General features: G+C 71.3%; 97 protein-coding genes. 60 read left to right on the top strand and 37 right to left on the bottom strand.

The window, feature by feature from the left end; genetic code table 11:
- Positions 1–29: 29 nt before the first annotated feature.
- The 5 genes from FM112_RS16220 to FM112_RS16200 form a co-directional block, all read right to left on the bottom strand.
- Complete coding sequence (locus FM112_RS16220) at positions 30–599, bottom strand: PIN domain-containing protein (RefSeq protein ID WP_176386889.1); 570 nt, start codon at positions 597–599, stop codon at positions 30–32.
- Positions 596–1,000: a helix-turn-helix domain-containing protein gene (locus FM112_RS16215; RefSeq protein WP_087009487.1), complete on the bottom strand. Its 405-nt coding sequence runs from the start codon at positions 998–1,000 to the stop codon at positions 596–598. The genes FM112_RS16220 and FM112_RS16215 overlap by 4 nt, the downstream gene beginning before the upstream one ends.
- Positions 1,001–1,216: 216 nt before the next feature.
- Positions 1,217–2,521 carry an MFS transporter gene (locus FM112_RS16210; protein WP_087009486.1) on the bottom strand — a complete coding sequence of 435 codons (1,305 nt, stop codon included), beginning with the start codon at positions 2,519–2,521 and terminating at the stop codon, positions 1,217–1,219.
- Between the two features lie 200 nt (positions 2,522–2,721).
- Entirely contained in the window at positions 2,722–4,221 is a 1,500-nt protein-coding gene (gene glpK / locus FM112_RS16205) for a glycerol kinase GlpK (protein WP_087009485.1), read from the bottom strand.
- A gap of 508 nt (positions 4,222–4,729) precedes the next feature.
- Positions 4,730–8,728 carry a lamin tail domain-containing protein gene (locus FM112_RS16200; protein WP_140400736.1) on the bottom strand — a complete coding sequence of 1,333 codons (3,999 nt, stop codon included), beginning with the start codon at positions 8,726–8,728 and terminating at the stop codon, positions 4,730–4,732.
- Between the two features lie 344 nt (positions 8,729–9,072).
- Between FM112_RS16200 and FM112_RS16195 the strand changes: the two genes are divergently transcribed.
- The 5 genes from FM112_RS16195 (at position 9,073) to guaA (ending at position 14,682) form a co-directional block, all read left to right on the top strand.
- Positions 9,073–10,323, top strand: a complete 1,251-nt coding sequence (locus tag FM112_RS16195; RefSeq protein ID WP_087009483.1) for a hypothetical protein — start codon at positions 9,073–9,075, stop codon at positions 10,321–10,323.
- A gap of 41 nt (positions 10,324–10,364) precedes the next feature.
- Positions 10,365–11,471: a GuaB3 family IMP dehydrogenase-related protein gene (locus FM112_RS16190; RefSeq protein ID WP_087009482.1), complete on the top strand. Its 1,107-nt coding sequence runs from the start codon at positions 10,365–10,367 to the stop codon at positions 11,469–11,471.
- 54 nt (positions 11,472–11,525) lie between these two features.
- A complete protein-coding gene (locus FM112_RS16185; RefSeq protein ID WP_176386888.1) occupies positions 11,526–12,464 on the top strand; it encodes an SURF1 family protein in 939 nt (312 codons plus the stop codon).
- 6 nt (positions 12,465–12,470) lie between these two features.
- Positions 12,471–13,010, top strand: coding sequence for a DUF3817 domain-containing protein (locus tag FM112_RS16180; protein ID WP_176386887.1), 540 nt, complete (start codon positions 12,471–12,473; stop codon positions 13,008–13,010).
- 82 nt (positions 13,011–13,092) lie between these two features.
- On the top strand, positions 13,093–14,682 hold the full coding sequence (guaA, locus tag FM112_RS16175) for a glutamine-hydrolyzing GMP synthase (RefSeq protein WP_087009480.1): 1,590 nt from the start codon (positions 13,093–13,095) through the stop codon (positions 14,680–14,682).
- A 770-nt stretch (positions 14,683–15,452) separates the two neighbouring features.
- Here guaA and FM112_RS16170 read toward each other — a convergent pair.
- Positions 15,453–15,890, bottom strand: a complete 438-nt coding sequence (locus tag FM112_RS16170; protein ID WP_087009479.1) for a hypothetical protein — start codon at positions 15,888–15,890, stop codon at positions 15,453–15,455.
- Positions 15,891–16,347: 457 nt separating this feature from the next.
- The gene (locus FM112_RS16165; RefSeq protein ID WP_087009478.1) at positions 16,348–18,018 is read right to left on the bottom strand and encodes an alkaline phosphatase; all 1,671 of its coding nucleotides are present in this window, start codon (positions 18,016–18,018) and stop codon (positions 16,348–16,350) included.
- Positions 18,019–18,217: 199 nt separating this feature from the next.
- Here FM112_RS16165 and FM112_RS16160 point away from each other — a divergent pair, with 199 nt between their 5' ends.
- The 4 genes from FM112_RS16160 to FM112_RS16145 all read left to right on the top strand — a co-directional run bounded on the left by FM112_RS16160 (position 18,218) and on the right by FM112_RS16145 (position 23,376).
- Complete coding sequence (locus FM112_RS16160; protein WP_087009477.1) at positions 18,218–18,637, top strand: DUF3054 domain-containing protein; 420 nt, start codon at positions 18,218–18,220, stop codon at positions 18,635–18,637.
- Positions 18,638–18,834: 197 nt separating this feature from the next.
- Entirely contained in the window at positions 18,835–19,782 is a 948-nt protein-coding gene (locus FM112_RS16155; protein ID WP_087009476.1) for a Bax inhibitor-1/YccA family protein, read from the top strand.
- A gap of 101 nt (positions 19,783–19,883) precedes the next feature.
- Complete coding sequence (locus FM112_RS16150; protein WP_087009475.1) at positions 19,884–20,795, top strand: glycerophosphodiester phosphodiesterase family protein; 912 nt, start codon at positions 19,884–19,886, stop codon at positions 20,793–20,795.
- Between the two features lie 178 nt (positions 20,796–20,973).
- Positions 20,974–23,376, top strand: a complete 2,403-nt coding sequence (locus tag FM112_RS16145) for an ATP-dependent helicase (protein ID WP_087009474.1) — start codon at positions 20,974–20,976, stop codon at positions 23,374–23,376.
- On the opposite strand, the gene FM112_RS16140 is transcribed toward FM112_RS16145, so the two are convergent.
- Genes FM112_RS16140 through FM112_RS16130 form a run of 3 tightly spaced genes read right to left on the bottom strand, consistent with a single transcriptional unit; the run spans position 23,373 to position 26,466 of the window.
- Positions 23,373–24,605: an ABC transporter permease gene (locus FM112_RS16140; RefSeq protein WP_087009473.1), complete on the bottom strand. Its 1,233-nt coding sequence runs from the start codon at positions 24,603–24,605 to the stop codon at positions 23,373–23,375. The two genes, FM112_RS16145 and FM112_RS16140, sit on opposite strands and share 4 nt — an antisense overlap.
- Positions 24,602–25,369, bottom strand: a complete 768-nt coding sequence (locus FM112_RS16135; protein ID WP_087009472.1) for an ABC transporter ATP-binding protein — start codon at positions 25,367–25,369, stop codon at positions 24,602–24,604. Before FM112_RS16135 ends, FM112_RS16140 begins: the two co-directional genes overlap by 4 nt.
- Complete coding sequence (locus tag FM112_RS16130) at positions 25,366–26,466, bottom strand: efflux RND transporter periplasmic adaptor subunit (RefSeq protein ID WP_087009471.1); 1,101 nt, start codon at positions 26,464–26,466, stop codon at positions 25,366–25,368. The genes FM112_RS16135 and FM112_RS16130 overlap by 4 nt, the downstream gene beginning before the upstream one ends.
- A gap of 222 nt (positions 26,467–26,688) precedes the next feature.
- On the opposite strand from FM112_RS16130, the gene sucC reads away from it, so the two are divergent.
- The 6 genes from sucC (at position 26,689) to FM112_RS16100 (ending at position 34,253) form a co-directional block, all read left to right on the top strand.
- Positions 26,689–27,855 (top strand): ADP-forming succinate--CoA ligase subunit beta, encoded by a 1,167-nt coding sequence (gene sucC / locus FM112_RS16125; protein ID WP_087009470.1) that lies wholly within the window; start codon positions 26,689–26,691, stop codon positions 27,853–27,855.
- 33 nt (positions 27,856–27,888) lie between these two features.
- Positions 27,889–28,773 (top strand): succinate--CoA ligase subunit alpha, encoded by an 885-nt coding sequence (gene sucD, locus FM112_RS16120; RefSeq protein WP_087009469.1) that lies wholly within the window; start codon positions 27,889–27,891, stop codon positions 28,771–28,773.
- A gap of 149 nt (positions 28,774–28,922) precedes the next feature.
- Positions 28,923–30,692, top strand: coding sequence for a DUF6350 family protein (locus tag FM112_RS16115; protein WP_087009468.1), 1,770 nt, complete (start codon positions 28,923–28,925; stop codon positions 30,690–30,692).
- 24 nt (positions 30,693–30,716) lie between these two features.
- Positions 30,717–31,322: a phosphoribosylglycinamide formyltransferase gene (gene purN / locus FM112_RS16110; RefSeq protein ID WP_087009511.1), complete on the top strand. Its 606-nt coding sequence runs from the start codon at positions 30,717–30,719 to the stop codon at positions 31,320–31,322.
- Positions 31,319–32,965: a bifunctional phosphoribosylaminoimidazolecarboxamide formyltransferase/IMP cyclohydrolase gene (purH, locus tag FM112_RS16105; RefSeq protein WP_087009467.1), complete on the top strand. Its 1,647-nt coding sequence runs from the start codon at positions 31,319–31,321 to the stop codon at positions 32,963–32,965. Before purN ends, purH begins: the two co-directional genes overlap by 4 nt.
- A gap of 49 nt (positions 32,966–33,014) precedes the next feature.
- A complete protein-coding gene (locus FM112_RS16100; protein WP_140400735.1) occupies positions 33,015–34,253 on the top strand; it encodes a hypothetical protein in 1,239 nt (412 codons plus the stop codon).
- Between the two features lie 257 nt (positions 34,254–34,510).
- Here the strand turns inward: FM112_RS16100 and FM112_RS16095 are convergent, their stop codons facing one another.
- A complete protein-coding gene (locus FM112_RS16095) occupies positions 34,511–35,125 on the bottom strand; it encodes a trimeric intracellular cation channel family protein (protein WP_217874645.1) in 615 nt (204 codons plus the stop codon).
- A 5-nt stretch (positions 35,126–35,130) separates the two neighbouring features.
- The gene (locus tag FM112_RS16090; protein ID WP_087009465.1) at positions 35,131–35,583 is read right to left on the bottom strand and encodes a GNAT family N-acetyltransferase; all 453 of its coding nucleotides are present in this window, start codon (positions 35,581–35,583) and stop codon (positions 35,131–35,133) included.
- Positions 35,584–35,731: 148 nt separating this feature from the next.
- Here FM112_RS16090 and FM112_RS17350 point away from each other — a divergent pair, with 148 nt between their 5' ends.
- The 3 genes from FM112_RS17350 to FM112_RS16075 all read left to right on the top strand — a co-directional run bounded on the left by FM112_RS17350 (position 35,732) and on the right by FM112_RS16075 (position 40,952).
- Positions 35,732–37,597 carry a hypothetical protein gene (locus FM112_RS17350; protein ID WP_087009464.1) on the top strand — a complete coding sequence of 622 codons (1,866 nt, stop codon included), beginning with the start codon at positions 35,732–35,734 and terminating at the stop codon, positions 37,595–37,597.
- A 15-nt stretch (positions 37,598–37,612) separates the two neighbouring features.
- On the top strand, positions 37,613–38,716 hold the full coding sequence (locus FM112_RS16080; RefSeq protein WP_087009463.1) for a DNA alkylation repair protein: 1,104 nt from the start codon (positions 37,613–37,615) through the stop codon (positions 38,714–38,716).
- A gap of 97 nt (positions 38,717–38,813) precedes the next feature.
- Positions 38,814–40,952, top strand: a complete 2,139-nt coding sequence (locus FM112_RS16075; protein ID WP_087009462.1) for an anthranilate synthase component I — start codon at positions 38,814–38,816, stop codon at positions 40,950–40,952.
- Positions 40,953–41,013: 61 nt separating this feature from the next.
- Here FM112_RS16075 and purU (FM112_RS16070) read toward each other — a convergent pair whose 3' ends face one another.
- On the bottom strand, positions 41,014–41,904 hold the full coding sequence (purU, locus tag FM112_RS16070) for a formyltetrahydrofolate deformylase (protein WP_254910549.1): 891 nt from the start codon (positions 41,902–41,904) through the stop codon (positions 41,014–41,016).
- 85 nt (positions 41,905–41,989) lie between these two features.
- Between purU (FM112_RS16070) and FM112_RS16065 the strand changes: the two genes are divergently transcribed.
- From FM112_RS16065 to FM112_RS16050, 4 genes are all read left to right on the top strand, one after another.
- Complete coding sequence (locus FM112_RS16065) at positions 41,990–43,237, top strand: MFS transporter (protein ID WP_176386886.1); 1,248 nt, start codon at positions 41,990–41,992, stop codon at positions 43,235–43,237.
- Positions 43,238–43,458: 221 nt separating this feature from the next.
- Complete coding sequence (gene glyA / locus FM112_RS16060) at positions 43,459–44,733, top strand: serine hydroxymethyltransferase (RefSeq protein WP_087009460.1); 1,275 nt, start codon at positions 43,459–43,461, stop codon at positions 44,731–44,733.
- Positions 44,730–45,614 (top strand): bifunctional methylenetetrahydrofolate dehydrogenase/methenyltetrahydrofolate cyclohydrolase, encoded by an 885-nt coding sequence (locus tag FM112_RS16055; protein ID WP_087009459.1) that lies wholly within the window; start codon positions 44,730–44,732, stop codon positions 45,612–45,614. The genes glyA (FM112_RS16060) and FM112_RS16055 overlap by 4 nt, the downstream gene beginning before the upstream one ends.
- 258 nt (positions 45,615–45,872) lie before the next feature.
- Complete coding sequence (locus tag FM112_RS16050) at positions 45,873–47,084, top strand: MalY/PatB family protein (RefSeq protein ID WP_087009458.1); 1,212 nt, start codon at positions 45,873–45,875, stop codon at positions 47,082–47,084.
- A 125-nt stretch (positions 47,085–47,209) separates the two neighbouring features.
- Here the strand turns inward: FM112_RS16050 and FM112_RS16045 are convergent, their stop codons facing one another.
- A complete protein-coding gene (locus FM112_RS16045; RefSeq protein ID WP_254910552.1) occupies positions 47,210–48,568 on the bottom strand; it encodes an MFS transporter in 1,359 nt (452 codons plus the stop codon).
- Positions 48,569–48,932: 364 nt separating this feature from the next.
- Between FM112_RS16045 and FM112_RS16040 the strand changes: the two genes are divergently transcribed.
- On the top strand, positions 48,933–50,591 hold the full coding sequence (locus tag FM112_RS16040) for a hypothetical protein (RefSeq protein ID WP_217874642.1): 1,659 nt from the start codon (positions 48,933–48,935) through the stop codon (positions 50,589–50,591).
- Between the two features lie 495 nt (positions 50,592–51,086).
- Here the strand turns inward: FM112_RS16040 and FM112_RS16030 are convergent, their stop codons facing one another.
- A complete protein-coding gene (locus FM112_RS16030; protein WP_176386884.1) occupies positions 51,087–51,566 on the bottom strand; it encodes an Lrp/AsnC family transcriptional regulator in 480 nt (159 codons plus the stop codon).
- A 177-nt stretch (positions 51,567–51,743) separates the two neighbouring features.
- Between FM112_RS16030 and FM112_RS16025 the strand changes: the two genes are divergently transcribed.
- Genes FM112_RS16025 through FM112_RS16015 form a run of 3 tightly spaced genes read left to right on the top strand, consistent with a single transcriptional unit; the run spans position 51,744 to position 54,416 of the window.
- A complete protein-coding gene (locus tag FM112_RS16025; RefSeq protein ID WP_087009455.1) occupies positions 51,744–53,186 on the top strand; it encodes a sodium:solute symporter in 1,443 nt (480 codons plus the stop codon).
- Positions 53,176–53,868 carry an SDR family NAD(P)-dependent oxidoreductase gene (locus FM112_RS16020; RefSeq protein ID WP_087009454.1) on the top strand — a complete coding sequence of 231 codons (693 nt, stop codon included), beginning with the start codon at positions 53,176–53,178 and terminating at the stop codon, positions 53,866–53,868. Before FM112_RS16025 ends, FM112_RS16020 begins: the two co-directional genes overlap by 11 nt.
- A 14-nt stretch (positions 53,869–53,882) precedes the next feature.
- Complete coding sequence (locus FM112_RS16015) at positions 53,883–54,416, top strand: YbhB/YbcL family Raf kinase inhibitor-like protein (protein WP_087009453.1); 534 nt, start codon at positions 53,883–53,885, stop codon at positions 54,414–54,416.
- Between the two features lie 28 nt (positions 54,417–54,444).
- Here the strand turns inward: FM112_RS16015 and FM112_RS16010 are convergent, their stop codons facing one another.
- Positions 54,445–55,500, bottom strand: coding sequence for a helix-turn-helix domain-containing protein (locus FM112_RS16010; protein WP_176386883.1), 1,056 nt, complete (start codon positions 55,498–55,500; stop codon positions 54,445–54,447).
- A 276-nt stretch (positions 55,501–55,776) separates the two neighbouring features.
- On the opposite strand from FM112_RS16010, the gene FM112_RS16005 reads away from it, so the two are divergent.
- The 5 genes from FM112_RS16005 (at position 55,777) to FM112_RS15985 (ending at position 60,460) form a co-directional block, all read left to right on the top strand.
- The gene (locus tag FM112_RS16005; protein ID WP_254910548.1) at positions 55,777–56,376 is read left to right on the top strand and encodes a TRAP transporter small permease; all 600 of its coding nucleotides are present in this window, start codon (positions 55,777–55,779) and stop codon (positions 56,374–56,376) included.
- A complete protein-coding gene (locus tag FM112_RS16000; protein WP_087009451.1) occupies positions 56,373–57,806 on the top strand; it encodes a TRAP transporter large permease in 1,434 nt (477 codons plus the stop codon). The genes FM112_RS16005 and FM112_RS16000 overlap by 4 nt, the downstream gene beginning before the upstream one ends.
- Positions 57,807–57,856: 50 nt before the next feature.
- Positions 57,857–58,279, top strand: coding sequence for a carboxymuconolactone decarboxylase family protein (locus tag FM112_RS15995; protein WP_254910547.1), 423 nt, complete (start codon positions 57,857–57,859; stop codon positions 58,277–58,279).
- Between the two features lie 29 nt (positions 58,280–58,308).
- The gene (locus FM112_RS15990) at positions 58,309–59,214 is read left to right on the top strand and encodes an NAD(P)-dependent oxidoreductase (RefSeq protein WP_087009450.1); all 906 of its coding nucleotides are present in this window, start codon (positions 58,309–58,311) and stop codon (positions 59,212–59,214) included.
- 112 nt (positions 59,215–59,326) lie between these two features.
- Complete coding sequence (locus tag FM112_RS15985; protein ID WP_087009448.1) at positions 59,327–60,460, top strand: TRAP transporter substrate-binding protein; 1,134 nt, start codon at positions 59,327–59,329, stop codon at positions 60,458–60,460.
- Between the two features lie 66 nt (positions 60,461–60,526).
- Here the strand turns inward: FM112_RS15985 and FM112_RS15980 are convergent, their stop codons facing one another.
- Positions 60,527–61,213 carry a GntR family transcriptional regulator gene (locus FM112_RS15980; RefSeq protein ID WP_369678180.1) on the bottom strand — a complete coding sequence of 229 codons (687 nt, stop codon included), beginning with the start codon at positions 61,211–61,213 and terminating at the stop codon, positions 60,527–60,529.
- Between the two features lie 215 nt (positions 61,214–61,428).
- Here FM112_RS15980 and glyA (FM112_RS15975) point away from each other — a divergent pair, with 215 nt between their 5' ends.
- The 9 genes from glyA (FM112_RS15975) to FM112_RS15935 all read left to right on the top strand — a co-directional run bounded on the left by glyA (FM112_RS15975) (position 61,429) and on the right by FM112_RS15935 (position 72,235).
- Positions 61,429–62,676, top strand: a complete 1,248-nt coding sequence (glyA, locus tag FM112_RS15975) for a serine hydroxymethyltransferase (RefSeq protein WP_176386891.1) — start codon at positions 61,429–61,431, stop codon at positions 62,674–62,676.
- Between the two features lie 31 nt (positions 62,677–62,707).
- On the top strand, positions 62,708–63,949 hold the full coding sequence (locus FM112_RS15970; RefSeq protein WP_087009445.1) for a sarcosine oxidase subunit beta family protein: 1,242 nt from the start codon (positions 62,708–62,710) through the stop codon (positions 63,947–63,949).
- A 23-nt stretch (positions 63,950–63,972) separates the two neighbouring features.
- Positions 63,973–64,338: a sarcosine oxidase subunit delta gene (locus FM112_RS15965; protein WP_087009443.1), complete on the top strand. Its 366-nt coding sequence runs from the start codon at positions 63,973–63,975 to the stop codon at positions 64,336–64,338.
- Positions 64,335–67,193 (top strand): glycine cleavage T C-terminal barrel domain-containing protein, encoded by a 2,859-nt coding sequence (locus FM112_RS15960; RefSeq protein WP_087009440.1) that lies wholly within the window; start codon positions 64,335–64,337, stop codon positions 67,191–67,193. The genes FM112_RS15965 and FM112_RS15960 overlap by 4 nt, the downstream gene beginning before the upstream one ends.
- Positions 67,186–67,797, top strand: coding sequence for a sarcosine oxidase subunit gamma (locus FM112_RS17465; protein WP_087009438.1), 612 nt, complete (start codon positions 67,186–67,188; stop codon positions 67,795–67,797). The genes FM112_RS15960 and FM112_RS17465 overlap by 8 nt, the downstream gene beginning before the upstream one ends.
- Positions 67,798–67,799: 2 nt before the next feature.
- On the top strand, positions 67,800–69,188 hold the full coding sequence (locus tag FM112_RS15950) for an L-serine ammonia-lyase (protein WP_087009436.1): 1,389 nt from the start codon (positions 67,800–67,802) through the stop codon (positions 69,186–69,188).
- Positions 69,182–69,988 (top strand): methylenetetrahydrofolate reductase, encoded by an 807-nt coding sequence (locus FM112_RS15945; protein ID WP_087009433.1) that lies wholly within the window; start codon positions 69,182–69,184, stop codon positions 69,986–69,988. Before FM112_RS15950 ends, FM112_RS15945 begins: the two co-directional genes overlap by 7 nt.
- A 124-nt stretch (positions 69,989–70,112) precedes the next feature.
- Positions 70,113–70,946: a formyltetrahydrofolate deformylase gene (gene purU, locus FM112_RS15940; RefSeq protein WP_254910551.1), complete on the top strand. Its 834-nt coding sequence runs from the start codon at positions 70,113–70,115 to the stop codon at positions 70,944–70,946.
- 119 nt (positions 70,947–71,065) lie between these two features.
- Complete coding sequence (locus FM112_RS15935; RefSeq protein ID WP_087009429.1) at positions 71,066–72,235, top strand: hypothetical protein; 1,170 nt, start codon at positions 71,066–71,068, stop codon at positions 72,233–72,235.
- Positions 72,236–72,400: 165 nt separating this feature from the next.
- Here FM112_RS15935 and FM112_RS15930 read toward each other — a convergent pair whose 3' ends face one another.
- Both FM112_RS15930 and FM112_RS15925 read right to left on the bottom strand, forming a co-directional pair.
- A complete protein-coding gene (locus FM112_RS15930) occupies positions 72,401–73,141 on the bottom strand; it encodes an SDR family NAD(P)-dependent oxidoreductase (RefSeq protein ID WP_087009427.1) in 741 nt (246 codons plus the stop codon).
- 44 nt (positions 73,142–73,185) lie between these two features.
- On the bottom strand, positions 73,186–75,057 hold the full coding sequence (locus FM112_RS15925) for an FAD-dependent monooxygenase (RefSeq protein WP_087009425.1): 1,872 nt from the start codon (positions 75,055–75,057) through the stop codon (positions 73,186–73,188).
- Positions 75,058–75,295: 238 nt separating this feature from the next.
- Between FM112_RS15925 and FM112_RS15920 the strand changes: the two genes are divergently transcribed.
- Genes FM112_RS15920 through FM112_RS15905 form a run of 4 tightly spaced genes read left to right on the top strand, consistent with a single transcriptional unit; the run spans position 75,296 to position 78,992 of the window.
- Positions 75,296–76,624: an MFS transporter gene (locus FM112_RS15920; RefSeq protein WP_087009423.1), complete on the top strand. Its 1,329-nt coding sequence runs from the start codon at positions 75,296–75,298 to the stop codon at positions 76,622–76,624.
- Positions 76,621–77,721, top strand: coding sequence for a zinc-binding dehydrogenase (locus FM112_RS15915; RefSeq protein ID WP_087009421.1), 1,101 nt, complete (start codon positions 76,621–76,623; stop codon positions 77,719–77,721). Before FM112_RS15920 ends, FM112_RS15915 begins: the two co-directional genes overlap by 4 nt.
- A 51-nt stretch (positions 77,722–77,772) precedes the next feature.
- Positions 77,773–78,594 (top strand): MoaF C-terminal domain-containing protein, encoded by an 822-nt coding sequence (locus tag FM112_RS15910; RefSeq protein ID WP_176386881.1) that lies wholly within the window; start codon positions 77,773–77,775, stop codon positions 78,592–78,594.
- 26 nt (positions 78,595–78,620) lie between these two features.
- A complete protein-coding gene (locus FM112_RS15905; protein WP_087009419.1) occupies positions 78,621–78,992 on the top strand; it encodes a nuclear transport factor 2 family protein in 372 nt (123 codons plus the stop codon).
- A 3-nt stretch (positions 78,993–78,995) separates the two neighbouring features.
- Here FM112_RS15905 and FM112_RS15900 read toward each other — a convergent pair whose 3' ends face one another.
- The 7 genes from FM112_RS15900 to FM112_RS15870 all read right to left on the bottom strand — a co-directional run bounded on the left by FM112_RS15900 (position 78,996) and on the right by FM112_RS15870 (position 87,528).
- Complete coding sequence (locus tag FM112_RS15900; protein WP_176386880.1) at positions 78,996–79,922, bottom strand: AraC family transcriptional regulator; 927 nt, start codon at positions 79,920–79,922, stop codon at positions 78,996–78,998.
- A gap of 352 nt (positions 79,923–80,274) precedes the next feature.
- Complete coding sequence (locus FM112_RS15895; RefSeq protein WP_087009415.1) at positions 80,275–81,345, bottom strand: 2,3-butanediol dehydrogenase; 1,071 nt, start codon at positions 81,343–81,345, stop codon at positions 80,275–80,277.
- Positions 81,346–81,382: 37 nt separating this feature from the next.
- Positions 81,383–83,638, bottom strand: coding sequence for an NUDIX domain-containing protein (locus tag FM112_RS17740; protein ID WP_087009413.1), 2,256 nt, complete (start codon positions 83,636–83,638; stop codon positions 81,383–81,385).
- Between the two features lie 86 nt (positions 83,639–83,724).
- On the bottom strand, positions 83,725–84,306 hold the full coding sequence (locus tag FM112_RS15885; RefSeq protein WP_087009411.1) for a sugar O-acetyltransferase: 582 nt from the start codon (positions 84,304–84,306) through the stop codon (positions 83,725–83,727).
- A 41-nt stretch (positions 84,307–84,347) separates the two neighbouring features.
- Complete coding sequence (locus FM112_RS15880; RefSeq protein ID WP_087009409.1) at positions 84,348–84,941, bottom strand: YceI family protein; 594 nt, start codon at positions 84,939–84,941, stop codon at positions 84,348–84,350.
- Positions 84,942–85,093: 152 nt separating this feature from the next.
- The gene (locus FM112_RS15875; protein WP_087009407.1) at positions 85,094–85,900 is read right to left on the bottom strand and encodes a patatin-like phospholipase family protein; all 807 of its coding nucleotides are present in this window, start codon (positions 85,898–85,900) and stop codon (positions 85,094–85,096) included.
- A gap of 86 nt (positions 85,901–85,986) precedes the next feature.
- Positions 85,987–87,528, bottom strand: a complete 1,542-nt coding sequence (locus FM112_RS15870) for a sugar porter family MFS transporter (RefSeq protein ID WP_087009405.1) — start codon at positions 87,526–87,528, stop codon at positions 85,987–85,989.
- Between the two features lie 186 nt (positions 87,529–87,714).
- On the opposite strand from FM112_RS15870, the gene FM112_RS15865 reads away from it, so the two are divergent.
- The 7 genes from FM112_RS15865 to FM112_RS15835 all read left to right on the top strand — a co-directional run bounded on the left by FM112_RS15865 (position 87,715) and on the right by FM112_RS15835 (position 94,909).
- Positions 87,715–88,770, top strand: coding sequence for a LacI family DNA-binding transcriptional regulator (locus tag FM112_RS15865; RefSeq protein ID WP_087009403.1), 1,056 nt, complete (start codon positions 87,715–87,717; stop codon positions 88,768–88,770).
- A 192-nt stretch (positions 88,771–88,962) separates the two neighbouring features.
- A complete protein-coding gene (locus tag FM112_RS15860) occupies positions 88,963–90,210 on the top strand; it encodes a Gfo/Idh/MocA family protein (RefSeq protein ID WP_087009401.1) in 1,248 nt (415 codons plus the stop codon).
- Positions 90,210–91,106, top strand: a complete 897-nt coding sequence (locus FM112_RS15855; protein ID WP_087009399.1) for a sugar phosphate isomerase/epimerase — start codon at positions 90,210–90,212, stop codon at positions 91,104–91,106. The genes FM112_RS15860 and FM112_RS15855 overlap by 1 nt, the downstream gene beginning before the upstream one ends.
- A gap of 3 nt (positions 91,107–91,109) precedes the next feature.
- A complete protein-coding gene (locus tag FM112_RS15850) occupies positions 91,110–92,162 on the top strand; it encodes a Gfo/Idh/MocA family oxidoreductase (RefSeq protein ID WP_087009396.1) in 1,053 nt (350 codons plus the stop codon).
- A gap of 43 nt (positions 92,163–92,205) precedes the next feature.
- Complete coding sequence (gene iolG / locus FM112_RS15845) at positions 92,206–93,219, top strand: inositol 2-dehydrogenase (protein WP_087009393.1); 1,014 nt, start codon at positions 92,206–92,208, stop codon at positions 93,217–93,219.
- Positions 93,216–94,079 (top strand): sugar phosphate isomerase/epimerase, encoded by an 864-nt coding sequence (locus FM112_RS15840; RefSeq protein WP_087009391.1) that lies wholly within the window; start codon positions 93,216–93,218, stop codon positions 94,077–94,079. Before iolG ends, FM112_RS15840 begins: the two co-directional genes overlap by 4 nt.
- Entirely contained in the window at positions 94,076–94,909 is an 834-nt protein-coding gene (locus tag FM112_RS15835; RefSeq protein WP_254910546.1) for an HAD family hydrolase, read from the top strand. The genes FM112_RS15840 and FM112_RS15835 overlap by 4 nt, the downstream gene beginning before the upstream one ends.
- Before the next feature lie 554 nt (positions 94,910–95,463).
- Here the strand turns inward: FM112_RS15835 and FM112_RS15830 are convergent.
- Positions 95,464–96,375 carry a M23 family metallopeptidase gene (locus FM112_RS15830; RefSeq protein ID WP_087009388.1) on the bottom strand — a complete coding sequence of 304 codons (912 nt, stop codon included), beginning with the start codon at positions 96,373–96,375 and terminating at the stop codon, positions 95,464–95,466.
- On the bottom strand, positions 96,372–96,890 hold the full coding sequence (locus FM112_RS15825; RefSeq protein WP_087009386.1) for a helix-turn-helix domain-containing protein: 519 nt from the start codon (positions 96,888–96,890) through the stop codon (positions 96,372–96,374). Before FM112_RS15825 ends, FM112_RS15830 begins: the two co-directional genes overlap by 4 nt.
- A 112-nt stretch (positions 96,891–97,002) precedes the next feature.
- Between FM112_RS15825 and FM112_RS15820 the strand changes: the two genes are divergently transcribed.
- On the top strand, positions 97,003–97,572 hold the full coding sequence (locus FM112_RS15820; RefSeq protein ID WP_140400733.1) for a hypothetical protein: 570 nt from the start codon (positions 97,003–97,005) through the stop codon (positions 97,570–97,572).
- Positions 97,573–97,583: 11 nt separating this feature from the next.
- Positions 97,584–98,258, top strand: a complete 675-nt coding sequence (locus FM112_RS15815; protein WP_087009382.1) for a DNA alkylation repair protein — start codon at positions 97,584–97,586, stop codon at positions 98,256–98,258.
- Between the two features lie 498 nt (positions 98,259–98,756).
- Here the strand turns inward: FM112_RS15815 and FM112_RS15810 are convergent, their stop codons facing one another.
- The 3 genes from FM112_RS15810 to FM112_RS15800 all read right to left on the bottom strand — a co-directional run bounded on the left by FM112_RS15810 (position 98,757) and on the right by FM112_RS15800 (position 101,476).
- Positions 98,757–99,878: a Gfo/Idh/MocA family protein gene (locus FM112_RS15810; protein WP_140400732.1), complete on the bottom strand. Its 1,122-nt coding sequence runs from the start codon at positions 99,876–99,878 to the stop codon at positions 98,757–98,759.
- A 114-nt stretch (positions 99,879–99,992) separates the two neighbouring features.
- Complete coding sequence (locus FM112_RS15805) at positions 99,993–100,343, bottom strand: hypothetical protein (RefSeq protein WP_087009378.1); 351 nt, start codon at positions 100,341–100,343, stop codon at positions 99,993–99,995.
- Positions 100,340–101,476: a glutathione S-transferase family protein gene (locus FM112_RS15800; protein WP_087009376.1), complete on the bottom strand. Its 1,137-nt coding sequence runs from the start codon at positions 101,474–101,476 to the stop codon at positions 100,340–100,342. Before FM112_RS15800 ends, FM112_RS15805 begins: the two co-directional genes overlap by 4 nt.
- 191 nt (positions 101,477–101,667) lie before the next feature.
- On the opposite strand from FM112_RS15800, the gene FM112_RS15795 reads away from it, so the two are divergent.
- Genes FM112_RS15795 through FM112_RS15785 form a run of 3 tightly spaced genes read left to right on the top strand, consistent with a single transcriptional unit; the run spans position 101,668 to position 104,254 of the window.
- Positions 101,668–102,909 carry a Na/Pi symporter gene (locus tag FM112_RS15795; RefSeq protein WP_087009374.1) on the top strand — a complete coding sequence of 414 codons (1,242 nt, stop codon included), beginning with the start codon at positions 101,668–101,670 and terminating at the stop codon, positions 102,907–102,909.
- A gap of 53 nt (positions 102,910–102,962) precedes the next feature.
- The gene (locus FM112_RS15790; protein WP_087009372.1) at positions 102,963–103,262 is read left to right on the top strand and encodes a hypothetical protein; all 300 of its coding nucleotides are present in this window, start codon (positions 102,963–102,965) and stop codon (positions 103,260–103,262) included.
- A complete protein-coding gene (locus FM112_RS15785) occupies positions 103,259–104,254 on the top strand; it encodes a substrate-binding domain-containing protein (RefSeq protein ID WP_087009370.1) in 996 nt (331 codons plus the stop codon). The genes FM112_RS15790 and FM112_RS15785 overlap by 4 nt, the downstream gene beginning before the upstream one ends.
- Positions 104,255–104,323: 69 nt before the next feature.
- Here FM112_RS15785 and FM112_RS15780 read toward each other — a convergent pair whose 3' ends face one another.
- Positions 104,324–105,358: an Atu2307/SP_0267 family LLM class monooxygenase gene (locus FM112_RS15780; protein WP_087009366.1), complete on the bottom strand. Its 1,035-nt coding sequence runs from the start codon at positions 105,356–105,358 to the stop codon at positions 104,324–104,326.
- Positions 105,359–105,381: 23 nt separating this feature from the next.
- The gene (locus FM112_RS15775; RefSeq protein WP_087009364.1) at positions 105,382–105,972 is read right to left on the bottom strand and encodes an NAD(P)H-dependent oxidoreductase; all 591 of its coding nucleotides are present in this window, start codon (positions 105,970–105,972) and stop codon (positions 105,382–105,384) included.
- Positions 105,973–106,061: 89 nt separating this feature from the next.
- On the opposite strand from FM112_RS15775, the gene FM112_RS15770 reads away from it, so the two are divergent.
- Positions 106,062–106,661 carry a TetR/AcrR family transcriptional regulator gene (locus FM112_RS15770; protein ID WP_087009362.1) on the top strand — a complete coding sequence of 200 codons (600 nt, stop codon included), beginning with the start codon at positions 106,062–106,064 and terminating at the stop codon, positions 106,659–106,661.
- 5 nt (positions 106,662–106,666) lie between these two features.
- Here FM112_RS15770 and FM112_RS15765 read toward each other — a convergent pair whose 3' ends face one another.
- Genes FM112_RS15765 through FM112_RS15755 form a run of 3 tightly spaced genes read right to left on the bottom strand, consistent with a single transcriptional unit; the run spans position 106,667 to position 109,456 of the window.
- The gene (locus FM112_RS15765; protein ID WP_087009360.1) at positions 106,667–107,635 is read right to left on the bottom strand and encodes an SRPBCC family protein; all 969 of its coding nucleotides are present in this window, start codon (positions 107,633–107,635) and stop codon (positions 106,667–106,669) included.
- A complete protein-coding gene (locus tag FM112_RS15760) occupies positions 107,632–107,877 on the bottom strand; it encodes a hypothetical protein (protein ID WP_087009358.1) in 246 nt (81 codons plus the stop codon). Before FM112_RS15760 ends, FM112_RS15765 begins: the two co-directional genes overlap by 4 nt.
- 55 nt (positions 107,878–107,932) lie before the next feature.
- On the bottom strand, positions 107,933–109,456 hold the full coding sequence (locus tag FM112_RS15755; protein ID WP_087009356.1) for a gluconokinase: 1,524 nt from the start codon (positions 109,454–109,456) through the stop codon (positions 107,933–107,935).
- A gap of 215 nt (positions 109,457–109,671) precedes the next feature.
- Here FM112_RS15755 and FM112_RS15750 point away from each other — a divergent pair, with 215 nt between their 5' ends.
- Positions 109,672–111,057, top strand: a complete 1,386-nt coding sequence (locus FM112_RS15750; protein ID WP_087009354.1) for a GntP family permease — start codon at positions 109,672–109,674, stop codon at positions 111,055–111,057.
- A 7-nt stretch (positions 111,058–111,064) separates the two neighbouring features.
- On the opposite strand, the gene FM112_RS15745 is transcribed toward FM112_RS15750, so the two are convergent.
- Positions 111,065–112,315, bottom strand: a complete 1,251-nt coding sequence (locus FM112_RS15745) for an MFS transporter (protein ID WP_087009352.1) — start codon at positions 112,313–112,315, stop codon at positions 111,065–111,067.
- Positions 112,316–112,471: 156 nt separating this feature from the next.
- Here FM112_RS15745 and FM112_RS15740 point away from each other — a divergent pair, with 156 nt between their 5' ends.
- The gene (locus FM112_RS15740) at positions 112,472–113,803 is read left to right on the top strand and encodes a replication-associated recombination protein A (RefSeq protein ID WP_254910545.1); all 1,332 of its coding nucleotides are present in this window, start codon (positions 112,472–112,474) and stop codon (positions 113,801–113,803) included.
- 95 nt (positions 113,804–113,898) lie between these two features.
- Entirely contained in the window at positions 113,899–115,296 is a 1,398-nt protein-coding gene (locus FM112_RS15735; RefSeq protein WP_254910544.1) for a threonine/serine exporter ThrE family protein, read from the top strand.
- Positions 115,297–115,343: the final 47 nt, after the last annotated feature.

The following is a 115,343-nucleotide window of genomic DNA, read 5'->3' as shown; positions in this document are numbered from 1 at the left end:
CCGCATTCTGGCGACTGGGCTTCGGGCTGCTATCGACGTGAAAGCATTGCGAGGAGGGTGGAAGCGGTTCTCGGAGCACCGGCGCGGCGGAGCGCGGTGAGCGTGTTCTCATCAGTGGTGTGGGGCATCTGCGCGACCACGGTCCGATGGATGTCGATCATCTCGGCGGGAAATGCAGTTGCAGGGGCGTGGAGCAATTCATCCGGAGAAGCAGCCTCGACGCCGATCGCCTTCGTGGCGGCCAGAGGGAAATCGCGCAGGTTCGTCGTGCATAGGAGGTTCGCATCGGCGGCGAGCGCAGCCGCGAGTACGTGCCGATCGGCCTCATCGGGCAGGGCCAGGTGGGCAACCTGTTCTGCATCGCTCGCCGTAGGCGTGACGAGTGCGTCCGGCAGCGCCGAGTTCATCAGCCCACGCAATCGGCGCGCTTGCGCCGAGGTCGTCTTATGCCGTTCGGCGAGGGTGCGTTCGAGTTCGTCGAGGATGCTATCGCTCCACCGCAGCCGGATGATCCCTTCGAGGCCTGCGTACATCGCATAGTCGCACAGCACCCGGGAGAACAGCACGCTGGTGTCGGCGAGGACGACCGTTGCGGTCACTCGGCCAATCCGAGCTCGTTCGACAGCCGGGTCAGCTCGGCCATCGCCCGGCGCTGCGCGGCGTGCTGTTCGGCGAGGAAAGCGGTGACCGAGGCTGCGGGGATGCGGCGGTGAGTACCGACCATGCGGCACTCGAGCCGGCCTTGATCGATCAACTTGTATACCTGCGGCCGAGAGACCTCAAGGATCGTGGCCGCCTCGTTCGGGGTGAATTCGGACTGCACGGGCACGACCACCGCGCCGCCCTTCTGCTGCGCCTCGATGAGCTGCAGCACCAGCCGTGCCGTATCGCGCGGCATCGTGAGCTGCACGTCGATCGCCTCCGCATCATCCTCCAGCGCGAGGCGCAGCGTCTCCGCATTTGTCGCAGGAGCGTTGCCCATGACGTCCTCCATCTGCATGGAACGAATCTATCTGCTTCAAGTGTAATGATCGCACTGGCGGTCGCCAATGGTTTCCGTGAAGCGTTGTGCGGCTCGCCCCGCAAGGATGTCGTATCGGTTGTGCAGCTTCTTCGAGCGGGCTGGTGCTCCTCTGCTGCAACGGCGAGTACGCCGACGCCACGGCGGATCCCGCGAGCGGCGATCGTCCGCCTGGGACCGGCCGAGGCGCCGCGATCAGCGCGCGGAGGCCCGGTCCGCGCGGCCCGAGAGCGACCAGTTGATGAGGCTCGCGATGATCACCACCGCCGCGGCCGCGAGCGGCACGAGCATCGCCGCATCCGTGCCGAGGCGCTCGCCCAGCTGCCCCGTCACGGCCGAGGCCGCCGACTGGCCCACCACGATGCCGGTCGAGGCCATCGACATGGCCGTCGCGGAGCGGCCGTGCGGGCTCCGCTCGGCGACGATGCTGAACAGCGTCACGAGCGTCGGGCCGACCCCGATGCCGAGCAGCAGGAGCGCCACGAGCAGCAGCGGGATCGTGTCGGCGAACTGCATCCCGAGCGCGCCGAGGAGGATCACCCCCGCGAAGCTCGCCCATCGGGCCCGCAGCGAGAACCCTGCCGGGAACACCGCCGCGCCCAGGGCGAAGACGGCCGAGCCGATGCCCATCACGGAATAGACGAGACCGGCGCGCTCGGGATGCCCGGCATCGCCCATGAACGAGGTCAGCGAGGTGAGCGTGCCGCCGAAGATGAAGCCGATGCCGAGTACACCGAGCACCGCCGTGAGCAGGCCGGGGGAGAAGAGCGCGGAGACCGGGGCCGGCGCGGCGTCCGCATCCGAGTGCCTGGGCACCTCGTCCGAGCTGCGGTGCAGCGCGAAGCCCGTCACGAACAGGAGCGTGAGCGCCACTGCCGCGAACATGGGGGCGGCCGCTCCGAACGCGGCGGCCAGCAGCCCCACGATCATCGGGCCGAAGACGAAAGTGACCTCGTCGGCGGCGGACTCGTAGGCCATCGTGCCGGTGAGCACCTTGTGGCGGCGCCTGGCGGGGAACGAGGAGGAGATCATGCCCACGAGGCGGCTGCGCGACATCGGCGGGATCTGCGGCGCGGTCGCGCCCGTCGCGAAGCCGGCGGCCAGCACCGCCCAGTCGCCGAGCGAGGAGAACACCGCAGCGGTGAGCAGCAGCAGGACGACGCTGTTCGCGGCCCCGGCGACCAGCAGCACGCGGCGCTGCCCCCAGCGGTCGGCCGCGGCGCCGATCAGCGGGCCGAAGCAGGCCGCGCCGAGGCCGACCATCGCCGAGGTGAGCCCGCCGAGTGAGAGCGAGTCGCGGCCGGTCACGACGAGCGTGAGGGTGCCGATCACCATCATCGCGTAGGGCAGCCGTGCGATCAGCGCGAGCGGGAAGAAGACGCGCCCTGCGACGGCGAGCAGGTTCTTCGGGCCGGAATCGGCCGTGCCGGTGCCGCCGGGCTCGGGGGCGGCCTCGTGCGGGGCTGCGGACGATCGGGACGGGGACGCCGAATACGGCATACGTGCACCTCCTGGGACGGAACTCCAATTACGCAAGTGCCGCCTTAACGGGCCACGGCTGCCGGGCCGCGTCAGGTGATACACATCAGATGGGAGCATTCCGGCGCCGCGTCGTCTCCGCGCCGTGCCGGACGATCGTCGCCGACCGCTGCTCCGCCGCCCAGAGTACTACGAAGGCCGGCCCGAGGCGAGGGCGGTCGTCACGCGAGGTCGAAGCTGCGGGTCACGGCGCGCCGCCAGCCCGCGAGCAGCCGCTCCCGCTCCGCCGCATCCATCGAGGGCTCGAAGCGCCGATCCTCGCGCCAGATCTCGCGGAGCTCCTCGAGCCCCGACCAGAAGCCGACGGCGAGCCCCGCGGCGTAGGCGGCGCCCACGGCGGTCGTCTCCGTGATCTCCGGGCGCACCACCGGCACGTTCAGCAGGTCGGCCTGCAGCTGCATGAGCGCGTCGTTCACCGTCATGCCGCCGTCCACGCGGAGCTCCTCGAGCGGCTCGGGCACGTTGGCGTTGCACGCGTCGAGCACGTCGCAGGTCTGGTACGCCGCGGCCTCGAGCGCCGCGCGGGCGATGTGGCCGCGGTTGATGTATCCGGTCAGCCCCACGATCACGCCGCGGGCATCGGGACGCCACCACGGCGCGTAGAGCCCCGAGAAGGCCGGCACGATGTAGCAGCCGCCGTTGTCCTCCACCGTGGCGGCGAGCTGCTCGACCTCCGCGGAGGTCGAGATGATCCCGAGGTTGTCGCGCAGCCATTGCACGAGCGAGCCGGTGACCGCGATGGAGCCCTCGAGCGCGTAGTGCGTGGGCCCGTCCCCGAGCCGGTACGCCACGGTCGTGAGCAGGCCGTGGTCGCTCCGCACCGGCTCGGTGCCGGTGCCGTACACGAGGAACGCGCCCGTGCCGTAGGTGTTCTTCGCCTCGCCGCGTTCGAACGCCGTCTGGCCGAACTGCGCCGCCTGCTGGTCGCCGAGGATGCCCGCCACGGGCACGCCGGGCACGGGGGAGCGACCCGTGCAGCGCCCGTAGACCTCGCTCGAGGAGCGGATCTCGGGCAGGCAGGCGGGCGGGATGCCGAAGGCCTCGAGGATCTCCGGATCCCATTCGCAGGTGTCGAGGCGCATCAGCGAGCTGCGGGAGGCGTTGGTGACGTCGGTGATGTGCACGCCGCCGTCGACGCCGCCGGTGAGCTGCCACGTGAGCCAGCTGTCGACGGTGCCGACGCAGAGATCGCCCGCCTCGGCCCGGGCGCGGGCGTCGGGGATGTGGTCGAGCAGCCAGGCGATCTTCGTCGCCGAGAAATAGGTGTTGAGGGGCAGGCCGGTGCGGTCCCGGAAGCGGTCGATGCCGCCGTCCTCGGCCATGCGGTCCACGAGGTCCTGCGTGCGCACGTCCTGCCACACGATGGCCCGGTGCAGGGGCCGCCCGGTCGCGCGGTCCCACAGGATGGTGGTCTCGCGCTGGTTCGTGATGCCGACCGCGGCGATGTCGGCGGGGGAGAGCTGCGCATCCGCGAGCACGAGGCCGAGGCAGTTGCGCGCGTTGCGCCAGATCTCGAGCGCGTCGTGCTCCACCCATCCGGGCTTGGGGAAGTGCTGCCGGTGCTCGCGCTGCGCGCTGGCGACGATGCGCCCCTCGCGGTCGAAGATGATCGCGCGCGTCGAGGTCGTGCCCTGATCGAGGGCGATGATGTGGTCGGCCACGGTGCCTCCCGGGATCGGCGGATGCGGTTCCGGCCAGTCTAGGCGCGGGCGCACCTCTCCGGTCGGTACCGCGATTGGAGGGATATGCGGGTTCTCCGGCGTCCATTTCCTGCGTTTCCCTCATATCGGCGGAGAACGGGCGCATTTCCCTCATATCGTCGGGATGCCGGCGCGTTTCCCTTATATCCAGAGTGTGCCGTGGCTCGCGCGTAGTGCTCGGGGCCAGCGTCGCGTTTCCCTCATGCACAGGGGTGCAGACGATCGCGTCCAGGGGCGCAGACGACCCTCGGTAGCGGTTGCACGGTCGAGCAAGCGTTTCCCTCATATCGCAGGGATGCAGGGTGTCCGCATTCGGAGGGGGCGTCCTCCGAACGGCGAATCTCCCCTCACCCGAGACCCTCGCTCGAGTAAGCGCCCCTCGCTCGGGGAATGGAGACGGAAGCGGCGTGCGAACGTCGGGAGGGGCCGGAGGACTGCTCCTCCGACCCCTCCCGCGCATCCGTACGGGCTACTCGGCTGCGCGCTCGCGCCGCCGCAGCACGCGGAGCGTCAGGCCGAGGGCGATGAACCCGAGCGATATTGCGATCAGGATGCCCCAATCGGCGCCGGTGCGGGCCAGGTCGTCGCCCGCCTCGTCGTCGGAGGCGTCGCCGGATGCATCCGAGCCGCCCGAGCTTCCCGAGCCGCCCGACTCGGACGTCCCGTCCGCGCCGGTGTCGGCGGAGCCCGCCGCTCCAGCCTCGTCGGCGCCGTCGGCCCCGGTCGCGGCGTCGGCGCCGGCCGCACCGGCGTCGCCCGATGCGTCCTCGGTACCGGACGCATCCTCGGAACCGGACGCATCCTCCGACCCGGAGGCGCCGTCATCCGCGCCGCCCTCGGCGTCCGCGTCGGCATCCGCGGGATCGGTCGGCACGGGCGTCTCGCCGGGCTCCTCGCCGTCCAGCGGCATCGGCGCGGTCGAGACGGTGTTGCCGTCGGCGTCGGTCGCGGTGACGTACCAGACCTCCGCCTGTTCGCCGGCGGCGAGCGGCACCTCCATCGTCTCGCCCACGGCCGCATCAGTCGCGGAGGCGATCTCCTCGGGCGCTCCGGTCACGGCCCAGCCGTTCGCCGAGAGGGTCGTGCTGCGGATGAGCGACACGTGCGCCACGAACTCGTCGTCGCCGGCGTCGTAGCGCGCGTTCTCGCCCCGGAAGTCCGGCTCGTCGTACTTCCACGCCTCGAAGGAGTCGAGGTGCGGCGAGTAGGCGTTCACGGCCATGAGCCCGGCGTCGACGTCGAACTGCAGCAGGCGCTGGAAGCCCGTGTCCCGGTCGAGCAGGTCCTCGCGCACCGCGGTCGGGTCGCCGTCCACCTGCGTCGAGCGGTAGCCCTGGTAGTCGGCGAGCATCTCGACCACCACGCGGTCTCCCTCGCCGACGCCGACGTGCTCGACGGCGCCGCTCGAGATCTGGGTGGCGTCGACCTGCTCGCCGGTCACCGGGTCGGCGTAGCTCGTGACCACGCCGTGATAGTGCCCGCCGAAGACGAGGAACACGTTGTCGTTGGGCGCGACGACCTGCTCCCAGATGTCCGTGGCGTTGCCGGTGTAGCGGAGGTCGGTGTTGTCGCGCTCGCCCGAGGTGTGCAGGTACGAGTGGGTCGCGACGATCACGTTGTGGTTCGGATGCGCCTCGGCCTGCTCGGCGGCCCAGGCGATCTGCTCCATCGACGGCCGGTACTGGAGGCTGATCACGAGGAAGTCCAGGTCGCCGTGCGAGAAGTAGTCGGTGTGCGCCGAGTTGTCGCCATCGCGCCACGACTCGCCGTACCAGGGCTCCGATTCGTACATCTCGACCGGGAAGTACTCGTTGAACTTGTCGTTCTGGTGCCCCCACATGTCGTCGTGATTGCCCGGCAGGATGCCGTTCGGGATCTCGGCGTCGTTGAGGTACTGCTGGATGGTCTGCGCCGCCTCGTACTCGCGGTCGGCGCGCTCGGGGGAGTTGTTCCCGTTGATCCAGTTCTCGATGATGTCGCCCGTGTGCGAGTTGTAGGCGATGTTGCGGTCGTCCGCGTTCGCCACCACCCAGGTCGCCATCTTCCGGTACACGTCGCGGAAGCCCTCGGCGTAGAACTGCGTGTCGGTCATGTGGTTGACCGCGAAGTCGTAGTGGCCGGGGTCGGCGAACGCCTGATCGGTCACCCCCGTCTCGTCGATGAGCCCGCCCTCGGTGCGAGGGCCGTCGATCACGAGCAGGTTCGCGGCGCCGTCGACGATGGAGGAGGCGGGGATCGGCGCGCGGAGCACGACGTCGCCGTCCGCGGAGGGCACCGCGGCGGCGAGCGCCTCCCACGCCGATTCGTCGGCGTTCCACGCGAGCAGCTGGATCTCGTTGCGCGGCTCGGCGGTGCCGTGCCAGATGAACTCCTCGCCCGAGGCGTCCTCGCCGAGCGGCAGCTCGAAGCGCTGGAAGGGGAAGCCGCCCTCCGCGCCGTCCGTGCTCAGCGCCTGCGTGCTCTCGACGACGGTCTCGCCCTCGATCTCGAGGGCTGCGGGAACCGGCTCCTCGCTGACGCCGGCGTGCACGACGGCGTCCTCGGTGCTGCGCAGCGGCGCCTGGTGCGCCTGCATCGAGACGGTGGTGCCGTCCTCGTCCGCGACGCTGACGGCGGCGCTCGTCTCCGAGGCCTCCACCGAGGGGGTGCCGGGGACGTGATCGGTGTCGACCTCGACGGGGTCGAGCTCGCCTTCCAGCGGCGCGGTCGGGTCGACGAGCGCCACCTCGACGAGGTCGCCGGGCGTGCGGTCGGAGACGACGGCGAAGTCGAGCTCGTTGTCGTCGGTGTCCTGCCCGCGGGCATAGGTCTCGCCGAGGTCGTACTTGATGAAGTTGCGGGCCTCCTGGCCTTCGGCGCAGGGGGAGTAGCGCACCTCGTTCACGTCGTAGGCGGCGAAGGAGTCGACCCGCAGCCCGTCCGCGTCGGTGATCATCATGCCGTAGCCCTCGGTCTGGTTGAGGCCGGTGGCGTAGGTGGCGTCCGCGATGCCGAGCAGCTCGGAGGGTGCGCCGGCGGCGGTCATCACATAGGTGTCGCCGGGCTGGAGCGTGACGTCGCCTAGGTCGGCGACCTGCGCATCCGAGCCGTTCGCGGCCTGTCCCGTGCCGGTGCAGCGGTAGGCGCTCCAGCCGGCGAGGTTCACCGCCGAGTCGCCGAAGTTGGCGAGCTCCACGAACTCGTCGTTCCCGCCCTGCGGGCCGGCGGCGTTGATCTCGCTGATCTGGATGCCGGAGTGCGGCGACTTGTCATGGCGAACGATGCTCGGCTGCTCCTCGTGCACGCCGGGCGTGCGGTCGGAGGAGACGGCGAAGTCGGCGCGGTTGTCGCCCGTGTCGTCGGTGCGCTTGAGCACCTCGTCGTCGAAGGGGTTGAGCTTCTCGGCGACGGGCTTGCCGCTCGTGCAGGGGCTGTTGCGGTTGCCGAACACGCCCACGCGGTCGACGATCTCGTCCTCGGGGGTGAGGAGCATCACGCCGAAGTCGCGCCAGTGCATGTTCGTCGAGTAGGTGGCGTCGGCGTCGCCGGCCAGGCTCGATCCCTGGGAGGCGATGAGATAGGTGTCGCCGGGCTCGAGCACCTGCTCGGGCAGGCTGCCGTTCTGCAGGTACTGCGTGCCGTTCTCGCCGCAGCGGAAGAACTGGTAGCCGCCGATGTCCACCGCCGCGTCGCCGAGGTTCGTGATCTCGGCGTACTGCTCCGCGTGGGTCTCGCGGCCGCTGCTCGTGAACTCGGTGAAGCGCAGGCCGTTGTCGAGGGTCTGCACCGCGCCCTCGGCGACGTTCTCGGCGTCGACGGTGCGCGGGGCGATCACCCAGTCGGCGTGCACGTCGCCCGTGTTGTCCACGCGCTGGTGCGACTCGTCGAGGCGGTGCTGGAGGCCCTCCTCGATCCACTGGTCGTTGTTGGCGCAGTCGGTCGCGACGTCCTCGTGGTAGAAGCCGATCGCGTCCTGACGCTGGCCCTCGGCATTCTCGATGAACGCGCCGAAGCCGAACGTGTGGAGGTTCGTGTCGTAGTACGAGTCCACGTCGTAGCCCGAGTTCGCGCCGGCGGTCGTGTACTGCTCGCCGGGCTGCAGGGTCGTGCCGTCCGCGACCACTGCCTGCGGGCCGTAGCCGCCGCCGGTCTGGCCGCAGCGGAAGATCTTCCAGCCGGAGATGTCGACCGGTGCGCTGCCGTAGTTCGTGAGCTCGATGAAGTTCTTGTCGCCGTTGCGGTTGGCCTGGCTGTCGGCGCCGGCGCCGCCGTTCGCGACCTCGCTGATGAGCACGTCGGAGCCCGGCTCGATGTCGTACTTGGCGGGCGCCGGGTCGGCGGGCGGCGCGGGCTGGGCAACGGCCGCCGTGGGCGCGAAGAGCGCGCCGGCGAGCGCGGCGGCGAGGGCGATGCGGCCGAGCGCGCGTCGCCGCGCGGGCGGCGGCGCGGGGTCGGCGGCGTGCATGCCAGGTCGGGGGAGATGCGGCACTGGGTCTTCCTTCCGGGGAGGATTCGATCGGCGGTCGTCCTGGGCATGGATCGGCGCGGGCCCGTGAGGCTCCTCGCGCGTCCGCGGCGCCGGGAGGCGCCGCCCGCATGGCAGAACCCCACGACCCTCTCGACTCCGGATTGCCTCCGGACGACGGCGGGGTGAACCGCACGTGAACGGTCTTCCCGCCGCCGCAGGATCGCCGCGGCGAACGGCGTGAAACCCGGGAAGGGTATGGCATGCATCGCGAGGCTGGTATTTCGGATGCGACCCCGCTTTTCGGCTAGCGTCGGAGGCGACATACGCGTGAGCGTCGCCGCCACGTCCGAAGCCCGGAGGGATCCATGGACCAGTCGCAGCCCGGAGCAGGCAACCGGCCGCCGCAGCCCGACGACGGCAACGAGGCCGGAGCGCCCCGGCAGGAGCCGGACGCCGCCGGAGCGCAGCGCGACGCGGGCGCCCCCTTCTCGCTCCCGGAGCCGTCGACGTCTCCGCTGGCCGAGCCCTCGCAGCCCTCCTTCCTCCACTCGGAGCCGCCGAGATGGGGGCAGCCGGTGGCCGCGCCCCGGGAACCGGCCATCCCGGAACCGGATGGCGGCGCGGATGGCGGCGCGGCGAGCGCCGCCGAGGAGCACGCCGAGGCGCGTCCCGAGCCCGGGGCGTCGCCCCACGAGCCGTCGAATGCCGGCTGGCAGGCGGCGCCCGGCGCCGGTCAGGACCCGTACGGCTATCGAGACGAGCCGGGGGGATTCGAGGATGCGCGCGAGACGCGGGCGTTCGGCGACCCGGTGTTCTCCGCGCCGTCGGGCCAGGGGTCGGGCCTCCCGTCGCAGCCCGGCTTCGCGGCGGCCGACGGCTCCGGCGGCTTCGGCGATCAGCCGGGCCCCGGCGCGGCTCCCGAGGAGCCGGCGAAGGGCCGGCGGACCCGCCTCATCGTCCTCTCCGCGATCCTCGCGGTGGTGCTCGCCGGCGGCGTGGCCGGAGGATACTTCTGGCTCACCGGGCAGCAGGGCGAGGAGGAGAGCGCGGACGCGCCCGCCGCGGAGGCGCCCGCCGACGAGGGCGAGGCGGAGTCGGCCCCGGAGCAGCAGGACGAGGCCGCTCCCGGCGAGGAACCGCCCGAGCGTGGCGACGACCCCGCCGAGCAGGGCGACCAGGCCGACCCCGAGGGCGGCTCCTGCACCGACCTGTGCGCCACGATGTCCGAGAACACCGGCGGGGCCGTGACGGCCCGCGACGGCACCGAGTGGGAGATCGACGCCGAGGAGCCGTGGGTCACGCACGGCAGCCAGCTGCCCGGCGCGCAGGACGCGGCGAGCGCGACGTTCACCTCCGACAAGGGCGTGATCATGTTCACCGCCACGGAGTTCGAGGACGAGCAGGAGGCGGAGGCTGCCGCCGACACGATCATGAAGCCCCTCGGCGACCCCGAGTACGAGACCACGGTCTTCGACGACGGCAGGGGCACGAGGACCGACTTCGAGGAGGGGTCCACGGCGCACATCATCTGGTACTACGACAACGTCGTCTACCAGGTCTCGGGCCCGGCCGACGGCCAGGCGACGTTCGAGTTCTACCTCGGATTGGATGTCTAGCCGGCCCGTTGCGCACGGACGAAGGGCGATAGGCTTAGGGCGTGACTGAATTTGAGATCGGCCGTGCCAAACGAGCTCACCGGGTGTACTCGCTCGACGACGTAGCCATCATCCCCTCGCGTCGCACGCGCGACCCGGAGGACGTGTCGACGTCGTGGAAGATCGACGCCTTCCAGTTCGAGACGCCGCTCGTGGCGGCGCCCATGGACTCGGTGATGAGCCCCGCGACCGTGATCGAGTTCGGCCGTCTCGGGGGCCTCGGCGTGCTCGACCTCGAGGGGCTGTGGACCCGCTACGAGGAGCCGGAGCCGCTGCTCGCGGAGATCGCGGATCTGCCCGAGCGGCAGGCCACGGCGCGCATCCAGGAGATCTACCGCGAGCCCGTCAAGGGCGAGCTGATCAAGGCCCGGCTGCAGGAGATCCGCGAGGCGGGCGTGGTCGTCGCGGGCGCGCTCTCGCCGCAGCGCACGCAGGAGCACTACGAGGACGTGCTCGAGGCCGGCGCCGACATCTTCGTCATCCGCGGATCCACCGTCTCGGCCGAGCACGTCTCGACCGCGCAGGAGCCCCTCAACCTCAAGAAGTTCATCTACGAACTCGACACCCCGGTGATCGTGGGCGGCGCCGCGAGCTACACCTCCGCGCTGCACCTCATGCGCACCGGCGCCGCCGGCGTGCTCGTCGGCTTCGGCGGCGGCGCGGCGTCGACCACGCGGCGCGTGCTCGGCGTCCAGGCGCCGATGGCCACCGCGATCGCGGACGTCGCCGGCGCCCGCCGCGACTACATGGACGAGTCGGGCGGCCGCTACGTGCACGTCATCCCCGACGGCGGCTTCGGCACCTCGGGCGACATCGTCAAGGCCCTCGCGCTCGGCGCGGACGCGGTCATGCTCGGCGCGGTGCTCGCGCGTGCCACCGACGCTCCCGGCCGCGGCTGGCACTGGGGCGCCGAGGCGCGCCACCCGCGCCTGCCGCGGGGCAACCGCGTGGAGGTCGGCCAGGTCGGCACGCTCGAGGAGATCGTCAAGGGCCCCGCGCATCAGGCCGACGGCAGCGAGAACCTCCTCGGCGCGCTCCGCTACGCGATGGCCACCACCGGGTACACCGAGCTCAAGGCGTTCCAGAAGTCCAAGGTCGCCGTCATCTAGCCGCCCCGCGGGGCGGCCCGCCCGCTTCGCATCCGCCTCTACCCAGGAAGCCAATTGCTCAGAACGATGGTGAAGCCCAAGTGGCTCGCCCTGCTCGTCGGCGCGCTCGTCGTCGTCACCGCGTTCCTCTTCCTCGGGAAATGGCAGCTCGAGTCGGCCTTCGAGTCCTCGGGCACGCCAGCCGATGCGGAGGCGTACGAGACGGTCACGCCGCTCGGCGAGCTGCTCGAGCCGGGTGCGGGCGTGGTGGAGACCAATGTCGCGCGTCCGATGAGCGTGAGCGGATGGCTCGTGCCCGGCGACTTCGAGGTGGTCGCGAACCGGCTGCAGGACGGCGAGATCGGCTGGTGGGTCGTCGGCCACCTCGCCGTGGCCGAGGACGGCGTCACCGACTACCGCGAGCAGGGCGCCGACGACGACGGCGAGATCTCGCCCTATCCCGGCCTGCCCGTGGCCCTGGCGTGGGCGCCGACCGAGGAGGCGGCGCGCGCGGGGCTCGAGGAGCTCGACGCCGCCGTCTCGACGCCGCCCGGAACCGGCGCGGGGGCGGCGCCCGTGGAGTTCGTCGGCAAGCTCGAGGCGCCCCAGGATCCCGCCTCGAACCGGGGCGCCGACGACCCGTATCAGCTGCAGGCGATGGCCCCCGGGCAGCTCATCAACACGTGGGAGCGGCCCGCGGTGGCCTACTACTCCGCGTGGGCCGTGATCGAGGAGGGCACGGCGCTGCCGGCCGGGCTCGAGGCCATCCGCACGGTCGACATCGACCAGAGCTTCCAACTCGACATGCTCAACATCTTCTACGCCATCGAATGGGCCATCTTCGCGGTCATGGCCCTGTACATCTGGTGGCGGCTCGTGCGCGACGACTACCGCGCCGAGACCGTCGAGACCTCGGACGAGGCGCTCGCCGACGACATCCGGCGCGAGAAGCTCCGAGCGCTCGCGGAGCGCCGCCGAACCGCAGCCACGCACGAACCCGCAGAACGGAACTGAGCACCCATGGCACGAATCCCCCGTCCCGAAGAATTCCCCGGCATCCGCGCCCGCCTGCGCTTCTACCAGATCACCGCGTACATCACGGGCGTGCTGCTGCTCCTGCTCGTCGTCGAGATGGTGCTGAAGTACGGCTTCCACATCGAGGCGGAGCTGTTCGGGCCGTTCGGGTTCTTCGCGCTCGTGCAGGAGGGCAGCGTCACGGCGTTCAACCTGTCGCTGTGGATCCTCATCATCCACGGCTGGTTCTACGTCGTGTACCTCGTCTCCTGCTATCTGCTGTGGCTCAAGATGCGATGGGAGCTCGTGTGGCTCCTCGCGATGGCGGGCGGCGGCGTCGTGCCCTTCCTGTCGTTCATCACCGAGCACCTCATGACCCGGCGCACCAAGCGCCAGCTCGCCGAGTACGGCGGTCACTGGGAGGCGCAGCGGCGCGAGGACGCCGAGCTCGCCGAGGTCGAGGAGTCGCTGAGCGAGGAGGAGCGGGCCGCGCTCGACGCCGAGGTGGAGGCCGAGGTGCGCCGCCGCGGCGAGGGCGGCGCGTAGGGATCGGCCGCGCCGCTCCCCGCCCGGCGGAGGGGCCCGGCGCCGAGTCGAGCGGGAGGCGAACGCGCCCTAGAATGGTCGGGTGACCACTACTACCGACGCACGTCCCGTACTCGTCGTGGATTTTGGCGCGCAGTACGCGCAGCTCATCGCGCGGCGGGTGCGCGAGGCCAATGTCTACTCCGAAGTCGTTCCGCATACGATCACCGCCGAGGAAGTGCGGGCGAAGGACCCCATTGCCATCATCCTGTCCGGCGGCCCGGCCAGCGTGTACACGCATGACGCGGCCAAATTCGACGCCCAGGTGTTCGAGCTCGGCATCCCGACGCTCGGCATCTGCTACGGCTTCCAGACCATGGCCGCCGCGCTCGGCGGCGCGGTCGAGGAGACCGGCAAGCGCGAGAACGGGCACACCGAGATCTCGCTCACGGACGCGGGCACGGCCTCGCCGCTGTTCACCGGGCAGTCGTCGCAGCAGATCGCCTGGATGAGCCACCGCGACGCGGTCTCGAAGGCGCCGGAGGGCTTCGAGGTGTACGCCTCGAGCGCGAGCACGGAGATCGCGGCGTTCGGCGACGAGGCCCGCAAGCTCTACGGCGTGCAGTGGCACCCCGAGGTCAAGCACACCCAGCAGGGCGCCGAGTTCTTCGACGCCTTCCTGCACCGCGCGGCGGGCATCCCGGACGACTGGCGCCCCGCCTCGATCATCGACGAGCAGGTCGAGCGCATCCGCGAGCAGATCGGCCAGGACGAGGTCATCTGCGCGCTCTCGGGCGGCGTGGACTCCGCCGTGGCCGCAGCGCTCGTGCAGCGAGCCGTGGGCGAGCAGCTCACCTGCGTCTTCGTCGACCACGGCCTCATGCGGCAGGACGAGCGCCGTCAGGTCGAGGAGGACTTCGTGGCGGCCACGGGCGTGCGCCTCGTGGTGGTGGACGCCCGGGAGCAGTTCCTCGGCCACCTCGCGGGCGTCTCCGACCCGGAGCAGAAGCGCAAGATCATCGGCCGCGAATTCATCCGCGTGTTCGAGACCACGGCGGCGGAGCTCGTCGCCGAGTCGCGCGAGGACGACATCCCCGGCGAGATCAAGTACCTCGTGCAGGGCACGCTGTACCCCGACGTCGTCGAGTCGGGCGGCGGCACCGGCACCGCGAACATCAAGTCGCATCACAACGTCGGCGGGCTGCCCGAGGACCTCACGTTCGAGCTCGTCGAGCCGCTCCGCGCGCTGTTCAAGGACGAGGTGCGGGCCGTGGGCCGCGAGCTCGGCGTGCCCGAGGCGATCGTCTCGCGCCAGCCGTTCCCCGGCCCCGGCCTGGGCATCCGCATCGTGGGCGAGATCACGCCGGAGCGCCTCGACCTGCTGCGCGAGGCGGATGCGATCGTGCGCCACGAGCTCACCGCCGCGGGCCTCGACGACGAGATCTGGCAGTGCCCCGTCGTGCTGCTCGCCGATGTGCGCTCGGTGGGCGTGCAGGGCGACAGCCGCACCTACGGCCACCCCATCGTGCTGCGTCCCGTCACCAGCGAGGACGCGATGACCGCGGACTGGACCCGCGTGCCCTACGACGTGCTCGCGCACATCTCGAACCGCATCACGAATGAGGTGCAGGGCGTCAACCGGGTCGTGCTCGACGTGACCTCGAAGCCCCCGGGGACCATCGAGTGGGAGTAGCCCTCCCGCGCGGCGCCTCCTGACGCCGATCGGCGCCCTCGGCCTCGTGCCGGGGGCGTCCGCCGTTTCCGTGCGCCTGGCCGAGGGTGGTTGATATGCGCGTGGCGGGGCTATTCGGCTATTGGTCGTGCCGGGGCGCCGGGGTTGCTGCGGGCCGGTTGTGCGTGGGGTGGTCTACCTGGTTGGGGCGTATGGCCGGGCGGTGGCGGATATCTGGCCGGCGCGGCTATTCGTCGCGCTGGGGGTCGGTGCCGGTCTGGGGCTGGTGCTGGTGCCGGTCTGGTGCTAGTGCTGGTGCTGGTCGCTTGTGCCCGGTTGCGTGGCCTACCCGGTTGGGGCGTATGGCCGGGTGGCGGTGGATATGCGCGTGGCGCGGCTATCCGTCGCCCTGGGGGTCGGTGCAGGTCTGGGGCCGGTGCTGGCGGGGTGCGCCCGGTGGAGTGGCCCTACCCGGTTGGGGTGTATGGCCGGGCGGCGGCGGATATGCGGTCGGCGGCGCTATTCGTCGTACTGGGGTCGGCGCGGGGTTGGGGTCGGTGCTGGTCGGTTGTGCCCGGTGGTGTGGTCTACCCGGTTGGGGCGTATGGCCGGGTGGCGGTGGATATGCGTGTGGCGCGGCTATGCGTCGCACTGGGGTCGTGGGGTCGCTGCAGGCCGGTTGTGCCTGGTGATGTGGTCTACCCGGTTGGGCTGTATGGTCGGGCGGTGGTGGATATGCGGACGGCGGCGCTATTCGTCGCATCGCGTCGGGCACGCCGGCCTCGACAGACTTAGGACTCCGGTCGGTGTTTTGCGCGGGTGATGGCCAGCAGCCACGCCTCGAACGCGACGCGTTCGGCCAGCACATCGCCTCGTGCATACCAGTCGTCGAGGCGCGGCCCGGGCGGGAAATCGGCGCCGGTGCCGATCATGAGCTTGTGCTCGTGCTTCCAATCCCCGAGATCGCGGCTCAGGGATTCGCTCAAGCCGTACTCTTCGGGCCCGACCGGGCCGCCGAAGTCCCGGCTCGCCTGTGAGATGGGCGAGGCCGGGGCATTCTCCCAGAGCGGCCACTCGTTGCCGACAGCGGCGTAGAACTTCAGCGTGGGCAGTTCGCCGGCGTCCGCGCTCCGCGTCCGGAGAAGCACCGTCTCATCGTCGAGATGGGCGGGAACCCAATGCTCCACCTGGGTATCGGGGCTGACCCAGAGCCGCCAGTCGCAGTGCACATGCACTCCTTTCCTCGAGACGCACGGTTCCCATCCTCGCCCGAACCAGGACGATGAGTCGAGCGGCTGCGGATATATGTGCGATGGCGCTATTCGACGCTGTTCGGCTGTTGCACGGTGGATGAGTCCCGCAGTGAGGGAGGAATGGTCTGGCCGGCTTGGGGTGTATGGCCGGGCGGTGGCGGATGCATGGACGGCGCGGCTATTCGTCGCATTGGGGTCGGTGCTGGTCGGTTGTGCCCGATGGCGTGGTCTACCCGGATGGGATGTATGGCCGGGCGGCGGCGGATATCTGGTCGGCGCGGCTATCCGTCGCAGCGGGGAGAGGACGGGAGGAGCGCGCCGAGGAAGGCGCAGGCCGGAGGGGCGCAGTATCCGAGCCTGCACGGGCGGCGCGGAAAGCGAGGAGGCCCCCGACGCGGCGTCGGGGGCCTCCTGCCTGCCAGGATGCGGACCGCTACTCGGACTCGATCCCGCGGCGGGCCTTCATCGCGATGGCGGCGCCGATGAGCAGCAGCACGGCTGCGGCGATACCGAGGGGCAGCAGGCCCTCGGCACCGGTCTTGGCGAGGTCGCCGCCCTTGTCGCCGGCCTCGTTGCCCTTGCCGTCGGCGGAACCGGTGCCCTCGGCGGAGCCGTTGCCCTCAGCCTCGTCCGAGTCGTCCTCGGTGGGCGTCGGCTCGGTCGAGTCCGTCGGCTCCGGGTCGGCCGAATCGGTCGGCTCCGGGGCCGCGTCATCGGTCGGCTCGGGCTCCGTGGGCTCGGGCTCGCTGTCGTCGACCACCCATGCCTCGTTCAGCAGCCACTGCGCCGGTTCGACGTTGTCGAGGTAGTGGCCGCGGAGAAGGTCGCGCTGGTCGGCGAGCTCGTTGAGCTGCTCGGAACCGGGGCCCTTGAAGAAGAGCGGCACGAGCATGTTGGTGTGGTCGGGGCTGTTCCAGCTGTGCTCGGGGAACTGCACATCTCCGTCGGTGGGGATGATGGGGCTGAAGTCGCCTTCGGTCGGTCCATAGAGGTAGCCGGTCTCGTGGTCGGCCGTCACCATGACGAGGGTCTCATCCCAGCTCGAGTTGGTCTCGACCCAGTCGACGACGGAGTTGACCGCCTCGTCGAAGTCGCGGACCTCTTCGAGGTTGCGGTCCGACTCGTTGGCGTGCCCCGTCCAGTCGATGGCGCCTCCCTCGATCATGAGCATGAAGCCGTTCTCGTTCTCATCGAGCACGTTGAGCGCACCCAGCGAGAGCGTCGAGAGGTCCGGTACGTCGTTGAAATCCGCGCCCTCGCTGCGGGCCTGCTGCAGCGTGGTGGCGACCTGCGGGGTGCCGAAGACCTGGTCGGGGGTGTCACCGGTGGTGAGCGCCTCGAAGTCCTCGTTGGTCTCGATGAAGGTGCGGTCGGTCTCGCCGCCCGAGACGGCGTTCCAGTCCTCTTCCGAGATGTAGGTGAAGTCGCCCTGCTCCTGCGGTTCGTTGTCGTCCGTGTAGTAGGGGTGGGCGGTGCCGATGACCACGTCGAGGTCGCCGTAGATCTGCTGGTTGGCGATGTCGTGGTAGTCGTTCCGGCTCTCGGCGTGGCTCGAGTATGCCGCCGGGGTGGCGTGCGAGTACGGGACGGAGGAGACGACGCCGGCGCCCTTGTCGAGTTCGAGCGCGCGCTCGGAGAGGTTCTCGACAACGTTGCCGTCGTAGTCGACGCCGAGGCCCGCGTTGTAGGTCTTGTGGCCGGTGGCCATGGCGGTGCCCGCCGCGGCGGAGTCGGTGGGGCTGTTCTTGTTCCACTCGAAGTCGGTCCACGACTGCTGCGGGTCGTAGACGGGGCCGTCGTGCCAGTGCGTCGACATGCCCACGTGATCCCAGGCCTGCCACCCCTCGGGGGCAGTGTTCTGACCCGCGGGAATCACCTTGTTGTCGCCGCCGCGCTGCACCTGCCAGTGCGTCTCGCCGGTGTCCTTCGCGTTCATGAAGTCGATGTGGTTGTAGCCCATGCCGTCGCCGATGAGGACGATGACGTTCTTGGGCGAGACATCCGCATCGGCCATAGCCGGGGCGGCGAATGCCGTGCCCGCGCCGGCGAGCGCGACCGTCAGGCCGCCCGCGACGAGGGGCTTCGAAAACTTGCCAAGCTTCAAGGCGAGTCCCTTCAGAGTGATCAATGTGTTAGCCAGCGGCGGCAGCGTATGGGCGGGATGTAGCGCTCGGGTAAATCAACGTGGACATGCGGTGAACGCACGGCGACAACTCCGTTCATATTTCGAGACTCGGTCGCTGAAACTCCGTCGGGCAACCGGGGGCATGAGCCATCCGTCGCGGGCGCGGTACCGTGGGGGCATGCAGAACCTCCGCGGCGCCTACACCCGTTCCCCGCTCTTCCAGTTCCTCCTGGACGTGGTACTCGTGCTGGTGTTCGCGGCCTCGGGCCGCGCGAGCCACGAGAGCGGGCTCGGCGTGCTCGACGTCCTCGGCACGGCAGCGCCCTTCCTCGCCGCCCTGCTCATCGGGTGGCTCATCGTCAAGCTCACCGGCCGGCGCGGCTCCGCGGCATGGCCGGCGGGCGTGCTGCTCTACGCGGTGACGCTCACGAGCGGCCTGGCCCTGCGCATCCTCTTCGGCGCCACCGCGGCGCTGCCCTTCGTGCTCGTCACCGCCGGCGTGCTCGCGGTCTTCCTGCTGCTGCCGCGACTGCTGCTGCACTCCCGCAAGGCTGCGGCGGAGGCGGAGCCGTCGGAATCCGAGGCGGCCGGCGCGTAGTCTGCGCTTGCGGCCTTGCGGCAGGCGCGTGCGCATCCGTCCCACGGCCTCCGTCCGGGGGAGGAGATCCGCGACGGATTCGGGAATGCCGGGTGAGTTCCCGGCGTTACTTCCATAGAATTGATCGCATCGGTGCCTTACACCTTGGCCCGCCACCGTCATTGAGACCACGGACACGGAACGAATCGGAGACCCACATGGCGAGCTCTGCGCTCCAGCGCAACCCCTATTTCAACGGCCAGGCCGCTCAGCAGCGGCAGCCGGCCGCCGCGAGCCCCTACGGCGCGCCCACCAACCAGTACGGTCAGCAGTTCGGCCAGCCCCAGTTCGATCAGCCCGGGAACGGTCAGGCGCAGCAGCAGTACGGGTACGGCCAGCCGCAGTACCAGCAGCAGCCCTCTCCGCAGGGGCTCGACCACCAGTACAACCTGCCCTCGCCCTCGGCCGACCAGATGGGCCGGATGACGATCGAGGATACGATCGGCAAGGGCGCGCTGCTCTTCGGCCTGCTCTTCGTCACGGCGGCGGTCGCCTGGTTCTCCGGCCCGAGCGTCGGGATGATGCTCGGGTTCGCGGGCGCGATCGCCGGCCTCGTGCTCGGCATCGTCCTCGCGTTCAAGAAGGAGCCCAGCGTCCCGCTCATCGTGGCCTTCACGCTCGCGGAGGGCCTGCTCGTCGGCGGCCTCTCGGTGATGCTCGAGCAGGGGCTCGGGCTCAACGGCATCGCGATGCAGGCCGCATTGGGCACGCTCATCGTCGTGGGCGTCACGCTCGCGCTCTTCCGCGTGGGCAAGGTGCGCACGACCCCGAAGCTCACGAAGTTCTTCCTCGTGGCGGGGCTGTCGTACCTGGCGTTCTCGATCGTGAACGTCATCCTCGGCGTCACCGGCATCAACACCGACCCGTGGGGCCTGCGCACCGGCGTCGAGATCTTCGGCATCCCGCTCGGCGTGCTCCTCGGCGTCTTCGCCGTCGTGATGGGCGCCTACATGCTCATCGGCGACTTCGAGTACATCGAGAACGGCGTCCGCTCGGGGGCTCCCCGCAAGTACGGCTGGATCGGCGCCTACGCGGTCGTCGCGACCGTGGTGTTCATCTACGTCGAGCTCCTGCGCCTGATCGCGATCCTGCGCGGCAGCGACTAGACCGCGCAGCACCGTTCGGGCGGGGCCTCCTCCGGGAGGCCCCGCCCTTCGGTTTCCCGGGCGTTCATCGATGATTCGTCCGGGCCGGTCAGAATGGGGCGATGCAGCCGCTCGTGATCGCCCACCGCGGTGCGCCCTGCGAGCGCCCCGAGCACACCGGATCGAGCTATCGGATCGCCATCCGTCGAGGCGCCGATCTCGTCGAACCGGACGTCGTGCCCACGCGCGACGGCGTGCTGCTCGTCCGCCACGAGCCGGGCCTCGCGTCCACGACGGATATCGCGCTGCGTCCGCGGTTCGCCGACCGCCGCCGCTCCGATGCCTCGGGAGCGTCGGAGTGGTTCGCCGAGGACTTCGATTGGGAGGAGCTGCGCGACCTGCGCGCGGTCGAGCGCTTGCCCGAGCTGCGGCCCCGCTCGGCGGCGCACTCGGGAGCGGAGCCGCCGCTCCGGCTCCGCGAGCTGGTGCGCATCGTGACGGCGGAGGCAGAGGCTCGCGTCCGCCGCTGCGGGATCGTGGTCGAGCTCAAGCACGATGCGCGGTCGCTCGCGCTCGGCTTCGACTATGCCGAACTGCTCGTCCGCGAGCTCGAGGGGCTGGCGGGTCTCGACGCGCTGCGCGACTTGCGGGTCGAGAGCTTCGAGGAGGCGGCGCTCGACCGCCTGCGCGGGGCGGGATGCGGTGCCGCGCGCATCCTCCTCATCGAGACGGACGCCGCCCGGCGGCCGGAGGAGGCGGGCGAGCGGTGGCTGACGCCGGACGGCCTCGACGAGGCGGCGCGGCGATTCGACGGCATCTCGCTGCGCGCATCCCTGCTCGGCGTCGACACCGGGCACCCGGAGCAGGGCCGCGGGCTCGTCGCCGCGGCGCACGCCCGCGGTCTCGAGGTGCTCGCCTACACCTTCCGCACCGAGGACGAGTTCCTGCCGGAGCGCTTCCGGGGCAGGCCGGCCGAGTACCGCGCGGCGCTGCTCGGCACCGGCATCGACGGCCTGTTCACCGACGAGGTGTGAGGCCCGGCTGCCGTTCCGGATGCGAATAGCGCGCAGGATCCGTATATCCCGATGTGCGGGCCATACGCATCAGGAACGGCAGGCCGGCGGGAGACCGCCACGGCCGAACCGGGGGAGGTGCGGCGGAAGCCGGGACTCGCGCCCCGATGTCGGCACCCCGGCCTAGGATGGACTGGTCATGACGTTTCTGCCGCACACCGCCATTCCCGAAGACCTCGTCGAGGGGCTCAACCCGCCCCAGCGCGCCGCCGTCGAGTACCGCGGCGACGCGCTGCTCATCATCGCCGGCGCCGGCTCGGGCAAGACCAGGGTGCTGACCCACCGCATCGCCTCCCTCATCGCCACCCGTGAGGCCTGGCCCAGCCAGATCCTCGCGATCACCTTCACGAACAAGGCCGCGGCCGAGATGCGCGAGCGCGTCGGCCACCTGCTCGGCGAGGCGGTCGAGGGCATGTGGATCTCGACCTTCCACTCGGCCTGCGTGCGCATCCTCCGCCGCGAGGCCGAGAAGTTCGGCTACACGCAGGGCTTCACGATCTACGACTCCGCCGACTCGAAGGCGCTGCTCAAGCGCATCGTCAAGGCGCTCGAGGCGGAGTCGATGGGCGTGACGGTCTCGAACGCGCAGAACAAGATCTCGACCCTCAAGAACGAGCTCGTCGACCCGGACGGCTACGCCCGGCAGATCGACGGCTCGAACCCGCGGGACCAGCTCATCCTCGAGATCTACCGGCAGTACCAGCGGCAGCTCGAGCGCAACAAGGCGTTCGACTTCGACGACCTCATCAGCCAGACGGTGTGGCTGTTCCGCGCCTACCCCGAGATCGCGGCGCTGTACCAGCGCCGCTTCCGGCACGTGCTCGTCGACGAGTACCAGGACACGAACCACGCGCAGTACGCGCTCATCCGCGAGCTCACCCGCCGTGCCGAGCCGCAGCACGTGCCCGCCGACACCCGCATCGCGCTCGACGCCGACGGCTCCATCCCGCCGGCATCGCTCACGGTGGTGGGCGACTCGGACCAGTCGATCTACGCCTTCCGCGGGGCGGACATCCGCAACATCACGGAGTTCGAGCGCGACTTCCCGGGCGCCGAGACCATCCTGCTCGAGCAGAACTACCGCTCGACCCAGCACATCCTCGACGCGGCGAACGCCGTCATCGGCAACAACTTCGACCGCCGCCCCAAGAACCTGTGGACCGCGGCCGGCGAGGGCTCGAAGATCATCGGCTACACCGGCTACTCCGCCCACGACGAGGCGCAGTTCGTGGCGGACGAGATCCACAAGCTCCACGACTCGGGCACGAACTTCAACGACGTCGCCGTGTTCTACCGCACGAACGCGCAGACCCGAACGCTGGAGGAGATCCTCATCCGCGCGGCGGTGCCCTACCGGCTCATCGGCGGCACGAAGTTCTACGAGCGCGCCGAGGTGAAGGACATCGTGGCGTACCTCATGTGCATCGCGAACCCCGCGGACGAGCTCTCGGTGCGCCGCATCATCAACTCGCCCAAGCGCGCGATCGGCCCCGCCACCGAGACGGCGATCTCGAACTTCGCGGGCGACCAGGACATCACCTTCCGCGAGGCGATGGCCCGCGCGGAGGAGCTCGGGCTGGGCCCCAAGGTGACGAACTCGATCCTCGAGCTCGAGGGCGCCCTGCAGGAGGCCGAGCAGTCGATCGACCCGAACCGGCCCGCCGGGCCGGTGACCGTGGCGGCCATGCTGGAGACGCTCATCGAGCGCACTGAGTACACCGAGAAGCTGCGCGCCACGAAGAACCCGCAGGACGACGCCCGCGCCGAGAACGTCGAGGAGCTCGTCAACGTCGCCAAGGAGTTCGACAAGCAGAACCCCGACGGCACGCTCGTCGACTTCCTCACCGAGGTCGCGCTCGTCGCGGCGGCGGACGAGCTGGACGACGAGTCCGGCGCGGTCTCGCTCATGACGCTCCACACCGCCAAGGGCCTCGAGTACGACGCGGTGTTCATCACCGGCGTCGAGGAGGAGCTGCTTCCGCACCGCATGAGCGCGGATGAGCCGGGCGGCCTCGCCGAGGAGCGGCGGCTGTTCTACGTGGGCATCACGCGCGCCCGCAAGGTCCTGCACATCTCGCTCGCGATGTCGCGCACCACCTTCGGCGAGTCCTCCGTGGCGATGCCGAGCCGGTTCCTGCAGGAGATCCCCGAGCAGCTGATCGAGTGGCGCCAGTCGCCGGGCATGGCCACCTCGCGCGGCGGCGAGCGGCCGCGCGCGCTCAACGCCACCGGGTTCGGCGGCGGCCGCCGGGCGGTGGGGTCGCGGATGTACGGCGACATGCCGGAGGGGCGGGGGCTCACGAGCGAGTTCAAGCCCACGCGCGGCAACCGCACCTTCGACAACCAGGTGACCGGGCAGATGCGCGACAACGCCGATCTCGAACTGGAGCAGGGCGACCGCGTCAAGCACACCGACTTCGGCGAGGGCACGGTGCGCTCGGTGCGCGGGCTCAGGGCGAAGCGCGTCGCCGAGGTCGAGTTCGACGAGGCGGGCACCAAGAAGCTGCTCATCAAGGTGGCGCCGCTCGAGAAGCTCTCCTAGCCGCGGATCGCGTCCACGATCTGCACCCGCGTCGCCCGGAACGCGGGCAGGGCGCCCGCGAGGGCCCCGACGAGCGTGGACGCGCCGAGGCCGATGAGCGCGGCCTCGAGCGGGAACGGGCTGGGCTCGTACACGCCGATCGACTTCAGCCAGTCCTGGGTGAGCGGATTCTGCACCGCGAGCACGGTCAGCGCCACGCCGACCAGGCCGGCCACGAAGGTCGCGACCACCGACTCGAGCAGCACGCCGAGGAAGATGCGGCCCGAGGTGGCCCCGTAGCTGCGCCGGATGCCGATCTCGCGCACCCGGTGCTGCATGGTCACGAGGTTGATGTTCACGAGCCCGAGGGCGCCGAGCAGGAACATCCCGCCGGCGGCCGCCGCCACGGCCCACTGCACGACCTCGAGCTGCGCCGCGCCCTCCTTCGCCCAGTCGTCCCGGCTCGCGAACATGTCCATCGACTGCCCGAGCTGGTCCGAGAGCGACATCGCGAACTCGTCCGCGATGTCCTCGGGCACCCACATCGACAGCTGCAGCTCGGGCGGCGAATCCTGCGGCAGCACGAGATCCCGCTGCGAGAACAGCGCGTAGGCCGAGGCCGCATCCCATTCGCTCGAGACGGCCGAGACGCCCACGATCACGGCCTGCTGCAGGTGGTCGCCGAGCATGAGCGTCAGCTGCGGATCGGTGCGCAGATCCGGCGTGCCGAGCTGCTCCCAGAGCTTCTCGTTGACGACCACCGCGGGGGCGAGCCGGTCGGCGTCCTCCTCGACGAGGAACCGCCCCTCGACGATGGGCACGCGGAAGAGCGCCTCGTACTCGGGCTCCACCGCGCTCAGTCCGAACTGCAGCCGGTTCGCCGGGGTGAGCGCCGTGCCGCCGCCGGAGGCGATGAGCGTCGAGTGCTCCACCCCGTAGTCCTGCGGCAGGCGCTCGAGCACCGTCATCTGCGCGTCGTTCGCCTCCCCGGAGGGGCGCACCGAGACCGTCGCGGTGCGGCCCGACTGCCGCTCGCCGGTCTCGATCATCATGTCGCGCATGATCGTGCCCGCCCCGACCGCGCCGGTGAGGCCGACGACCGCGGCCGTGATGCCCACGAGCGCGAGCAGGATGCGCACGCGGTTGACCTTGAGCTCGTCCCAGGCGTCCACGAGCATCGCGGCGAGGGAGGTCGCGCGCGTGCCCGGCTCCCGCGGGCCGCGGCGCGGGCGCTCGGCGCGATGGCTCACGCCTCGGCCTCCGCCCTGCTCAGCGCATCCTCGCGGAGCGCCAGCTCGGCCTCCTCGATCGTGCGCTCGTGCAGCACGCCGTCCTGCAGCAGCAGGACGCGGTCGGCGGTGGCCGCGACGAAGAGGTCGTGCGTGATGGTCACGAGCGCCGCGCCCGTCTCCTGGCTCATGCGGCCGAGCAGACGCATGACGCGCTGACCGGTGCCGACGTCGAGCGCGCCCGTGGGCTCGTCGGCGAGGATGAGCGCGGGGCGCCGCACGAGCGCCCGGGCGATGGCCACCCGCTGCTGCTCGCCGCCCGAGAGCTGCCGGGGGAGCTGGTCGGCTCGATCGCCGAGCCCGACCTCCTCGAGCATCGCGCTCGCGAGGCGGTCGCGCCGCCAGAACTGCTTGGGCGCGCCGTAGAGCAGCGGCATCACGACGTTCGCGTGCGCCGTGCGGTTCTCGAGCAGGTTGAACTGCTGGAACACGAAGCCCACCGAGCGTCCGCGGAGCCGGGCGAGGGCGCCGGCGCCGAGGCTCGAGGCGTCCGCGCCGCGGAAGCTGATCGACCCCTCCGTCGGCCGGTCGATGAGCCCGAGGATGTTCAGCAGCGTCGTCTTGCCCGCCCCGGAGCGGCCGAGGATGGCGACCCGCTCGCCCGGTCCCACGCGCAGGTCCACGCCGCGGAGGATGCGCAGGGTGTCGCCGTCCGGCAGCGCGATCTCGCGGGTGACGCCCCGGACGTCGAGCACCGCGGCGCCGGGAGCGCCGAGGCCTGTCATCCGAAGTCCTCCTCGTAGTAGGCGAACTCGTCGTAGACGGGCACCTCGGCGGGCACGTACTCGAGCACGGTCTGGCCCTCCTCGAGCCCCGAGACCACCTCGACGAAGAGGCCGTCGGTGAGTCCGAGCTCCACCGCCACCTCGAGGGGCTCGCCGCCGTCCTCGGCGGGCACGTAGACGACGCCCGTGGCGTAGTCGCCCCGCACCGCGGTGACGGGCACGACGAGCACGTCCTCGGACATCCCGGCCGTCACCTCGACCTCGGCGGTGAGCCCCGCGAACACGCGCTCGTCCTCGGGCACCGCGCAGCGGATCTGGCCGGTCACCGTCGAGGAGCCCGTATCGCCGCCCTGCGCGTACGGGTCGGCGTACGGATCCATGTACGGGTCGGCATACGGGTCGGCGGGCGCGTTCTGCTGCGGCGCCGCCGGGTCCTGGTCCTCGGGCGCGCCGATCTCGAGGCTCGTGCACTCGAACGGCGCGGGGCCGCCCGAGATGGCGACCGTCGCGGTCGCCGGCTCGTCGAGCATCCGGTACTGCATCGCCGCCGTGAGGTCGGCGACCACGGTGAACGTGCCGGGGCCGATCTGGCCGACCTCCTCGCCGACCGAGACCGTCATCTTCGGCAGGGGCGAGAAGCCGCTGACGATCCCGCTCGCGGGCGCGGTGACGGCGTAGTACTGGTAGATCGGCTCCGGCTCCGAGTACTCCGGCTCGACGCCCTCCTCCGGGTCGCCCGGCGTCAGCTCCACGGGCTCGGTCTGGCCGATCTCCTCCCGCACCTCGAACAGGGTGTCGCCCCGCTGCACCGTGGCGCCGTCCGCGACGTAGACCTCGGTGACGGCGCCCTGCTCGGTCGCGCGGATGGGCACGCCCGGGTCGGCGGTGACCGCGCCGGAGACCGGGAAGGAGTTGACCACGGTCGATCGCTCCACGGTCACGACCGGCGCCTCGAGGGAACCCGAGGGCTCGAGCGCCTCGCCCTCGCGGGCGTTGAAGAAGGCGAGCTTCACGAGCGCCGCGGCGATCACGGCGGCGACGAGGAACCAGCAGGCTCGGCCGATGGATGTGCGGATGGAGCTGCCGGAAGATGTCACCGGAGCGACATTACTCGGTCGGCGTGCAAAAAGACATCGTCGGCCCGCGCCGCGTCCAGCCCGCGGCGCGCCGCCCTGGAGTAGTGTGGTATTTCGGATGTGCCGAGCATCGGCCCGATGAGTTCTCTTCCCGCCGGTCTCGGCTGCTTCCACCTATTTACTCAAGAAATTCGTGCTCAACCGAGCGAGAAACGCGGCGGTTCGCCGTGGATGGGATGAAACGTGGATCTTTTCGAGTACCAGGCGCGCGACCTGTTCGAAGCGCACGGTGTGCCGGTTCTGGCGGGCATCGTGGCCGACACCCCCGAGGAAGTGCGTGCGGCGGCGGAGCGGCTCGGCGGCGTCACCGTCGTCAAGGCGCAGGTGAAGACCGGCGGCCGCGGCAAGGCGGGCGGCGTCAAGGTGGCCAAGAACCCCGATGAGGCGTACGAGGCGGCCAAGAGCATCCTCGGACTCGACATCAAGGGCCACGTCGTCGAGCGCGTCATGGTCGCCGCGGGCGCGAACATCGCCGAGGAGTACTACTTCTCGGTGCTGCTCGACCGCGCGAACCGCAACTACCTGGCCATGTGCTCGGTGGAGGGCGGCATGGAGATCGAGCAGCTCGCCGTCGAGCGCCCGGATGCGCTGGCGCGCGTCGCCGTCGACCCCATCGTCGGCATCGACGAGGCCAAGGCCCGCGAGATCGTCGAGGCCGCGGGCTTCGAGGCCGCGATCGCCGAGAAGGTCGTGCCCGTGCTGCAGAAGCTCTACGAGGTCTACACCGGCGAGGACGCGACCCTCGTCGAGGTCAACCCGCTCGTGCTCACCGGCGAGGGCGACGTCATCGCGCTCGACGGCAAGGTCACCCTCGACGACAACGCCGAGTTCCGCCACGAGGACCACGCCGCGCTGCAGGCCGCCGCGGGCAACCTCGACCCGCTCGAGGTCAAGGCCAAGGAGCACGACCTCAACTACGTCAAGCTCGACGGCCAGGTCGGCATCATCGGCAACGGCGCCGGGCTCGTCATGTCGACGCTCGACGTGGTCGCGGGCGCGGGCGAGCGCCATGGCGGCGTGAAGCCCGCCAACTTCCTCGACATCGGCGGCGGCGCCTCGGCCGAGGTCATGGCCGCGGGCCTCGACGTCATCCTCGGCGACGAGCAGGTCAAGAGCGTGTTCGTGAACGTCTTCGGCGGCATCACCGCGTGCGACGCCGTGGCGAACGGCATCGTCGGCGCGCTCAAGACGCTCGGCGACACGGCCTCCAAGCCGCTCGTCGTCCGTCTCGACGGCAACAACGTGGACGAGGGCCGCAAGATCCTCGCCGACTTCAACCACCCGCTTGTCACCGTCGTGCCGACCATGGACGAGGCCGCTGACAAGGCTGCAGAACTCGCGAACGCCTAAGCGCGCCAGATACGGATAGAGGACTTTAGAACTATGTCGATTTTTCTTGACGAGAACTCCAAGATCATCGTTCAGGGCATCACGGGCTCCGAGGGTTCGAAGCACGCGACCCGCATGCTCGAGGCCGGCGCGAACGTCGTGGGCGGCACCAACCCGCGCAAGGCGGGCCAGACCATCGAGCTCGCGGGCAAGGCGCTGCCGATCTTCGGCTCGGTCGAGGACGCGGTGAAGGAGACCGGCGCGAACGTGTCGGTCATCTTCGTGCCGCCGGCGTTCGCGAAGGGCGCGATCGTCGAGGCCGCCGAGGCGGAGGTGCCGCTCGTGGTCGCGATCACCGAGGGCATCCCGGTCAAGGACGCCGCCGAGGCGTTCGCGCGCGTGCAGGAACTCGGCAAGACCAGGCTCATCGGCCCGAACTGCCCCGGCATCATCACCCCCGAGGTGTCGCTCGCGGGCATCACCCCGGCGACCATCACCGGCTCGGGCCCGATCGGCCTCGTGTCGAAGTCGGGCACGCTCACGTACCAGATGATGTTCGAGCTGCGCGAGATCGGCATCTCGACCGCGATCGGCATCGGCGGCGACCCGGTCATTGGCACCACGCACATCGACGCCCTCGAGGCGTTCGAGGCCGACCCGGAGACCAAGGCGATCGTCATGATCGGCGAGATCGGCGGCGACGCCGAGGAGCGCGCGGCCGAGTTCATCAAGGAGCACGTCTCGAAGCCGGTCGTCGGCTACGTCGCGGGCTTCACCGCCCCCGAGGGCAAGACGATGGGCCACGCGGGCGCGATCGTCACCGGTTCGTCCGGCACCGCCGCGGCGAAGAAGGAGGCGCTCGAGGCCGCCGGCGTGCGCGTCGGCACGACCCCGACCGAGACCGCCAACATCATGAAGGAGATCGTCGCCTCGCTCTAGGCGACGACTTCCGCCGACGGGTTCGGCCGGGGCTTCCGCGCCCGGCCGGGCCCGTCGGCGTTTCCCCACGAGTGTCGTCGGCGACGCGCGGACGACACTCGCCGCGGAGTAGGGGAGACCCAGATCCCTCGACTACCCTCAGGTGCGCCATGACCCGAATCCCCGCTCTGATCGCCGCCCTCGCCGATGCCGCACTCACCGTGGCGATCGGGATCGGGGTGCCGTTGCTGATCGCGGTGACGGGATGGCTCACGACGGGCGCCTTCCAGACCACGCTGTGGGAGGTGCCGCTCACCGCCGCGACCGCGATCTGGGCGCTCGGCCTCGGCGGCGGCGTCGGCTTCACGGTCGAGCCGCTCGCGTTCCCGGCCCTCGGGATCGCCGAGCCCTTCGCCTTCGTCGTATCGGTGGCGCCCCTCGCGTTCGCGGTGTTCATCGGCTGGATGGCGTGGCGGGTCGGCAACCGGCTCAGCGACGAGGACGACCCCTGGGTCGGCGCCGGCGCGAGCACCGTCGTGTTCGCGCTCGCGTCCTGGATCTCGGTGATCATCGCCCCCTCGTACCCCGTGCGCGCCGACGCGGGCGGCGCCGTCCTCGTGGGCTCGCTGCTCTGGCTGGCGCTGCTCCTCATCGGCCTGCGCGTGTGGGAGTACCTCCCATGGCGGGACTGGGCGGGCGACCGCGCCGAGTGGATCGCCGATCGCCTGCGCTCGGGCCTCCGCCTCGCCGGGGGCCTGCTCGCCGGAGTCTGCGCGGCCGCGAGCGTCCTGCTCCTCGTCGGGCTCGTGGCCGGCATGGGACGGGTGGTCGGCCTCATGCAGGCCCTGCAGCTCGACGCCTGGGGCGTCATCGCCCTCGGCCTCGTGCAGCTCGCCTACGTGCCCACGCTCATCGTGTGGTCCGCATCCTGGCTGCTGGGCCCCGGCGTCCAGCTCGGCACGGGATCGGTCGCGGGCCTCGGCGGCGTCGAGGCGGCGCCGATCCCGGTCGTGCCGCTGTTCGGCATCATCCCCGAGACCTCCTCCCCGGTGTGGTGGGCGCTGCTCGCCGTGCCGGTCGCGCTCGCCGCAGTGCTCGCGCTGGGCTTCCGCGCGGAGGCCGAGCAGCAGGATGCGCAGCCCTGGTGGGAGCGCCTGCTCACGCCCGCGCTCGGCGCGGTGATCGCGGGAGGGACGCTCGCGCTCCTCGCGCAGCTCGCCCGCGGCGCGCTCGGCCCCGGCCGGCTCGAGGCGTTCGGCCCGCAGCCGGGCTGGGTGCTCCTCGCCGCCACGGGCCTCTTCTTCCTCGGCGGCGCGGTGGGCGCCTTCCTGCCGCTCGAGCCGGTCAAGGTGCATCTGCCGTTCGGGGATCGCGAGCGGGGGGATGACGACGAGGTCGAGACGGGCGGGCCCTCGCGGGACGAGCGCTCGCGGACCGATGCATCCGCGGAGCACGCGGAGGCCCGTGCGGGCGATCGCGCGGCCGCGCGCGGGCGCGGCGACGGCGCGCGTCGCGGCTACCGGCTCGGGGAGCCGGACGGGGACGCCGAGGCATCCGACTCGGACGCCGATGAGGACGCGCGTCGCGAGGATGCGCATCCCGGCACGGACGCGCACCGGCTCCCCTTCCGCCGCCTCTTCGGGAGGATCGGCGGCGTCCGCTCCGGGGGCGACGGCGAAGACGCGCCGGCCGGCTCCGCGCGCCCGCGTCGAGCCGGATCCGAGGAGGCCCGGGGCCGAGCCGAGTCCGGGGAGGCGGAGGCCCGGGGGCGCGGCGGCGAGGACGCCGAGGCGGAGTCCGACGCCGACGAGCGGCAGGAAGCCCCGCGGCCGGGCGGCATCTGGACCACGCCGAAATCGCGCCCGCGGACGGACCGGGAGCGCCCCGCGGTCGAGGAGCCGGATATCTACGCCGACATCGATCTCGACGAAGAGCGCTGAGCACCGGCACGATAGGATCGCATGGTGCTCAAGCTCGTCGTGCTCATCTCCGGAACGGGGTCGAACCTCCGCTCCCTGCTCGAATCGATCGACGCCAGCCGCGGCACCGACCGGCCGATCGAGGCGGAGGTCGTGGCGATCGGCGCGGACACGCCCGCCGCGAACCTCGAGCTGGCAGCCGAGCGCGGCATCCCGAGCTTCGTGGTGCGGCCGGCCGACTACCCCGATCGCGCGGCCTGGGGCGACGCGCTGCTCGAGCGCGTCCTGGAGTTCGAGCCCGACGCGACCATCCTGAGCGGGTTCATGCGGCTCGTCCCGCCGCGCTTCGTCGAGGCGCTCGCGCCCCGGCTGCTCAACACCCATCCCGCCTACCTGCCCGAGTTTCCCGGCGCGCACGCGGTCCGCGACGCGCTCGCGGCCGGGGCCGACCGCACCGGGGCGACCGTCATGGTCGTCGACAACGGCGTGGACACCGGCCCGATCATCGAGCAGCGCCGGATCCCCATCCTCCCCGGCGACGACGAGGCCGCGCTGCACGAGCGCATCAAGGTCGTCGAGCGGGAACTGCTGACCGACACGGTGCGAGGACTCGCCGAAGGCACCGTCAACCTCAAGGAGATCGCCGAATGAGCGCCCCCAGAATCACCGAAGCCCGTCGCGAGCGCGACCAGGTCGCCATCCGCCGGGCACTGATCTCGGTCTCGGATAAGACCGGGCTCGAGCAGCTCGCGAAGGCGCTCGGCGAGGCCGGCGTCGAGATCGTCTCGACCGGCTCGACCGCGCAGAAGATCAAGGACACCGGCGTCGACGTGGTCGAGGCGGCGGAGGTCACCGGCTTCCCCGAGATCCTCGACGGCCGGGTCAAGACCCTGCACCCCAAGGTGCACGGCGGCCTGCTCGCCGATCTGCGCCTCGCCAGCCACGAGCAGCAGCTCGAGGAGCTGGAGATCAGGCCCTTCGACCTCGTGGTCGTGAACCTCTATCCGTTCGCGGAGACGGTCGCCTCCGGCGCCGAGGCCGAGGACGTAGTCGAGCAGATCGACATCGGCGGCCCCGCCATGGTGCGCGCCTCGGCGAAGAACCACGCGAACGTCGCGATCGTCGTCTCGCCCGAGCGCTACGCCGAGATCATCGACGCCGCCAAGAACGGCGGCACGAGCTTCCAGCAGCGCCGCGAGCTCGCGGCCGCGGCCTTCGCCCACACCGCCGAGTACGACGCGAACGTGTCGAGCTGGTTCGCCGAGCAGCTCGCCGAGGCCGGGGACGACGACGCCGAGCCCGCCGCCGAGGCCCCGGCCGAGGTGGAGTTCCCCGAGGCGCTCGAGATCGCGGCCGAGCGCGAGGCCACCCTGCGCTACGGCGAGAACTCGCATCAGCAGGCGGCGCTCTACCGGGTCGAGGACGGCCGCGGCATCGCGCAGGCGGTGCAGCTGCACGGCAAGGAGATGTCCTACAACAACTACGTGGACGCCGACGCGGCCCTCCGGGCGGCCTACGACTTCGGCGAGCCCGCCGTCGCGATCATCAAGCACGCGAACCCCTGCGGCATCGCCGTGGCGCCCGAGGGGCTCGAGGAGGCGGAGGCGATCGCCGAGGCCCACCGCCGCGCCCACGCCTGCGACCCGCTCTCGGCCTTCGGCGGCGTGGTCGCCGCGAACCGCGAGGTGTCGCTCGAGATGGCGCAGACGCTGAGCGAGATCTTCACCGAGGTCGTGGTGGCCCCCGGCTTCGCCGACGAGGCCGCGGCGCTGCTCGCGAGGAAGAAGAACATCCGCCTGCTCGCCGTGCCCGCCGACTACGCGCGCGCGGACATCGAGCTCCGGCAGATCTCGGGCGGCTTCCTCGCCCAGACCGTCGATCGCTTCCCCGCCGAGGGGCGCATCAGCGATGCGTGGGAGCTCGCGGTCGGCGAGCCCGTGGACGACGCGACGATGCGCGACCTCGAGTTCGCGTGGAAGGCGTGCCGCGCGGTGAAGTCGAACGCGATCCTGCTCGCGAACGAGGGCGCCTCCGTGGGCGTCGGCATGGGGCAGGTCAATCGCGTGGACTCCTGCCACCTGGCCGTCGATCGGGCGGGCGACCGCGCCGCCGGCTCCGTCGCCGCGTCCGACGCGTTCTTCCCCTTCGCCGACGGCCTCGAGGTGCTCACCGCCGCGGACGTCCGCGCGGTCGTGCAGCCCGGCGGATCGATCCGGGACGACGAGGTCAGGGCCGCGGCCGAGAAGGCCGGCATCGCGATGTACTTCACCGGCGAGCGCCACTTCTTCCACTAGGCCGTTCGCCGCAGCGAACCGCAAGCACGTCCAGCAACGAAAGGGCCCCGTGAGCCGACAGCCTTCCAACCCAGCAATCGCGAACCTCAGCACCGCGCTGGCGGCGTCGGGGGTGACGCTGCTGGGCACGCTGTTCTTCACGGCGCAGCGCGACCTCACGTTCGTGCGGGCGCCGGGGGAGACGTTCTCGAACGCGTTCAGCCTGGCGGTGCCCGCCGTGGCCGTGTACCTGCTCGTGCTCTTCGGGCTCGGGTTCGCGGGCGTGCTCCGCCGCTGGTGGACGGCGGCTCTCGCCGGCCTGCTCGCGGCGTTCGTGGGCAGCACCCTCGGCTACGCGCTGCAGGTGATCTCGAACGGCCTCGAGCTCTCGGGGGAGACCTGGGGCATGATCTTCGGCGAGTTCGTCGGGCTCAACGTGCAGTTCTCGGTGGCGGGCGTGCTCGCGGCGGCGCTGCTGTGCCCGCCCGTCTACCGCCGGCTCACCGGCGAGGCCGAGCCGGGCGCCGCGGTGCGATACGTCGAGGGCCCCTCGTCCATCGACGACAGCGGATCGGCGTTCGTGCGCATCCCCTCGACCGCGATGCTCGAGGACATGGACGAGGCGACGCGCGAGACCGCGAATACGCAGTGGGAGGCGATGGTCGCCGCGTTCGAGGAGGCCGAGTGGGGCACGCAGGCCGTGCCCGAGGCGGAGGACGAGCGCCTCGCGGTCTTCGTGGGGGATACCGCGCTCGTGCTCGGCGAGCAGGTCATCCCCGCGCGGCCGAAGCAGGACGCGCGCCGCGGCGAGTTCGGCGACGTCCGCGAGACGCTGGCCGAGGCCGGCGCCGTGTTCGACGAGCTGGAGGCGCCGGCGGTGTTCGACCCAGCCGACGTGGTGGAGGGCATCGGCGTGCTTTATGTGGGCGTCGGCGGCGCCACGAACGCGTCGGCCGTTCGGGGCCTGCGCAGCGCCGTGCGCGATCGTGGCTACGAGGTCGTCGCCGTGCCCGTCGCCGAGGGCGTGCGGCTCTCGGATGCGGCCTCGGTGCTGCCCGACGGCACGAAGCTCGTGTGGGAGCCGGGCATCCGCAATCCGGAGGTCTTCGGCGGTCGCGTCGCCACGGCGGAGCCGAGCGGCGCGGCGGTCGTCGCCCTGGACGAGCAGACCATCGCCGTGCCCGCCTCCGCGCCGAAGACGCGCGCGCTGCTCGGGGAGCTCGGCTACGTCACGGTCGAGCTCGACATCTCGGTCTTCGAGGAGGCCGGCGGCTCGCTCCCGCGCCTGTCGCTGCGCTCCCGCGACTAGGCCCTCGCCGCCTTCGGGACGAATAGCCCGCCGACCCCTGCTCCGGGGTCGCGCGGGCTATTCGTCGCATCGCGGTAGAGGCGGCGATGCGGTGATGGGGGAGCGAGGCGGTGAGGGCGGAGCGCACCGTCGCGGGCCCGGATGCCGAGCAGCCGCGCAGGTCGAACGCCGCACAGGCCGAGCAGCCGCGCACCGAACGCCGCACAGGCAGCCGGGAGCCCCGGACGCGCCGGGCTGGTCCGGGGCGGACGCGCCGATCACGGCCGGCGGGGCCGGGGGAGGTGCCAGCCGCGCATGAAGGAGACCAGCCGCAGCACCACCGCCGCGGTGCCGCCGATCACCGCGGCCCAGAGCTCGTCCATCCCGCAGGCCATGAGTCCCACGGCGGTATTCGCCCCCAGCAGCGCCGAGATGGCGTAGAGCTCGCGCGTGAGCACGCCCGGCACCCGGTTCACCAGCACGTCGCGGATGACCCCGCCGCCGATGGCGGTGATGGTGCCGACGAGCATGCTGGTCAGCGGCGTCTGCCCGGAGGCGTACGCGGCGGCCGCCCCGTGGGCCGAGAAGAGTCCGAGGCCGAACGCGTCGAAGACCACCTCGAAGTATCGGATGCGGGCGAGCCGCGGGTGCACGAAGAAGACGATGAACGAGCCGAGGACGGCGACGGTGAGATTCGGCCAGTGCGTGAACGAGACCGGCGGATGCACTCCGAGCAGGACATCGCGGATGACCCCGCCGCCGATGCCCGTGAACGAGCCGACCACCACGACCCCGAGGATGTCCAGCCTGCGCCGCACGCCCACGAGCGCCCCCGAAATCGCGAACGCCAGTATTCCCGCGAGCTGGAGCCCCTCCGAGAGCAGGGCACTCATCGAGGCTAGAGGGCGCGCTCGCCGATGACCTCGCCGTAGGGCGTCTCGCCCGTGACCGTGAAGCCCATCGCCTCGAAGAACTGGCCCGGGCCGAGCTCGCCCTCTTCCCACACCGCGACCACCGAGTCGAAGCCGCGCTCGCGGGCCTCGTCGAGCACCGCGTCCACGGCGAAGGCGCCGATGCCCTGCCGCTGGCGGTCGGCGTCCACGTTCATCCGCAGGATGGTGGCGCGGTAGAGCGGGTCGTCCGACTCCTCGTTGAACGTGGCCATGATGAAGGCGACCACCTCGTCGTCGAGCACGACGACGCGCGGCCACATGGTGTCCTGATTGACGTACGCCTCGGCGATCGAGTGCGATACGGGCGCGACGAAGGCTTCCTGGCCCGGCTTGAGGGACAGGGCGTTCGCAGCGACGATGTTGTCAGCCGTGAGCGGAGCGATGCGCAGAGGACTCATATGTGCAGGGTACCCCGATGAATCGGGGAGTAGCCTGACTCCTCGAGCCGGCGCCCGGCCTGGCACGGGGCCCGAGAGTCCCGTGCGGCAATAGAATTGCCGGGCAGGTGGTGCAGAGGGTTATGAGCCGAGCAGCGGAGGGTGAACGATGTCGCAGGAATCGTCGTACGGGAACTCGGAGTCGGGGCGCGAGCTGATCGCGCTGGTCCGGGCCGACGGGCAGGGCGAGCTTCGCGACGGCGAGCGGGTCACGCGGATGCGCGCCGCGGATGCGGACGAGCTGCGGGGCATGCTCATGGAGCGGGCGATGGCGATCGCGGTCGACGAGGGCGTCGAGCTGCCGCTGCAGACCATCGACGTCGACGGCATCTACCCGCTCCGCTGCTTCCCGAACGGCGACCTGCAGCAGGTGGGGGAGGTGATGCCGCTCGTGCCCGGCGTGACCGAGCTCACCCCCGAGGAGGACGAGACCGCGAGGGCCGCGGACGGCGGATACGCCCAGCTCTTCGGCAGCCGACCCGACGACGAGGAGGTCGACGAGGACAGCCTGCACGAGACGATCCAGCTGCCGCGCCCCGCAATGATGGCCCAGTCGCTCGAAATCGAGGAGCGCCGCATCGAAGAGCGCCGCATCGAGGAGCGTCGCGCCGAGGAGCGTCGCGCCGAGGCCGAGCGGGTGCAGGAGGACGAGGACCTCGAGGAGGAGATCCACGAGGAGGGCCTCGATCACGACTTCGACGAGGCCGAGGAGGAGGGCGAGGCGGCGGGCTTCGCCGAGCCCGAGGCCGAGCCGACCGATCCCGTCGCGCGCCCGGGCTGGGCGCAGCCGCGCCCGGCGATCCCCGCCGAGGACCGGGACGACGCGCGGCGGGATGCGCCCGCCGGCCGGCTCCCCGCCGAGGAGCCGGAGCCGGAGGCTGAGGCGACCCCGGAGGAGGAGTGGCAGCCGACCTTCGCACGCCGTCCGCGGCAGGAGCCCGAGGAGCGCGCCCCGCTCGGCGAGGACGACGACGAGGACCTGCTCGCGGGCCACGAGACGCCCAAGCGCCGCCCGCGGCCGGAGCGCGTCTCGACCGAGGGCGTGCCCACGCTCGACGACTTCCTCTCGGCGAAGTCGAAGGCGCAGAAGCGCCCCGCGGAGCAGGGATGGCGCGCCGGCATCCGCCGTGCCTCCGGCGGGCTCATCAAGCTCGGGCCGGGCAAGCGCGAGCGCACCATCCGCGACGAGATGGCGAGCATCCAGAAGGTCTTCGACGGCACGCGCACCATCGTCGTGATGAACCCGAAGGGCGGCGCCCACAAGACCACCGCCACGCTCATGATCGCGGCGGCATTCGGCAGCCTGCGCGGCGGCTACACGCTCGCGTGGGACAACAACGAGACCCGCGGCACGCTCGGCTGGCGCTCGCGCCCCGGCACGACCGCGAACACCGCCGTGGACCTGCTGCGGGAGCTGCCCCGGTTCGAGATCTCGGGCGGCGCGACGATCTCGGACATCGACCGCTACGTGCGGAATCAGGGCGACGCGAAGTTCGACGTGCTGGCGAGCGACGACGACGCGGCCTCCGCGGCGATCATCGACGACGACGCCTTCAGCAGGCTGCACCGGGTGCTCTCGCGCTTCTACCGCATCATGGTGATCGACACCGGCAACAACATGCGCGCCTCCAACTGGGAGGCTGCGCTCGACGTGGCCGACCAGCTCGTGATCGTGTCGACGGCCCGCGAGGACACCGCGGCCTCGGCCGCGTGGCTCGCGGACGGGCTGCGCGAGCGCGGCTACGGCGACAAGCTGGCCAGCGCCGTGACGGTGCTCTCCTCGCCCTCCTCGAAGGAGGACCCGGAGCTGACGAAGAAGCTGCACAGCCACTTCCACCAGCTCACCCGCGCCGTGGTCTCGGTGCCCTACGACCAGGAGTTCGTCGGCGGCGGGGAGCTGAACATCCCGAACCTGCGCCCCGAGACTCGGGAGGCGTGGCGGCACGCGGCAGCCACCATCGCCCGCGGCCTCTAGGGCTCGGCGGACCCGATGGCCGGCTTCAAGGACGAGCTCTCGCCCGAGCTCGTCGCCCGCCTCGCCCGCGAGCTCGCCGAGGCCTCGCCCTCGTTCGACCGGGCGGCGTTCGAGCGCCTCGCGGTCGACGGCCTCGACGAGCTCGAGCTCAAGGCCCGGATCGGGCTCATCGCCCGGGCCCTCGCCGCCTCGATGCCCGCCTCGCCCGAGGAGGCCGATCGGACGATCCGCGCCGCGCTCGACGGCGGCGGCCTCCACGGCTGGGCCTCGATGCCCGTCGACGAGTACGTCGCGACGGCGATGCTGGACCGCCCCGACCTCGCCCTCCCGCTGCTGGCGGCGCTCACGCCCCGCTACACGGCCGAGTTCGCGATCCGCCCGTTCATCGAGACCCACTACGAGGCAACGATGGCGCACCTGCGGGCGTGGACGGCCGACCCCGACGAGCACGTGCGGCGGCTCGTCTCCGAGGGCACGCGGCCGCGGCTGCCGTGGGGGCGGCGGCTCGCCCGGTTCATCGCCGACCCCGCGCCCGCGCTGGCGCTGCTGGAGCCGCTCGTCGAGGACGACTCCGCGTACGTGCGCCGCTCGGTGGCGAACCACCTCAACGACATCGGCAAGGACCATCCGGACCTCGCCCTCGAGACCGCGGCGCGCTGGTCGGGGGCCGGCGAGCACGGCGCCGCCGTCGCGCGCCACGGCCTCCGGACGCTCGTGAAGCAGGGGCATCCCGCGGCGCTCGCGATCCTCGGCTTCGACCACGACGCCCCCGTCGAGCTCTCGGACCTCGTCTGCTCGCCCGCGACCGTGCCGATCGGCGGCGAGACCGCCATCGGCTTCACGCTGCGCGCGCCGGAGCCGACGCGCGCGGCGATCGACTACGTGGTCCACTACCGGGGAGCCCGCGGCCCCAAGGCGGGCAAGGTGTTCAAGCTCGCGGTCCGGGATCTCCCCGCCGGGCGGCCCGTCGAGCTCTCCCGCCGCCACGCCTTCGCGCACGTCTCGATCCGGAGGATCCACCCCGGCCCGCACCGCATCGAGATCCAGGTCAACGGGCGCGTACTCGGCTCCGCCGAGATCGAGGTCGTCGACGCGGAGGCCCCGCCGGCCTCCGCGTGAGTCCGGGACGGCCCGGGGCGGAGGCGCCGCAGCGGCGGGCCCGTCCGGCGCCCGGCCGGCATTCGTGGAGACCCGCGCGTCCGCGTAGGATGCGAGGGTGCTTACTGTTGTCTGTTCCGATCGTGTTGCCGAACCGCGCGAAGTGGACGAGATCATCGCCGGTCTGGACGACCGAGCCGGCGTGGTCCTCGCCTCGGGCGTCGAGTACCCGGGCCGGTACACGCGATGGGACATCGGCTTCATCGACCCGCCCCTCGTGATCGAGGGCCGGGGCTTCCGGATGCGCATGCGCGCGCTGAACGACCGCGGCCTCGTGCCGCTGCGCGCCTTCGAGGATCTTCTCGCCGACGTCGAGGGCCTCGACGTGCGCCGCGTCGACGACCGCGAGGTGGCGATCGGCATCGCGCCGCAGCGGGACGAGATCCTGCCCGAGGAGGAGCGCACCCGCCGCCGCTCCTCCTTCGCGGTGCTGCGGCACATCATCGACGCGCTGCCCGAGGACGCCCGGCACCTCGGCCTCTACGGCTCGCTCGGCTACGACCTCGTGCGGCAGATCGAGCACCTCGACGAGCCGGCGGGCGGGGAGCAGCGCGACCTCGTCATGTACCTGCCCGACAGCGTGATCGCCGTGCACCGGCAGCGCGGGGACGCGCATCGCTACGAGTTCGACTACAGCTACCGCGGCGAGAGCACCGCGGGGCTGCCGCGCGAGCGGACGCCGGCGCCCTTCGTCCCGCCGGCGGCGGACGCGCAGGGCTCGCGCGACCACCAGCCAGGGGAGTACGCCGGGCTCGTGCGGCGCGCGAAGGACTACTTCGCGCGGGGCGACCTGTTCGAGACGGTGCCGGGCCAGGCCTTCCGCGAGCCGGTGCGCACCTCGCCCTCTGCGGTGTTCCGCTCGCTCGTGCGCGCGAACCCCTCGCCCTACGGCGCGATCATGAACCTGGGCGGCAACGAGTTCCTCGTCACGGCCTCGCCCGAGATGTTCGTGCGCGTGCAGGGCCGCCGCGTCGAGACCGCGCCCATCTCCGGCACCATCGCGCGCGGGGCGGATGCGATCGCCGACGCCGACCAGATCCGCACGCTGCTCAACAGCGAGAAGGACCGCTCGGAGCTCACGATGTGCACCGACGTGGACCGCAACGACAAGTCGCGGGTCTGCGAGCCGGGGTCGGTGCGCATAATCGGCCGCCGCCAGGTCGAGCTCTACTCGAAGGTCATCCACACCGTCGACCACGTCGAGGGCGCGCTGCGCGAGGGCTTCGACGGCCTCGATGCGTTCGCCACCCACATGTGGGCCGTCACCGTCACCGGCGCCCCGAAGATCTGGGCGATGCGGTTCATCGACGAGCACGAGCGCTCCCCGCGCACCTGGTACGCTGGCGCGCTCGGGGTGCTCTACGCGAACGGCGACGTGAACACGGGCCTCACCATCCGCGCCGCGATGATCCGCGAGGGCATCGCCGAGGTGCGCGCCGGCGGCACGCTGCTCATCGACTCGGTGCCCGAGGAGGAGGAGCGCGAGACCGAAATGAAGGCCTCGGCGCTGCTCGAGGCCATCGCCGCGCGCCCGGAGGAGGGCGCCGCCGAGGCCGACGCCGCCGATCCCGCCATCGGCGCGGGCCACCGCATCCTCTTCCTCGACCACGAGGACTCCTTCGTGCAGATGCTCGCCGGCTACATGCGCGAGACCGGCGCGGAGGTGCGCACCGTGCGCGTGCCCAGGGGCGGCGTGCCGATCGAGCAGGTGCGCGCGCAGCTCGACTCGATCGACGCGACCCTCGTGGTGATGTCGCCCGGCCCGGGCTCGCCGCGCGACTTCAAGGACGACGAGATCCTCGCCGAGCTCGACGCCCGCGGCCTGCCCGTGTTCGGCGTGTGCCTGGGCCAGCAGGCCATCGGCGAGTACCTCGGCGCCTCGCTCGGGCAGCTCGACTACCCGCTGCACGGGCAGGAGCGCGAGATCGTGGTGACGGCGCCCGGCTTCCTCGACGAGCTGCCGGAGCGGTTCGTGACGGGCCGCTACCACTCGCTCTACATCGACCCCGAGACCGTGCCCGAGGGGCTCACGATCGTGGCGAGCGACGACGACGGCGTGCCGATGGCGATCGAGCACTCCGAGAAGCGCTGGTACGCGGTGCAGTTCCACCCGGAATCGCTCATGACGCTGCGCGACCGCGCCGGCCACCGCATCATCGAGGCGGTCATGCGGCGCATCGCCGAGCCGCGCGACTAGCCGCCCGCCCACGAGGAAGGCCCCCGACGAGTCGGGGGCCTTCCTCGTGCTTCCGAGCCGGCTACTTGAAGATGATCGTGCGCTGCCCGTCGAGCAGGATGCGGTGCTCGGCGAACCACTTGACCGCCTGGGTCAGCGTGCGGGACTCCTCGTCCTGGCCCATGGCCTGCAGCTCCTTGACCGTGTCGTCGTGGTCGACGCGGCGCACGTTCTGCTCGATGATCGGCCCCTCGTCGAGGTCGGTCGTGACGAAGTGCGCGGTGGCGCCCACGACCTTCACGCCGCGCTCGTGCGCCTGCCGGTACGGGTTCGCGCCCTTGAAGCCCGGGAGGAAGGAGTGGTGGATGTTGATCGCGCGGCCCTCGAGCTCGGCGCAGAGCTCGGGCGAGACGATCTGCATGTAGCGCGCGAGCACGACGAGCTCGATCCCCTCCTCCTCGATGATCCGCCGCACGCGATCCTCGAACGCGGCCTTGTCCTCGGGCCCCGCGATCGGCAGGTGCTCGAACGGCACATCGTAGAACCCGGCGAGGTCGCCCAGCGTCGGGTGGTTCGCGAGGATGCGGGTGACCTCGATGGGCAGGTGCCCGGCGCGCTGGCGGAACAGCAGGTCGTTCGCGCAGTGCTCGGCCTTGGAGCCGAGCACGAGCGTGCGGATCGCCCGGGTCGCGTCCTCGAGGCGGATCTCGGCGTCGAAGCGCTCGGCCACCGGGTTCAGCTCGGCCAGGAGCGCGCCGCGGGTCACCGGGGTGTCCACCTCGAGCCGCAGGAAGAAGCGGCCCGTGTCGCGCGAGGAGAACTGCTGGAGCTCGATGACGTTGCCCGCCGAGGCGACGATCGCTGCGGTCACCGCGTGCACGATGCCCGGGCGATCGGCGCACACCAGGGTGAGCACCCAGTGGTTGGGCCTCGATTTCGCGGACTCGGATGCGGGAGAAGTCGTTTCGGTCACGAAGGCAAGCGTACTGGAGGCCCGCGGCGGGGGAGTAGTCCGCGCCGTGTACTCCCGCATCGCGACGCGGGAGTACGCTCGAACGGTGACCGACGCTTCCGCAACCAAGTTCCCGTGGGCGCCGCTGCTGACGCTGGCGACCGCCACGTTCATGTCGATCACCACGGAGATGCTGCCCACGGGGCTCATGCACCTCATGGCGCCCGGGCTCGGCGTCGCCGAATCGCAGATCGGCCTGCTCATGACGGTGTTCGCCTACAGCGTGGTCGTCACCTCGACGCCCCTCATGGTGCTGCTGCGGCGGGTGCCCAAGCGCGTGCTGCTCGTCTCGGTGCTGCTGCTATTCTCGGTCTCCACGCTCGCGACCGCCTTCGCCCCCACGTACGGCTGGGTGCTCGCCACCCGCATCCTCACGGGTATCGCGCAGGGCGTGTTCTGGTCCTCCGTGACCGCCTACACCGCCACGCTCGTGCGGCCCGAGCAGCTCACGAAGGCCGTGTCGATCACGAGCGGCGGCGGCGGGCTCGCCTTCGTCCTCGGCGTGCCGCTGGGCACGCTCCTCGGCCAGCTCTTCGGCTGGCGGCTCACCTTCGTCGCGCTCGCGGCCGTGTCGATCGCGGTCGCCGCCCTGCTCTGGCTCGTGCTGCCGAAGGGCCAGCGGGAGCCCGCCGCATCCACCTCGCCCATCGAGGTGCAGCCGGCCCCGCAGGCCATCGGCGACACCGCGGCGATCGTGCTGCCGAGGCGATCCCCGCGTTCGATGGGGCTCGTGGCGCTCGTGTGCGTGCTGTGCGCGATCGTCATGACCGGGCACTACTCCTTCTACTCCTACGTCTCGCCCTACCTGCTCGGCCCGGTCTCGCTGCCCGAGGGCTGGCTGCCGGTCGCGCTGTTCGGCTACGGCATCGCCGCGGCGGGGGCCACCTTCGCGACGGGGCTCGTGTTCTCGGGCCGGCCGGGCATCGGCTTCTACACGTCCTTCGCGCTGTTCCTCGTGGGCGGCGGCTCGCTCGCGCTGCTCGCCGACCACCAGCCGCTCGCGCTCGCGGGCATGTTCCTGTGGGGCATCGCGATGGGCTTCACCCCGACGCTGCTGCAGGCGCGGCTGCTCGCGGTCGCGCCGACGAGGCACCGCGACCTCGCGAGCGCGCTCTACACCTCCGCCTTCAACCTCGGCATCGGCAGCGGCTCGTTCGTGGGCGGCCTCGTGCTGGACGCGACGGGACTCGGCGGCCTCGGCATCACCTTCCTCGCGATGATCGGGCTCGCCGTCCTCCTGAACCTCGGCATCGACCTGGCCGCGGCGCGCGCTGCGAGGCCGCGGACGCGGTAGCGGCGCCGCGCCCGCCGCGTCCTCGCCGGGGCCGGGATGCGCCATCCGCGTCCCCGTATTGCGTGCGCCGGAGGGGGTGCGTCTAGACTTGTCGAGCCGCGACTGGCGTCGGGTGGGGCACCATCGGGGAGCGGCCTTCGGAGCACGAGCCGCACGCCTGGGTTCGCCGACACTCATGACCGTCCGGTGCCGTGAGCCGGAATCCGAATTAGGAGTCTCTAGTGTCCGACTATCAGAACCTTCCCCTCTCGCAGATCGACCCGGAGATCTCCGCGGTCCTCGGCGACGAGCTCGATCGTCAGCGCAACACCCTCGAGATGATCGCGAGCGAGAACTTCGTGCCGCGCGCCGTGCTCGAGGCGGTGGGCAGCGTGCTGACCAACAAGTACGCCGAGGGCTACCCGGGCCGCCGCTACTACGGCGGCTGCGAGGTCGTCGACGTCGCCGAGAACCTGGCCCGCGACCGGGCGAAGGAGCTCTTCGGCGCGAAGTTCGCGAACGTGCAGCCCCACTCCGGCGCGACCGCGAACGCGGCCGTGCTGCACGCCCTCGCCACGCCCGGCGACACCATCCTCGGCCTCTCGCTCGACCACGGCGGCCACCTCACGCACGGCATGAAGATCAACTTCTCGGGCCGCCTCTACAACGTCGCCGCCTACGGCGTCGACCCCGAGACCGGCCGCGTCGGCATGGACGAGGTGCGCCGCCTCGCGCAGGAGCACAAGCCCAAGGTCATCATCGCCGGCTGGTCGGCCTACCCGCGCGAGCTCGACTTCGCGGCCTTCCGCGAGATCGCGGACGAGGTCGGCGCGTACCTGTGGGTCGACATGGCGCACTTCGCGGGCCTCGTCGCGGCGGGCATCCACCCCAGCCCCGTGCCCCACGCCCACGTCGTCTCCTCGACCGTGCACAAGACCATCGGCGGCCCCCGCTCGGGCTTCATCCTCACCAACGACGCCGACCTCTCCAAGAAGATCAACTCGGCCGTGTTCCCCGGCCAGCAGGGCGGCCCGCTCATGCACGTGGTCGCGGGCAAGGCCGTGGCCTTCAAGCTCGCGATGACGGACGAGTTCCGCGACCGCCAGGAGCGCACCAAGCGCGGCGCCCAGATCCTCGCCGAGCGCCTGCAGCAGGACGACGTCAAGGAGGCCGGCGTGGCGCTCACGAGCGGCGGCACCGACGTGCACCTCGTGCTCGTCGACCTGCGCGACTCGGCCCTCGACGGCCAGCAGGCGGAGGACCTCCTGCACCGGGTGGGCATCACCGTCAACCGCAACGCGGTGCCGAACGACCCGCGGCCGCCGATGGTCACCTCGGGCCTGCGCGTCGGCACGCCCGCGCTCGCCTCGCGCGGCTTCGGCGACGAGGAGTTCCGCGAGGTCGCCGACGTGATCGCCGAGACCCTCAAGCCCGAGCCGGACGTCGAGTCGCTGCGCGCCCGCACGCAGGCGCTCGCCGACCGGCTCCCGCTCTACGAGGGCCTGGTCTACGCATGAGCGAGGCGTTGCGCCTCGATGGAAAGCAAGCGGCGGCCGAGATCAAGGCCGACCTGCGCGACCGCGTAGCCGCGCTGCGCGAGCGCGGCATCGTGCCGGGCCTCGGCACGGTGCTGGTCGGCGAGGATCCGGGCTCGAAATGGTACGTCGCGGGCAAGCACCGCGACTGCGCCGAGATCGGCGTCGAGTCGATCCGCATCGACCTGCCCGAGACCGCTACGCAGGGCGAGGTGGAGGAGGCGGTCGACCGCCTCAACGCCGACCCGGCCTGCACCGGGTACATCGTGCAGCTGCCGCTGCCGAAGCACATCGACCAGGACGCGATCATCGAGCGCATCGATCCGCTCAAGGACGCCGACGGCCTGCATCCCACCAACCTCGGCCGCCTCGTGCTCAACGTCAACGAGCCCATCTCGACCCCGCTGCCGTGCACCCCGCGCGGCTGCATCGAGCTGCTGCGCCGCAACGGCATCGACCTCGCGGGCAAGCACGTGGTCGTCATCGGCCGCGGCGTGACCGTGGGCCGCTCGATCGGACCGCTGCTCACACGGCGCGAGATCAACGCCACCGCGACGCTCACGCACACCGGCACGCGCGACCTCGGGGAGATCGTGCGCACGGCCGACGTGGTCATCGCCGCCGCGGGCTCGCAGGGCCTCGTGCGGGCGGAGTGGATCAAGCCGGGCGCCGCGGTGCTCGACGTGGGCGTCTCGCGGTCGGTCGACCCCGAGACCGGCAAGTCCAAGGTGCGCGGCGACGTGGACCCGGCCGCCTGGCAGGTGGCCGGCGCGATCTCGCCGAACCCCGGCGGGGTGGGCCCCATGACCCGGGCCCTGCTGCTCGCCAACGTGGTGGAGACCGCGGAGCGCCTCGCCGCGTAGCTGCGCGGCCCGCCGGGCTGCCCGATCGCCGGGCGGCCCGGCGGGCCTCGCCGCCCTGTCAGCCGGAATGCCTCGCAGATGCGTCGCAGTTCGCGGTTCTGCACGCCGCAGAACCGCGAACTGCGACGCATCTGTCGTCTCCGGCGCGCCGTCCGCTTCGTCGCGCCGTCGTTTCCGCAGTGTTACGAGGGATTTCGCGAGCGCCCGGCGGCGGAATAGTCTCGTCGGAGCACCCGCACGCCCGGAACGAAGGAACCGATGAACTCGAGCACGACCACCGCCGGAATCCAGCAGTCGCTCTTCGACGAGGTGGTCGACCGCCGCGGCACGAACTCCGAGAAGTGGAGCGGCGCGGCCACGATGCTGTCGCCGGAGGAGGCCGCCGCCGATCCGCTGCCGATGTGGGTGGCGGACATGGACTTCCGCGCGCCGCAGCCGGTGCTCGACGCCCTGCACGACGCGGTGGATCACGGCGTGTTCGGCTATCCGCTCGAGACCACCGCCTCCTACCTCGAGGCGGTCACGGGCTGGCAGGCCAGGCGCTTCGGCTGGGAGGTGCCCGACGAGTGGGTCGTGCACACCAACGGCATCATCACCACGATCAAGAACATCATCCAGGCCTTCTCGAGCCCGGGCGACTCCGTGCTCATCCAGCCGCCCGTGTACGTGCACTTCCACAACGACGTGCGGCTCAACGGTCGCCACCTCGCCTACGCCCCGCTCGTGCGCGAGGGCGAGGGGTACCGCTTCGACGCGAAGGCGTTCGAGGAGGCCATCCGCCCCGACACGAAGCTGTTCATCCTCAGCCACCCGCACAATCCCACGGGCACCGTGTGGAGCGAGGAGGAGCTGCGCACGATGGGCGAGATCTGCGCGCGCCGCGGCGTGATCGTGATCGCGGACGAGATCCACCAGGATCTCGTCATGAACCCCGAGCGGCGGCACATCCCCTTCGCCTCGCTCGGCGAGGAGTTCGCGCAGAACAGCATCACCTGCACGGCGCCGAGCAAGACCTTCAACCTCGCCGGCCTGCAGTCGGCCAACGTGTTCGTGCCGAACCCCGCGCTGCGCGAGAACCTGCGGCGGCAGATCGGCCGCAACATGGCCTCGCTGAACAACGTGCTCGGCACGGTCGCGGCCGAGGCCGCCTACCGCCACGGGGAGCCCTGGCTGGAGGCCGTGCTCGAATACGTGCGCGGCAACCACCGCTACTTCGCCGAGGCGGTGCGAACGCGCGTGCCCGGCGTCGACGTGCTGCCGGCCGATGCGCTCTACCTCGCGTGGATGGACTGCCGCGAGGTCGAGCCTGACGCCGAGCGGCTGCGCACGTTCATGCTCACCGAGGCGCGGCTCTGGCTCGACGAGGGGCAGAAGTTCGGCGTCGAGGGGGAGGGCTACATGCGCATCAACCTCGCCTGCCCCCGCTCCACCGTGGAGGAGGCCGTCACCCGCCTCGAATCCGCCCGCTGACCCCGAGCCCCCGCGCCCCGAGCCCCGGCGCAACGACGAATCTTGGCGGCGGATCGTCGACCTCGGAAGCCGAGGCCGACAACCCGCCGCCAAGATTCGCTAGGAGCAGGGGTACGGGGAGGGGGTCAGTCCGCGCGGGAGGTGTTCGCGTAGTCGTAGCCCTTGGTCTCCTTGCTGAACAGCAGGGCGACGATGGTGAGCACCGCGGCGCCCGCCAGGTAGACGCCCACCCAGACCGGGGAGCCCTCGCCGACGCTCCAGAGCGCGACGAAGACCGAGGGCGCGATGCCCGCGCCGATCACCGAGGACAGGTTGTACGCGATCGCCGAGCCCGTGTAGCGGGTGTTCGCGGGGAAGTACTCGGGCAGCACTGCGCCCATCGGGCCGAAGGTGAGACCCATGAGGGTCATGCCCAGGATGAGCTGCAGCTGCACGCCGACGTGGCCCAGGTCGAGGATCGGGGTCATGGCGAAGCCGAACGCGAAGATCAGCGCGGTGACGCCGAGCAGCATCTTCTTGCGGCCGAAGCGCTCCGCGAGCGGGCCCGAGACCAGCGTGAACGCGGCGAAGAAGAGCACCGCGATGATGAGCATGATGAGGAAGTCGGTCTTCGGGTAGCCGAGGCCGCCCACGTAGCTCGCGGCGTCGAAGGCCTCGCCCGATTCGGCGGCCGCGGCGGCGGCCTGCTCGGTGGTGGGGGTCGAGCCGTAGGTGAGCATGAAGGCGGTCATCATGTAGAAGAGCACGTAGGTCGCGAGCATCACGAACGTGCCGAGGATGATCGCCTTCCACGAGTGCTTGAAGACCTCGACGAGCGGGGCCTTGACGACGTGCTTCTCGCGCTGCACCTTCTGGAACGCGGGCGTCTCGGTGAGCTGGATGCGCACCCACAGCCCGAGGACGACGAGCACGGCCGAGAGCAGGAACGGGATGCGCCAGCCCCAGGTCATGAACTGCTCCTCGGTGAGCGTGAAGTTGAGGATCACGAAGAGCAGGTTGCCGAGGATGAAGCCGATCGGCGCGCCGAGCTGCGGGAAGGTGCCGTAGATGGCGCGCTTGTTCGCGGGCGCGTTCTCGGTGGCGAGCAGCGCGGCGCCCGACCACTCGCCGCCCAGGCCGAGGCCCTGGCAGAAGCGCATGACCACGAGCAGGAGCGGCGCGATGACCGTCATGCTCTCGTTCACCGAGCCGTCGTGGTTGGCGGCGGTGGGGAGCAGGCCGATGATGAAGGTCGCGATGCCCATCACGAGGAGCGTGCCGACGAGGGTGCCCTTGCGGCCGATGCGGTCGCCGAAGTGGCCGAAGAGGATCGAGCCGATGGGTCGCGCGATGAACGCCACGCCGAAGACGGCGAAGGAGGCGAGCAGCGCGGTGACGTGGTCGTCGCTGGGGAAAAAGAGGGCGGGGAAGACCAGGGAGGCGGCGGTGGCGTAGACGTAGAAGTCGTAGAACTCGATGGAGGTGCCGACGAGGCTGGCGGTGATGACCTGCCACGGCTTGTTCTTCTTCGTCGACGCGGCGCCCTGCGGGTCTTGCGTGGGGACGGTGGCGGTGTCCTTCGACACGGATGTGCTCCTGAACGGTCTGTTTTCGGGCGCGGAGACCCTGTCCCCGGGCCGATTCCTGATCGAGGATGCTGGCCCAGGACACGGCCGGCGCTGGCTTGGCGGCGCGGCGCGGAGCCCGGATAGGCCACAGCGTCGTCCGTCGTCGTCATCGCGATTGGCGACGTCTCAGGCTACACCTGCTATGGGGCGAATTGAAGGCCCGGACCCATGCGGTCCTAGGATGAATGGCGTTCCGCATCGCCCGCCCGGCAGCCTGCCGGCCGTCGAACGAAAGAAGCGCATGGTCGCCGACCGCCCAGCATCCGATCGCCAGCCCTCCGAAGGCCCGTCCTCCGACGCCGAGCCGGACGGCGCCGCATCCAGAGCGCGGGCGCCGCGCCGGCGGATCGCGGTGCTCGGCTCGAGCGGCGGCAACCTGCGCAGCCACGGCGGCGACGATCCGGCGAAGCTGCTCGGCGACATCCGGCGGCAGCTCGAGGCGGCGGGATTCGAACTCGCCGCGGTGCAGTTCGTCGCGGCGGACGCCTCGATGGACGGCATCGGCGAGCGGGCGCGCGCCGCGCTCTGGGGCCTGGCCGAGGGGCGGATCGGACCGCTCGCGGAGGGCGCCCTCGCCGAGATCAACGCGACGGCCCGGGAGCGGGATGCGCAGCTCGCCGAGCGCATCCGCGCGGGCGAGATCGACGCGCTCGTGCTCGTGAGCGCCGACCCGGCCGGCACGAACGCGGCCGCGGTGACCGCCGCCGTCGAGGCGGGGCTGCCCGCCGCGGGCACGGGCGGCAGCTCGATCGCGAAGGCGCAGCAGCTCGGGCTGCGCCTCGTCTCGGCCTCGGGCACCACCGGCACGACGAGCACGACCCGCGCCGTGGCCTACGCCTCCGGCCTCGCCCGGCACTGGGGCGCGAAGTACCGCCCCTCGCTCGGCTCGGCGGGCGCGGGCTCGGCCGGGGACGAGCCGGCCTGGCGGCGCATCAGCATCCGCGGCATCATGGTCGGCTCCATCCCGGCGTTCATCACGCTCGCGCTCATCCTCGCGATCGGCAAGATCCCCGGCCTCGAAGGGCTGAGCGAGGTCTTCGACCTGCTCATCGCGGCGCTGCCCATCGTGGTGGCCGCCGTGGCGGCGCGGAAGATCTCCGGGCTGGACGAGGTGGGGCTCGTGGCCGGCGCGATCGCGGGCACGCTCGCGCAGCCGGGCGGCATCCTCGGCGGCCTGGTCGGCGGCATCCTCGCGGGCCTGCTCGCCTCATGGCTCGTGCGGCTCTTCCTCGGCTGGAGGTTCCCCGCCACCACCGCGAACATCTTCACCGGCGCCATCGCGGGCGCCCTGCCCGGCCTGCTCGTGTTCTTCGTGCTCGCGCCCGTGACGGCCTGGCTCGGCGAGGGCGTGCAGGCGCTCATCCAGGCCGTGCTCGAGTTCTCGCCGCTGCTGGCCGGCGCGCTCGCGGGGCTCGTGATCTGGCCCGCGATCATCGGCGGCGTGTACCACGCCGTGCTGCTGCCGCTCGTGCTGCTCGAGATGTCGCAGAAGGGCCATAGCTTCTTCGGCGCGATCGACATGGCGGCGCTCGTGATGGTGTCCTTCGGCATCACGATGGCGAACCTCCTGGCCCCGCGCACCTCGGGCGAGCGCGCGCTCGCGGGCTCGGGGGCGGGCGTGAACTTCTTCTTCGGCACCTTCGTGGAGGCCTCGTACCCGTTCATGTTCGGCGACAAGCGCGTGTTCGCGATCGCCCTGGTCGCCGCGACCGCGGGCGGCGCGGTGGTCGGGCTCACGGGCGCGGAGGCCACCGCCTACCTGCCCGCCATCGCGGCGCCCTTCGTCTCGACCACGGCCGTCGGCATGGTGACCGCGATGGCGACCTCCGCGGCGATCGCCTTCGCGGGCACGCTCGTGGTGAACCTGTTCGCGCGGCGCAAGGCGCGCCCGGCCGCCTGAGCCGGGGCCGCCTGAACCCGGCGGCTCGAGCCGGGCGGCCTGAACCCGGCGGCTCGAGCCGGGCGGCCTGAACCTGGCGACCTGAGCTGGGTGGCCTGAGCTGGGTGGCCTGAGCCGGGTGGCCTGAGCCGGGTGGCCTGACCCCGGGGGCCAGCCGGGTTTGCCCGGGTGAGGGGCACCCGGGCGGGGGGTGGTCTGAGCCCGGGCTGCTGTTCCGGATGCGAATAGCGCGCACGATCCGTATGGCCGGTCCTGCAAGCTATTCGCATCCGGAACGGCACACCCGGCGAAGCATCCGAACCGCAGACGCGACGACGTGCGGTCCCGCCGGGCCTGCCGGGCCTGCCGGGCCTGCCGGGCCTGCCGGTCCCGCCGGGCCTGCCGGTCCCGCCGGGCCTGCCGGTCCCGCCGGTCCCGCCGGGCCTGCCGGGGCGGCCGGGCCTGCCGGACTCGCCGGTCCGCCGGGGCGGCCGGTCCTGCCGGGGCGGCCGACCGCTAGAGGAGCAGGTCGAGCGTCTGCACCTTGCGGTGGTTGACGAGGGGGCTGAGGATCACGGAGGAGACGGTGCGCGAGACGCCCTCGCAGTCGGTGATCGCCCGGATCACCTCCTGCAGGTGCGCGGTGCTGTGCGCGGCCACGCGGCAGCGGATGTCGGCGGTGCCGGTGGTCGTGAACGCCTCGATCACCGAGGGCAGCTCGTCGAGCGCCTTCGCGATCTCGGGGAGCTTGGTCTGGTCGGCCTCGAGCTCGACCCAGGCCTGCACCGTGAAGCCGATCAGCCCGAGATCGAGCTGGGGCTCGTGGCCGATGATCACGCCGCTGTCCCACAGCCGGTCGAGTCGCGTGCGGAAGGTGGGGCGGGAGACGCCCGCGATCTCGGCCAGCTCGCTCGTGGTGGCGCGGGGGTGGTCGCGCAGCGCCTCGAGCACGCGCTTGTCCACCGCGTCGATGATGGGCATCTGTCCACGCGTCATCGTGTGTCCGTTCTGTGAGGGCCGAGCCGGCGGCTGGTCGATTCCGGCGCCGCAGCGCGTCGGAACTCCAGGATAGTGGAATGTCTCGAACCCGGTAATTGCCATATCGGAGGGAAGTATGTAAGTTATTGATCAATATGAACGCAAAGCAGCGTTCTCTTTACCAAAGGAGGGTCGATGAACCTCGGTATCCTCATCGTCATCGTGCTGTACCTGGTGGGCATGTTCGGCATCGCGGCCTGGCTGCGCACCCGCGTCAAGAGCGATGACGACTATCTGCTCGCCGGCCGCAAGATGGGCACCGTGCTCACGGCGACGATGCTGCTCGCCATCAACTTCGGCGGCGCGTTCGTGCTCGGCACGAGCCAGGACGCCTACGCCGTGGGCTTCGCGGCGATCTCGTTCGCGATCGGCGTCTGCGCGGGCCTGTGCCTCCTCGCCGTGTTTGTCGCGAAGCCCATGCGCAACGGCGGATTCACGACCGTGCCGGGCTTCCTGGGCAGCCGCTACCGCAGCCGCGGCCTGCAGCTGCTGCTCTCGGCGCTCTCGGTGATCGCGCTGCTCGGCATCCTCGCGGGCCAGGTCGGCGCCGCCGCCTCGGCGTTCGGCGCGCTCGGCCTCGGGCAGCCCTGGGGCGCCGTGGTCGGCATGGTGCTCATCATCGTCTTCACCGTGGTCTCGGGCATGTGGGGCGTCGCCATCACCGACTTCATCCAGTTCTGCGTGATCGTCGTCGGCATGGTGCTCGTCGCCGTCATCGCGGTGCAGGCGGCGGGCGGCCTCGGCGCCATCACCGAGGCGTTCCACTCGGCGGGGGTCGAGCAGTCCTTCAACCCGCTCAATCAGGGCTGGTCGTTCTTCCTCGGCGCCGCGCTGCCGGTGGTCGTGCACAAGATGGTGGGCCAGGACGTCATGCAGCGCGTCTTCGCGGCCAAGAGCGGCCGGGTCGCTGCGGGCGGCGCCGCGCTGGCCGGCGTGCTCACGGCGCTCTTCGCCGTGGTCCCCGCGCTCGCGGGCATGGCGGCGAAGGTGCTCTTCCCCGACCTCGACCCGAGCGTTGGCGCGGTGCCGGCGCTCATCGAGAACGTCCTGCCGGTCTGGGCCGCGGGCATCCTCATCGCCGCCATCATCTCGGCGGTGATGTCCACGGCCGACGCCCTGCTGCTCGCCGCGGTGAGCAACATCTCGCAGGACTTCCTGCTCAAGGTCCGCTCGATCCGCGAGAGCCCGAGGCGGCAGCTCGTGTGGTCGCAGGCGCTCACGGTCGTGCTCGGCTTCGTGGCGCTCGGCATCTCGCTCGTGGTGCCGGGGATCATCCAGGTGCTCACGATGGCGTTCACGATGTACGGCTCCGGCGTGTTCGTCTCCTTCGTCTTCGGCCTGTTCACGCCGTTCGGCGGCAAGTGGGCCTCCCTGCTCTCGGTCGTCGCGGGCGGCGCGGTCGCCGCACTGGGCGTGACCGGGGTGCTCGTCGTCGGCGGACTCCCGGCGATCGTCCCCGCGATTGCTGCTTCACTGGTGGTGTACGTGCTGACGGCGCTCATCGCCGGGGAGACCCGCGCGGGCGCCGGATGGAAGCAGGAGCTCGAGGCGAAGCAGGAGGCGGACGTTGCAGCCTGAACCCCGCGCGATCGTGACCGGCGCCGCGTCCGGCATCGGGGCGGCCGTGGCCGAGCGCCTCCGCGCCGACGGCTGGGCCGTGACCGGCCTGGACCTCGCGGCGGAGGGCGGCGCGGCCCCGGCCTTCGACGTGACGGACGAGGCGGCGTGGGACGCGCTCGCCCCCGACGGCGCGGCGGCGCTCGTGCACTGCGCGGGCATCCGCGGCCGCGGCGCCTTCCACGAGACGGGGCTCGACGCCTTCCGCCGCGTGACCGCCGTGAACGTCGAGGGCACCTTCCTGGCACTGCGCTGGTGCGCGAGAGCCGTCCGGTCGGGAGCGGCCGCGCCGGGGTTCGCCGGCGTCGTGCTCTCCTCCGCGGTCATCCGCCACGCCGTCGAGGACCAGCCCGCGTACAACGCCTCCAAGGCGGCCGTGGCCGCGCTCGCCGCCTCCGCGGCGAGGGAGGTCGCGCAGTTCGGGGCGCGCATCAACGCGATCGCGCCCGGATCCATCCTCACGCCCATGACGGCGTCGGGATGGGAGGACGACGCCCATGCCGAGCGCATGGCGCGAGAGATCCCCGCCGGACGGCCCGGCAGGGCGGAGGAGGTCGCGGGCGTCGCGAGCTTCCTCGTGAGCTCCGACAGCTCGTATATGAATGGTGAGACGGTCGCCGTGGACGGCGGCTGGACGATCTGATGAAGGAGAGGGATATGGGAATCAACCCGTTCGAAACACTGCCCGAGGTACCGGCCCTGACGGTGACCTCGCGGGCCGTCGCCGACGGCGAGGCGCTGGCGCCCCGGCAGGTGTCGGCCATGGCGCGGCCCGATGACGGCGGCGACGCGCTGCCCGACCTGGCCTGGAGCGGCGCGCCCGAGGGCACGAAGAGCTTCGCCATCACCTGCTACGACCCCGACGCGCCGACGATGAGCGGCTTCTGGCACTTCGCCGCGTTCAACATCCCCGCGGATACGACCTCGATCCCCGAGGGCGCGGTCGTGCTCGGCGATCGCAGCGGCTTCCCCGAGGCCGCGACGATCCTCCGGAACGACGGCGGCCTGCAGGGCTTCGTCGGCTCCGCGCCCCCTCCGGGGCACGGCGACCACCGCTACTACTTCGTCGTGCACGCGCTCGACGTGGAGACGCTCGACATCGACGAGACGGCCTCGCCCGCGCGGCTCGGCTTCATGATGTTCGGCAGCACCCTCGCGCGCGGCCACGTGATGGGCACGTTCGGGCACTAGCCCCGGCGCCCGCGATGCGGAGGCGCGGCTACCCGCCCGCCTCCGCATCCTTGTGGGCCCGGCGGTACACGCTCGGGCTCACCCCGTAGGCCGACTTGAACGTGCGGCTGAAGTGGGCCGCGTCGATGAAGCCCCACTGCTGGGCGATCTGGAAGATGCTGAGCGGCGCCTGCGCGGGGTCGAGCAGCGCCAGCCGGCAGCGCTCCAGGCGGCGGGTGCGGATGTAGTCCGAGACCGTGGTGCCCTCCTCGTTGAAGAGGTGCTGCAGGTACCGCGTGGAGAGGTAGTGCGCCGCGGCGATCGAGTCGGTGCCGAGGTCCTGGTCGCCCAGGTGCGCCTCGATGTAGTCGCGGTACTTCTCCATGTCGGCCCGGTAGCCGCCGGGCTGCTCGGCGGCGTGCGCGGCGAGCTCGGTGGACAGCAGCGTGGAGATGAGCTCGAGGGCGCTGCGCATGACGCGCACGCCGCTGTAGCCGGTGAGGATCTCGAGGTTCTCGGCGATGTGCTGCATGAACGGGTTGATCACCTTGCCGATGCCCTCGTCCCCGCGGAGGCGGAGGGCGGTGGCCCCGGTCAGCAGCCGGCGGGAGATGCCGAGCAGGTGCTTGGGGAACACGAGCACGAAGGTGGTCATGCCGCCCTCGTACTCGAGCGAGTACGGCTGGCCGGTGTCGTAGACGGTCACGTCGCCCGGCTGCAGGCGGGCCCGGTTCTCGCCCTGCGTGACGATGCAGTCGCCCTCGAGCAGCAGCGAGAGCTTGAGCTGCTGCGGCTCGTCGGGGTCGATGGCCGAGGCGAGCCGGTGGACGCTGTGCTCGTCGGCGCGCATGTAGGTGGCGCACATGTCCTCGATCCAGATGCGCTCGAGGAAGCCGCCGAACTCGTCCAGCGTGGTGCGCAGGCTGAGCTGCACGAACTGCCTGCTGACGATCTGCCGCCACTGCTCGAAGCTGCTCACGTGCGCGCGCTGCAGGATGGCGCCGCCGGGCGTGGTCGGCGGGATGAACTCCTTGACGACGGCGTCGGGGCCGTCGGGCTCGGCCAGCTGCGCGGCGACGGGCTCCTGCGCGGATGCGAACGGCACGTGACCTCCAGATACTTCCTCGGACCGTGGGGAGGGGCCCTCCCAGGGTACTACCGCGCCGAGGGGCGGGCGGGCAGGGCTGCGCCGAGGGGAAACTCCCTGTGCGGCGGCGGACAACACCGGATTCCGATCCGGATCGATACTCGAATGGACGACAGAACCCGATCGACGGCTCCGCCACGAGCGCGCAGCGCAGCGCGCGGACGGAGCCGGGGCGGGCCGGACTCGGCGACGAGGACGGCCGGCGCCCCGACGGGAGCGAAAGAGGTGAATGATATGGAACGCATCGTGACGGCGGCGGCGAGGGCCATGGCGGTCATCGCGGCGCTGTGCCTCGTGGTGCTCATGCTCGCGATCACGGTGGACGTGGTCGTGCGGAACATCACGGACAAGAGCCTGCCGGGCATGATCGAGCTCGCGGAGACGAGCCTGGTGATCGCGATCTTCTTCGGGCTCGGGATCGCCGCGGTGCGCGGCGAGCACGTCGCCGTGACGCTGCTCACCGACCGGCTCGGGAAGCGCGCGGCGCAGGTCTGCCTCGTGGTCACCTGGGCGGTGACCGCGGTGTTCCTCGCCTGGATGGCGTGGGCCTCGGCGCTGCGCGCGGTCGAGGCCACCCAGCGCGGAGAGGAGCGCTTCGGGCTCGTGCGCTGGCCGATGTGGCCGCTGCGCTGGGTGATCCTCGCGGGCATCCTCATGTTCCTGCTGGTGGCGATCCTCAACCTCGCCCGCACGATCCGGGGCCGGGAGCCGCTGGGCGCCCGCGACGAGGTGGAGCTCGTGGCGGAGACCCTGCCCGAGCCGGACCTCGCCGAGGTCCCCGGCGCCGCCGGGGAGCCGGCCGTCACGACGAATGGAAGCGGGGCCCGCTCATGACCACCATCGCCGTCATCGTCGCGCTCGCGCTGCTGCTCGTGCTGCTCGCGATCCGCACGCCCGTCGCGATCGCGCTCGGCGTCGCCGGCGCGGCCGGGCTGCTGCTCCTCAAGGGCTTCGGCTACACCGGCAGCGTGATCGGCTCCTCGCCCTTCACGAACACCGCGAGCTTCAGCCTCACGATCATCCCGCTGTTCATCCTCATGGGCATGTTCGCGGTGCGGGCCAACATGGCCGAGCACGTGTTCGCCATCGCGAGCCGTGCGGCGCGCCGCGCGCCGGGCGGCCTGGGCGTCGCCACGGTCATGGCCTGCGCGGGGTTCTCCGCGGTCTCCGGCTCGAGCATCGGCACCGCCGCGACCATGTCCAAGCTCGCGGTGGGGGAGATGCGCCGCCACGGCTACCCGGCCCACCTGGCCTCGGCGCTCGTGGCGGTGGCGGGCACGCTCGGCGTGATGATCCCGCCCAGCACCTTCCTCGTGCTCTACGCGATCCTCGCGCAGGAGTCGGTCGGGCAGATGCTCGCCGCGGGCATCATCCCCGGCATCATCTCGGCGCTCGCCTACACCGTCTACATCATGATCGCCGGCTCGCGGATCACGCCGCAGGCGATGGCGGAGGAGAGCCTCGCCGGGGTCGCGGGCAAGGCGCATCAGGACGCCGTCGAGGCCCGCACGATCCGCGAGGGCCGCGACGTCACGGCGCTCAAGACCGCGCCGCCGGCAGCCGGGGAGGCGCAGCAGCAGTCCTGGCGCTCGATGCCCTGGCGCGGCCTCGTGCGCGTCGTGATCCTGTTCGCCGTGGTGCTCGGCGGCATGTACTCGGGCCTGTTCACCTCCACGGAGTCGGCGGCCATCGGCGCCCTCGCGGCCTTCGTCATGCTTGTGCTCGAGAACCGGCGCAAGGGGCTGCGGAGCATCTTCGCGAGCTTCCGCGGAGCGCTGCAGGACACGGGCTCGACCACGGCGATGGTGTTCATGATCATCATCGGCTCGGGCATCCTCTCGACGTTCTTCGTCGCCGCCCGGGTGCCGGACGCGATCACCAGCGCCGTGGCGGGCCTGAACATGCCGCCGATGCTCACCATGGCGCTGCTGCTGCTCTGCCTCATCCCGCTCGGGATGGTGCTCGAGTCGCTGTCGATCCTCGTGATCACGGTGCCGATCCTCTACCCGATCGCCATGGAGCTCGGCTTCGACGGCATCTGGCTCGGCATCCTCATCGTCAAGCTCATCGAGATCGGCATGGTGACGCCGCCCGTGGGCATCAACGTCTTCGTGGTCGCCGGCACCTCGGGCGTGCCGACCGAGCAGGTCTTCCGCGGCATCCTGCCGCTGTTCCTCATCGACCTCGGCACCGTGGTGCTGCTGTTCCTCGTGCCCGCGATCACCCTCTTCCTCCCGAGTCTCGTGGCCGTCGGGGCCGGCTGAGACGACCACCACCACCGCAAGCCCGCCCCGGCGGGACGAAAGGACGCGAAATGCAACGAGACGACCTCTACGACATCGGCATCCGCCAGCGAAGGGCGATGTTCGGCCCCGAAGGCGCCGAGGGCCAGACCGAATCCACGACCGACGTGAACGACAAGATCCAGGAGTTCGTGACCCGGGTGTGCTTCGGCGACATCTGGCAGCGCGACGGGCTCTCGATGACCGACCGCAGCAAGGTCACCCTCGCGATGCTCATCGCGCAGGGCAAGGCCCACGAGATCCGCATCCACATCCGCGGCGCCCTCGCCAATGGCGTCGAGCCGCTCGAGATCCGCGAGATCATCATCCACTCGATGCTGTACATCGGCATCCCCGGGGCGGTGGAGGGCATCCGCGCCTTCGAGGAGATCCTCGAGGAGCGCGGCATCGCCTTCGACCTCGACGGCGAGTCGGCGACGGTCGGCGCCGTATGAGCCCCGCGAACGACGCAGGAGGAGACACCATGCATTCCAGTCAGGACGCCGAACGGCCCGTCGTCGGGTTCGTGGGACTCGGCACCATGGGCGACCCGATGTCGACGAACATCGCGAAGGCCGGGTTCCCGCTGCGCCTCTACGACACGGACGTCGCCCGGGCCCGGGCGCTCGCGGAGCGCCTCGGCGCGACCGCGGTCGAGGAGCCCGCCGGGCTCGCCGACTGCGATGTCATCGTGCTGATGCTCCCCACGAGCGCGATCGTGCGCTCGGTGCTCGTCGACGACGAGTCGGGGAGCCCCGAGCCGCGGATCCCCTTCGCCTCGGGCGCCGTCGTGGTCGACATGAGCTCCTCGAACCCGAACGAGACGATCGAGACGGGCGCCGTGCTCGCGCGGGCCGGCGTGCACCTCGTCGACGCCCCGGTCTCGGGCGCGAAGGAGCGCGCCGTCACCGGCACGCTCTCGATCATGCTCGGCGGCGAGAACGAGGACGCCATCGCCCGCGCCGTGCCCGTGATCGAGGCGATGAGCGAGCGGATCTTCCGCACGGGCGGGCTCGGCACGGGGCACGCCATGAAGGCGCTCAACAACTTCGTCGCGGCCGCCGCGTACACCGCCTCCTCCGAGGCGCTCATCGCGGGGGAGCGGTTCGGCCTCGACCGGCAGACGATGGTGGACATCTTCAACACCTCCACCGGGCAGAGCTTCGTGACGCTCAACGTGCTCGGCGAACACATCGTCGACGGCGCGTTCGCGACGGGGTTCGCGCTGCCCCTCATGACCAAGGACGTCAAGATCGCGAAGGCGGTGCAGGAGTCCGTGGGGCACGAGGCCCCCGTCTGCGAGGCGGTCACCGGCGCCCTCGACGACGCGCTCCAGGCGCTCGGGAACGTGGATCACACCGAGGCCTACCGGTTCTGGGACGGGCGCTGACCGCGTCCGGAACCGCCACCCACCCAACACCACCGCAGGCCGGCGAGCGGCGCGCGCAGTCGACGGCGACGCACCCGCCGCCCCAGAACGCCGGCACCAGAAAGGACGAATCATGTCGAAACCCACATCCACCGCGAGGCGCCTGCAGAAGGCGGCGCTCGCGATCGGCGCCGTCTCCGCGCTGCTGCTCTCCGGCTGCGCCGAGGGCGGCGGAGGCGGCGGCAACGGCTCCGAGTTCCACTTCACGCTCGCCACCAGCGCCGCCGAGGGCACGCCCAACGCGGCCGTGCAGGACTGGTACCTCGACCGCATCGAGGAGGCCTCGGAGGGGCGGATCACGTTCGAGCGCACGACGAACGAGGCGCTGTGCGTGGCCGAGGAGATCGTCGAGTGCATCCGCGACGGACGGGCGGACATCGGCGTGACCATCCCCGACTACACGCCGCAGTACTTCCCGACCGTCAGCGTGGTCGGCATCCCCTTCCTCAACCAGAACTCGCAGGCGGTCACCGCCGCGCTCTACGACCTGCACACCACGAACGAGGCCGCGCTCGCGAGCCTCGACTCCGCGGGGCTGCACTACGTCTCGGCGTGGCCGGTCGGCCGCTTCCTCATCGGCACGCCCGACGAGACGACCTCCGTCGCCGACCTCGCGGGGCTGCAGGCGCGCGCCTCCGGGCCGGTGATCCAGGAGGTCCTCGCGGCCGCCGGGATGAACATCAACGCCATCACCGCGAGCGAGACCTACGAGGCGGTCGAGCGCGGGGTCATCACCACCGTCGGGGCGCCCCTCGACTTCCCGGTCAACTACGGGCTGATGGAGCTCATCCCGCACTGGGCCGACCCCGGCGTCGGGCAGTACTCCACCTTCGGCATGTGGTTCTCGCAGAGCGCTTACGAGAGCCTGCCCGACGACCTCAAGCAGGTGGTCGACGACGTGACCGCCGAGTTCAACGGCGGCGCGGCGATCGACGTCTTCAACGAGACCGCGGTCTCGCAGTGCGACGACATGCTCGGCGCGTCGACGGTCGAATCCCTCACCGCGTGGGACGAGTCGGCCACGGAGGAGTGGCGCGAGCAGGTCGGCGACAGCGCCGAGGCCGAATGGCAGGAGATCGCCGAGAGCTACGGGCTCGAGGACGCCGCGGGCTTCCTCGACGCGTACAAGGACGCCTACGCCGAGCACGAGGGCGCCGAGTACAGCGACACGACCAGCAACTGCGTGGAGCAGTTCGCCGACCGCTAGCCGGTGCGGGGGAGCGGGGCCGATCGGCGATGCCGGTCGGCCCCGCTTCGCGCCGCGCGGCGGCGCTCAGCCCAGCACGGAGCGCATCTGCCGCTCGAAGTCGAGCACGTGCTCGTAGGTGTCCTCCGCGGCGCGCTCGGCCTCGCCCGAGCCCACGAGCCGCAGCAGCCGGGTGTGCTCCTTCACCGACTCGCCGATGCTCGGCAGCCGCTCGGCCACCAGGCACCAGATGCGCGTGGCGAGGTTGTCGTACTTGATGAGGTCCTCCTCGAGGAACGCGTTGCCGTTGGCGGCGTAGACGAGGCGGTGCGCGCGCAGGTCGGCGCGCATCGCCCGCCGCATCGACATGGTCTCGGGCTCGGTGCCCTCGAGCTCGTCCGCGAACGCGGCCATGCGCTCCCGGTCGGACTGCGTCGCGAACCTCGCCGCGCGCGATGCCGCGAGCGGCTCGAGGCGGAGGCGGATCTCGGTGATCTCGGCGAGGTCGCTGATGTGGACCTGGCTGGCGAAGGTGCCCCGACGGGGGAACATCGTCACGAGATGCTCGGACTCGAGCCGCTTGAGGGCCTCGCGCACCGGGGTGCGCCCGATGCCGAGCTCGCGGCCGATCGCCTCGTCGTGGATCGGGCTGCCGGGCGCGATCTCGAGCACGATGAGGCGATCGCGCAGCACCCTCGTGGCGTACTCGGCCCGGGAGAGCCCCTGCAGATCGGGGGCGCCGGCGCCGGAGTCCATGGTCGAGACCATCTCCATGATGCCGCCCTCCCCGTGTCGAAAATCCTGGGGTCGAGCCTATCGGATCCGCGTGGGAGCGCCGGTTCCCGGGCCGCGCTTGACTCTCCCGAACGCGCCCGATAGTGTCGCTTCCGTCACTGATATATCAATCGCCGATTAGCAAGGAGGCTGGGGCGTTGAATCAATTGCCATCACCGTCGGCAGCGAACGTCCTCGAGCAGGACCTCGCGGTCCTGGACGAGCAGGTCCACCGCTCGATCAACGCGGAGCTCGAGCGCCAGCGCAACACCCTGGAGATGATCGCGAGCGAGAACTTCGCGCCGCTCGCGGTCATGCAGGCGCAGGGCTCGGTGCTCACCAACAAGTACGCCGAGGGCTACCCGGGCCGCCGCTACTACGGCGGCTGCGAGCACGTGGACGAGATCGAGCAGCTCGCGATCGACCGGCTCAAGTCGCTCTTCGGCGCGGAGTACGTCAACGTGCAGCCGCACTCGGGCGCGCAGGCGAACGCCGCGGCCATGTTCGCGCTCCTCTCGCCGGGGGACACGATCCTCGGCCTCGATCTGGCCCACGGGGGCCACCTCACGCACGGGATGCGCCTCAACTTCTCGGGCAAGCTCTACAACGCGGTCGCCTACCACGTCGCCGAGGACACGCACCTCGTGGACTACGAGGAGGTCGAGCGCCTCGCGCAGGAGCACCGGCCGAAGCTCATCGTCGCCGGCTGGTCGGCCTACCCCCGCCACCTCGACTTCGCCGAGTTCCGCCGGATCGCGGACTCGGTGGGCGCGTACCTCATGGTCGACATGGCGCACTTCGCCGGGCTCGTGGCGGCGGGGCTGCACCCCGACCCCGTGCCGCACGCGCACGTGGTGACCTCGACCACCCACAAGACCCTGGGCGGTCCGCGCGGCGGCATCATCCTCGCGAAGCAGGAGCTCGCGAAGAAGTTCAACTCCTCCGTCTTCCCCGGCCAGCAGGGCGGGCCGCTCGAGCACGTCATCGCGGGCAAGGCCGTGGCCTTCAAGCTCGCCGGCGAGGAGGCGTTCCGCGAGCGGCAGGAGCGCACGCTGCGCGGCGCGAGGATCCTCGCCGACCGGCTCACGCGGCCGGACGCGGCGGAGGCCGGCATCGGCGTCGTGAGCGGCGGCACCGACGTGCACCTCGTGCTCGTCGACCTGCGCGACTCCGAGCTCGACGGCAGGCAGGCGGAGGACCGCCTGCACCGCGCGGGCATCACCGTCAACCGCAACGCGGTGCCCTTCGACCCGCGCCCGCCGATGGTGAGCTCGGGCGTGCGCATCGGCACGCCGGCCCTCGCGACCCGGGGGTTCGGCGACGAGGAGTTCGCCGAGGTCGCGGACATCATCGCCGAGGCGCTAAAGCCGGGCGCGGGGGAGGAGACGCTCGACGCGCTGGCGCGGCGGGTCTCGGACCTCGCGAGCCGATTCCCCCTCTACAGGCCCCTGACCACGGACTAACCCACCGGCAACCGAGAGCGAGCAGGCACATATGACCGAACATCAGCGGAGGACGCCCGGCGCGGAGCTGCCGGACCACCCCACCCATCTGTGGAACAGCCCGGAGCCCAAGCGCTCCTACGACGTCGTCATCGTCGGCGGCGGCGGACACGGCCTGGCCACCGCGTACAACCTCGTGAAGCACCACGGCATCACCGATATCGCCGTGATCGAGCGCGGGTGGCTGGCCGGCGGGAACATGGCCCGCAACACCACCATCATCCGCTCCAACTACCTGTGGGACGAGAGCTCGGCGTTCTACGAGCACTCGCTCAAGCTGTGGGAGGGCCTCGAGGAGGAGCTCGAGTACCCCATCCTGTTCAGCCAGCGCGGCGTGCTCAACCTGGCTCACACCCTGCAGGACGTGCGCGACTCGAAGCGCCGGGTGGGAGCGAACGTGCTCAACGGCATCGACGCCGAGTGGGTGGATGCGAAGGGCGTCAAGGAGATCTGCCCGATCGTCAACGTCGAGGACGACATCCGGTACCCCGTCATGGGCGCGACCTACCAGCCCCGCGCGGGCATCGCCAAGCACGACTACGTGGCGTGGGGCTACGCCCGCAAGATCGCCGAGGCCGGGGTGCACCTCATCCAGGACACCGAGGTCACGGGCTTCCTCACCGAGGGCGACCGCGTGACCGGCGTCCGCACGAACCGCGGCGACATCGCCGCGGGGAGGGTGGCGCTCGCCGCCGCGGGCCGCACCTCCACGCTCACCGACATGCTCGGGTTCCGCCTGCCGGTGCAGAGCCATCCCCTCCAGGCGCTGGTGTCGGAGCTGCTCGAACCCGTGCACCCCACCGTCGTGATGTCCAACGCCGTGCACGTCTACGTGTCGCAGGCGCACAAGGGCGAACTGGTGATGGGCGCGGGCATCGACTCCTACGTCGGCTACGGGCAGCGCGGCTCCTTCCACATCATCGAGCGGCAGATGTCCGCCGCGGTCGAGCTGTTCCCGATCTTCGCCCGGGCGCACGTGCTGCGCACCTGGGGCGGCATCGTCGACGTCACCCCCGACGCCTCGCCCATCGTGGGCCTCACCCCGTACGAGAACCTGTTCGTCAACTGCGGCTGGGGCACCGGCGGATTCAAGGTCACCCCCGGCCTCGGCGACGCCTACGCGCACACCATCGCGACCGGCGAGCCGCATCCGGTGGCCGCGCCGTTCACCCTCGACCGCTTCGTCACGGGCCGACTCGTCGACGAGCACGGCGCCGCCGCCGTCGCGCACTAGTACGAACCACCCAGAAGGACCTCATGCGATACATCACCTGCCCCTGGTGCGGCGCCCGCGAGGAGATCGAATTCTCCTACGGGGCCGAGGCGCACGTCGCCTATCCGAGCGAGCCCGCCTCGCTCACCGACACCGAGTGGGCCCACTACGTCTTCTTCCGCAAGAACACCAACGGCGTCTTCGCGGAGCGCTGGAACCACAGCGCGGGCTGCCGCCGCTGGTTCAACGCCCTGCGCGACACCCGCGACTACAAGTTCCTCGCCACCTACTCGATCGGCGAGCAGCCGCCGGAGGAGTTCCGGGCGCAGCTCGCCGCGCCCACCTCCGACTCCTCGGAGGGCGAGCCCGAAACCGGTACCACCATCCACGAGGGGAGCTCGGAGCGATGACCCAGCCATTCCGCACATCCGGCGGCCAGCAGATCGACCGCACCCGCCCGCGCTCCTTCGTGTTCGAGGGGCGGACCGTGCACGGCTACGCCGGCGACACGCTCGCCTCGGCGCTGCTGGCGAACGGCATCCACGAGGTGACGTCGAGCATCAAGTTCGGCCGGGCCCGCGGCATCACCGCGGCCGGGCCCGAGGACCCCACCGGCGTCATCCAGATCACCGAGCCGTTCCCGGACCCGCTGCAGCTCGCCGCCACGGTGGAGCTCGCCCCCGGCATCGAGGCGCACGGCGTGCCCGGCCAGGGCGCGCTCGCCGACGAGGCCGACCCGGCGCGCTACGACCGCGCGCACCTGCACGCCGACGTGCTCGTCATCGGCGCGGGCCCCGCGGGCCTGACGTCGGCGCTGCGCGCCGCCCGTTCCGGGGCGAAGGTCGTGCTCGTCGACGAGAACCCGATCGCCGGCGGCTCGCTGCTCGGCTCCGCGGGGGAGCGCATCGACGGCCGCGACGCCCGCGAATGGGCGGCCGAGGCGGTCGCCGAGCTCGCCTCGCTCGGCGCCGTGCACCTGCAGCGCACGACCGCCTTCGCGGTGTACCCGGACACCTACGTCCTCGCGCTCGAGCGGCGCACGGACCATCTCGGCGCCGACGCCGCGCCGGACTCCCTCCGCCAGCGCGTCTGGCGCATCCGGGCCAAGCGCACCGTGCTCGCCTCGGGCGCGCACGAGCGCCCCGTCGTCTTCGCGGACAACGACCGGCCCGGCATCCTGCTCGCCGGCTCCGCCAGGACGTTCCTGCACCGCTACGGCGTGCGCGCCGGAGCGCGGGCGGTGGTGTTCACCACGAACGACAGCGCGTACGCGGCCGCATTCGACCTGCACGACGCGGGCACCGAGATCGCGCTCGTGCTCGACTCCCGCCAGGAGGTCGACGAGCGGCTGCGCGCCGGCGCGGCCGAGCGCGGCATCGAGCTGCGCACGGGCCACGTGGTCGCCGGCACCGACGGCGCCGAGCGGCTCGAGCAGGTCTTCGTCGCCCCGTTCCGCGAGGGCGGGCTCGGCGAGCACGAGACCGTGTCGGCGGATGCGCTGCTCGTCAGCGGCGGCTGGAACCCGGCCCTCGCGCTCTACGGCCAGGCGTACGGCACGCTCCGCTACGAGGACTCGCTCGGCGCCTTCGTGCCGGACGGCCCCGCCGACGACCTCGTCGCCGTCGGCTCGGCCGCCGGCGTGTTCGGGCTCGGCGAGGTGCTCGGCCAGGCCGCCGACGCCACCGGCGAGGTGCTCGAGTCCATCGAGATCGAGCCGGGCGCGGCGACGCCCGGCGAGGCCGAGGAGCCGTACGCCTCGGTCGCTGGCGAGGTGCTCTGGTTCGTGCCCTCGGGCGACCCGATCACGCTGGACACCCACTTCGTGGACGTGCAGCGCGACGCGACGGTGGCCGATATCGCCACGGCCATCGGCGCCGGGCTGCGCTCCATCGAGCACATCAAGCGCTACACGACCATCGGCACCGCGCACGACCAGGGCAAGACCTCCGGCGTGATCGCCTCGGGCATCACCTCCGCGCTGCTCGGCACGACGATCGACTCGGTGGGCACGATGAACCTGCGCCCGCCGTACACCCCCGTGGCCTTCGCCGCGCTGGCCGGCCGCGACCGCGGCGACCTCTACGACCCGGTGCGGGTGACCCCGGCCTACGAATGGCACGTCGCCCGCGGCGCCGAGTTCGAGGACGTCGGGCAGTGGAAGCGCCCCTGGTACTACCCCCAGGAGGGCGAGGACATGCGCGCCGCCGTGCTGCGCGAGACCGCGGCCGCGCGCACGGGCGTCGGCATCCTCGACGGCTCGACCTTCGGCAAGATCGACGTGCAGGGCCCCGATGCGCCCGAGTTCCTCGACCGCATCTACACGAACATGATGAGCACGCTCAAGGTCGGCTCGGTGCGCTACGGCGCCATGTGCGGCGTGGACGGCATGATCATCGACGACGGCACCGTCATGCGCCTCGCCGAGGACCGCTACCTCATCTACACGACCACGGGCGGCGCGGCGCACATCCTCGACTGGCTCGAGGAGTGGCACCAGACCGAATGGCCCGAGCTGCGGGTGTGGCTCACCTCCGTCACCGACCACGTGGTGACCTACCCGGTGGTCGGCCCGAAGGCCCGCGAGGTGGTGGGTGCGGTGCTGCCCGACCTCGACGTCTCGAACGAGGCCTTCCCCTTCATGAAGTGGCGCGACACCGAGCTCGACGGCGTGCCCGTCCGCGTCGGCCGCGTCAGCTTCTCGGGCGAGCTCGCCTTCGAGGTGAGCATCGTGAGCTGGTACGGCCTCGACCTCTGGGAGCGGCTGATCGAGGCGGGGGAGCCCTACGGCATCACCCCCTACGGCACCGAGACCATGCACGTGCTCCGCGCCGAGAAGGGCTACCCGATCATCGGGCAGGACACCGACGGCACCGTCACTCCGCAGGACCTCGGCATGTCCTGGGTCGTCTCCAAGAAGAAGGAGGACTTCGTCGGCAAGCGCTCCTTCCAGCGCGAGGCGAACCTCGCCGAGGGCCGCCGCCAGTTCGTCGGGCTGCTGCCCGAGGACCCCGAGCGCTTCATCCCCGAGGGGAGCCAGCTCGTCACGGCGGAGAGCCTCGCCGAGATCCCCGTCCCGATGCACGGCTTCGTCACCTCGGCCTACGAGAGCGTCGCGCTGCGGAGCAACTTCGCCCTCGCCCTCGTCGACGGCGGCCACTCGCGCATCGGCGAGCGCATCAACGCCGTGGTGGACGGCGAACTCGTCCCCGCCACGATCACCAGTCACGTCCTCTTCGACCCGGAAGGAGCGCGCCGAGATGGCTAACGCTGCTGTGACCACCCCGCTGCGGGCTCGTGGAGCCCTCGCACCCTACACGGACCGCCTCGCCGCGGTCGACGGCCCCGTCCGTCTCATCCCGCTGCCCCTGACCACCCACCTCAACCTGCGGGTGGCGCCCGAAGCCGGGGCGGCGGAGGCCGTGGCCGGCGTGCTCGGCGCCGCGCTGCCGGGCGTGCACGAATCCGTCACCACCGCGGCGGGCCTGAGCGTCCACTGGATCGGCCCCGACGAATGGCTCGTCGCGGACCCGAGCCGGTCCGCGGCCCTCGAGGGCGACCTGCGCGCCGCGCTCGGCGCCCACGGCGCCGTCACGGACCAGTCGGGGCACTTCGTCTCGCTGCTGGTCGACGGCGACGCCAGGGGGCTCCTGAGCAAGGGCACCGCGCTCGACCTCGGGCCGGAGGCGTTCCCGCGCGGCGCCTCGCTGCAGGGACTGCTCACGCAGGCCGTGGTGCTCTACGTCAACCGCTCCGAGGACGCGAGCCGGGTCGAGCTGGTGTTCCGCACCACGTTCGCGAGGCACGTCGCCGAATGGCTGCTGGACGCGGTGCGCGACCCGCTCGCCTACCCCGCCACCCGCGGAGTCTGACCGTGGCCCTCGGTACCTTCGACCTGTTCAAGATCGGCATCGGCCCCTCGAGCTCGCACACCGTGGGCCCGATGCGGGCGGCGGTCACGTTCGTCCAGCGCCTGCGCGACCGGGACGAGCTCGACCGCGTCGGCAGGATCGAGACGCACCTGTTCGGCTCGCTCGCGCTGACCGGTGAGGGCCACGGTACCGTCAAGGCCGTCGTGCTCGGCCTGCTCGGGGAGGAGCCCGAGACGGTCGATCCGGAGGAGGCCACCCGGCGCTTCGAGGAGTCGAAGGAGGCCGGGGACCTCCTCCTGGGCGGCACGCACGAGATCGACTTCGAGCTCAAGCGGGACGTCGTGCTCAACCTGGGGGAGCGGCTCGACTTCCACCCGAACGGCATGCGCTTCGACGCCTACGACCGGGAGGGCTCGCTGCTCGACCGCCGCGAGTACTACTCGATCGGCGGCGGGTTCGTCGTCGACGAGGCCGAGACCGATGAGACGGTCGAGGCCGTGGCCGCCGAGGACGACGCCGCCATCCCCCACCCCTTCGACTCCGGCGCGGAGCTCCTCGAGATCGCGGCGCGGACGGGCAAGCGCATCAGCGACATCATGCTCGAGAACGAGCTCGTCGCGCGGAGCGAGGACGAGGTCCGCACCGGAATCCTGCAGATCTGGGAGGTGATGCGCGAGTGCATCGACAACGGCACCCGCAACGGCGGCGTGCTGCCGGGCGGCCTCAGCGTCCGTCGACGCGCGAAGGCGCAGCTCGAGCAGCTCATCGAGGCCGGGCACACGAACGACCCCCTGCACGCCATGGAGTGGGTCACGCTCGCCGCGCTGGCGGTCAACGAGGAGAACGCGGCGGGCGGGCGGGTGGTCACCGCCCCGACCAACGGGGCCGCCGGGATCATCCCCGCCGTGCTCGACTACTACACGCGCTTCGTACCGGGAGCGGACGAGGACGGGGTCATCCGCTTCTTGCTCGTCGCGGCCGCGATCGGCACGCTCTTCAAGAAGAACGCCTCCATCTCCGGCGCCGAGGTCGGCTGCCAGGGCGAGGTGGGCTCCGCCTGCTCCATGGCGGCGGGAGCGCTGGCCGAGGTGCTCGGGGGCACTCCCGAGCAGGTCGAGTACGCCGCCGAGATCGGCATCGAGCACAATCTCGGACTCACGTGCGACCCCATCAACGGCCTCGTGCAGATCCCCTGCATCGAGCGCAACGCCGTCGCCTCCGTCAAGGCGGTGACGGCGGCGCGGATGGCGGTCCGCTCGGACGGCGTGCACCACGTGTCGCTCGACATGGCCATCAAGACGATGCGGGAGACCGGCAAGGACATGAGCCACAAGTATAAGGAGACCGCCGAGGGCGGCCTCGCCCTCAACGTGAGCATGATCCGATGCTGAGCCGGCAGCGATTCGAGCTCGTACCCGCGGTCGACATCGTCGACCGCGCCGTCCGGTCGCTCGAGCCCGGTGCAGCCGTGAGCGTCACGGCGCTGCCGAAGCAGACGCTCGAGGAGACCGCGAGCACCGTGCTCGCCCTGGCCGCGGCGGGATTCGACGCGATCCCGCACCTGCCGGCCGGGGCGCTCCGCAGCCGCGAGGAGCTGTCCGAGCTCCTCGTGCGGCTCGAGGACTCCCCGGTGCGGGCGCTCTTCGTGATCGGCGGCGACCACGATCGCGGCGAGAGCCCGTTCGCGGACGGCGGCGAGCTGCTCGAGGCCATCCGGGAGCGCAGCGGCGACCGGTTCCGGCTCGGCGTCGCGGCCTACCCGGAGGGGCACCCGGCCTTCGACGTCGAGGCGGGCATCCGCCTGCTCTCGCAGAAGGCGCCGCTCGCCGACTTCGCGATCACGCAGATGTGCTTCGACGCGCCCGCCGTCGCGGGATTCGTCCGCGCGGCATCGGCGGCCGGCATCGAGCTGCCGCTGTGGCTCGGGACCCCGGCGCGGGTGAGCCTCGCGCGCCTCGCCCGCATCGGCATGCGCATCGGCGTCGGCTCCTCGATGGGCATGCTCCGGCATCGCTCGCACCGCCGGCTGCTGGGCAGCTTCGACCCGCTCGAGCTGCGCGCCGAGCTGGAGCAGGAGCTCGCGGAGCTGCCCGAGGCGGCGCGCTCCCTGGTCGCCGGCCGGCATGTCTTCACCTTCAACACCCTGCCGAAGCCGGCACCGGCGGGACGCGTCGCCGCCGACGCGGAATGAGCCGCCCATCCGGGCATCCGACCCGAACCACCGGACCACGACCCCAGGAGTCCCCGTGACATCGACCGCTTCCACCACCGTTCCGCTCCCCGCCCGCGAGGGCTCCGGGAAGCCGCAGCCGCACGTGCTCACGCTCCACTGCCCGCAGGCGGCGGGCATCGTGCAGGCCGTGACGGTGTTCCTCTACGAGCGCGGCTGCAACATCGAGGAGCACCACCAGTTCGACGACGCCTACAACGACGTCTTCCACCTGCGCACCTCCTTCACCGCGGACGACGAGATCGCCGTGGCCGCCCTCGAGCGCGAGTTCCAGGAGGTGGCCGACCGCTTCGGCATGGAGTTCGCCTTCCACGCGCCCCGCCGCACGCGCATCCTCGTGATGGTGTCGAAGGCCGCCCACTGCCTGAACGACCTGCTGTTCCGCTGGCGGGGCGGCACCCTCGGGGGCGACATCGTCGCCGTGGTCTCGAACCACGAGGACCTCCGCTCGATGGCCGAGGCCACCGGCCTGCCCTATCACGTCGTGCCCGTCACGAACGACACCAAGCCCGAGGCGGAGGACCGCCTGCGCGAGCTCATCGAGGAGTACGACGCCGATCTCGTCGTGCTGGCGCGCTACATGCAGGTGCTCTCGGACGAGCTGGCGCAGGAGCTGTTCGGCCGCGCGATCAACATCCACCACTCCTTCCTGCCGGGCTTCAAGGGCGGCCGCCCGTACCAGCAGGCGTACGAGCGCGGCGTGAAGCTCATCGGCGCCACCGCGCACTACGTCACCGCGGATCTCGACGAGGGGCCCATCATCGAGCAGGAGATCCTGCGGGTGAACCACGCCGCCGACCCGCGCACGCTGGCGACGCTCGGTCAGGACGCCGAGGCGCTCGCGCTCTCTCGCGCCGTGCGCTGGCACTGCGAGCACCGCATCCTCATCCGGGGCCGGCGCACCGTCGTCTTCACCTGAGGCGGCCCGAGCCCCCACCGACTTCACCCCGCACCCGCACCGGCTCCGGGCGACTAGCCCGGAGACCGAACCGAACAGGCCGCACGACGACGGCCACTACGTGGATCAAAGGAGATCACATGGCGAACGCGCCGGTCACCAAGAGCATTCGACTGGTCACCAAGGAGAAGGGCAGCCTCCTCCGCATCTTCACCTACGCGGGGGCGATCCTCGCGTTCCTCATCGGCTCGGGATACGCCACCGGCCAGGAGATCATGCAGTACTTCACCTCCTACGGGTACTGGGGCATCTTCGGCACCGGGCTGCTCGTGCTGGTGCTCATCAGCTTCGTCTCGGTGGAGTTCTTCCGGGTCGGCCACGCGAAGCAGTACGAGCGGCCCTCCGAGGTGTTCCGCTACTACGGCGGCAAGTACCTCGGCACGTTCTTCGACTACTTCTCCGTGCTGTTCGTCTTCCTCAGCTACACGGTGATGGTCTCCGGCGCCGGCGCCGTGTTCGAGGAGCAGTACGGACTCTCGAAGTACATCGGCGGGGTCGGGCTGGCCGTCGTGGTCGGCCTGACGGTGTGGTTCGGGCTGAAGAACCTCGTCGACATCATCGGCAAGATCGGCCCGATCATCGTCATCGCGGCGGTGGCGCTGGGCGTCTACGGCATCCTCCGCAACCCGGACGGCATCGCCGCGGGCAACGCGCTCCTGCCCACGCTCGACGTCACGCAGGCCTCGTCGAACTGGTTCCTGTCGGGGCTGTCCTACGTCGGCTTCTGCATGCTGTGGCTCGCGGCCTTCCTGGTGGCGCTCGGCAAGAACGCGCGGAACCGCGCCGAGGCATCCGCCGGCGGCGTCTCCGGCGGCGTGCTCTTCTCGATCTCCTGCATGCTGGTCGGGCTGGGGCTGCTCGCGAACATCGGCGAGGTCTACGACGCGCAGATCCCCATGCTCGTGATGGCCGGCACGATCGGCCCGGTCATCGCGGCGATCATCTCGGTCATGATCCTCGCGGGCATCTACACCACCGCGGTACCGCTGCTCTGGACGGTGTCCTCGCGGTTCTTCTCGGACAGCAGCCGCAAGTTCAAGCGCATGACGCTCGTCCTGGCCGCGCTGGGCACCGTCGTCGGCCTCATCCTGCCGTTCGACGAGATGGTGAACCTCGTGTACGTCATCAACGGCTACGTGGGCATCGGCCTGCTCGTGCTCATGATCATCAAGGTCGTCTGGCGCATCGCGCGCCGCACCCCGCTCGAGGACCCGGCCGTCGAGGCCGAGCCGGCCGCCGGGCAGGAGTAGGTCGCCGGGCAGGAGCAGCCGCCCGGCTGGAGCAGCCGCCGGGCTGCCGTTCCGGATGCGTATAGCGCTCAGGACCGTATATCCGGGCTCTGCGCCCCATTCGCATCGGGAACGACGCGCCCGGCCGGATCTCGGATCCGGCCGGGCGCGTTCGCGTGCGCGGGGTCAGATCCCCACGGTGAGGTAGCCGCCGTCCACGGGCAGCACGGTGCCCGTCACGAACGAGGCCGCACCGGAGGCGAGGAACGCGATGGCCTGGCCGACCTCGTCCGCATCCCCGAAACGGGCGAGGGGCGTGCGCGAGAGCAGGCGCTCGCGCACCGCCGGGTCGTCGATCGTCGCGAGCAGGGGAGTGTCGATCCAGCCCGGGGCCACCGCGTTGACGCGGATGCCGTCGGGCGCCCACGCCTCGGCGAGCGACTTCGTGAGCTGCACGACGCCGCCCTTGGCCGTCGAGTAAGCGGCGCGGGAGCCGCCGCCGAAGTACGAGTACATGGACGCGATGGTCACGATCGCGCCGGCGGACTCGCGGAGCAGCGGATGCGCGAGCTGCGCGATGCGGTAGACCGCCTGCAGCTGCACCGCGAGCACCGCGTTGAAGGCCTCCCACTCGAGCTCCCGGTCGCCGAGGCTGATGCCGGCGGCGGGCACGAGCACGTCGAGCCGGTCGAGTCCGTCGACGACGCGGCGCAGGGCGGCGTCATCGGTCACGTCCACCTCGCGGACGTCGAGCTCGACGTCCTCCGGGACCGCGGCGCGGTCGGCGCCGAGGCCGATGGCCACCACCCGGGCGCCGAGCCGGGCGAAGGCCGCGGCGGTCGCGAGCCCGATGCCCGAGGTCCCGCCGGTGACCAGCACCGTCCTGTCGGCGAAGAGGTCCGGTGCGAATGCGGATGCTGCGGTCATGTTCGTGTTCCTTTCTCGAGATCCCGGGCGTCGCGCCCGAGGGGTCATCCGGCCATGAACCGGTCGAAGTACCGTCCGAGGGCTTCCGGATCGGCCAGCGGGAGGACGGCCGAGACGTACTGGTCGGGGCGCACGACGACGACCGCGCCGTCGCGGTCGATGCCGCGGAGGTCGAAGACGTCCTCCTCGGGGAGCACGGCGAAGACCTTCGAATAGTCCCGGAGGCGGTAGGGGCCCGTCTCGGGCTTGAACAGCGGGTGCGCGTCGTCGAAGGCGAACTCGGAGAGCGCCTGCTGGTAGACGACCTTGATGTCGAAGGCGCTGTCGCGGGTGCCGTCGCGCAGCGGGTAGCGGTTCGCCGGGGACTCGGGCGATCGGAGCACCCAGTCCGCCCAGCGGCGCAGCGGGGAGTCGGCGGCGAGCCCGTCGCGGTCCGCGAAGACGTAGACGCGGAAACAGCCGTCGGCCTCGTGGGTGTGGCCAAGGTGGAGGTCGTAGGCGTCGGCGCGGCGCATCACCCGGGCCGACTTGAAGCGCTTCCCGAGCGGGAACCCGGTGGCGAGCCGCTGGTGCTCCGGCCCCTCGGTGATGAGCGACTCCTGGTACTCCGTGGAGTGGCCGGCCGCGAACTCGATGGTCCGCAGGTAGAACTCCTCGAGCTCCTTCTCGGTCCCCTCCTCCTCGGCGTGGGCGTACCGGCTCGAGAGGGCCTTGTCGAACTCGATGAGGTTCACGGCCGCGACCCTGCGCTCGAGCTCGTAGGTGCGCAGCAGCTCGGGAGCCGCCAGCCCAGAGAGCGCGTACGCGATCTTCCAGGCGAGGTTGAAGCCGTCCTGCATCGAGACGTTCATGCCCTGCCCGGCCTTCGCGGAATGCGTGTGGCAGGCGTCGCCGACGATGAACACGTTCGGCGGCTTCCGCTCCGAGCCGTTGTCGAAGCCGTCGGCCACGCGGTGGTTGACCTCGTAGATGGTCGACCAGACGACCTCCTTCACCTTCAGGGAGTAGGGGTTGAGGATGCGCTTCGCGACGGCGATGACGTCCTCGGCCGTCATGGCGCGGATGCGGTCGCTCCCGCCCGGCGGCACCTCGCCCATGTCCACGTAGAGGCGGAAGAGGTGCCCGCCCTCGCGCGGGATCACGAGGATCGAGCCGTGGCGGTTCGCGATCGCCGACTTCGTGCGGATGTCCGGGAAATCGGTGACGGCGAGGAGGTCGAGCACGCCCCAGGCCTGGTTCTGCGGCTCGCCGACGAGCCTGCGGCCGATCGCGCGGCGCACCGCCGAGCGCGCCCCGTCGGCGCCGATGAGGTACTTCGTGCGCACGCGGCGCTCCCGCCCGGCATCCGGCCCCGCGGTGCGCCGCAGCGTGACGAGCAGCGGCAGCTCCTCGCCCTCGTGCTCCTCGACGGCGACGAACTCGTAGCCGTAGTCGGGCGTGCTCCGGGAGGGCGACCATCGCATGTACCGCTCGAAGTAGTCGTAGACGCGGGTCTGGTTCACGATGAGCTGCACGTACTCGCTGATCCCGCGGTCGTCGTCGGGCGCCCAGCCGTTGTGGACGATGCGCCCGGGGTCCTCGGGGTCCGGTCCCCAGAAGTTCATGGCGGTGAGCTTGAAGGCCTCGGCGGTGATCTCCTCGGCGAAGTCGAACGCGTCGAAGGTCTCCACCGATCGGGTCTGGATGCCGTCCGCGCGGCCGATCTCGAGGCGATGCTCCATCCGCTCGACGATCCGGGTGCGGATTGCCGGGAAGCGCGAGAGCTGCGCCGCGGCGATCATGCCCGCCGGGCCGGTGCCCACGATGAGCACGTCGAGCTCCTCGGGGACATCCGCGGGGCGATCGAGGCCGACCCCCTCGGCCGGCAGGATCCTCGGATCCGTCGAGACATATCCGCGGTGGTGGAACTGCTCCATCGCACACCTTCCTCACGTCGTTGTCGGGGCTGCGAACAGTGTGGGCGCATGCGCGGCGCCCCGGCCAGAGGCCGCGTCCGGTCGGGCCGGTTTCGCACGGCGCCGGTCCGGAATTGCACAGCGGCGGCGAGCCGGTCCGGAATCGTCAAGCGGATGGGCCGGTTTCGGCATGCGCGGCGGCGCCCGCGTCATCAGGCTGGGGACATCATCGTTTGTCAGCTCAATGAGGAGACGAAGCATGGCGACAAGCAATCCCGCGAAGACCGCGCGGGCCTACACCCCGCCGCCCCAGGGCGGCCACTACCAGAACGTGCTGCTGGCCATCCTGTTCGCGACCTTCGGGTTCGTGTTCTTCGACCGGCTCGCGCTCAACTACCTCGCCCCGTACTGGATGCCCGAGCTCGGGCTCGACCACTCGGCCCTCGGCATCCTGGGCGGCATCCCGGCGCTCACGTGGGCGATCTCCGGCCTGCTGCTCGGCGTGCTCTCGGACCGTATCGACCGCCGCAAGCCGCTCATCGTGATCTGCGCGATCGGCTTCTCGATCTTCTCGGCGATGTCCGGATTCGTCGGCGGCTTCGCGTCGCTCCTGCTGCTGCGGGCCATCATGGGCATGTTCGAGGGCGGCGTGCTGCCGCTCTCGCAGACGCTGATGATGTTCTCGTCCTCGGAGAAGCGCCGAGGCCTGAACATGGGGCTGCTGCAGGGCTCCTCCGCGGGCCTGCTCGGCGGCATCGTCGGCCCGCTCGTCACCGTGGCGATGGCCGAGGCATGGGGTTGGCGCAGCGCGTTCTTCTTCACGATCATCCCGGGCCTCATCCTCTCGCTGCTCATCCTGCTCTTCGTGAAGGAGCTCCGGCTCGGCAAGAAGGGCGAGGCCGTCGCCCCCGAGCAGCAGATGGACCCGCCCACCAGCGCCATCGCGCTCGCGGACCGACCCGAGACCTTCGGCGCCGCGCTGAAGAACCGCAACATCATCCTGTGCGTGCTCATCGCCGTCTTCTTCATCACCTGGTTCATCACGACCCAGACCTTCACGCCCACGTACCTGGCGGAGATGAAGGACGGCTGGTCCGGCGGCGAGACCGCGTTCGCGCTCACCGGCGTGGGCGTCGGCTGGGTCCTGTGGGGAGCGCTCGTGCCGGCGTTCTCGGACCGCTTCGGCCGCCGCGCCACGATCGTCCTGTTCGCGGTGATCGCGGCCTTCGCCCCGATCCTGATCATGAACGTGAACAGCCCGACGATGTTCTTCTTCGCCATGGCCCTCACCTACACGGGCATGGGCTGCTTCACGCTCTACATGGCGACGATCCCGGCGGAGACGGTGGCGCCGCGCGTCATGGCCTCCTGCCTCGGCCTGATCATGGGTGTCGGCGAGATCGGCGGCGGGTTCATCGCGCCGTGGATCGGCGGCATCATCGCCGACTCCTACGGCCTCGACGCCACGTTCTGGATGTGCACCGGCGCCGCGGTGGTCGTCGCGATCCTCGCGCTGTTCCTGCGCGAGACCTCGCCGATCCTCGCGCGCCGCAAGGGGCTCGCGGTCGAAGGGGGCGGCGCCCGATGACGACATCGAAGCAGGTGGTCTTCACCGCGCGCGACCGCATCGAGATCCAGCACAACCCGACGCCCGAGATCGGGCCCGAGGACCTGCTCCTCCGGGTGCACCGGGTGGGCATCTGCGCGACCGACGTGCACGTGCTCGAGGGCTACATCGGGGATCCGTTCCCGCTCGTGCCCGGCCACGAGTTCGTCGGGGAGGTGGCGGAGATCGGCGAGCGCGCGGCCCGCGTCCGCGGTCTCGCGCCGGGAGACCGCGTCGCCGTCGAGATGCTGCTGCCGTGCGGCACGTGCGAGTGGTGCCGCCGCGGCGAGTACAACGTGTGCGCCGAGGACGACGTCGTGCACGGCGGCAGCGGCCGCCAGTACGGCATCAACATGGGGCAGGCCCGCGAGCCGGGATTCTGGGGCGGCTACTCGGAGCACCTGTTCGTGCCGGGGAGCGCGATCGTGCACCGGCTCGACGAGCGGGTCGAGTGGGATGCGGCGGCGCTTGTGGAGCCGCTCTCGGTCGCGTGCCGCTGCGTGAAGCGCGGCCGCGTGACCCTCGGCGACGACGTGGCCGTGATCGGGCCCGGCCCGGTGGGGCTGCTCGCCGCGGCCGCCGCGAAGGAGGCCGGCGCCCGCCGGGTCGTGCTCGTCGGCACCCGCGACGTCCGGCTCGCGCTCGGCGCCGACTTCGGCGTCGACGGCACCGTCAACTCGAGGACGAGCGAGGACCCGGTCGGCGAGCTCCGCGAGGCGCTCGGGGGCCGGCTCGCCGACGTGGTGATCGAGACCGCCGGCGTGGCCGATGCGCAAGTGCAGGCGGTGCGGATGACGCGCCGCGGCGGCCGCGCCGTGCTTGCCGGCGCGCTCGGGAGCCAGGCGCCCGTCACGTTCCTGCAGGACGAGGACATCCTGCTCCGCGACGTGGAGATCGTCGCCTCGTTCCTCTCTGCGGGCGGCTACGAGTCGGCCATCAGCATGCTCGAGCACGGCTCGTACCCCTTCGCCGAGCTCGTGACCCACCGATTCCCCCTCGACCGGGTGGCCGACGCGATGGACGTCGTGCGCCACAAGAAGGACGGCGTGCTCAAGGCCGTCCTGACCCCGCAGCTGTAGATCCACCAGACCAACCGCAACCGAAACCAGTGATCGACAAAGGAGAACACCATGACTGAACCAGTGATCGGCGACCTCGCGGACGACCGCCGCGGCGTGGACGAGTGGGCCACGTACGACGAATTCGCGGCCGGCATCGACACCTACCGCCTGCCGCAGGTCTCCCTCGCGGGCAGGCGGCTCGAGCTCGCGCTCGAGGACGGCAGCCGGCTCGCCCTCGACTTCGAGGACGACGCGACGGTGCGCTGGAGCGCGACGGGCTCGATCGGCGCGGACTCGCTCAGCGACCCCTACGACGCCGTGGCCGTGCGCTCGGACGTGTACTTCCTCAACCTGCCGCTCACGAGCCGGGAGCGCGAGGCCGTGACGATCGTGTGGTCGGAGGCCACCAACCGGGCGATCGTGACCCACTCGCACATCGACGCCGAGAAGGTCGAGGGCGAGCCGCAGGTCAAGCAGGACTTCTTCGCCGCCGAGCTCGCCGGCGCGCAGGCCTCGGGCGAGGTCCCGGGGGAGTCGCGCGACCTGATCGGCATGCGCAACATCTACCGCTACAGCCCGCAGCACCTCTACGAGCACGTGTACATGTCCACGGAGCGCTACGCGTGGCAGAACCTCCAGGGCGTCCAGCGCGGGCACGGCGACATGGACCTCTCCACGGTGTGGAAGCTCGACGACGGCCTGTACCTGTTCTGCTTCCGCGAGTTCCGCATCTCGGTGGCGAGCGTGTGGCTGCACGACCTCGGCTACAACCTCAAGACCACCGGCATCTTCCTCGGCATCAACGGCGAGGGCGAGTCGGAGCACAGCCGCGCCGGCGGGCACATCTACCCGCTCGGAACCATCCGGTACCCCGACGTCCAGCCGGTCTAGGGCCGGGGACGAGGAAGGAGCGCGTCATGAGCACTGGCAAGGCACTCGTCGAGCGGCACTACGCCGCCGGAGCGGCCGGAGACGCCGCGGGGATGTTCGCGGACTTCTCGCCGCGCATCGCCTGGACGGAGATGGCCGGATCGCCCTACGCGGGGACGTTCGTCGGGCCGGACGAGGTGAGGGCGAACGTGTTCGAGCGGATCGGCGCGGACTTCGCGGAGTTCGGGTTCGTCCCCGAGCGGATCCTGGCGGAGGGCGACGTCGTCGCGGCGATCGGCGACTACCGCGGCGTGCGGCGCGACGGCGAGGCGTTCCGGTGCCGCGCGGTGCACGTGTGGGAGGTCTCCGGCGAGGAGATCGTCCGCTTCGAGCAGTTCGCGGACACCGCGCTGTTCTGACCCTCAGACGATCGGGTCGCGGGGTGCCGGGCGCTGCCCGGCGCCCCGCAGCTCACTCGGGCTGATGTCGAACTTCGTGCGGAAGGCGCGGGTGAAGGTCGAGGGGGAGCGGAACCCGCTCGCGCCGGCGACCTCGCTCACGGTCGTCCGCCCGTCGGCGAGCAGCCGCGCCCGCGCCGCCTCCAGCCGGTGGCGCAGGATGCTCGCGCCCGGGCTCTCGTCCCGGTCGGCGAAGATGCGCCGCAGGTGCCGCTCGGAGACGTGCAGGTCCTCGGCCAGCGCGGCGGCCGAGTAGTCGGCGTCGGCGAGGTTGGCGCGGATGAGCGCCCGAGCGCGCTCGTAGAGCTCGTCGGCCCGGTTCGGCCCGAGCAGGAGCTCCCGGCAGAGGTCGGTGAGCCGGGCGCCCTGCGCGCCGGGGCCGCCGTCCGTGCGGAACAGCTCGAGCGCCGTATCGGCGAGGCGGGCGGTCGCGGACTTCGCCGTGGCGATGCTCGGGGCGGTGGCACCGGGGTCGATGCCCCAGTCGTCGCAGACGGTGTCGAGGCCGAGGTCGACGATCAGCAGATCCATGTCGTGGTCGAAGCCGAGCAGGTACGGCTGCATCGTCGAATAGGTGAGGACGTCGCCGGGTTCGAACGTCTGCATGCCCCCGGCGTGGAAGATGAACGCCGTGCCCTTGAGGAGCGTCGTGACGAACACGGAGTGCTTCGGCAGGGCGCTGATGCTCTTGTGACTGCGGTCGATCGCGTGAGGCGAGGCCTGGATGCGCGTGATGGTCGCGTCCGGGGTTTCGAACTGGCTCGAGGTGGCCGTGAACCTGTCCGGGAGCGGCGAGGAGCAGTGCAGCCCCACCAGCGAATCCTGGTTCCACGACTCCCAGAAGTCGATGCGGCTCCGGGCGTCGACGTGATCCGTCGTGATCGTTCGCATGGCTCGCCTCCTCGCTCTCGTGGAGGCCGCGCACTTCGCACGACGCGCTCCGCGGTCCTCCATGACCGGAGCGGGAATCGGCAGCCCCCTGCCAAGGCCTCAGCATAGACACGCCGTCGCGGAGGACCAAGCGGATCCTTGGCGTCCCGTGCGCGGATGTTGTCTCTCCCCGCGGAGTTCGTGCGGGCGAGGAGACGCGCCGCCCCGCACCCGCCGCCCGGTTCTCGCGGGGAGCTGCTGTTCCGGATGCGTATGGCGCTCAGGACCGTATATCCGGGCTCTGTGACCCATTCGCATCGGGAACGACAGCCCGGCCGGATCTCGGACCCGGCCGGGCGCGTTCCCGCCGCGGTTAGCGCATCGAGACGAGGATCTTCACCTCGCTGCGGTCGTGCAGCAGCTTCTCGTAGCCCTGCTCGACGATGTCGTCGACCTTGATGCGGCTGGTGATGAAGGGCGCGAGGTCGACGAGGCCCTCGCGCGCGAGGCGGATGGCCTCCTCGTGGTCGTGGGCGTAGCCGATCGCGGCGCCCATCTCGCGGTCCTGCATGGTGAGGGCGCCGGTGATGTTCAGCGTGTAGGGCTTCGTGTGGATCGCCACGACCTCGAGCCGACCGCCCGCGCCGAGGGTCTCGAAGAGCTGGTCGAGCACCACGCTCACGCCCGAGGCGTCGAAGGCGACGTCCGCCATCGCGCCGTCGCTCGCCTCCCGGACGATCCCGGCGAGGTCCTCGTTCGCGGGGTCCACCGCGATATCGGCCACGCCGGACTCCTCCGCCTTGCGGCGGCGCACGTCCGAGACCTCGCTGACCACGGTCTTGAGCCCGTAGGCGCGGAGCACGGCCGCCGTGAGCAGGCCGATGGGGCCCGCGCCGCCGACCACGGCGATCCGGCCCGAGGCATCGGGGCCGATGCCGGCGTGGCGCACGGCGTGCACCGCGACGGCGAGCGGCTCGATGAGCGCCGCCTCGTCGAGGGGGAGCTCGCCGACGGGATGCACCCAGCGGCGCTCGACGACGATGTGCTCGGAGAGCCCGCCGCCGCGGCCGGAGATGCCGATGAAGCCCATCTTCTCGCAGAGGTTGTACCGGCCGCTGCGGCAGGCCGAGCACTCGTCGCACACCATGAGCGGCTCGACGACGACGCGGTCGCCGACCTCGAGGCCGGTGACGCCCTCGCCGAGCTCCTCGACGACGCCCGAGAACTCGTGCCCGAACACGACGGGCAGGTGCTCGCCCGAGAGCGGATGCGGGTGCGCCTCGTCGGGCGCGGGGGAGAGCGGGCCGTCGTGGTAGAGATGGAGGTCGCTGCCGCAGATGCCGTTGAAGGCCGGGGCGATCTTCACCGCGCCGGGTCCCACCCGGGGCTCCTCGATCTCCTCGACGCGGACGTCCTGCTTGCCGTAGTAGCGCGCTGCGCGCATGGTGCCTCCTGACTCGTGGTGGACTGGTTCGGCTCGATCAGCGGTCGCGGCGCGCGCCGGGCGCGCTGGCGAACTCGTAGGCGCGCGGCGCATCCCAGCCGTGCTCCGCGTAGGCCTCGGCGAGGTTCGTCGTGAACTCCACCACTCGGTCCGCGGGGATGAGCACGTAGACCGAGCCCCCGAATCCGGTGCCGGTCATGCGCGCGCCGAGCGCACCGGAGGCGAGCGCGAGATCGCAGATGAGGTCGATGCGCTCCGAGGTCGCCTCGAAGTCCTCCTTGAGCGAGCGCTCGGATTCGTTGAACAGGTGGGCGACCGCGGCTGCGCCCTCGGTGCGCAGGATGCGGACGAGGGCAAGCACGCGCTGGATCTCCGTGATGACGTACTTCGCCCGGCGGCGGTCGACGGGATCGAGGTCGGCGGCGGCCTCGAACTCCTCGACGGGGGCCTCGCGGAGGAAGCGGTAGCCGAGCGCCTCGCCGACGCGGTCGCAGGCCTGGTGACGGTCGACGACGATGCGCTCCCAGTTGCGGTGCATCTCGCCCGACTCGACGAGGATCTGGGTGAGCCCCTCGTCCTCGAGCACGGGGGAGTCGATGAGCGAGACGTCGGAGCCGCGGGAGTCGTAGAACACGAGCTTGCGCTCGTCGCCGTGCAGCACGGTCACGTGGTCGGCCATGCCGGTCGTCGCGCCCACGAAGTGGTTCTCGACGCGGTAGCCGAAGTGGGCGAGCGCCTCGCGGTCGAGCCCGAGCGACCACAGGTCGTTGATCGCGAGCGCCATCGCGCCGCACAGGGACGCGCTGGAGGCGAGTCCGCCGCCGATCGGCAGGTCGGTGGTGAGGAAGACGTCGAGGCCGGCGGGGGAGGGCGTCGGGGCGTCGGGGTTCTCCTCCTCCAGCTCCCGCAGGTGCCCGAGCGCCGCCCAGATGGTGCCGAGCGGGTAGTCGTGCCACGCGCGCTCGGCCGGCGGCTCGATGTCGTCGAGGGCGATCTCGACGCGCTCCTCGACGAGGTCGGTGACGATCCGCACCATGCCGTCCTCGTTGCGCGAGACCGCGACCGCGGAGCGGGCGGGGTGGGTGATGCCGAACGAGAGCCCGTCCTCGCGGTCGGTGTGGTCGCCCATCAGGCTCACGCGGCCCGGTACCGACCACACCCCCTCCGGCGCTGCGCCGAATGTGCTCGCGAACGCTTCTGCGACGACCGTACTCGTGTTCCGAAACATTCTTCCCCCATGATGACTGCAGCTGCACGACTGCCCGGAGCGGGTCTCCTTCGAGGGTACGACCCGTTTCTGAGGCGAACTCCCACGCCGGGAAGCACGTTCGGGGAATCGGACGTTATCCTTTGCACCTGCGTCGAGGGCCGCGGTATCGGGGCCGGTCGATGCGGCGTTCAGCGGGGGGTCGCCGAGGAGGTCGAGGAAGGCGCGGGCGCCGATGGTGCGCGCGCCGAGGGCCTCGACCCGTCCGCGGAGCTCGCGATCGCTCGTGGCGACGAGGACCGGGCGGTCGGCGGCCGCGGCCGCGAGCTCCACGATGCGGTCGTCGCCGCTGCCGGGCGCGCGATCGGTGCGCACCCGATGGGCGGCCGGGCTTTCCGCCGCCCGCTGGCGCCCCTCGAGGACGCAGACGAGCGAGGGCCAGACGGTGTGCGCGTCCAGGCCGAAGAGCGGTGCGGGCGCCCCGCGCCCGGCGATGGCGGAGGCCTCGCGGATGAGCGCCGCAGCCGCGCCCGCCGGGTCGCGCCACCAGCCGTCGGGCCGCGTGCCGACGAGGTTCGCGACATCGGCGATCACGAGGGGGCGCTCGGCGAGCATCGGCCGCAGCAGCGGCCAGGAGTCGCCGAACGCGGGATGCAGCGGCAGCTCGGCGACGCCTTCCGGGGCGACCCATGCGAGGTCGAGGGATTCGGCATCGGTGATCGCCGCCTCGAAGCTCCGCGTGGCCTCGGCGGCGAAGGTCGTATAGGACCAGAACCCGAGGTCGAGGACGCGGGAGAACAGCGGGTCGAGCGCGTCCGCGGGCACCCCGGCCTCCTCGCCGGCCTCGCGCACGGCGCCCTCGATGGCGGTCTCGCCGCTGTTGATGGCGCCGCCCGGGATGCCCCAGGTGCCGCCGTGGTGGCTCCACAGCGCCCGGTGCTGGAGCAGGATGCCGCGGCGGCGGTCGAAGGCGAGCAGGCCGGCCGCGCCGAATCGTCCCCACATGCGGGTGCCGTCGGGGCCGACGGCCCAGGCGTCGCCCTCGTCGCGCGGCTGCCCGCGCCCCGCGGGAGCGTCCGCAGCCATCCCGCACCTCCAATGCTCGTGGGCGGCCAGTCTACGGGGGCGATGCTTCGCTCGTCCGGTCCGTGACGCCGGCCGTCATGAACCGCTCAGTCGAGCCGGCGGATCACCCTCGCGGGATTGCCGACCGCCAGCGAGTAGGGCGGGACGTCCTTCGTCACGACGGCGCCCGCGCCGATCACCGAATGCTCGCCGATCGTCACGCCGGGCAGCACGATCACGCCGCCGCCGAGCCACACGTTGTCGCCGATCGTGATCGGCGCCGAGCCCTCCACGCCGTCGCGCCGCGGGCCCGAGGCCAGCGGATGCGTGGGCGTGAGCAGCTGCACGTTCGTCGCGAGCTGGCAGTGGCGGCCGATGCGGATGGGCGCGACGTCGAGCGCGGTGAGGTTGTAGTTGATGAACGTGCCCTCGCCGATCGAGATCCGGTCGCCGTAGTCGACGCGGATCGGCGGCCGGATCACGACATCCTGGCCGAGCTCGCCGATGAGCTCGGCCAGGAGCGCCTTCGCGCCCTCCTCGTCCTCGTGGATGCGGGCGCCGTAGTCGTGCGCGAGCTTCGCGGCGCGGCGCGTGCGGATGCCGAACTCCGGCTCGTCGGCGATGTACTCCTCGCCGGCGAGCATGCGCTCGTAGTTCGTGCGGGGGTCGTCGGCGAAGTAATCCGTCATGCCCCTCACGCTACCGGCTCGGCGATCGGCGGCGCCCGCCCCTACCAGCCCTGCTGCTGGTCCTCGGGGGCCTGCTGCTCCGCGGGTTCCTGCTGCTTGGTGAGCGAGAGCTCGAACTCGAGCGAGATCTTGTCGCTGACCATCACGCCGCCCGAGTCGAGCGGGGTGTTCCACTTGACGCCCCAGTCGCGCCGGTCGATGCGGCGGGTGCCCTCGACGCCCGCGCGCAGCAGCCCGAACTGGTCGGTCTCGACGCCGACGAACTCGAGGGGGAGCGAGACGGGACGCGTGACGTCGCGGATGGTGAGGTCGCCGGTCACGATGAAGTTCTCGTCCGCGATCTCGTCGATGGAGGTGGAGGCGAAGGTGATCTGCGGGAAGCGCTCGACGTCGAAGAAGTCGGGCCCGCGCAGGTGGTCGTCGCGGCCGGGCTGGCGCGTGTCGATGCTCGCGGCCTGGATGACGATCTGCACGTTCGACTCGGTGTAGCCCTCGGGGGAGATGTGCACCTCGCCCGCCACGGTGTTGAAGGCGCCGCGGATCTTCGTGACCATCGCATGCCGCGTGGAGAAGCCGATTCGGGAGTGCGCCCCGTCGACGATCCAGGTACCGACGAGTTGAGGGTCAATGGCCATTGGGTAGCTCCTTGATATCGGGCGTCGCCCCACCTGGTCGTGGGTGAGCCGGGGGATTCCTCGCGGACAGTCAGTCCCTCAGCCTATGGAGTACCGGGCGGTCGGAAGGGCGGAGAACGGAGAGACCATCCCCGGAACCACCCGATCGGGCGCTAGTTCGGCCGCAGCATCCGCGTCAGCTGCCGCCTGGCATAGGAGTCGGCGTCGAGCGCCTTGCTCGCGGCCGCGTAGCCGGCCTCGATGCTCTCGGCCAGGTGGTGCCGGGTCCACTGCGAATGGCGTTCGAGGTCGGGGCGGATCATGAGCACGTCGTCGGCGTTCTCGAGCTCGTCGAGGTTCTGCCGCTCGCGGACCACCGGCAGCCGGTCCCACTCCGGGCGCAGCCGGACCGCGATCGTGAACGTCGCGCCCAGCCGGCGCGCGGCGTCGATGGGGAGGTTGTCGGCCAGGCCGCCGTCCACGAGGATCTGCGCGCCGGTCACCACGGGCGGGAAGATGCCCGGCACCGCCATGCTCGCGCGCAGCGCCGGGGCGAGCGGCCCGCGGTCGAGGATCACGAGGCTGCGGGTGCGCAGGTCGGTGGCGGTGGCGGCGAAGGGGAGCCGCAGGTCCTCGATCCGCGGGTTCTCGCCGTAGCGCTCGCCGCCGAGCAGCCGGATCGTGTCGATCAGCGCGGCGCTGTCGAGCAGCCCGAGGCGCAGGGAGGGTCGGAAGGAGCCGAAATCCGACCACGTCGCCCGGCGGACCGCCTCGTCGATCTGGTCCGGGGTGAGCCCGGCCGCGTAGGCCGCGCCCACGAGCGCCCCCGCGCTCGTGCCGACGACCACGCGAGGCAGGATCCTGCGCTCCCGCAGTGCCCGCAGGACGCCGGCGTGCGCCGCGCCGAGGGCGCCGCCGCCGCCGAGGGCGAGGCCGAGACAGGGAGCCGGGGACGCATCGGAGGTCTGCACACTACCCATGCCCCCGACCCTAGGGGTGCATCCTGAGGGAAGACGAGGGCGGGCCCGGCGCCGAAGCACCGGGCCCGCCCCGTCTGGTCGCAGGACTACTGCTTGCGCGCCTTCTGCGTGCGGCGCGCCTTGGTGTCGAGGTGGATGGCACCGGTGGTGACATCCTGCTCGAGCGCCTCCAGCGTGCGGCCGCGCGTCTCCGGCACCGCGAAGATCACGAAGATCAGCGCGAGCGCTCCCACGGCGGCGAACAGGAAGAAGGTTCCCGTGATGCCGACGCCGCTGATGAGCGAGGGGACGTAGAGGGCGAGGAAGCCGTTCGTGGTCCAGCCGAAGAACACCGAGACGCCGATGCCGATGCCGCGCATGTGCAGCGGGAAGATCTCGGCCAGCCACACCCAGACGGCCACGTTGAGGAACGTCTGCATCGAGAACACGAAGGCCACGATGAGGACGAGCAGCACGAAGGGCTTGGCGGCCAGGTCCGCGGGCAGGGCGATGTCGGCGATGCCGATGAGCAGGTGGCACGTGGTGGTCAGCGTCAGACCGATCGCGAACGTCTTGCGGCGGTCGAGGCGGTCCATGTTGTACAGGGCGATGAACCCGCCGACCACCGCCGCGACGCCGGAGGCGATGTTCGCGATGAGGGCCGCGTTGGCCGAGAACCCGGCCTCCTCGAGGATTCGCGTGCCGTAGTACATGATCGAGTTGATACCCGTGAGCTGCTGCGCCATCGCGACGCCGATGCCGATGAGGATGATGCGGAAGAGCCACTTGTTGGTGAGCACGGCCTTGATGCCGATGGTCTTCTCGCCGAGCTCCGCCTCCTCGGTGGCGATGCGCTGGACGTCCTTGAGCTCGGCCTCGGCGCGGTCGTCCGGGCGGACGGTCTTCAGCACGGCGAGGGCCTCCTCGTTGCGGCCCTTCTCGACCAGCCAGCGCGGCGACTCGGGCATGCGGAGCATGCCGAAGAACAGCGCGATGGCAGGCAGCGCGCAGATCGAGAACATGATGCGCCAGACGCCGGCGGTCTCCTCGAAGATGTTGCCGATGATGGCGTTGATGACGAAGGCGGAGAGCTGACCGGTGACGATCGCGACCTCGTTGCGGCCGGTGATCGCGCCGCGGATCTCGAAGGGCGCGAGCTCGGCGAGGTAGACGGGCACGATCGTGGAGGCGCCGCCGACCGCGAGGCCGAGCATGATGCGGCCGGAGACCAGGATGACGTAGCCGACCAGCGAGAAGTTCGGCTCGTCGGTCCATTCGGACGCCGGGACGAGGAAGGGCTCGCCGCCGGGGGAGAAGATCACGAGGATCGTGCCGAGGAAGAACATCACGGCGAGGAGGATGATCGTCTTGCGACGGCCCCAGGCATCCGAGATGCGACCGCAGATGAGCGCGCCGACGGCGGCGGCGAACACGAGCGAGCTGATGACGAAGCCGAGCTGGAAGTCGTCCAGCCCGAGTTCGTGCTGCATCGGCGTCTCGGCGCCGTTGCTCACACCGGTGTCGTAACCGAAGAGCAGGCCGCCGAAACAGGCGACGATCGAGATGAGGCCGAGCCGCTTGCGATGCGGCCCGTTGGTGAGTGCGGGCAGCTTGATGCCGCTGTCACTCCCTGTGGTATTTCCGGACATACAGACTCCTTCGTCCCATGATCTCGTGATGTCAGTATTCAGGACGTCACGTGCAGCGGCAAGCAACTGAATCGAACGCCGCGCCTCGGGCACCATACGTCAGGACAAAGTCTGTGCGCAAGCAAGTCCGTAAAATTTTGGACCGTTCCGATCCGCACGATTGCAACGACGCGTACTATTGCCCCTATGAAGCCCTCCTTCGGCGGGGCCGGCAAGGCGGCCGGCCGGATCCGCCCCAAGCGCCCCACCATTCGCGATGTCGCGGCCCGGGCGGGCGTCTCGAAATCGCTCGTCTCGCTCGTGTTCTCCGGCGGCAGCGTGAGCGAGGACCGCAAGCAGCGCGTCCTCGCCGCGGCCGAGGAGCTCGGCTACCGCAGGAACAAGACCGCGAGGTCCCTCGCGGGCGCGGACGGCGACTTCACCGGCATCCTCGTGGCCGACCTGCACAACTCGGTCTTCGTTGAGATCGTCGAGGCCGCGCGCGCCGAGTTCTCGCGCACCGACCGGGGCGCGCTGCTCACGTCGGCCGCGATCTCCGACGCCGACGGCGCGCTGCGCCTCGACCGCCAGGCGCTCGAGGCGCTCGCCGACCTGCGACCGCGCAGCGTGCTCGTGGTGGGCACGGTGCCCGAGCTCGAGAAGCTCGTGAAGCTCGTGCCCCAGGTGCCCATCGTGGTGGCGAGCGCGATCGTCGAGCACCTCGCGGTCGCGGCGACCGTGCGCACCGACGACTGGGCGGGCATCCGGCTCGCGGTGGAGCACCTGGTCGGGCTCGGGCACGAGCGCATCGCCCACATCGGCGGCGCGGGCGGGGCCGTGGCGCGCAACCGCGTCGCGGGCTACCGGGCGGCGATGGATGCGCTGGGCCTCGGCGGGCTCGCCAGGGTGGAGGCCTCGGACTACACCGAGCGCGGCGGCTATGCCGCGACCCGGCGGCTGCTCGAGGCGGGGGAGCGGCCGACGGCCATCACCGCCGTGAACGACCTCTCCGCCATCGGCGCGCTCGGCGCGATCGCCGAGGCGGGACTCGACGGCGCGATCGCCGTGGTGGGGTACGACAACACGTCGACGGCCCGGCTGCAGCGGGTCTCGCTCACGAGCGTGGATCCGCACAACGTGGAGATCGGCGATCAGGCCGCCCGCATGGTCGCCGCGCTCGAGGACGGCGAGCCGCTCGGGCGGCGCGAGGTGCTCGTCGAGCCCACCCTCGCGGTGCGCGACTCTTCCACGATGCCCCGATAGCCCCGCCCCGGCGGCGATTCCGGCTTGACACCATTTCCCGCGCGGGCATACATTTGGACCGTTCCAAACCGGGACGCACACAACGGAACAGGCGCAGCGTCGCGCGCGGGCGAGATCGGAAGCCGATCAGCCGGGACCGACGACGTGCCGCCTGCCAGCTCGGCTTCATGCCACAGACCAATGGAGATTGCCATGACCGCATCTGCATCCACCCCGCGTACCGAAGCCGCATTCGCTGCCGCGACCGAGAAGCGCCGCCTGGGCGTCGGCCTCGTCAGCGTCGGCTGGATGGGCAAGCTGCACAGCCGCGCCTATCGCAACCTGCCCTTCGTGTACCCCGACCTCGGCGTCGAGCCCCGCCTCGTGCAGGCGGCGGACCCGGTCGACTCGGCGCGCGACTACGCGCAGCACGTGCTCGGCTACGAGTCGACCACCGCCGACTACCGCGAGGTGCTCGCGAACCCCGAGGTCGACGTGGTCTCGATCTGCGCCCCGAACTTCCTGCACGCCGAGATCGGCATCGCCGCGGCGAAGGCCGGCAAGCACATCTGGATCGAGAAGCCCGTCGGCCGCGGCGCGCACGAGACCGCCGCGATCCGCGAGGCCGCCGAGGAGGCGGGCGTCGCGAGCGCCATCGGCTTTAACTATCGCCAGCCTCCGGCGGTGCAGTTCGCCCGGCAGCTCATCCTCGACGGCGGGCTCGGCCGGATCACCAACGTGCGCGGTCGGTTCTTCGGCGGCTTCAACTCCGACCCGGAGTTCCCCCTCGCGTGGCGCTTCCGCCGCGAGCTCTCGGGCTCGGGCGTGCTCGGCGACCTCATGGGCCACCTCGTGGACCTCACGCACTTCCTGCTCGGCCCCATCGCCTCCGTGACCGCCACCACCGGCACCTACATCACCGAGCGCCCTGGCATGCCCGGCTCGCCCGACGCCGACAAGAAGCTCCCCGTGGAGAACGAGGACTTCGCGAACATGCTCATCCGCTTCGACGACTCGGCCGCGGCCGCGGGCGCGCTCGGCAGCCTCGACGCCTCCTGGATCGCGATCGGCCCCAAGGCCGAGTACGGCATCGAGGTGTTCGGCACCGAGGGCTCGTTCCGCTGGAACTTCGAGCGACTCAACGAGATCGAGGTCGCCTACCGCGACGTGAACGGCGGCACCTACACGCGCATGCTCGCCGACGCCTCCTTCCCCGAGTTCTCGCGCTTCCAGCCGAGCCCCGGCACGCCCATGGGCTACGACGACCTCAAGGTCATCGAGGCGAAGAAGTTCGTGCAGTCCGTGCTCGGCGACGCGAGCGAGAGCTCGAACATCCACGACGCCCTCGCCTCGGCGCAGGTGCTCACCGCGGCCGAGCAGTCGGCCGAGTCCGGCCAGTGGGTCGACACCCCGGTCGTGCCGGGCAACACCTCGAACGTCCGCAAGGAAGGAAGCAACTGATGGCCGCACCGAAGATCGCCACCGCACCCATCAGCTGGGGCATCAGCGAGGTCGACGACTGGGGCTTCCAGTACCCGCCCGAGCGCGTGCTCTCCGAGATGCGCGAGCTCGGCTTCACCGCGAGCGAGATCGGCCCCGACGGCTTCCTCCCCGAGGCGCCCGCCGACAAGGCCGCCGAGCTCGCGAAGTTCGGCCTCAAGCCCGTCGGCAGCTTCGTGCCGGTCGTCGTCCACGACGCCGCGATCGACCCGCTGCCGCGCATCGAGCGCGAGCTCGACACCTACCGGGTCACCGGCGCCGACACGCTCATCGTCGCCGCGGTGACGGGGCAGGACGGCTACGACGTCGTGCGCGAGCCGCTCACCGAGCAGGAGTGGGCCACCCTCTTCTCGAACCTCGACCGCATCCGCGACCTCGCCGAGTCGCGCGGCGTCAGCGCCTCGCTGCACCCGCACGTCGGCACGGTCGTCGAGACCGCCGAGGAGGTGCAGCGCGTGGTCGACGGCTCGACCATGGACTTCTGCTTCGACACCGGCCACCTCATGATCGGCGGCGTCGACCCCGTCGAGTTCGCCCAGCGCCACGCCTCGCGCATCGCCGTGACGCACCTCAAGGACGTCGCGATCGAGGGCATGCAGCGCGTCAAGGGCGGCGAGGTCTCCTACTACGACGCGATCAAGGCCGACAGCCTCTACCGTCCGCTCGGTCAGGGCGATGTCGACCTGCGGTCGATCGTCGAGGCACTCGTCGAGGCCGGCTACGAGGGCTGGTTCGTGCTCGAGCAGGACAAGGTGCTCGTCGAGGAGCCGGCGCCCGGCGAGGGGCCGATCGACGACGCCCGCGCGAGCGTGGAGTACCTCCGCGGCCTCATCGCGGAACTCGAGCAGGAGGCCTAGCGGATGCGCATCGGCATCATCGGACTCGGCCGCATCGGGCTGATGCACGCGCGGAATCTCGCGCAGACCGAGGGTGTCGACGAGGTCGTGCTCTGCGGCCGCAACCCCGAGCGGGTTGCGGCCGCGGCCGTCGAGCTCGAACGCGCCCTCGCCCCCGGCGCGCCGGCCGGGCTCGCGGGCGAACTCGCCCCGGATTCCGCGCCGGCGCGCATCGTCGTCGGGGGAGGGTTCGGCGAGGAGCTGCCCTCGCTCGACGGCGCGGTCATCGCGACCTCCACGGCCACGCATCCCGAGCTGAGCCTGCAGGCCGCCCGGGCCGGCGTGCCCGTGCTCGTCGAGAAGCCGCTCGCGCTCGACCGCGAGGAGCTCTCGGCCCTCGCCGACGAGCTCGAGGCCACCGGCACCGAGGTCATGGTCGCCTTCCACCGGCGCTACGACCCCGCCCACCGCGAGCTGCGCCGCCGCGTGCAGGCCGGCGAGGCGGGCACGGTGCGCGCCGTGACCGCGCACGGCCACGACCGCACGCGGCTCACACCCGAGTACATCCCCACCTCCGGCGGCATCTGGCTCGACATGCTCATCCACGACTTCGACTCGGTGCCCTGGGTCGTCGGCGAGCGGGTGAAGTCCGTCTGGGCCACCGGATCGGTGCTCGACTACGAGGCGCACGCCGAGCACGACGACGTCGACTCGGCAGTGGCGGTGCTCGTCTTCGAATCCGGCGTCACGGCCACGGTCAGCGGCCTCCGCCGCAACGAGGCCGGCCAGGACGTGCGGCTCGAGGTGTTCGGCTCCGAGAACACGTTCGGCGTCGGCATCGAGCCGCGCACGCCGATCGTCTCCACCGAGCCCGGCGTGCCCGCACCCGAGCGCACGTACACGGAGTTCATCGACCGCTTCGAGCGCGCGTTCCGCGCCGAGGTCGCCGCCTTCGTCGACCTCATCCGCGGCAGCGGCGAGAACCTCACCCCGCCGCGCGCGGGGCTCGCCGCCATCGAGATCGCGCTCGCCGCCGACGAGTCGCTGCGCACGGGGCGGCGCGTCGACCTCGTCTAGACTCCATCCGCCCCACTCCTCCTCGAGAGAAAGAATTCGACTTATGACCCAACCCATCCGCGTCGGACTGATCGGCACCGGCCGCATCGGCCAGGTGCACGCCGCGAGCATCGCCGCGCTGCCCGAGACCACCCTGCAGTGGGTGGCCGATCCGTTCATCGCCGGGGCGAACGCCATCGCCGAGCAGTACGGCGTCGCGAACGTCACGACCGACGCCGCCGAGGTCATCGCGGCCGAGGACGTCGACGCGATCATCATCGCCTCGCCGACCCCCACCCACGTCGACCTCCTCGGCGCGGCCCTCGACGCCGGCGTGCCCGCCCTGTGCGAGAAGCCGATCGACCTCGACATCGCCCGCGTGGACGCGCTGCGCGAGAAGGCCGCCGCCTCGGCGACCCCGATCGCGCTCGGCTTCAACCGCCGCTTCGACACGCACTTCGCGGACCTCCACCGCCTCGTGCGGGACGGCGCGATCGGCAAGGTCGAGCAGGTGACCATCATCAGCCGCGACCCCGCGGAGCCCCCGGTCGAGTACGTCAAGGTCTCGGGCGGCATCTTCCGCGACATGACCATCCACGACTTCGACATGGCGCGCTTCTTCGTGCCCGAGATCGTCGAGGTCACCGCGCGCGGCTTCAACCAGTTCAGCGAAGGCATCCGCGAGGCCGGCGACTTCGACGCCGCCGTCGTGACCCTGCGCGGCGCGGGCGGCGAGGTCGTGACCATCACGAACTCGCGGCACAGCAGCTACGGCTACGATCAGCGCCTCGAGGTCTTCGGCGACGCGGGCATGCTCCAGGCCTCCAACGTCGGCGACAGCAACGTCCGCCTCTACACGGCGGAGACCGTCGAGGGCCAGGCCCCGTACCAGACCTTCTTCCTCGAGCGCTACGCGGCCGCCTACCGCAACGAGCTCTCGGCCTTCGTCGCCGCGATCCGCGAGGGTGTGCAGCCCAGCCCCGGCTTCGAGGACGGCCGTGCGGCGCTCGTGCTCGCCGACGCCGCCGAGCGTTCGGCGCGCGAGGGCGTCTCGGTGCCGGTGGACCTCTCGGCATGACGGCCGCGCCTCCGCTCGTCGCGACCTGCTGGACCAGCGCGGGCGCCGCGATGCCCGCCGCCGACTCCGAGCGCAGCCCCTTCGACCCGCTCGACCGGGTGCGGGCGGCCGCGGACACCGGCTGGTCGGGCATCGGGTTCGTCCTCGACGACCTGCGGCACGTGCGCGACACGATCGGCTTCCCGGCGCTGCGCGCGGCGATCGAGGCGGCGGGGCTCCGGCACGTGGAGGTGGAGCTCGTCTCCGGCTGGTGGGAGCCCGAGGGCCCCTGGCGCGAGGGATGGGCGCTCCTGCTCGAGGCCGCCCGCGAGCTCCGCGCGGTGCTCATCAAGGCCGGCTCCGACTTCGCCGATCCGATCGACGACTTCGGGCCGTACGTGGCGCCGTTCCGCCGGCTCGCCGAGGAGGCGCAGGCGGTCGGCGCTCGCGTCGCCCTCGAGCCGCTGCCCTTCGGGCGCTTCGCGACCATCCCGTTCGGCGCGGAGTTCGTGCGCGCGGTCGACCACCCGGCCGCCGGGCTCTGCGTCGACTTCTGGCACGTGTTCCGGGCCGGCACCTCGCTCGCGGAACTCGAGGCGTCGCTCTCGCCCGAGATCGTCTTCTGCGTGGAGCTGAACGATGCCCGCGAGGAGCGCATCGGGACGCTCTTCGAGGACACGCGCGACCGTCGCGAGCTGCTCGGCGAGGGCGAGCAGGACGTGACCGGCTTCATCCGCACCATGCGGCGCGTCGGCTTCGAGGGTGCGTGGGGCGTCGAGATCCTCTCGGCCGCGCATCGCGCCCGCCCGCTCGAGGAAGCGCTGCGCGTGGCCCACGACACGAGCGTCGCGGCCTTCGAGCGCGCCAGCCTGGACGGGTGACCGCGATCAACTGGACCTCGCTGCCCGAAGACCGCCAGGACATGCGCCTCGTGGTGTGCGACATGGACGGCACGCTGCTCGACGAGTCGGGCCGCGTGCCGGACTCGTTCTGGCCGCTGCTCGAGCGGATGCGCGCCGAGGGCGTCGTGTTCGTCCCCGCCAGCGGCCGGCAGCGGGCCACGCTCGAGCGGCTCTTCCCGGGCGAGCTTTCGGCCTCCTGCATCGCCGAGAACGGCAACCTCGTCGTGCACGGCGGCGAGACGGTCTCCACCACCACGGTGCCGGAGGCCGCCGCCCGCGAGGTGATCGGCGCCGTCCGCGCGAACGCGGCGGAGTTCGACCTCGGGCTGGTGCTGTGCGGCGCGCGGCAGGCCTATGTCGAGCGGAGCGACCGCGCCTTCCTCGACGAGGTGGAGAAGTACTACGCGAAGTACTCCGTGGTGGACGACCTCGACGCGGTCTCCGACGACCTGCTCAAGCTCGCCGTCTTCGACTTCCACGGCGCCGAGCGCGCCGCCCGCGAGATCTTCGACGCGTTCGGCGAGGAGCAGCAGGTGGTCGTCTCGGGCGAGCACTGGATCGACATCATGCGCAACGGCGTCGACAAGGGCCGGGGCGTCGAGGCGCTCCAGCGGGCCCTCGGCGTCGCGCCCGCGCAGACCGCGGCGTTCGGCGACTACCTCAACGACCGCGAGATGCTCGCGAAGGCCGGCTGGTCGTTCGCGATGGCGAACGCGCATCCCGTCATCCGCGAGGAGGCGCGGTACCTCGCGCCCTCGAACGCCGAGGACGGCGTCGGCCGGGTGCTGCGGAGGCTGCTGGCCTACTGAGGCTATTTGGGCCTGTGGTCGCCGGGGCCCGGACCCCTGACCTCGGGCCTCGGGCCCCTGACCTCGGGCCTCGCGCCCCGGACATCGCGCCCGCCGGCCCCGTCCGGGCCGCCGGTTCGCTCCCGCTGGTCTGATTTCCCGCCGGTCTGATCCCCTGCTGGTCCGCCCATGCCGGTCCGACCGGGCCCGCCGGCCTTGTGCGCGCAGATGCGTTAAAGAATGCGGTTTCGGGCTGGCCAGAACCGCATTCTGCGACGCATCTGTGCTTTCGGGGCGTCCGGGCGGCCGCCCGAAGGCCCGGCGCCAGCCCACCGGAACCCGGCCAGCCGGATCCCGGCTCGGCCAGCCGGATCCCGGCTCGGCCAGCCGGATCCCGGCTCGGCCAGCCGGATCCCGGCTCGGCCAGCCGGATCCCGGCTCGGCCAGCCGGATCCCGGCTCGGCCAGCCGGATCCCGGCTCGGCGCCGGCCCGACGGAGCCCGGCCCCGGCCGGCTCGTCGGCCCCGGCGCCATCCTGCAGGGGCCCGAGCCTGGCTCCGGGCGTCCGCCCCCGGCTATCCGGCTCCCGGCTCGGGCGGGGCCGTGAAGACCTCGCCGTTCCGCGGCATGCCCGCGAGGGCGGATGCGGCGGGCTCCTTCGCGTACTGCGCGAAGACGGGGTCGAGGCGGCCCGTGGGCTCGATGCCGCGCCAGCGCATGGGGATGCCGGACGCCGCATCCGTGCGGGCGCGATCCATGAGCTGCACGTGCAGGTGCGGCATCGACGAGTTGCCGGTGTTGCCGACCTCGGCGAGCACCTGCCCCGCGGCCACGCGATCCCCTTCGCGCACCGCCGCGGTGCCGCGCCGGACGTGCGCGTAGGCCGCGAAGGTGCCGTCGCCGTGGTCCACGACGACGTGGTTGCCGAGCACCTTCCGCGTGCCGCCGATCTCGCGGAGCATCGCCTCCCCGGTCATCATCCACAGCAGCGCGGGCCAGGTGCTGCGCGCCCGGTGGTCGCGCTGGCCGTCGCGGACGCGGATGACGACGCCGGCGGCCATCGACCGGATGGGCCGCCCGAAGGCGCCGTACCGCTCGGGCCGATCGCCGAGCAGCCCGCCGTGCACGAGCGGGGGAGTGCGCTCGTCGGCGGGCGTGCAGACGTCCACCGCCGAGAACTGCCCGCGGGTGAGCGTGCCGTGGCTCGGCAGCCGCTGGCCCGGCGAGTTCATCGCGACCCACTCGCCGCGCACCGGGCTCTCGAGCTCCACCGGCTCCCGGCGCGAGGGCCGCGGGGCGACGTTGCACAGCAGCGTCAGCGCGAGCAGCGCGGAGAATCCGACGAGCGGCAGGAGGTAGCCCGGCTCGAGCCGGAGGGGCGGCAGCCCCGGGATGAGGCCGAGGATCACCTCCACCGCCACGAGCAGCAGCAGGAGGCCCATCAGCCCGCCCCAGAGCGGCCGCAGGGAGGCGATCGCTCGCCTCATCGCCGCACCGCCAGGAAGGTCGTCAGCAGCGGCACGATGCGATGCGCGGGCACCTCGTAGTGCCCGCGGCTCGTCTGCCGCAGCCACCCGGCGCTCACGAGCGGCCGCAGGTGGTGGTAGATCTGCCCCGAGGTGCCGAAGTCGCCGCCGTCGAGCAGGTCGTTGACCGTCTGCGCGTCGGTGAGGAGGCGCTGCAGGAGCCGCAGCCGGATGGGATGGGCGATGGCCGAGAGACCCTCCGCGAATTCGTCGAACTCCTGCGCGCAGAGGTCGTCGGTGAGCGCCGCGAACTGCCAGTCGGCTCGCTGCCCGTTGGGCATTCGAACCGCGCCGACCATCATGACCGCGCCGTTCTCGTCCTCGATCTCGCGCTTGAGGCCGTCGAGCGCCCAGAAGGTCTCCTGCTCCGTGCGGGCGGGCTCGTCCGGCGGGGTGCCGTCCTCGCGATCCTCGAGCGCCCGCACCCGTCGCTCGAGGTCGTCGAGCCGGTCGTCGATGTGCGTCGATTTCGTCATGCCGACATGATTGCATAAATTCCGTAATTCCGTAACTATTGCACTCAGGTGGCGCGACGAGACGGGCCACGACCCTCGGGAACGTGTCGTGGGCGTCGGCTACGCTGCCCGCATGTCGAGATTCAACGACCTTCTGATCGAGCAGCACGGCACGGCCATCGAGATCCCGGAGGCGCTCGAACGCGCGTGGCGATGGATGGAGGCGCAGGGCTTCGGGTCCGACGCCGCCTCCGGCTACGTGCTCGCCCCGTACGAGGGCGACGAGCAGCTCGGGCCGGTGTTCGCGCCGAACCTCACGCTCGAGGGCTGGTTCGCGGCCGATGCGCCCGCGGCGCGGCGGCTGCTGCCCATCGCCGAGATCGCGGGGGACGGATCGCAGGCGGCGCTCTGGGTGGACGAGGAGGGCGCGACGCGCGTCGTGGCGCTCGACTCGGACGGCGAGGGCTACGTGCTCGCGGACAGCGCGGAGGACTTCCTCGTGCTGCTGGCGATCGGGTACGAGGAGATGAAGGAGTTCGACTTCGGGGAGCCGCCGGAGGACCCGGACGCGGTGGACGCGGTCGAGGAGTTCCGGGAGTGGGTGGGCGAGACGCTCGACGTCGAGGTGCCCGAGGAATGGCCCGAGGTCGGCGAGGACGAGTTCGGCGACTGGCTGCGCGAGCAGCTCGAGGCCGGGGCCTAGGCGCGGGCTCGATGGGCGACGCTCCCGCGCTCGAGGAGGTGCTGGCCGAGCTGGCCGCCCTCGAGGATCCGAGAATCCGCGCCGTCAACGAGCGGCACGGCGACGCCCACGGCGTCAACCTCTCGAAGCTGCGCGCGGTCGCGAAGCGCATCAAGACGCAGCCGGAGCTGGCCGAGGAGCTCTGGGCGACCGGGGACTCCGCGGCCCGGCTCCTCGCGATTCTCGTCTGCAGGCCGGGGTCGCTCTCGCCCGAGCGGCTCGACGAGATGCTGCGCGAGGCGAATACGCCCAAGGAGCAGGACTGGTTCGTGAGCTACGTCGTGCGCAAGAGCAAGCACGCGGAGCCCTTGCGGCAGGCGTGGTTCGCGGATGCGGATCCCGATGTCGCGAGCGCCGGCTGGGCGCTCACGGGGGAACGGATCGCGAAGCGCCCCGAGGGGCTCGACCTCGAGGGGCTCCTCGACACGATCGAGGCGGAGATGAAGGAGGCGCCCGAGCGGCTGCAGTGGGCGATGAACACCTGCCTCGCGCAGATCGGCATCGCGCATCCGGCACTGCGGTCCCGGGCCATCGACATCGGCGAGCGGCTCGAGGTGCTCAAGGACTACCCGACGCCGCCGAACTGCACCTCGCCGTTCGCGCCGGCCTGGATCGCCGAGATCGTGCGGCGGCAGAAGGCCGGCTGAGGGAGGGGCCGGGCGTCCTGCCGGTCGTTCGAGCAGCCCCGCCGCGGCGGGGGCGCGGTAGCGCGTGCCTGAAGCGCCGCCTCCTCGGATGCATCGCGGTCTTGGACGACCGAGTCGGCGTGCGGCCGTTTGGGGTGAATAGCCGCTCGGCGCCGCCTGCACGGCCGGCGGAGCCATCCGTCCCGATCGTGGCGGCCTCTCTCGGAAGTGGAGGGCTGCATTGGGGTGAATAGCCGCTTGGGGCCGGGTGTGTGGGTGGCGGAGCTATGTGTCTCAATCGTGGTGGCTTCTCTCGGAAGTGGAGTGTCGCAGGGGTGAATAGCCGCTTGGGGCCGGGTGTGTGGGTGGCGGAGCTATGTGCCTCAATCGTGGTGGCTTCTCTGGGAAGCGGGGCGTCGCATTGGGGTGAATAGCCGCTCGACGTCGTAGGCGGGGATGCTCGGGCTATTCGTCCCGGAGACGGCGGGCTGAGAAGGCCCCGCCCGCCGCCTGCCCGGGCTAGCGCCGCACGCCGTGCGCGTCGTACACGCTCTGCACGAGCCGCATCGCGTCGACGGCGGTCTCGAAGGTGGTCGGCATCGGCGCGACGCCGAGGATCGCGCGCAGGAAGTCCTGCACCTCGGCGATGAACGCCTCGCCGTAGCCGGTGTTCACGCCGCGCGAGCGGAACGAGGAGACGTCCGAGTAGCGGGGGTTCTCGGGGCCGATCACGACGGTGCGGGGGCCGCCGATGCGCTGGTCCGAGCCGTCGGCGGGCAGGATCGTGAGGTCGTTGTAGTGCTCGGTGTCGAAGCTCGCGAACCCGCCGCTGCAGTAGGCCGACACCATGAGCCGGTTGGGGCGGCCGTGGGCCACGCGGCTCGTGGTCACCGCGCCGGAGGCGCCCGAGGCGGTGCGCACGAGCATCGTCGCGACGTCGTCGTTCGTGACCGGCCGCATCTCGCCCTCGCGGTCGGGGCGCTGCGGGATGACGGTGCGCAGCTGCGAGGAGACGACCTCCTCGATGGGGGAGACCGCGAAGGAGACCGCGTCGAGCACGTGGATGCCGAGGTCCATGAGTGCGCCGCCGCCCGAGGCCGCGTGGTCGAAGCGCCACGTGTACGGGTAGTCGGCGGGTGCGGCGTGGTCGCAGTAGTAGCTCGCCTCGAAGTGCCACACGTCGCCGAGCTCGCCCGAGCGCACGATGCGCGCCATCTCGGCGAGCGCGGGGATGCGGCGGTAGGAGAAGCCCACGCCGTGCACCGCGTCGGGGTGCTCGGCGCCGAGCGCGGCGAGGTGCCGGGCCTGCGCGAGGTCCGCCCCGAGCGGCTTCTCGGTGAGGATGTGCTTGCCGCTGCGGATGAGCGGCTCCAGCACGGCTTCGTGGGTGAAGTTCGGCAGCGCGACGCTGACGGCGTCGATGCTCGGGTCCTCGGTGATGCGGCGGATGTCGGCGGTCGCCTCGGCGAAGCCGTAGCGCGACTGCACGTCCCGGGCGAGGTGCTCCGCGGTGTCGGCGACCACGGCGAGCTCGACGTCGAGCCCCGCGAGATCGTCGGCCATGGAGGCGTTGCGGTAGCCGAATGCGTGGGCCTGTCCGGCCATCCCGGCACCGACAAGCGCGACTCTGAGCTTGGTCACGGTGGAATCCTCTCGTGGTTTCCCGCGGCATCGTGCGGCGGTATGACCACTTTAGAGCGCGCTAATTTGTAGTGTCAAAGATGACGAGCACAGGGCCCGTCGTCCCGTCGCGGTTCAGCTCGAGAACGGCTGCGTGTGCTCCGTGGTCGGGGAGCGGCGGGCGGTGGCCGAGGCGGATGCCGCCTTGCGCTGCTCGAGCAGCCGGTACTGCTTGCGGTGCCACTCGTGCTGCTGCTCGAAGTGGGCCGCGACGCCGTAGAGGATGAGCACGAGGGCGATCACCCCGAACACGACCGCGGCGACGGTGAGCCCCGACATCACGATGATGAGCACGTCCATGCTCGCCGGATCCACGTTGGGCGGGATGAACAGCGGCATCACCGTCGGGATCACGGCGAGGATCGCGGTGAGCACGAGGAGCGCCGCGGCCGAGCGGAGCTTGCCCGAGGCGCGGTTCTCGATCATGATGCCGACCCGCCGTCCGCGTCTCGGCGCTCGGGCGGATACAGCGGGCTGTGCCCCGCGGCGACCCGCTCCTCGGGCCGCACGGGTCCGGGCGGGATGCCCTCGCCGAACGGCTCGCCGCCGAGGCGCTCGCGGCCGTGCGGCGACAGCCAGCCCGACAGGTCGGGGCCCTTGGGCACGATCCCGGTGGGGTTGATATCGCGGTGCACGAGGTAGTAGTGCCGCTTGATCTGCACGAAGTCGACGGTGTCCCCGAACCCGGGCGTCTGGAAGAGGTCGCGGGCGTAGCCCCAGAGGTTCGGCATGTCGGAGAGCCGGTTGCGGCTCGCCTTGAAGTGGCCGAGATACACCGGGTCGAACCGGACGAGCGTGGTGAACAGCCGCACGTCGGCCTCGGTGATCGTGCCGCCCATGAGGTAGCGACGGTCCGCGAGGCGCTCCTCGAGCCAGTCCATGGCCGTCCAGAGCCGATCGTAGGCGGCCTCGTAGGCCTCCTGCGTGCCGGCGAAGCCGCAGCGGTACACGCCGTTGTTCACCTCGGTGAAGATGCGCGTCATCACGGGCCACATCTCGTCCACGGCCTCGGCGGGCAGGAGATCCGGCGCGCCTTCGCGGTGGTGCTCGCGCCACTCGGTCGAGAAGTCGAGGGTCATCTGCGGGTAGTCGTTCGTGACGACGAACCCCGAGGGCACGTCGACGATCGCGGGGACGGTGATGCCGCGCTCGTAGTCCGGGAAGCGCGCGAGGTAGTGCTCCTGCAGCCGCTCCGTGCCGAGCACCGGATCCCTGCCGCCGGGGTCGAGGTCGAAGGTCCACGACCGCGCATCGTGGGCCGGCCCCGGCAGGCCGACCGAGATCGCATCCTCGAGGCCGAGCAGTCTGCGCACGATGAGCGCGCGGTTGGCCCAGGGGCAGGCCCGCGCCGCGACGAGCCGGTATCGGCCGGGCTCCGCCGGCCACGCCTCGGCACCGGGCTCGAGCCCGGCGCCGAGCGAGCCGACCTTGGATTCGGGCGGGGCCGGCAGCCGCCGCACCGCCGCGGGATCGGCGACGATGCGATCCTCGATGTAGTCCGTATCGCGGGTGAACTCGCCGCTCGCCACGTATGTTCCACCGGTTGTCTGCTCGTGCATGCGTCGCTCCTGAGATTGAGTCGGATGGAGATTGAGTCGGATGGCCGTCGCATCTATTAGAGACCGCCGACCTGATCGTCGCCGGGTCGCGTAACCTCTCGTTAATCCTGCGGATACCCTGTGGATATGCTGCGAAGGCAGCCTACGTCCATGGTCGAAACGCAGCGCAAGTATTTCGTGGAGGGGCCGATATGACCCCCGCAATCGAGGCCTCGAAGCAGGAGTCGCGCACGTCGGCAGCCGCGGACGACGCCACGGCGAAGCCGCTTCGCAGCCCCCTGGCCTGGCTGCCGGTAACCGGCCGATGGCAGTCCCTCGTCGAGTGGTTCGTGGTCGGCTTCGCGATCTACGTGCTCATCACCGCCGTCTCCGGCATCGGCGCGGGGTTCAAGATGGCGGCGGGCGACCGGGCCGGCGAGCTCTTCCAGTTCGCCGAGAACCCGTTCGTCGGGCTCGTCATCGGCATCCTCGCCACCGTGCTCACGCAGTCCTCTTCGACCACGACCTCGATCACGGTCGGCATGGTCGCGGGCGGCCTGCCCATCGGCATCGCGATCCCCATCCTGCTGGGCGCGAACATCGGCACCACCGTGACCTCCACGCTCGTGAGCCTCGGCATGGCGGGGGACAAGCAGGTCTTCCGCCGCGCCTTCGGCGCCGCGAGCGTGCACGACATGTACAACCTGCTATCGGTCCTCATCTTCCTGCCGCTCGAGCTCATGTTCGGCATCCTCGAGAAGAGCTCGGGCTGGCTCGCCGACCAGACCAGCGGCTCGGACGGCGGCCCGGTGGCGGCGGTGTTCTCGGCGATCGGCGCCGGTGTGAGCGCCTTCACAGCACCCGGCGTCGAGCTGCTGCGCTGGATCGTCAGCCCGCTGCCCGAGGTGTGGGGCGGCATCGTCCTCATCCTGCTCGGCGTCGTGCTCATCCTCGCGGTCATCAATTTCATCGGCAAGATGCTCAAGGTGCTGCTCGTGGGGCGCGCCGAGCGGGTGTTCCACACCGCGATCGGCCGCGGTCCCATGAGCGGCATCCTCTCGGGCACGCTCATCACGGTGATGGTGCAGTCCTCCTCCACCACGACGAGCCTCGCGGTGCCGCTGGTCGGCTCGGGCAAGTTCTCGGTCAAGCAGATCTTCCCCTTCACGGTCGGCGCGAACATCGGCACCACCCTCACGGCGCTCATCGCGGCCTTCGCCTTCAGCGGCATCGAAGGGCAGGCCGCCCTGCAGGCCGCCTACGTGCACGTGCTCTACAACCTGTTCTGCGCGATCGTCATCTTCGGCATCCCCTTCCTGCGTCCGATCCCGGTCGCCGCCGCCCAGTGGCTCGCGCGCATCGGCGCCGAGCACAAGCTCTTCGTGGTCGCCTGGGTGCTGGGCGTGTTCCTCGTCATCCCCGGCCTGCTCCTGCTGGTGACGATGCTGCTATGAAGCGGAGCGAGCCCTTGGAGCGGTCGGCACGGACACGGATCTTGGAGGAATCGATGGCACAGGACGACGACGGGACGACGCCCGTGGAGGCGCAGATCGAACGGCTGCTCGCCGAGGCGGAGCACACCGTCGAGCAGCTGCGCCGGGAGCTCGACGAGGCCCGCGCCCGACGCGCTCGCGAGACGGAGCTGCGCGAGCAGCACGAGGAGGTCGACCGGCTGCGCGAGTATCTCGTGCAGGCGCAGGTGCGGTGGGGCGCCGTTCGGGACTTCTTCGAGAGCGCGCTGCGGGAGCTCGGGGATCGGACGCAGGAAGCGTCCGGAGACGATGAGGCCGAGGAGGGCCCGCGATGAACGCGCGATTCAGCGCCGCGAAGAAGGCGGCGATCGCGGGCTCCGCGGCAGCAGCGCTGATCATGACCGGCTGCTCCGCCGAAGGCGGCGGGGAAGTCATCCAGATCTCCGGCTCCGCGACCGTGGCGCCGATCACCCAGGCGGTTGCGACGCAGGGGAGGTTCGAGGTCGAGATCGCGGCTGAAGGCACGAACAGCGGGTTCGACCGCTTCTGTCGGGGTGAGACCGCGATCAACAACGCATCCGCGCCGATCCCCGGGGCGGGAGCCGAGACGGACTACACGGCGCTGTGCGCCGAGCACGGCGTCGAGTACCTCGAGCTGCCGATCGGTCTGGATGCGCTGAGCATCGTCCGCAACGAGGCGAACGGCCTTGTCGAGGACCTCACGCTCGAGCAGTTGCAGGCGATCTGGGAGCCGGGCTCCGAGGTGTCGGCGTGGTCGGATCTGGACCCGTCCTGGCCCGACGAGCCGATCGGCCTGTACGGTCGGGGCGACGGCTCGGGCACATACGATGTCTTCACGCAGGCGGTCAACGGCGAGACCGGCGCCATTCGCGAGGATTACAGCAGCACGGATGACCTGGACGAGCTCGCCGCGTGGGTCGCCGAGGACGAGTACGGCATCGGCTTCATGGGCGTCGGCAACTATCTCGCCGCCGATGAGGAGTACCGTAATCGCATCACGAACGTGAGCGTCGACGGGGCGGCTCCCGGGCTCGAGGAGGTGCAATCGGGCGAGTACGACGCGCTGACCCGTCCGCTCTTCCTCTACGTCGCGGTGAACGCGCTCGATGACGAACGCGTCGCGTCGTTCGTCGAGTACTACCTCAACGAGGCCCGGGAGGTGCTGCCGCGCGTGTACTTCTACGCGTTGCCGGAGGAGGCGTATCCGCTCGTGCAGTCGCGCTACGAGGATCGCATTCCGGGCACCATGTACGGCGAAGGCGGGGAGCCGGGCGCGTCCGTAGTCGAACTGCTCGGCGGCGTCTAACCCCTGCCGCGACAGCGCCGATGAGGGCCCCTGCGGATGCAGGGGCCCTCATCGGACTCGCGGAGCGGATCAGCCCTCGGCGAGCAGCTCCCGGACGCGCGGGGCGACCTCGCGGCCGTAGAGCTCGATCGACTTCATGGCGAGCTCGTGCGGCATGTGCCCGCTCGAGTACTTCATCGAGAAGCGGCTGGCGCCGAGCGCGCGCAGGTTCTCGGCGATGCGCCGCGCCACGGAGTCGGGGGAGCCGACCATGAGGGCGCCGGCGGTCGCGTCGGCGTCGAACCGCTCCCGCGACATCCCCTTGAAGCCGCGCTCGCGCCCGAGGCGGTCCATGACCTCGGAGAAGTGCGGCCAGAACTCCTCGCGGGCCTGCTCGTCGGTCTCGGCGATGTAGCCGGGCGAGTGGACGCCGACCGGTTGCGGCGCGTGCCCGTGCTCGGCCAGGGAGCGCCGGTGCAGCTCGGCGAAGGGCGCGAACCGGGCGGGCGGACCGCCGATGATCGCGAGCATCACGGGCAGCCCGTGCCTCGCGGCGCGGACGACCGACTCGGGCGTGCCGCCCACGGCGACCCACGCGGGGATGGGCGTCTCGACGGCGGGATGCACGCGCTGGTCCTCGAGCGGCGCGCGCGTGGTGCCCGACCAGGTGACGGGCTCGCCCGGCAGCAGCTTCGCGAAGAGGTCGAGGCGGTCCTCGAACAGCTCCTCGTAGCGCGACAGCGGCAGGCCGAAGAGCGGGAACGACTCGGTGTACGCGCCGCGGCCGACGATGATCTCGGCGCGGCCGCCGGTGAGCCCCTGCAGGGTCGCGAAGCGCTCGAGCACGCGCACCGGGTCGTCCGAGCTGAGCACCGTGACGGCGCTCGTGACATGGATGCGCTCGGTACGGGCGCCGATGGCGGCGAGCACCATCTCCGGGGAGGAGACGGCGTAGTCGGCGCGGTGGTGCTCGCCGATGCCGAAGAAGTCGAGGCCGGCGCGGTCGGCGAGCTCCGCCTCGGCCACGATCGCGCGAAGGGTCTCGGCCGGGGTCATCTCGGTGCCGTCGGCGCGGCCGGCGACATCGCCGAAGGTGTCCACCCCGAGCTGCAGTGCGCTGCTCATCGCTGTGCTCCTCTCGTCTGCCGTCAGACCAGTGCGTCCGCGCGGGCCGCGGCGACCGAGGCCACGAGCGCGTCGACCGTCTCGTCGAGGCGGGACTCGAGCCCCTCGGGGGCGGAGTGGACGAGGTGGGAGGAGGCCACGGGGCCGCCGACGAACTCGAAGACGCCGTGCTCGACGCTCGTGCGGATGGCGTCGCGGTAGCCGTGGTTGTCGTAGGTCGCGGGGGCGTTGCCCGCGAGGCGCACGAGGTGCACGTCGCGGCCGGCGAGGGCCGTCGCGTCCTCGGAGCCGAATGCCCAGCCGAAGGTGAGCACGCGATCGAGCCAGCCCTTGAGCAGGGCCGGCATGCCCCACCAGTAGACGGGGTGCACGAGGATGATCGCGTCGGCGCGCTCGATGCGCTCCTGCTCGCGGCGGATGTCCTCGGGCGCCTCGCCGGCGCCGCGCAGCACGGCGAGATCCGCCTCGGAGTAGCGGGGGTCGAAGCCCTCGCCCGCGAGATCGGCGATCTCGGCGGTCGATCCCGTCTCGCGGATGCGCTCCGCGAGCCGGCGCGAGAGGCTCGCGGTCAGCGAGTCGGCTTCGGGGTGGGCGTAGAGGACGAGTGCGTGCATGTATAGCGCCTTCCGGGTAGAGTGATCGATAAGAAGTTACTTTCAGTAACTTACGAAAAGTAACTTATCGCACGAGGGAGGGCGGCGCAATGGCGGAAACCGCGACCGGCGCGCGCAAGCGGATGTCCTATGACGACCGGCACGCGCAGCTCCTGGACGTCGCGCGGGAGTTCATCCGCGACGAGGGGAGCGATGCGCTCACGCTCGCGCGGCTGGCCGAGCGGGCGGGTGTCACGAAGCCGCTCGTCTACCAGCACTTCGGCACCAAGTCGGCGGTGCTGGCCGAGCTCTACGCCGAGTTCAAGAGCCGGACGCGCCTCGCGCTGGATGCCGCGATCGAGCGCACCCCGGCCTGCCTCGGCGAGGTCTCGCGCCTCATCTCGGACGCGTATATCGGCTGCATCGACGCCGAGAGCACCGAGCTGCCCGGCGTGGCCGGGGCGCTCTCCGGCTCGACGGAGCTCGAGGAGCTGCGGCAGGAGGCCGACGTCGAGTTCAGCGCATCCTGCCGCCGCGCCCTCGAGCCGTTCGTCGAGCGCGGCGAGGTCTCGGATGCGGCGCTGCACGCGGTGCTCGGCGCGGCGGACGGGATCGCGCGGGCGTTGGTGCTCGAGCAGATCGGCTTCGAGGACGGCCGAGAGGCGCTCGCCCGCGTCGTCGCGGGTGTGGTCCGGCCGCTCGAAGCGTAGCCCGGCTACCGGAACCGCCGGCTCGCCGAGCTGCCGATCTGCACGAGCGTCATCCAGACGAGATAGCGTTGGAACGGCCGGAGGGGCAGGCCGACGAGCCGGCGCCAGCCCGGCCGTCGCAGCCAGGCCATGCCGATCGTCACGCGGGTGCCGCCCGTCGCGGGCGAGAGCATGAAGTTCGTGATGACCGGCCGGCTCCGGGGCGCATCCGGGTACGCGGTCCGCCAGGCGAGGTGCTCGGGCTCGCGGGCCACGACCCGTTCGAACCGCTTCCTGCGGAAGTGCGGCTTCACGCGCAGCGGCTTGCCATCGGGCCGCTCGGTCGGCGCGTGACCGAGCCAGGTCCCGTCCTTCGCCGGCTCGACGGAGTCGACGTTCGGATCCCAGGAGGGGATGTTCAGCGGCTCCGCGAGGAACGCCCAGGTCTCCTCCGGGGAGGCCGGCACGAACGTCTCGTGCACGGGGATGCGGCTCCGCCTCTCGCGCGAGGAGGGATCCGGCGCTTCGGCCTCCGCCCGGTCCAGGGCGCCGAGCACGGCCTCCGGGGAGGTGCCGAGGTGGGAGAGCAGATCGCCGATCGTTCCGCTCGGCTCGACCACCAGTTCGCGCAGCACCGATGAGGCGCTGCCGTCGGCGTGCTTGCCGGCGGCGCGGCCGATCAGGTCGGCGGCGCGCTGCTTCCACTCGTAGCCGCTCGTCTCGTGCGGCGAGACGATGCGCTGCGCGTCCGGCAGCGATGCATCGATCCCGAGCTGTCCGAGCTGGGCCGAGCGCTGCTCGCGGATGGCGGCTCGGGCCGCGTCGAGCGTGATGCCGAGGCTCCGCAGCGCGTGGCCCGCGGATTGCTCGGAGAGCAGGAGCGCGAGGAAGAGGTGCTCGATGTCGGCGTCCCGGAGGCCCTGCCGCGAGGCCTCCTCGAGCGCGGTTACCGAGAGCGTGTGGCTCGTGCTGACGATGCGGGTCATCTTGCTCATGCTTTCCTCCTGGGCACGGGGATGGCGGGGTCGATGCGCTTGGCGTGCTTCTTGTGGGCGGCCTGGCGCGTGATGCCGAGCGCGTCGGCGACGTCCTGCCAGGTCATGCCCGAGCGCAGCGCGGCCTCGACCTGGCGCAGCTCGAGGGTGTCCGCGAGTGCGCGCAGCACCGCGACCGCGCGCAGGCCCGCGCGCGGATCGCTCGTATCGGCGGCGACTGCCGCCACTTCGGTCGACTCCATGGTGTCAACCTACGTTGCTAAACGGCGGTCTGTCAACCTCGGTTGCTCGACGAGGTCAGGCGATGACCTCGTTGTAGACGTCCTCGAACCGGCGGCGCAGCGCGTTGTAGTACGAGTGCTGGGCCGGCTCCGGGAACGTGAGCCCGGTCTCCGGGATGCGCGCGATCTGCTGATCGGGATTGATCGACCGCAGGGCCAGCACGGCGGCTCCGCGCATCGTGACGCGCTTGACGTCGACCACCTGCACCGGGAATCCGAGCGCCTGCGCGACGATGTCCATGACGCCCCCGTAGCGCTGCGTGACGCCGCCGGATGCGACCACCCGGCGCATCTGCGGATTCACGAGCTGCAGCTGCTCGAAGACGCGCGCGTACGAGACGGCGATGCCCTCGCCCGCGCCGCGCCAGAAGTCGAGGTTCGTGGAGGCGGAGGAGACGTTCGTGAACACCGCACGGGCATCGCCGGCCCAGCCGGTGGCGCGTTCGCCGGTGAAGAAGGGCAGCACGAGCGGCGTGCCGTCCTTCGGCTTCGCGCGCAGCGTCCGGTCGATCTCCTCCGCGGTCGCGGGCGCGAACGTCCGCTCGAGCCACAGCATGACGCGGCCGACGTCGTTGAGGGCGCCGCCGACGATCGACGCGTCCTTCGAGACCGAATAGGCCCACAGCCCGGAGGGCAGGATCTTCGGGGTGCCCGGCACGATCACGCGCATGGCGCCCGAGGTCGCGGCCGACATCGCGGCCACGTTCGGGGTGTCGGCGCCCACGCCGAGGTTCGACGCGAGCCCGTCCGGGATGGCGGGGAACCAGGCCGCCCCGGCGAGCGCCGGCCAGCGCCTCGCGACCTCGGGCGAGACATCGGTGATGGGATCCTCGGGGTCGACGATGCCCGCGAACCGGTCGCGCGTGAGCGCCATCTCCTCGAGCAGCTCCTCGTCCAGGTCGAGCGTATGCCGGTTGAGGATGCCGGCCCACGCCATCGTCGAGGTCGCGGCGCCCTCGACGCCGGCGAGCCTGGCGTAGATGTACTCGCCGAGCGAGACGAACTTCTCCGTCCGGGCCCAGATGCCGGGGAACTCCTCGCGCAGCCAGAGCATGCGCGGCGGGTGGTAGCTCGTGTGGAGGCGCGCGCCGATGCGCTGGTGCACCTCGGTCTCGTCCAGGCGCTTGCGCAGCACGGCGAGGTGCTTGGCCGAGCGGCCGTCCGCATAGGTGATGCACGGCGTGAGCGCCCGGCCGTTCGTGTCCACGCAGACCAACGACGAGGCGAAGGTGTCCATGACGACGGCCTCGATCGTGCCCGGGTCGAGGCCGTCCACCAGCTGCGTGATGATCTGATCGACCTCGTCGACCACGCGGTCGGCGTCGATCTCCGCGGTGCCGTCGGCGAGCTCGGTGAACACGTGCTCCGCCTTGAAGATCCGCTTCTTGACCGGCCGGGCGTAGCCGTCGTACAGGCTGCCGCGGGTCGAGCCGGACCCGATGTCGATGGCCAGCACGAAGGGCTCCACCGCCTGAGCGATCGGCACCGTCTTCGCGATCGGCTGGTGCTGCGAGCGCGGCGATTCGTCGGGGGTGCTCATTGCGGCTCCTTCGTCGTCGGAGGATTCGGGCGGCGGCCGCGGCGTCGCGGCGATGCGTTGTTGGCCTGCGTCTTCATTGTAGGGTTGTGCCGAAGGACATCACGTCGACGACGACGAGCGCCCGACGCAGGGACGTCTTCGCCCTGACACCGTGACCCTACACAGCCGACGCGGGGCAACGCTGACCGCGTCCCCGATCGACGGAGGACCACATCGTGGAAGACTGGACGCAGACGCTGGGGGCCGGGCCGCTGCTCGGCATCGCGGCGGGAGCCATCGCGCTCATCCTCATCCTGATCATCGGCCTGCGGATGCACGCCTTCCTGGTGCTGGTCCTGGTGTCGGCGCTCACCGCGCTGGCGTCCGGCATCCCGATCGGTCTCATCCCGGAGGCGCTCACCGACAGCTTCGGCGGGACGCTCGGGAACGTCGCGCTGCTGGTGGGCCTCGGCGCGATGCTCGGGCGGCTCATCGAGAGCTCCGGAGGTGCGAAGGCGCTCGCGGACAAACTGGTATCGCTGGTCGGCCCGAAGCGGGCGCCCTTCGCGCTCGGCGTGGCCTCGCTCATGCTCGGGTTCCCGATGTTCTTCGACGCGGGCCTGGTGATGATGCTCCCGATCGTGTTCGCCGTCGCGCGCAGGGTGTCCGATAAATCGGTGCTGGCCTTCGTGTTCCCCGTGGCCGGCGCGTTCTCGGTCATGCACGTGTTCGTGCCGCCGCACCCGGGTCCCGTCTCGGCGGCGGATTACTTCGACGCGAACCTCGGCCTCGTGCTGCTGGTCGGCATCGTGCTGGCCTTCCCGGTCTGGTACCTGACCGGATACCTGTGGGGCAAGTACGTCGGCCGCAACTTCTTCGTCGAGATCCCGAAGCTGTTCGGCTCGGCCGACGAGGAGCTGCCGAAGAACCCGCCCTCGGTGGGCACCGTCATCTTCCTCCTGCTGCTGCCGATGTTCCTCATCTTCCTGAACACGGGCCTTACGACGCTCGCGGCGGCGGGGGCGCTCAGCGAGGAGATGCTGCTGGTGCAGATCGGCCAGTTCCTCGGCACCTCGGGCATCGCGCTGCTCATCACCGTGCTGGTCGCGCTCGTGCTGCTCGGCTACCGTCGCGGCGAGAAGGGCAGCGTGCTCGAGAAGCTCGTCGACTCCGCGCTCGGGCCGATCTGCTCGGTGGTGCTCATCACCGGAGCGGGCGGCATGTTCGGCGGCATCCTCGAGACCTCGGGCATCGGCGATGCCGTCGGCGACACGCTCACCGGCATGGGCATCCCGCTGATCTTCGCGGTGTACCTCATGTCGGTCATCCTGCGGCTGGCCCAGGGCTCGGCGACGGTCGCACTGGTCACCACCGCGGGGCTCATGGCCCCGGCGGTGCTCGCGGCGGGCATGACCGACCTCCAGGTGGCGACCGTCACGCTGGCGGCGGCGGCCGGATCCGTGTTCGGCTCGCACGTCAACGACTCGGGCTTCTGGCTGGTCGGACGCCTCGTCGGCATGGACGTGCCGACCACGCTCCGCACGTGGACGATCCAGCAGGCGATCCAGTCGGTCGCGGGATTCCTCGTGGTGCTCGTCGTGTTCCTGTTCGCCTCGATGTAGCGGGCCGCTAGGGCATCGGCTCGTCGTCGACGACGCGGATGCCGACCGTGTTGCGTTCGTCGCGCTTGTCGCGCCGGGTGACGAGCAGGCTGAGCAGTGCGAGGCCGAGCCCCGCGACGGCGAGCGCCACGCCGACCCAGCCGGGGGAGAGGTAGCCGAACCCGGCCGCGATCGCGGCGCCGCCGAGCGCCGCGCCGAGGCCGTTGCCGATGTTGAACGCCGAGTGGTTCACCGCCGCGCCGAGCAGGGCGGCCTTGTCGGCGATGCGGATCAGGCGAGCCTGGATGGAGGGGATGAGCACCGACTGCATCGCGCCGATGAGGAACACCGTGACGAAGAGGCCGATCACGGTCGGGGCGAGCAGCGTGTAGAGCACGAGGGAGGCGATGAGCGCGGCGAAGCCGAAGACGATCGTCTTCGTCAGGTCGCGATCGCTCGCCCAGCCGCCGATGAGGTTGCCGATGGTCATGCCCACGCCCATGACCGCGAGCACCCAGGGCACCACGCCCGCCGAGAGCCCGGTGACCTGCGTGGACACCTCGGCGATGTACGAGTAGACGGCGAAGAACCCGCCGAAGCCGATCGAGCCGACCGCGATCATGATCCACGTGCGGACGTTCTTGAACGCGCTGAGCTCGGCGGCGGCCGAGCGCTCCGGGTCGCCCGGGTAGCGGGGCAGCGAGACCAGCGCGAGGACGAGGGCCAGCGCGAAGATGGCCGCGACCATCACGTACGCCCAGCGCCAGCCGAGGCTCTGGCCGAGCCAGGTTGCGAGCGGGACGCCCACGACGTTCGCCACGGTGAGGCCCGAGAGGGCGAGCGCGATGCCCTTGCCCTGGCTGCCCGGGCCCATGATGCGCGCCGCGAGGAGCGACACCACGGCGAAGTAGGCGCCGTGGGGGAGCGCGGCGATGAACCGGAAGGCGGAGAGCCAGCCGAAGGTGGGCGCGAGCGCGGAGGCCGCCGAGCCGATGATGAACAGCACGAGCAGCAGGAAGGTCAGGCGCGCCTGCGAGGCCCTGGCGCCGAAGGCGGCGAACACCGGCGCCCCGACGACGACGCCGAGCGCGTACGTCGTGATGAGCAGCCCCGCGCGGGCGATGCCGGCGGCCGGGGAGGCCTCGAACCCGGGCATCAGGTCGCGCGCGATGTCCGGCAGGAGCCCCATGGAGGCGAACTCGGTGACGCCGATGGCGAATCCGCCGAGCGCGATGGCGAAGAGCGCGACGACCCGGCGGGCGGGGGCGAGAGCGGTCATGCGTGGGCCTTTCGTAGTGGGTGCGGTGACGTCGCTCCGTTGCGCGGTCGATCAGACTAAACCCTTTCCGGCGAGTATTCGAGCCGCGCGGCCCATCGATTTCCCGAGCCGGCCGCATAGGGTGCCGCGTACCGGGCGAGGAAAGGAGGCGGCCACGTGAGTCAAGGGCATCCCTCGCTGTTCGAACCCGACGACGCGGGCCGGCCGCTCGCCGACCGATTGCGGCCCCGGGCGCTCGCGGACGTGGTGGGGCAGGAGCACCTGCTCGGCCCCGATGCGCCCATCGGCCGGATGGTCGCCGAGCACCGGCTCGTCTCGATGGTGCTGTGGGGCCCGCCGGGATGCGGCAAGACCACGATCGCGCGGCTGCTGGCCGAGGGCACGGGGCTGGTGTTCGAGCCGCTCTCGGCGACGTTCTCGGGCGTGGCGGACCTGCGCAAGGTGTTCCAGGCCGCGCGGAAGCGGCGGGAGGTCGGGCAGGGCACGCTCCTGTTCGTCGACGAGATCCACCGCTTCAACCGCGCCCAGCAGGACTCCTTCCTGCCGTACGTGGAGGACGGCACCGTCGTGCTCGTCGGCGCGACCACCGAGAACCCGAGCTTCGAGCTGAACGCGGCGCTGCTGTCGCGATGCCGGGTGTTCGTCCTCGAACGGCTCGACGGGGCGGCGCTGGCCACGCTGGCGGAGCGGGCGGAGGAGGTCATCGGCGCGCCCCTGCCGCTGGACGCGGAGGCGCGGCGGGCGCTGCTCGCGATGGCCGACGGCGACGGCCGCTACCTGCTCAACCTCATCGAGCAGCTCCAGACCGTCGCGGAGCCCCTCGACGCGACCGGGCTCGTGCGGCTCGTGCAGCGGCGCGCGCCCGTGTACGACAAGTCCCAGGAGGGGCACTACAACCTCATCTCGGCGCTGCACAAGTCCATGCGCGGCTCGGACCCCGACGCGGCGCTGTACTGGCTCGCGCGGATGCTCGACGGCGGCGAGGACCCGCTCTACATCGCCCGCCGGCTGGTGCGCTTCGCCAACGAGGACGTCGCGATCGCGGATCCGCAGGCGGTCCAGCAGGCGCTGGCGGCGTGGGACGTGTACGAGCGGCTCGGCTCTCCCGAGGGCGAGCTCGCGATCGCGCAGGCCGTCGTGTACCTCGCCACCGCGCCGAAGTCGATCGCCGTCTACCGGGGCTTCGGCGCGGCGCGGAAGGCGGCCAGGCGGACGGGCTCGCTCATGCCGCCGCCGCACATCCTCAACGCTCCGACGAAGCTCATGCAGGAGCTCGGCTACGGCGAGGGCTACCAGTACGATCCCGACACCGCGGAGGGGTTCTCGGGCGCGGACTACTTCCCCGAGGGCATGGAGCGCGAGCGCTTCTACCGCCCCACCGGCAACGGCTACGAGCGGATCATCCGCGAGCACCTCGAGGAGTGGGAGCGGCTCCGCGCACGCCGGCGGTCCGAGGCGGGCGGGGCGGACTCGGGCGGGGCGCCATAGCGCGGAGGGGTGCAGGCGGGCGCCGCCCCGAAACCCATCCCTCGGACCGCCGGTCTCCGAGCGCGCATGCGGGCGGGAAGGGGGAGAATGGTCCCGTGGCACGAGATGGTTTTCGGCGGCTGTTCCGCCCGGTGAGCAGGCTGCTGCAGGGGCAGGGCGGGGCGCTGTCGATGACGAAGCCCATGGCGGCCGTCGGCGAGCGCACCGTGCGCAGCATCCTCGACCTGGCCATGCGCATCGGCGTCTCGCTCACCACCGTCGGCGCGTCGGCGCACGAGGCGTCCCTCGCGGTCTCCCGCGTCACGGACGCCTACGGCCTGCACGACGTGCACGTGAGCCTCACGTACAACTCGCTGACCGTCTCGTATCTCTTCGGCGAGGAGGAGAAGCCGCTGACGCTGATGCGGGTCGTCCGCGTGTCGGTGCCCGACTACGCGAAGCTGCAGCAGCTCCAGGCGCTCGTCGTGAGCATCGAGACGGGGCTCGAGCTCGCGGAGGCGAGGCTGCAGGCCCGGCTCATCCGCCGCACGCCGTTCCTGTACCGCTCGAGCGTCGTCCTCCTCGCGCGGGCGCTGCTGGCCTCGGGCGTGGCCGTGATGTTCGGCGCCTCCGCCATGATCGTGGGGCTCACCTTCGTCGCCGCGCTCGCCGCATCGCTCGTGCAGGCGGGGCTCGCGAAGACGCGCGTGCCGATGTTCTTCAGCCAGATGGCCGGCGGCTTCGCGGTGACCGCGGTGGCCGTCGCCGTCTCCGCGCTCTCCCAGGCCGGGGTCGGCGCCTTCCAGGGCATCAACCCCACCATCATCGTGGCCTCGGGCATCATGCTCATGCTCGCGGGGCTGTCCGTGGTGGGCTCGGTGCAGGACGCGATCGACGGCTTCGCGCTGACCGCGACGGGCCGCATCCTCGACCTCACCCTGCAGACCCTCGGCGTCGTGCTCGGCATCCTCGCCGGCCTCGAGGTCGGCCGGGCCTTCGGCTTCAGCGTCGGGGTGCCCGCGGATGCGCCGTCCTTCGGGCCGCTGCCGGAGCAGCTGATCGGCGCCATGATCGTGGCCGTCGCCGTCGCGGTCACCAACGGCGCGGGAGCGCGGGTCATCATCGTCAGCGGCCTGCTCAGCAGCGTGTCCATGCTCGGGTACAACGCCATCCGGCTGTTCGACCTCCACGTCGCGGTGGCGGCCGGGGTGGCGGCCCTCGGCGCGAGCTTCATCGGCACGCTGATCGCGCATCGCTTCCACGTCCCCTCGATGGCGGTGACCACGGCGGCGATCCTGCCGCTGGTGCCGGGCATGGCGGTGTTCCGCGGCCTGCTCGGCCTGGTGCAGTTCGACGAGGGCGGGGCGCTCCTCACGGGGGCCGGCGCGCTCGCCTCGGCCGCCGTGACCGGCATCGCGCTCGCCTCCGGCGCCTCCCTGGGCCTGAGCCTGGCGACGCCGCTCCGGGCCACGCTCGGAAGCGTGCGGCGCTCGCGCGCCGGCGCCCGCCCCTAGCCGGCCGAGCGCTCCTGCACCGCCTCATCTGACCCATCCCCCTCCTC

The sequence above is a fragment of the Gulosibacter sp. 10 genome (assembly GCF_900163695.1).
In the GTDB taxonomy this organism is placed as follows: domain Bacteria; phylum Actinomycetota; class Actinomycetes; order Actinomycetales; family Microbacteriaceae; genus Gulosibacter.
Note: the sequence above shows the minus strand (reverse complement) of the source record. Positions and strands in the feature narration are given on the sequence as shown.

Bases quoted from the DNA above. Each gene is read 5' to 3' on its own strand.
- FM112_RS16115 (WP_087009468.1), top strand. From the start codon at position 28,923: ATGACCCGAATCCCCGCTCTGATCGCCGCCCTCGCCGATGCCGCACTC.
- FM112_RS16005 (WP_254910548.1), top strand. From the start codon at position 55,777: ATGGAACGCATCGTGACGGCGGCGGCGAGGGCCATGGCGGTCATCGCG.
- FM112_RS16155 (WP_087009476.1), top strand. From the start codon at position 18,835: ATGGCGAGCTCTGCGCTCCAGCGCAACCCCTATTTCAACGGCCAGGCC.
- FM112_RS15815 (WP_087009382.1), top strand. From the start codon at position 97,584: ATGGGCGACGCTCCCGCGCTCGAGGAGGTGCTGGCCGAGCTGGCCGCC.
- FM112_RS15970 (WP_087009445.1), top strand. From the start codon at position 62,708: ATGACCGAACATCAGCGGAGGACGCCCGGCGCGGAGCTGCCGGACCAC.
- FM112_RS16195 (WP_087009483.1), top strand. From the start codon at position 9,073: ATGGACCAGTCGCAGCCCGGAGCAGGCAACCGGCCGCCGCAGCCCGAC.
- FM112_RS15985 (WP_087009448.1), top strand. From the start codon at position 59,327: ATGTCGAAACCCACATCCACCGCGAGGCGCCTGCAGAAGGCGGCGCTC.
- FM112_RS16050 (WP_087009458.1), top strand. From the start codon at position 45,873: ATGAACTCGAGCACGACCACCGCCGGAATCCAGCAGTCGCTCTTCGAC.
- FM112_RS15805 (WP_087009378.1), bottom strand. From the start codon at position 100,343: ATGATCGAGAACCGCGCCTCGGGCAAGCTCCGCTCGGCCGCGGCGCTC.
- FM112_RS15765 (WP_087009360.1), bottom strand. From the start codon at position 107,635: ATGAGCAAGATGACCCGCATCGTCAGCACGAGCCACACGCTCTCGGTA.
- FM112_RS15980 (WP_369678180.1), bottom strand. From the start codon at position 61,213: ATGGAGATGGTCTCGACCATGGACTCCGGCGCCGGCGCCCCCGATCTG.
- FM112_RS15820 (WP_140400733.1), top strand. From the start codon at position 97,003: ATGTCGAGATTCAACGACCTTCTGATCGAGCAGCACGGCACGGCCATC.
- FM112_RS15775 (WP_087009364.1), bottom strand. From the start codon at position 105,972: ATGCACGCACTCGTCCTCTACGCCCACCCCGAAGCCGACTCGCTGACC.
- FM112_RS15785 (WP_087009370.1), top strand. From the start codon at position 103,259: ATGAACGCGCGATTCAGCGCCGCGAAGAAGGCGGCGATCGCGGGCTCC.
- FM112_RS15745 (WP_087009352.1), bottom strand. From the start codon at position 112,315: ATGACCGCTCTCGCCCCCGCCCGCCGGGTCGTCGCGCTCTTCGCCATC.
- FM112_RS16040 (WP_217874642.1), top strand. From the start codon at position 48,933: ATGGTCGCCGACCGCCCAGCATCCGATCGCCAGCCCTCCGAAGGCCCG.
- FM112_RS15825 (WP_087009386.1), bottom strand. From the start codon at position 96,890: ATGACGAAATCGACGCACATCGACGACCGGCTCGACGACCTCGAGCGA.
- FM112_RS15760 (WP_087009358.1), bottom strand. From the start codon at position 107,877: ATGGAGTCGACCGAAGTGGCGGCAGTCGCCGCCGATACGAGCGATCCG.
- FM112_RS15790 (WP_087009372.1), top strand. From the start codon at position 102,963: ATGGCACAGGACGACGACGGGACGACGCCCGTGGAGGCGCAGATCGAA.
- FM112_RS16210 (WP_087009486.1), bottom strand. From the start codon at position 2,521: ATGCCGTATTCGGCGTCCCCGTCCCGATCGTCCGCAGCCCCGCACGAG.
- FM112_RS16000 (WP_087009451.1), top strand. From the start codon at position 56,373: ATGACCACCATCGCCGTCATCGTCGCGCTCGCGCTGCTGCTCGTGCTG.
- FM112_RS15920 (WP_087009423.1), top strand. From the start codon at position 75,296: ATGGCGACAAGCAATCCCGCGAAGACCGCGCGGGCCTACACCCCGCCG.
- FM112_RS16055 (WP_087009459.1), top strand. From the start codon at position 44,730: ATGAGCGAGGCGTTGCGCCTCGATGGAAAGCAAGCGGCGGCCGAGATC.
- FM112_RS16080 (WP_087009463.1), top strand. From the start codon at position 37,613: ATGGCCGGCTTCAAGGACGAGCTCTCGCCCGAGCTCGTCGCCCGCCTC.
- FM112_RS15755 (WP_087009356.1), bottom strand. From the start codon at position 109,456: ATGAGCACCCCCGACGAATCGCCGCGCTCGCAGCACCAGCCGATCGCG.
- FM112_RS16090 (WP_087009465.1), bottom strand. From the start codon at position 35,583: ATGAGTCCTCTGCGCATCGCTCCGCTCACGGCTGACAACATCGTCGCT.
- FM112_RS15895 (WP_087009415.1), bottom strand. From the start codon at position 81,345: ATGCGCGCAGCGCGCTACTACGGCAAGCAGGACGTCCGCGTCGAGGAG.
- FM112_RS15925 (WP_087009425.1), bottom strand. From the start codon at position 75,057: ATGGAGCAGTTCCACCACCGCGGATATGTCTCGACGGATCCGAGGATC.
- FM112_RS15990 (WP_087009450.1), top strand. From the start codon at position 58,309: ATGCATTCCAGTCAGGACGCCGAACGGCCCGTCGTCGGGTTCGTGGGA.
- FM112_RS15915 (WP_087009421.1), top strand. From the start codon at position 76,621: ATGACGACATCGAAGCAGGTGGTCTTCACCGCGCGCGACCGCATCGAG.
- FM112_RS15910 (WP_176386881.1), top strand. From the start codon at position 77,773: ATGACTGAACCAGTGATCGGCGACCTCGCGGACGACCGCCGCGGCGTG.
- FM112_RS17465 (WP_087009438.1), top strand. From the start codon at position 67,186: ATGGCTAACGCTGCTGTGACCACCCCGCTGCGGGCTCGTGGAGCCCTC.
- FM112_RS15870 (WP_087009405.1), bottom strand. From the start codon at position 87,528: ATGTCCGGAAATACCACAGGGAGTGACAGCGGCATCAAGCTGCCCGCA.
- iolG (WP_087009393.1), top strand. From the start codon at position 92,206: ATGACCCAACCCATCCGCGTCGGACTGATCGGCACCGGCCGCATCGGC.
- FM112_RS15770 (WP_087009362.1), top strand. From the start codon at position 106,062: ATGGCGGAAACCGCGACCGGCGCGCGCAAGCGGATGTCCTATGACGAC.
- FM112_RS15945 (WP_087009433.1), top strand. From the start codon at position 69,182: ATGCTGAGCCGGCAGCGATTCGAGCTCGTACCCGCGGTCGACATCGTC.
- FM112_RS15960 (WP_087009440.1), top strand. From the start codon at position 64,335: ATGACCCAGCCATTCCGCACATCCGGCGGCCAGCAGATCGACCGCACC.
- FM112_RS15885 (WP_087009411.1), bottom strand. From the start codon at position 84,306: ATGACGGATTACTTCGCCGACGACCCCCGCACGAACTACGAGCGCATG.
- sucD (WP_087009469.1), top strand. From the start codon at position 27,889: ATGTCGATTTTTCTTGACGAGAACTCCAAGATCATCGTTCAGGGCATC.
- FM112_RS15995 (WP_254910547.1), top strand. From the start codon at position 57,857: ATGCAACGAGACGACCTCTACGACATCGGCATCCGCCAGCGAAGGGCG.
- FM112_RS15935 (WP_087009429.1), top strand. From the start codon at position 71,066: ATGGCGAACGCGCCGGTCACCAAGAGCATTCGACTGGTCACCAAGGAG.
- FM112_RS15865 (WP_087009403.1), top strand. From the start codon at position 87,715: ATGAAGCCCTCCTTCGGCGGGGCCGGCAAGGCGGCCGGCCGGATCCGC.
- FM112_RS15780 (WP_087009366.1), bottom strand. From the start codon at position 105,358: ATGAGCAGCGCACTGCAGCTCGGGGTGGACACCTTCGGCGATGTCGCC.
- FM112_RS15860 (WP_087009401.1), top strand. From the start codon at position 88,963: ATGACCGCATCTGCATCCACCCCGCGTACCGAAGCCGCATTCGCTGCC.
- FM112_RS15905 (WP_087009419.1), top strand. From the start codon at position 78,621: ATGAGCACTGGCAAGGCACTCGTCGAGCGGCACTACGCCGCCGGAGCG.
- purH (WP_087009467.1), top strand. From the start codon at position 31,319: ATGAGCGCCCCCAGAATCACCGAAGCCCGTCGCGAGCGCGACCAGGTC.
- FM112_RS16145 (WP_087009474.1), top strand. From the start codon at position 20,974: ATGACGTTTCTGCCGCACACCGCCATTCCCGAAGACCTCGTCGAGGGG.
- FM112_RS15840 (WP_087009391.1), top strand. From the start codon at position 93,216: ATGACGGCCGCGCCTCCGCTCGTCGCGACCTGCTGGACCAGCGCGGGC.
- FM112_RS15880 (WP_087009409.1), bottom strand. From the start codon at position 84,941: ATGGCCATTGACCCTCAACTCGTCGGTACCTGGATCGTCGACGGGGCG.
- FM112_RS17350 (WP_087009464.1), top strand. From the start codon at position 35,732: ATGTCGCAGGAATCGTCGTACGGGAACTCGGAGTCGGGGCGCGAGCTG.
- FM112_RS16025 (WP_087009455.1), top strand. From the start codon at position 51,744: ATGAACCTCGGTATCCTCATCGTCATCGTGCTGTACCTGGTGGGCATG.
- FM112_RS16135 (WP_087009472.1), bottom strand. From the start codon at position 25,369: ATGACAGGCCTCGGCGCTCCCGGCGCCGCGGTGCTCGACGTCCGGGGC.
- FM112_RS15855 (WP_087009399.1), top strand. From the start codon at position 90,210: ATGGCCGCACCGAAGATCGCCACCGCACCCATCAGCTGGGGCATCAGC.
- FM112_RS15830 (WP_087009388.1), bottom strand. From the start codon at position 96,375: ATGAGGCGAGCGATCGCCTCCCTGCGGCCGCTCTGGGGCGGGCTGATG.
- FM112_RS15965 (WP_087009443.1), top strand. From the start codon at position 63,973: ATGCGATACATCACCTGCCCCTGGTGCGGCGCCCGCGAGGAGATCGAA.
- FM112_RS16215 (WP_087009487.1), bottom strand. From the start codon at position 1,000: ATGCAGATGGAGGACGTCATGGGCAACGCTCCTGCGACAAATGCGGAG.
- FM112_RS16180 (WP_176386887.1), top strand. From the start codon at position 12,471: ATGGCACGAATCCCCCGTCCCGAAGAATTCCCCGGCATCCGCGCCCGC.
- FM112_RS16015 (WP_087009453.1), top strand. From the start codon at position 53,883: ATGGGAATCAACCCGTTCGAAACACTGCCCGAGGTACCGGCCCTGACG.
- FM112_RS15800 (WP_087009376.1), bottom strand. From the start codon at position 101,476: ATGCACGAGCAGACAACCGGTGGAACATACGTGGCGAGCGGCGAGTTC.
- FM112_RS16160 (WP_087009477.1), top strand. From the start codon at position 18,218: ATGCAGAACCTCCGCGGCGCCTACACCCGTTCCCCGCTCTTCCAGTTC.
- FM112_RS16095 (WP_217874645.1), bottom strand. From the start codon at position 35,125: ATGAGTGCCCTGCTCTCGGAGGGGCTCCAGCTCGCGGGAATACTGGCG.
- FM112_RS16150 (WP_087009475.1), top strand. From the start codon at position 19,884: ATGCAGCCGCTCGTGATCGCCCACCGCGGTGCGCCCTGCGAGCGCCCC.
- FM112_RS17740 (WP_087009413.1), bottom strand. From the start codon at position 83,638: ATGGCTGCGGACGCTCCCGCGGGGCGCGGGCAGCCGCGCGACGAGGGC.
- FM112_RS15930 (WP_087009427.1), bottom strand. From the start codon at position 73,141: ATGACCGCAGCATCCGCATTCGCACCGGACCTCTTCGCCGACAGGACG.
- FM112_RS15875 (WP_087009407.1), bottom strand. From the start codon at position 85,900: ATGGGTAGTGTGCAGACCTCCGATGCGTCCCCGGCTCCCTGTCTCGGC.
- FM112_RS15795 (WP_087009374.1), top strand. From the start codon at position 101,668: ATGACCCCCGCAATCGAGGCCTCGAAGCAGGAGTCGCGCACGTCGGCA.
- FM112_RS15850 (WP_087009396.1), top strand. From the start codon at position 91,110: ATGCGCATCGGCATCATCGGACTCGGCCGCATCGGGCTGATGCACGCG.
- FM112_RS15900 (WP_176386880.1), bottom strand. From the start codon at position 79,922: ATGCGAACGATCACGACGGATCACGTCGACGCCCGGAGCCGCATCGAC.
- FM112_RS16030 (WP_176386884.1), bottom strand. From the start codon at position 51,566: ATGACGCGTGGACAGATGCCCATCATCGACGCGGTGGACAAGCGCGTG.